This window comes from Marinomonas pollencensis, from assembly GCF_003387375.1.
Taxonomy (GTDB): domain Bacteria; phylum Pseudomonadota; class Gammaproteobacteria; order Pseudomonadales; family Marinomonadaceae; genus Marinomonas; species Marinomonas pollencensis.
Window position 1 is genome coordinate 115,344 of the sequence record NZ_QUNG01000003.1, and the last position, 115,343, is coordinate 230,686.

Annotated in this window: 97 protein-coding genes, 1 tRNA gene and 1 pseudogene (2 of these 99 cut by a window edge); 50 read left to right on the forward strand and 49 right to left on the reverse strand. The window is 45.1% G+C overall.

What is annotated here, in order from left to right; translation table 11 throughout:
- Together DFP81_RS05700 and DFP81_RS05705 are read right to left on the reverse strand one after the other, a co-directional pair.
- A protein-coding gene (locus tag DFP81_RS05700) for an efflux RND transporter permease subunit (protein WP_115896806.1) crosses the window boundary here: on the reverse strand, positions 1-774 show its start. The gene continues 2,394 nt to the left of window position 1, outside the view; only the first 774 of its 3,168 coding nucleotides appear in the window; the start codon lies at positions 772-774; the stop codon falls past the left edge of the window.
- 12 nt (positions 775-786) lie between these two features.
- On the reverse strand, positions 787-1,974 hold the full coding sequence (locus DFP81_RS05705; protein ID WP_115896807.1) for an efflux RND transporter periplasmic adaptor subunit: 1,188 nt from the start codon (positions 1,972-1,974) through the stop codon (positions 787-789).
- A 134-nt stretch (positions 1,975-2,108) separates the two neighbouring features.
- Between DFP81_RS05705 and DFP81_RS05710 the strand changes: the two genes are divergently transcribed.
- Positions 2,109-2,678, forward strand: a complete 570-nt coding sequence (locus tag DFP81_RS05710) for a TetR/AcrR family transcriptional regulator (RefSeq protein ID WP_115896808.1) — start codon at positions 2,109-2,111, stop codon at positions 2,676-2,678.
- Positions 2,679-2,719: 41 nt separating this feature from the next.
- On the opposite strand, the gene DFP81_RS18500 is transcribed toward DFP81_RS05710, so the two are convergent.
- The 11 genes from DFP81_RS18500 to DFP81_RS05760 form a co-directional block, all read right to left on the reverse strand.
- On the reverse strand, positions 2,720-2,854 hold the full coding sequence (locus tag DFP81_RS18500) for a hypothetical protein (RefSeq protein WP_281272015.1): 135 nt from the start codon (positions 2,852-2,854) through the stop codon (positions 2,720-2,722).
- 18 nt (positions 2,855-2,872) lie between these two features.
- Complete coding sequence (locus tag DFP81_RS05715; protein ID WP_115896809.1) at positions 2,873-3,754, reverse strand: DMT family transporter; 882 nt, start codon at positions 3,752-3,754, stop codon at positions 2,873-2,875.
- A 238-nt stretch (positions 3,755-3,992) separates the two neighbouring features.
- Complete coding sequence (locus DFP81_RS05720) at positions 3,993-5,327, reverse strand: Na+/H+ antiporter NhaC family protein (protein ID WP_115896810.1); 1,335 nt, start codon at positions 5,325-5,327, stop codon at positions 3,993-3,995.
- A gap of 236 nt (positions 5,328-5,563) precedes the next feature.
- A complete protein-coding gene (locus DFP81_RS05725; protein ID WP_115896811.1) occupies positions 5,564-6,460 on the reverse strand; it encodes a C40 family peptidase in 897 nt (298 codons plus the stop codon).
- The gene (locus DFP81_RS05730; RefSeq protein WP_115896812.1) at positions 6,453-7,253 is read right to left on the reverse strand and encodes an ABC transporter ATP-binding protein; all 801 of its coding nucleotides are present in this window, start codon (positions 7,251-7,253) and stop codon (positions 6,453-6,455) included. Before DFP81_RS05730 ends, DFP81_RS05725 begins: the two co-directional genes overlap by 8 nt.
- On the reverse strand, positions 7,250-8,125 hold the full coding sequence (locus DFP81_RS05735; RefSeq protein WP_115896813.1) for an ABC transporter ATP-binding protein: 876 nt from the start codon (positions 8,123-8,125) through the stop codon (positions 7,250-7,252). The genes DFP81_RS05730 and DFP81_RS05735 overlap by 4 nt, the downstream gene beginning before the upstream one ends.
- Positions 8,126-8,130: 5 nt before the next feature.
- The gene (locus DFP81_RS05740) at positions 8,131-9,045 is read right to left on the reverse strand and encodes an ABC transporter permease (RefSeq protein WP_115896814.1); all 915 of its coding nucleotides are present in this window, start codon (positions 9,043-9,045) and stop codon (positions 8,131-8,133) included.
- A gap of 53 nt (positions 9,046-9,098) precedes the next feature.
- Positions 9,099-10,172 (reverse strand): ABC transporter permease, encoded by a 1,074-nt coding sequence (locus tag DFP81_RS05745; protein WP_245959092.1) that lies wholly within the window; start codon positions 10,170-10,172, stop codon positions 9,099-9,101.
- A complete protein-coding gene (locus DFP81_RS05750) occupies positions 10,169-11,773 on the reverse strand; it encodes an ABC transporter substrate-binding protein (RefSeq protein WP_181903047.1) in 1,605 nt (534 codons plus the stop codon). Before DFP81_RS05750 ends, DFP81_RS05745 begins: the two co-directional genes overlap by 4 nt.
- 144 nt (positions 11,774-11,917) lie before the next feature.
- Positions 11,918-12,889, reverse strand: coding sequence for a dipeptidase (locus DFP81_RS05755; protein ID WP_115896815.1), 972 nt, complete (start codon positions 12,887-12,889; stop codon positions 11,918-11,920).
- Between the two features lie 449 nt (positions 12,890-13,338).
- Entirely contained in the window at positions 13,339-14,526 is a 1,188-nt protein-coding gene (locus tag DFP81_RS05760) for an FAD-dependent monooxygenase (RefSeq protein WP_115896816.1), read from the reverse strand.
- Between the two features lie 356 nt (positions 14,527-14,882).
- Between DFP81_RS05760 and DFP81_RS05765 the strand changes: the two genes are divergently transcribed.
- The 8 genes from DFP81_RS05765 (at position 14,883) to DFP81_RS05800 (ending at position 30,315) form a co-directional block, all read left to right on the forward strand.
- The gene (locus DFP81_RS05765; RefSeq protein WP_115896817.1) at positions 14,883-16,340 is read left to right on the forward strand and encodes a circularly permuted type 2 ATP-grasp protein; all 1,458 of its coding nucleotides are present in this window, start codon (positions 14,883-14,885) and stop codon (positions 16,338-16,340) included.
- Between the two features lie 2 nt (positions 16,341-16,342).
- Positions 16,343-17,287: an alpha-E domain-containing protein gene (locus tag DFP81_RS05770; RefSeq protein WP_115896818.1), complete on the forward strand. Its 945-nt coding sequence runs from the start codon at positions 16,343-16,345 to the stop codon at positions 17,285-17,287.
- The gene (locus DFP81_RS05775; RefSeq protein WP_115896819.1) at positions 17,284-20,652 is read left to right on the forward strand and encodes a transglutaminase family protein; all 3,369 of its coding nucleotides are present in this window, start codon (positions 17,284-17,286) and stop codon (positions 20,650-20,652) included. Before DFP81_RS05770 ends, DFP81_RS05775 begins: the two co-directional genes overlap by 4 nt.
- A gap of 28 nt (positions 20,653-20,680) precedes the next feature.
- Positions 20,681-23,263, forward strand: a complete 2,583-nt coding sequence (locus DFP81_RS05780) for a circularly permuted type 2 ATP-grasp protein (protein ID WP_115896820.1) — start codon at positions 20,681-20,683, stop codon at positions 23,261-23,263.
- The gene (locus DFP81_RS05785) at positions 23,263-24,144 is read left to right on the forward strand and encodes a transglutaminase family protein (protein WP_115896821.1); all 882 of its coding nucleotides are present in this window, start codon (positions 23,263-23,265) and stop codon (positions 24,142-24,144) included. The genes DFP81_RS05780 and DFP81_RS05785 overlap by 1 nt, the downstream gene beginning before the upstream one ends.
- Before the next feature lie 138 nt (positions 24,145-24,282).
- Complete coding sequence (locus DFP81_RS05790) at positions 24,283-25,668, forward strand: DEAD/DEAH box helicase (RefSeq protein ID WP_115896822.1); 1,386 nt, start codon at positions 24,283-24,285, stop codon at positions 25,666-25,668.
- Positions 25,669-25,892: 224 nt separating this feature from the next.
- Positions 25,893-29,408 (forward strand): ATP-binding protein, encoded by a 3,516-nt coding sequence (locus tag DFP81_RS05795; RefSeq protein WP_115897013.1) that lies wholly within the window; start codon positions 25,893-25,895, stop codon positions 29,406-29,408.
- A gap of 1 nt (position 29,409) precedes the next feature.
- Entirely contained in the window at positions 29,410-30,315 is a 906-nt protein-coding gene (locus tag DFP81_RS05800) for a response regulator transcription factor (RefSeq protein WP_115896823.1), read from the forward strand.
- A 251-nt stretch (positions 30,316-30,566) separates the two neighbouring features.
- On the opposite strand, the gene DFP81_RS05805 is transcribed toward DFP81_RS05800, so the two are convergent.
- Positions 30,567-30,643, reverse strand: a tRNA-Ile gene (locus tag DFP81_RS05805).
- A gap of 108 nt (positions 30,644-30,751) precedes the next feature.
- Positions 30,752-31,600, reverse strand: a complete 849-nt coding sequence (locus tag DFP81_RS05810) for an AraC family transcriptional regulator (protein WP_115896824.1) — start codon at positions 31,598-31,600, stop codon at positions 30,752-30,754.
- Positions 31,601-31,723: 123 nt separating this feature from the next.
- Here DFP81_RS05810 and DFP81_RS05815 point away from each other — a divergent pair, with 123 nt between their 5' ends.
- Positions 31,724-32,254, forward strand: coding sequence for a peroxiredoxin-like family protein (locus DFP81_RS05815; protein WP_115896825.1), 531 nt, complete (start codon positions 31,724-31,726; stop codon positions 32,252-32,254).
- Between the two features lie 261 nt (positions 32,255-32,515).
- Here DFP81_RS05815 and DFP81_RS05820 read toward each other — a convergent pair whose 3' ends face one another.
- Both DFP81_RS05820 and DFP81_RS05825 read right to left on the reverse strand, forming a co-directional pair.
- Positions 32,516-32,932 carry a DoxX family membrane protein gene (locus DFP81_RS05820; RefSeq protein ID WP_115896826.1) on the reverse strand — a complete coding sequence of 139 codons (417 nt, stop codon included), beginning with the start codon at positions 32,930-32,932 and terminating at the stop codon, positions 32,516-32,518.
- A gap of 291 nt (positions 32,933-33,223) precedes the next feature.
- Positions 33,224-33,475, reverse strand: coding sequence for a GNAT family N-acetyltransferase (locus DFP81_RS05825; protein ID WP_115896827.1), 252 nt, complete (start codon positions 33,473-33,475; stop codon positions 33,224-33,226).
- Between the two features lie 54 nt (positions 33,476-33,529).
- On the opposite strand from DFP81_RS05825, the pseudogene DFP81_RS18595 reads away from it, so the two are divergent.
- Positions 33,530-33,735 (forward strand): annotated as a pseudogene (locus tag DFP81_RS18595) (MBL fold metallo-hydrolase).
- Positions 33,736-33,911: 176 nt separating this feature from the next.
- Here the strand turns inward: DFP81_RS18595 and DFP81_RS05835 are convergent.
- Positions 33,912-34,805, reverse strand: coding sequence for a LysR family transcriptional regulator (locus DFP81_RS05835; protein ID WP_115896828.1), 894 nt, complete (start codon positions 34,803-34,805; stop codon positions 33,912-33,914).
- A gap of 210 nt (positions 34,806-35,015) precedes the next feature.
- On the opposite strand from DFP81_RS05835, the gene DFP81_RS05840 reads away from it, so the two are divergent.
- The gene (locus tag DFP81_RS05840; protein WP_115896829.1) at positions 35,016-37,022 is read left to right on the forward strand and encodes a ligand-gated channel protein; all 2,007 of its coding nucleotides are present in this window, start codon (positions 35,016-35,018) and stop codon (positions 37,020-37,022) included.
- A gap of 272 nt (positions 37,023-37,294) precedes the next feature.
- Here DFP81_RS05840 and DFP81_RS05845 read toward each other — a convergent pair whose 3' ends face one another.
- Complete coding sequence (locus tag DFP81_RS05845) at positions 37,295-37,768, reverse strand: GNAT family N-acetyltransferase (protein ID WP_115896830.1); 474 nt, start codon at positions 37,766-37,768, stop codon at positions 37,295-37,297.
- A gap of 122 nt (positions 37,769-37,890) precedes the next feature.
- Positions 37,891-39,267, reverse strand: a complete 1,377-nt coding sequence (locus DFP81_RS05850; protein ID WP_115896831.1) for a glycine--tRNA ligase — start codon at positions 39,265-39,267, stop codon at positions 37,891-37,893.
- 330 nt (positions 39,268-39,597) lie between these two features.
- On the opposite strand from DFP81_RS05850, the gene DFP81_RS05855 reads away from it, so the two are divergent.
- The 3 genes from DFP81_RS05855 (at position 39,598) to DFP81_RS05865 (ending at position 41,410) form a co-directional block, all read left to right on the forward strand.
- A complete protein-coding gene (locus DFP81_RS05855; protein ID WP_115896832.1) occupies positions 39,598-40,044 on the forward strand; it encodes a DUF3429 domain-containing protein in 447 nt (148 codons plus the stop codon).
- A gap of 103 nt (positions 40,045-40,147) precedes the next feature.
- Positions 40,148-40,894, forward strand: a complete 747-nt coding sequence (locus DFP81_RS05860) for an SDR family NAD(P)-dependent oxidoreductase (protein WP_115896833.1) — start codon at positions 40,148-40,150, stop codon at positions 40,892-40,894.
- A gap of 51 nt (positions 40,895-40,945) precedes the next feature.
- On the forward strand, positions 40,946-41,410 hold the full coding sequence (locus tag DFP81_RS05865) for an Lrp/AsnC family transcriptional regulator (protein WP_115896834.1): 465 nt from the start codon (positions 40,946-40,948) through the stop codon (positions 41,408-41,410).
- A 52-nt stretch (positions 41,411-41,462) separates the two neighbouring features.
- Here DFP81_RS05865 and DFP81_RS05870 read toward each other — a convergent pair whose 3' ends face one another.
- The gene (locus DFP81_RS05870) at positions 41,463-41,723 is read right to left on the reverse strand and encodes a DUF5062 family protein (RefSeq protein ID WP_115896835.1); all 261 of its coding nucleotides are present in this window, start codon (positions 41,721-41,723) and stop codon (positions 41,463-41,465) included.
- 306 nt (positions 41,724-42,029) lie between these two features.
- Between DFP81_RS05870 and DFP81_RS05875 the strand changes: the two genes are divergently transcribed.
- The 9 genes from DFP81_RS05875 (at position 42,030) to DFP81_RS05915 (ending at position 54,817) form a co-directional block, all read left to right on the forward strand.
- Positions 42,030-42,716: a GntR family transcriptional regulator gene (locus tag DFP81_RS05875; protein WP_115896836.1), complete on the forward strand. Its 687-nt coding sequence runs from the start codon at positions 42,030-42,032 to the stop codon at positions 42,714-42,716.
- Positions 42,717-42,762: 46 nt separating this feature from the next.
- Positions 42,763-43,653: a methylisocitrate lyase gene (prpB, locus tag DFP81_RS05880; RefSeq protein WP_115896837.1), complete on the forward strand. Its 891-nt coding sequence runs from the start codon at positions 42,763-42,765 to the stop codon at positions 43,651-43,653.
- Between the two features lie 72 nt (positions 43,654-43,725).
- The gene (gene prpC, locus DFP81_RS05885) at positions 43,726-44,868 is read left to right on the forward strand and encodes a bifunctional 2-methylcitrate synthase/citrate synthase (RefSeq protein ID WP_115896838.1); all 1,143 of its coding nucleotides are present in this window, start codon (positions 43,726-43,728) and stop codon (positions 44,866-44,868) included.
- 58 nt (positions 44,869-44,926) lie between these two features.
- The gene (gene prpD, locus DFP81_RS05890; protein WP_115896839.1) at positions 44,927-46,414 is read left to right on the forward strand and encodes a 2-methylcitrate dehydratase; all 1,488 of its coding nucleotides are present in this window, start codon (positions 44,927-44,929) and stop codon (positions 46,412-46,414) included.
- A gap of 405 nt (positions 46,415-46,819) precedes the next feature.
- Positions 46,820-48,859 (forward strand): methyl-accepting chemotaxis protein, encoded by a 2,040-nt coding sequence (locus tag DFP81_RS05895; RefSeq protein ID WP_115896840.1) that lies wholly within the window; start codon positions 46,820-46,822, stop codon positions 48,857-48,859.
- A 102-nt stretch (positions 48,860-48,961) separates the two neighbouring features.
- Positions 48,962-51,082 (forward strand): tRNA(Met) cytidine acetyltransferase TmcA domain-containing protein, encoded by a 2,121-nt coding sequence (locus DFP81_RS05900; protein ID WP_115896841.1) that lies wholly within the window; start codon positions 48,962-48,964, stop codon positions 51,080-51,082.
- Positions 51,083-51,354: 272 nt separating this feature from the next.
- Positions 51,355-52,359 carry a TRAP transporter substrate-binding protein gene (locus tag DFP81_RS05905; protein WP_115896842.1) on the forward strand — a complete coding sequence of 335 codons (1,005 nt, stop codon included), beginning with the start codon at positions 51,355-51,357 and terminating at the stop codon, positions 52,357-52,359.
- Between the two features lie 148 nt (positions 52,360-52,507).
- Positions 52,508-53,185, forward strand: a complete 678-nt coding sequence (locus tag DFP81_RS05910; RefSeq protein WP_115896843.1) for a TRAP transporter small permease — start codon at positions 52,508-52,510, stop codon at positions 53,183-53,185.
- An 18-nt stretch (positions 53,186-53,203) separates the two neighbouring features.
- A complete protein-coding gene (locus DFP81_RS05915) occupies positions 53,204-54,817 on the forward strand; it encodes a TRAP transporter large permease (protein WP_115896844.1) in 1,614 nt (537 codons plus the stop codon).
- A 108-nt stretch (positions 54,818-54,925) separates the two neighbouring features.
- Here the strand turns inward: DFP81_RS05915 and DFP81_RS05920 are convergent, their stop codons facing one another.
- Together DFP81_RS05920 and DFP81_RS05925 are read right to left on the reverse strand one after the other, a co-directional pair.
- Positions 54,926-56,521 (reverse strand): aldehyde dehydrogenase (NADP(+)), encoded by a 1,596-nt coding sequence (locus DFP81_RS05920; protein ID WP_115896845.1) that lies wholly within the window; start codon positions 56,519-56,521, stop codon positions 54,926-54,928.
- A 24-nt stretch (positions 56,522-56,545) separates the two neighbouring features.
- Entirely contained in the window at positions 56,546-57,340 is a 795-nt protein-coding gene (locus tag DFP81_RS05925; RefSeq protein ID WP_115896846.1) for an NAD-dependent epimerase/dehydratase family protein, read from the reverse strand.
- Positions 57,341-57,705: 365 nt separating this feature from the next.
- Between DFP81_RS05925 and DFP81_RS05930 the strand changes: the two genes are divergently transcribed.
- Genes DFP81_RS05930 through DFP81_RS05945 form a run of 4 tightly spaced genes read left to right on the forward strand, consistent with a single transcriptional unit; the run spans position 57,706 to position 61,590 of the window.
- Positions 57,706-58,656, forward strand: a complete 951-nt coding sequence (locus tag DFP81_RS05930; protein WP_220342836.1) for an ABC transporter substrate-binding protein — start codon at positions 57,706-57,708, stop codon at positions 58,654-58,656.
- Positions 58,653-59,672, forward strand: coding sequence for a FecCD family ABC transporter permease (locus DFP81_RS05935; RefSeq protein ID WP_115896847.1), 1,020 nt, complete (start codon positions 58,653-58,655; stop codon positions 59,670-59,672). The genes DFP81_RS05930 and DFP81_RS05935 overlap by 4 nt, the downstream gene beginning before the upstream one ends.
- Entirely contained in the window at positions 59,669-60,748 is a 1,080-nt protein-coding gene (locus DFP81_RS05940; RefSeq protein ID WP_115896848.1) for a FecCD family ABC transporter permease, read from the forward strand. The genes DFP81_RS05935 and DFP81_RS05940 overlap by 4 nt, the downstream gene beginning before the upstream one ends.
- A 14-nt stretch (positions 60,749-60,762) precedes the next feature.
- Positions 60,763-61,590, forward strand: a complete 828-nt coding sequence (locus DFP81_RS05945; protein WP_115897015.1) for an ABC transporter ATP-binding protein — start codon at positions 60,763-60,765, stop codon at positions 61,588-61,590.
- A 19-nt stretch (positions 61,591-61,609) separates the two neighbouring features.
- Here DFP81_RS05945 and hmuQ read toward each other — a convergent pair whose 3' ends face one another.
- Positions 61,610-61,912 carry a heme-degrading protein HmuQ gene (hmuQ, locus tag DFP81_RS05950; RefSeq protein WP_115896849.1) on the reverse strand — a complete coding sequence of 101 codons (303 nt, stop codon included), beginning with the start codon at positions 61,910-61,912 and terminating at the stop codon, positions 61,610-61,612.
- Between the two features lie 250 nt (positions 61,913-62,162).
- On the opposite strand from hmuQ, the gene ggt reads away from it, so the two are divergent.
- The 3 genes from ggt to DFP81_RS05965 all read left to right on the forward strand — a co-directional run bounded on the left by ggt (position 62,163) and on the right by DFP81_RS05965 (position 66,992).
- Positions 62,163-63,923, forward strand: a complete 1,761-nt coding sequence (gene ggt / locus DFP81_RS05955; RefSeq protein ID WP_115896850.1) for a gamma-glutamyltransferase — start codon at positions 62,163-62,165, stop codon at positions 63,921-63,923.
- 398 nt (positions 63,924-64,321) lie between these two features.
- Positions 64,322-65,236: a GTP cyclohydrolase FolE2 gene (gene folE2 / locus DFP81_RS05960; RefSeq protein ID WP_115896851.1), complete on the forward strand. Its 915-nt coding sequence runs from the start codon at positions 64,322-64,324 to the stop codon at positions 65,234-65,236.
- A gap of 532 nt (positions 65,237-65,768) precedes the next feature.
- Positions 65,769-66,992, forward strand: a complete 1,224-nt coding sequence (locus DFP81_RS05965) for an MFS transporter (protein ID WP_115896852.1) — start codon at positions 65,769-65,771, stop codon at positions 66,990-66,992.
- A gap of 90 nt (positions 66,993-67,082) precedes the next feature.
- On the opposite strand, the gene DFP81_RS05970 is transcribed toward DFP81_RS05965, so the two are convergent.
- Both DFP81_RS05970 and DFP81_RS05975 read right to left on the reverse strand, forming a co-directional pair.
- Entirely contained in the window at positions 67,083-68,444 is a 1,362-nt protein-coding gene (locus DFP81_RS05970; RefSeq protein WP_115896853.1) for a sigma-54-dependent transcriptional regulator, read from the reverse strand.
- Positions 68,441-70,732, reverse strand: a complete 2,292-nt coding sequence (locus DFP81_RS05975; protein ID WP_245959094.1) for an ATP-binding protein — start codon at positions 70,730-70,732, stop codon at positions 68,441-68,443. Before DFP81_RS05975 ends, DFP81_RS05970 begins: the two co-directional genes overlap by 4 nt.
- Before the next feature lie 129 nt (positions 70,733-70,861).
- On the opposite strand from DFP81_RS05975, the gene DFP81_RS05980 reads away from it, so the two are divergent.
- Entirely contained in the window at positions 70,862-73,393 is a 2,532-nt protein-coding gene (locus DFP81_RS05980) for a bifunctional diguanylate cyclase/phosphodiesterase (RefSeq protein ID WP_115896854.1), read from the forward strand.
- Here the strand turns inward: DFP81_RS05980 and epmA are convergent.
- The 3 genes from epmA to DFP81_RS05995 all read right to left on the reverse strand — a co-directional run bounded on the left by epmA (position 73,390) and on the right by DFP81_RS05995 (position 76,796).
- The gene (gene epmA / locus DFP81_RS05985; protein ID WP_115896855.1) at positions 73,390-74,367 is read right to left on the reverse strand and encodes an EF-P lysine aminoacylase EpmA; all 978 of its coding nucleotides are present in this window, start codon (positions 74,365-74,367) and stop codon (positions 73,390-73,392) included. The two genes, DFP81_RS05980 and epmA, sit on opposite strands and share 4 nt — an antisense overlap.
- Before the next feature lie 75 nt (positions 74,368-74,442).
- A complete protein-coding gene (locus DFP81_RS05990) occupies positions 74,443-75,741 on the reverse strand; it encodes a cache domain-containing protein (protein ID WP_115896856.1) in 1,299 nt (432 codons plus the stop codon).
- 131 nt (positions 75,742-75,872) lie between these two features.
- Complete coding sequence (locus DFP81_RS05995; RefSeq protein WP_115897017.1) at positions 75,873-76,796, reverse strand: histone deacetylase family protein; 924 nt, start codon at positions 76,794-76,796, stop codon at positions 75,873-75,875.
- Positions 76,797-76,939: 143 nt separating this feature from the next.
- Between DFP81_RS05995 and DFP81_RS06000 the strand changes: the two genes are divergently transcribed.
- Positions 76,940-79,342: a bifunctional acetate--CoA ligase family protein/GNAT family N-acetyltransferase gene (locus DFP81_RS06000; RefSeq protein ID WP_115896857.1), complete on the forward strand. Its 2,403-nt coding sequence runs from the start codon at positions 76,940-76,942 to the stop codon at positions 79,340-79,342.
- Positions 79,343-79,464: 122 nt separating this feature from the next.
- On the opposite strand, the gene DFP81_RS06005 is transcribed toward DFP81_RS06000, so the two are convergent.
- Both DFP81_RS06005 and efp read right to left on the reverse strand, forming a co-directional pair.
- Positions 79,465-80,556 carry a porin gene (locus DFP81_RS06005; RefSeq protein WP_147299437.1) on the reverse strand — a complete coding sequence of 364 codons (1,092 nt, stop codon included), beginning with the start codon at positions 80,554-80,556 and terminating at the stop codon, positions 79,465-79,467.
- Positions 80,557-81,002: 446 nt separating this feature from the next.
- Positions 81,003-81,578 carry an elongation factor P gene (gene efp, locus DFP81_RS06015; RefSeq protein ID WP_115896860.1) on the reverse strand — a complete coding sequence of 192 codons (576 nt, stop codon included), beginning with the start codon at positions 81,576-81,578 and terminating at the stop codon, positions 81,003-81,005.
- Positions 81,579-81,768: 190 nt separating this feature from the next.
- Here efp and epmB point away from each other — a divergent pair, with 190 nt between their 5' ends.
- Positions 81,769-82,782 (forward strand): EF-P beta-lysylation protein EpmB, encoded by a 1,014-nt coding sequence (gene epmB, locus DFP81_RS06020; protein WP_115897018.1) that lies wholly within the window; start codon positions 81,769-81,771, stop codon positions 82,780-82,782.
- A 26-nt stretch (positions 82,783-82,808) separates the two neighbouring features.
- Here the strand turns inward: epmB and DFP81_RS06025 are convergent, their stop codons facing one another.
- Positions 82,809-84,092 (reverse strand): ribonuclease J, encoded by a 1,284-nt coding sequence (locus DFP81_RS06025; protein WP_245959095.1) that lies wholly within the window; start codon positions 84,090-84,092, stop codon positions 82,809-82,811.
- A gap of 237 nt (positions 84,093-84,329) precedes the next feature.
- Here DFP81_RS06025 and DFP81_RS06030 point away from each other — a divergent pair, with 237 nt between their 5' ends.
- The 3 genes from DFP81_RS06030 (at position 84,330) to DFP81_RS06040 (ending at position 86,910) form a co-directional block, all read left to right on the forward strand.
- Entirely contained in the window at positions 84,330-85,247 is a 918-nt protein-coding gene (locus DFP81_RS06030; protein ID WP_115896861.1) for a hypothetical protein, read from the forward strand.
- 106 nt (positions 85,248-85,353) lie between these two features.
- A complete protein-coding gene (locus tag DFP81_RS06035) occupies positions 85,354-85,830 on the forward strand; it encodes an NYN domain-containing protein (RefSeq protein WP_115896862.1) in 477 nt (158 codons plus the stop codon).
- Between the two features lie 84 nt (positions 85,831-85,914).
- Entirely contained in the window at positions 85,915-86,910 is a 996-nt protein-coding gene (locus DFP81_RS06040) for a GGDEF domain-containing protein (RefSeq protein ID WP_115896863.1), read from the forward strand.
- A 25-nt stretch (positions 86,911-86,935) separates the two neighbouring features.
- Here the strand turns inward: DFP81_RS06040 and DFP81_RS06045 are convergent, their stop codons facing one another.
- The gene (locus tag DFP81_RS06045) at positions 86,936-87,151 is read right to left on the reverse strand and encodes a VF530 family protein (RefSeq protein WP_115897020.1); all 216 of its coding nucleotides are present in this window, start codon (positions 87,149-87,151) and stop codon (positions 86,936-86,938) included.
- Positions 87,152-87,329: 178 nt separating this feature from the next.
- Here DFP81_RS06045 and DFP81_RS06050 point away from each other — a divergent pair, with 178 nt between their 5' ends.
- Positions 87,330-87,620 (forward strand): HlyU family transcriptional regulator, encoded by a 291-nt coding sequence (locus tag DFP81_RS06050; RefSeq protein WP_115896864.1) that lies wholly within the window; start codon positions 87,330-87,332, stop codon positions 87,618-87,620.
- Between the two features lie 31 nt (positions 87,621-87,651).
- The gene (locus DFP81_RS06055) at positions 87,652-88,665 is read left to right on the forward strand and encodes an alpha/beta hydrolase (RefSeq protein WP_115896865.1); all 1,014 of its coding nucleotides are present in this window, start codon (positions 87,652-87,654) and stop codon (positions 88,663-88,665) included.
- A 9-nt stretch (positions 88,666-88,674) separates the two neighbouring features.
- Here the strand turns inward: DFP81_RS06055 and DFP81_RS06060 are convergent, their stop codons facing one another.
- Positions 88,675-89,508: an SDR family NAD(P)-dependent oxidoreductase gene (locus DFP81_RS06060; RefSeq protein ID WP_115896866.1), complete on the reverse strand. Its 834-nt coding sequence runs from the start codon at positions 89,506-89,508 to the stop codon at positions 88,675-88,677.
- A gap of 165 nt (positions 89,509-89,673) precedes the next feature.
- Between DFP81_RS06060 and DFP81_RS06065 the strand changes: the two genes are divergently transcribed.
- On the forward strand, positions 89,674-91,041 hold the full coding sequence (locus tag DFP81_RS06065; RefSeq protein WP_115896867.1) for a sodium-dependent transporter: 1,368 nt from the start codon (positions 89,674-89,676) through the stop codon (positions 91,039-91,041).
- 86 nt (positions 91,042-91,127) lie between these two features.
- Here DFP81_RS06065 and DFP81_RS06070 read toward each other — a convergent pair whose 3' ends face one another.
- Together DFP81_RS06070 and DFP81_RS06075 are read right to left on the reverse strand one after the other, a co-directional pair.
- Positions 91,128-92,099: a sensor domain-containing diguanylate cyclase gene (locus DFP81_RS06070; protein WP_115896868.1), complete on the reverse strand. Its 972-nt coding sequence runs from the start codon at positions 92,097-92,099 to the stop codon at positions 91,128-91,130.
- A 351-nt stretch (positions 92,100-92,450) separates the two neighbouring features.
- On the reverse strand, positions 92,451-93,329 hold the full coding sequence (locus tag DFP81_RS06075; RefSeq protein WP_181903048.1) for a LysR family transcriptional regulator: 879 nt from the start codon (positions 93,327-93,329) through the stop codon (positions 92,451-92,453).
- 121 nt (positions 93,330-93,450) lie between these two features.
- Here DFP81_RS06075 and DFP81_RS06080 point away from each other — a divergent pair, with 121 nt between their 5' ends.
- Positions 93,451-93,882, forward strand: a complete 432-nt coding sequence (locus DFP81_RS06080) for a PACE efflux transporter (protein WP_220342838.1) — start codon at positions 93,451-93,453, stop codon at positions 93,880-93,882.
- A gap of 55 nt (positions 93,883-93,937) precedes the next feature.
- On the opposite strand, the gene fghA is transcribed toward DFP81_RS06080, so the two are convergent.
- A complete protein-coding gene (gene fghA, locus DFP81_RS06085) occupies positions 93,938-94,768 on the reverse strand; it encodes an S-formylglutathione hydrolase (RefSeq protein WP_115896870.1) in 831 nt (276 codons plus the stop codon).
- 54 nt (positions 94,769-94,822) lie between these two features.
- Positions 94,823-95,938 carry an S-(hydroxymethyl)glutathione dehydrogenase/class III alcohol dehydrogenase gene (locus DFP81_RS06090; protein WP_115896871.1) on the reverse strand — a complete coding sequence of 372 codons (1,116 nt, stop codon included), beginning with the start codon at positions 95,936-95,938 and terminating at the stop codon, positions 94,823-94,825.
- 184 nt (positions 95,939-96,122) lie between these two features.
- Here DFP81_RS06090 and DFP81_RS06095 point away from each other — a divergent pair, with 184 nt between their 5' ends.
- Both DFP81_RS06095 and DFP81_RS06100 read left to right on the forward strand, forming a co-directional pair.
- A complete protein-coding gene (locus DFP81_RS06095) occupies positions 96,123-97,007 on the forward strand; it encodes a LysR family transcriptional regulator (RefSeq protein WP_115896872.1) in 885 nt (294 codons plus the stop codon).
- A 234-nt stretch (positions 97,008-97,241) separates the two neighbouring features.
- Positions 97,242-97,508, forward strand: a complete 267-nt coding sequence (locus DFP81_RS06100; RefSeq protein WP_115896873.1) for a DUF3820 family protein — start codon at positions 97,242-97,244, stop codon at positions 97,506-97,508.
- 14 nt (positions 97,509-97,522) lie between these two features.
- Here the strand turns inward: DFP81_RS06100 and DFP81_RS06105 are convergent, their stop codons facing one another.
- From DFP81_RS06105 to DFP81_RS06135, 6 genes are all read right to left on the reverse strand, one after another.
- Entirely contained in the window at positions 97,523-97,966 is a 444-nt protein-coding gene (locus tag DFP81_RS06105) for a GNAT family N-acetyltransferase (protein ID WP_115896874.1), read from the reverse strand.
- A 165-nt stretch (positions 97,967-98,131) separates the two neighbouring features.
- Positions 98,132-99,508 (reverse strand): class II fumarate hydratase, encoded by a 1,377-nt coding sequence (locus DFP81_RS06110; RefSeq protein WP_115896875.1) that lies wholly within the window; start codon positions 99,506-99,508, stop codon positions 98,132-98,134.
- Between the two features lie 3 nt (positions 99,509-99,511).
- Complete coding sequence (locus DFP81_RS06115; RefSeq protein ID WP_115896876.1) at positions 99,512-99,880, reverse strand: hypothetical protein; 369 nt, start codon at positions 99,878-99,880, stop codon at positions 99,512-99,514.
- Positions 99,881-100,099: 219 nt separating this feature from the next.
- A complete protein-coding gene (locus tag DFP81_RS06125) occupies positions 100,100-100,579 on the reverse strand; it encodes an FKBP-type peptidyl-prolyl cis-trans isomerase (protein WP_115896878.1) in 480 nt (159 codons plus the stop codon).
- A gap of 113 nt (positions 100,580-100,692) precedes the next feature.
- The gene (locus tag DFP81_RS06130; protein WP_115896879.1) at positions 100,693-101,283 is read right to left on the reverse strand and encodes a DUF1439 domain-containing protein; all 591 of its coding nucleotides are present in this window, start codon (positions 101,281-101,283) and stop codon (positions 100,693-100,695) included.
- A 29-nt stretch (positions 101,284-101,312) separates the two neighbouring features.
- Positions 101,313-102,218: a mechanosensitive ion channel family protein gene (locus tag DFP81_RS06135; protein WP_245959096.1), complete on the reverse strand. Its 906-nt coding sequence runs from the start codon at positions 102,216-102,218 to the stop codon at positions 101,313-101,315.
- 85 nt (positions 102,219-102,303) lie between these two features.
- Between DFP81_RS06135 and DFP81_RS18560 the strand changes: the two genes are divergently transcribed.
- Positions 102,304-102,720, forward strand: a complete 417-nt coding sequence (locus DFP81_RS18560; RefSeq protein WP_115896880.1) for a YebG family protein — start codon at positions 102,304-102,306, stop codon at positions 102,718-102,720.
- A gap of 119 nt (positions 102,721-102,839) precedes the next feature.
- Here DFP81_RS18560 and DFP81_RS06145 read toward each other — a convergent pair whose 3' ends face one another.
- Positions 102,840-103,904, reverse strand: a complete 1,065-nt coding sequence (locus DFP81_RS06145; RefSeq protein WP_115896881.1) for a zinc-binding metallopeptidase family protein — start codon at positions 103,902-103,904, stop codon at positions 102,840-102,842.
- Between the two features lie 392 nt (positions 103,905-104,296).
- Between DFP81_RS06145 and DFP81_RS06150 the strand changes: the two genes are divergently transcribed.
- Complete coding sequence (locus DFP81_RS06150) at positions 104,297-106,162, forward strand: cation:proton antiporter domain-containing protein (RefSeq protein WP_115896882.1); 1,866 nt, start codon at positions 104,297-104,299, stop codon at positions 106,160-106,162.
- A 53-nt stretch (positions 106,163-106,215) separates the two neighbouring features.
- Here the strand turns inward: DFP81_RS06150 and DFP81_RS06155 are convergent, their stop codons facing one another.
- Positions 106,216-106,494 carry a YrhK family protein gene (locus DFP81_RS06155; protein WP_220342840.1) on the reverse strand — a complete coding sequence of 93 codons (279 nt, stop codon included), beginning with the start codon at positions 106,492-106,494 and terminating at the stop codon, positions 106,216-106,218.
- Between the two features lie 279 nt (positions 106,495-106,773).
- Here DFP81_RS06155 and DFP81_RS06160 point away from each other — a divergent pair, with 279 nt between their 5' ends.
- The 5 genes from DFP81_RS06160 (at position 106,774) to DFP81_RS06180 (ending at position 112,478) form a co-directional block, all read left to right on the forward strand.
- Positions 106,774-107,979, forward strand: a complete 1,206-nt coding sequence (locus DFP81_RS06160) for an APC family permease (protein ID WP_115896883.1) — start codon at positions 106,774-106,776, stop codon at positions 107,977-107,979.
- A 197-nt stretch (positions 107,980-108,176) separates the two neighbouring features.
- Positions 108,177-108,860, forward strand: a complete 684-nt coding sequence (locus DFP81_RS06165) for a thermostable hemolysin (protein WP_115896884.1) — start codon at positions 108,177-108,179, stop codon at positions 108,858-108,860.
- A 2-nt stretch (positions 108,861-108,862) separates the two neighbouring features.
- Positions 108,863-111,031 carry an AMP-binding protein gene (locus DFP81_RS18565; protein ID WP_115896885.1) on the forward strand — a complete coding sequence of 723 codons (2,169 nt, stop codon included), beginning with the start codon at positions 108,863-108,865 and terminating at the stop codon, positions 111,029-111,031.
- 8 nt (positions 111,032-111,039) lie between these two features.
- Entirely contained in the window at positions 111,040-111,843 is an 804-nt protein-coding gene (locus DFP81_RS06175; RefSeq protein WP_115896886.1) for an SDR family oxidoreductase, read from the forward strand.
- Entirely contained in the window at positions 111,840-112,478 is a 639-nt protein-coding gene (locus tag DFP81_RS06180) for a tetratricopeptide repeat protein (RefSeq protein WP_115896887.1), read from the forward strand. The genes DFP81_RS06175 and DFP81_RS06180 overlap by 4 nt, the downstream gene beginning before the upstream one ends.
- Before the next feature lie 68 nt (positions 112,479-112,546).
- Here the strand turns inward: DFP81_RS06180 and DFP81_RS06185 are convergent, their stop codons facing one another.
- The 3 genes from DFP81_RS06185 to DFP81_RS06195 form a co-directional block, all read right to left on the reverse strand.
- Positions 112,547-113,761 (reverse strand): sugar transporter, encoded by a 1,215-nt coding sequence (locus tag DFP81_RS06185; protein ID WP_115896888.1) that lies wholly within the window; start codon positions 113,759-113,761, stop codon positions 112,547-112,549.
- Positions 113,762-113,897: 136 nt separating this feature from the next.
- Positions 113,898-114,878: a bile acid:sodium symporter family protein gene (locus DFP81_RS06190; RefSeq protein WP_220342842.1), complete on the reverse strand. Its 981-nt coding sequence runs from the start codon at positions 114,876-114,878 to the stop codon at positions 113,898-113,900.
- A 126-nt stretch (positions 114,879-115,004) separates the two neighbouring features.
- Positions 115,005-115,343: the final stretch of an asparaginase gene (locus DFP81_RS06195; protein WP_115896890.1), read on the reverse strand. The gene runs 660 nt beyond the window's last position; the window shows 339 of its 999 coding nt (coding positions 661-999); its start codon lies off the right edge, out of view — the gene reads right to left on this strand; the stop codon is at positions 115,005-115,007.

Below are 115,343 nucleotides of genomic sequence, written 5' to 3' on the forward strand. Positions count from 1 at the left end.
ACCAGACTCTTGGTGCGTTAGAATGATGTTTTCAAACTCTTTGACCGTTTCCATTTTAGACTGAGCAGTCACAGTAACGTTTAGCTCTTGTCCTTCAACAGAAGGGCGGCTACCTAGATCACCGGCGGCAATTTGGACGTTCTGAGCTTCAACCGCATCGGTAATATCACTTGGCATTAAGCTGTATGAAGCCAGTTTTAATGGATCAAGCCAGATTCGCATTGAGTATTGAGAGCCGAACACCTTGTAATCACCCACCCCAGCAACACGGGATACAGGGTCTTGAATATTCGACACAATAAAGTCAGAGATATCACTTGCTTGGTCTTTGTCTGTTGAGTCGTATATTGCAGCAATCAACAAATAGTCGCTGTTTGCTTTTTTAACGGTAACGCCATTATCTTGCACTGTTTGAGGTAAGCGGGAAGTGACCTGCTGTACCTTGTTCTGAACTTGAACTTGCGCAATATCAGGGTCCGTGCCCTGCTCAAAGGTAACCGTAATACTAGCCGAACCGTCAGAAGAACTGGTTGAAGAGAAATACAATAAACCATCGATACCACTCAACTGTTCTTCAATTACCTGCACGACACTGTTTTCGACCGTCTTTGCAGAGGCCCCAGTATAAGTCGTTGAAATACTGATTGATGGTGGCGCAACATCCGGGTATTGCGCGACCGGAAGCTCCATAATAGAGCCCGCCCCAGCGAGCATAATTGCAATCGCAATTACCCACGCAAACACGGGACGATTAACAAAAAAACGAGCCAACATATCGATATGTCCTTAGTTTGAAGAAGAGGCTTCTGAAGCACTAATTTCTTTCATGGTGTCCGTTTTAGAATCAAATTGTAACGGTACATAGGTTACTTCGCTGCCGATACGTACTTTTGATGTTCCCTGTACCACAACTTTATCGCCCGCGGCCAATCCAGATGTAACCAACCACTGATTACCAAAAGTACGCTCTGTACTTAATATACGTTCTTCAATTTTGTTATCTTTACCAACCACATAGGCAACCGCTTGACCTTTCACATTGCGGAAAACGCCTTGCTGAGGAACAATAATGGCAGCACTATCAACCGCTTCGTTTACCTCACCACGAACAAACATACCTGGTAGCAATTTATCATCAGGGTTAGGGAATTCTGCGCGCAGCGTGACACTACCGGTTGATTCATCAACACTCACCTCACGGGCCTTTAAAACCCCTTGATGCTCATAGATTGTGCCGTCTTCTAGTACCAAAGAAACCTTATTGTCACCTTGCGTAATGTTTGGCTCATTCAATAAGTTACGTTTATTTAGCTGATCTAAGCTGGTTTGAGATAGATCCACATAAATAGGATCTAGAGAACGTACAGTGGCCATGATGCTAGTCTGACTTGCTGTCACCAAGGCGCCGACGGTGACTTCAGAAATACCAATACGACCACTAATAGGAGAACGTACTTTAGTATGCTCTAAATCAATTTTCGCACTTTCAACAGCGGCTTTCGCTTTTTTCTCGCTTGCTACTGCTTCCAAATACGCAGCATAAACATCATCTAAATCCGATTGAGAAACATTATTTTGCTTGCGCAAGACTTTATAACGGTTATACGTTAGTTCTGCTGATTTAAGGCTCGCCACTGACGAGTCTAAATCCGCTTGAGCTTGGTTATAAGTAGCAACATAAGTTGAGTCATCGAGTTGGTACAAAGGCTGCCCTTCTTTGACATCCTGACCTTCCTGGAACAGACGTTTTTGCACAATACCACCTACCTGTGGACGAATCTCAGCAACAAGGCTTGATGCAGTTCGACCTGGTAATTCAGTAGTAAGAACAACTTCTTGGGGAGCGACAACAACAATACCGACTTCTACTTTTGGCGCTTGAGGCGCCGCCGCATTAGTCGATGCCTGCTCTTCACAACCCGCTAACAGCATGATCAAAAGTGCGCCTGAGGCATATTTGAATTTAGACAACATCGAGGATATATCCTTTAAGTACATTGAGAATGAACGTTCATTCTCACTATAATCGAACATTACAAAGCGTTATACGAATAAACGTGCAAATAAATGAGAACTAAGTGCATCCAGAGAAACAGAGTCATCATTCAATGAAAACAACCTGTACTCAGAAACAAGCAGAACACCGCCAACGCATCATTAACGCTATGAAAGAACAAGCGATTAGCAAAGGCTTTCATAAAGCGAGCATGAGTGAAATCGCAAAATCAGCCGAATTAAGCGTCGGACAGATCTACCGTTATTTTGCACATAAAGATGACATTATTTGTGCACTGGTAGAACAAACAACATTATGTCGCTTAGAACTGATGCCAGAATTCTTAAATAAGCAAAACTGGCTGGACCGTCATATCACGCCCCCCAACCAAGCCAGACGCAACATACGCATCTTGACGATAGAGATTAAAGCAGAAGCTGCACGCAACAGCGTCATATCAGAAATCTGCCGTAAGTCACATACGCTGCTACGTAACCGAGCGGTGGAAATAATGCAAGAAAGATACCCAATGATGGATAAGCAAGAAATCATCGCGCGCATTGATTTATTAATCACGATAACAGAGGGTTTTGTTAGTCGCTGGGATGATCAAAGACAATCCTACTCAGCCGCGACCATCAGCTTATACCATAAAATATTAGACGATATTTTACCTGACTAGCCTTAGCTGTGAGTAAGCTGTCTCAGCGCCGCAAGGCATGTCTAAAAGCTGGCATTCTTTGTTAAGCATCTCGTCCATAAGCCCACTTCGATGCTCGCTGCAAACCACCAGCTTTTATCCCCATGCAGAGGCTGGCGAACTTGTTCGCCTTCCCCTAACACCCCCAGTGACATCATATTCCCTGGTAGCGCCTCCTAAGAGGCGGTAAATATGGCTCGAATCTGTGTCCAACGGCTAATTAACATCGCCAGAAAAATCAAACCGCAACCAATAAACTGATGATCACTCATTGCCTCTGCAAACCAAATGGCCGCAAAGATGGCAGTCCACACAGGCTCCAGATTCATAATCACAGCCGCATGGCTTGTTGGCGTTAAACTTTGTCCGTAAGTCTGCAATAAAAACCGCAAACTCGTGGCGATCAAGGTACTGGCTAAAAACCATCCAGCCACATCTAACGACACACTCTCTGGTAGCGTTTCTGTAAAAACAGACAAAAGCAGCAGAAAACTTCCTGCGGTCATCAACTGAATAGCGGTTAATACCAACACATGAATACGAGTCGATAAGCGGGACAGCAGATTAAATTGTAGGGCAAACGTGAGTGCGGCCCCCAAAAACAGCCACTGTGCTATTTCATAGTTCACACCATTTCCCAAGGCTAAGAAGCCTAACCCTGTGACTGCAACAGGCAAGGCGACCCAAATGCTTCGCGGTGGGTGCTCTTTAAAAATGAAGCGCCCAAATACGGGCACCAACACCACCCCCAAACTGGTAATAAAAGCCCCAACCCCAAGGTTCGACGCTTTATCCAAGCCACTAATCCAGAACATCATAGCCACGCCCATGACCCAGCCGACTAACATGGCTTTTTTGACATCAGCCCAAGCTAACCCAGAAAAAAAACGCCGCCCAGCGAGCACCAAAATAAAGCCCGCGATTAAAAAGCGTGCGCCCATAAAAAAAAGTGGCGGCAATCCAGCCAGTGCCTCTTTCGAAAAAATCCAACCAAGACCAGCTAACACAGTAACAAAAACCAATATTAATTCAGCTTTTAGGTGCGACCCTTGTTTCACAATTTGTCCTTAACGTTAATTTAGCAGCGTAGACTGCACATAATGGGTGTTAGAAGGGTACCGGATAAACAGAAGGTTATACATATCTGGCGTGTTTATCTTTAAAGCTAATAAAAAACCCCGTTCTACAAAAGTAAAACGGGGTTCATAAACAAGCAAAAGAGAAGGCGTTTTTATAATTAGGTCAGTGAGTTATATAGTGAATAAATCAGCCTATCCGCATTTTCTTAGTCATATATTAACGCGTTTCTTGCTCTGCTAATGGCGCCACTTTTGGCCAAGCAAAGAAAATAGACAGCAAAGCAATCACACCAAGTAGCCAACTATATTGCACATAGCCAACCAAGGACAAAGGTGAAACCTTAGCCAAAGAAGAGGCTAATAATATTTGCGCACCATAAGGCAAAATACCTTGGGTTACACAAGAGAAGATATCCAGTAAGCTCGCGCTACGACGAGGGTCGACGTTATAACGTGTCGAAATATCTTTTGCTACTGAGCCATTAATCAAAATAGACACAGTGTTGTTCGCTGTACACAAGTTAGTTAATGCCACTGAAGCACTAATACTTAACTCGCCCGCTCTGGTTGACCCTGCTTTAGCGCCAAAACTACGACTGATTTTTTCAATCGCTGACACTAACCAATCCAAACCGCCCTGCGCTTTCATCAATGCACCCAAACCACCAATCAGCAGGGACAAGATAAGAATTTCTTGCATGCCAGTGTAGCCAGAATAAATGTCTTTCGACCAAGTCGCGAAGCTGTAGCCCTCTTGCATGGTCAGGCCGATACCACCCGCCAAAACAATACCACTGAATAAAACCAGCATGACGTTAACACCTGCTACAGCAAGCCCTAACACCGCCACATAAGGCAATACTCGGATCAAATCATAATCCTGAGGAGCGCTAATTTGCGCCGTACTGCTTTGGAAGAACAACCAAATCATGGTCACAATGGCCGCTGGCAAGGCGATTTTGAAGTTCATTTTGAACTTATCTCGCATGTCACACCCTTGAGTACGTGTGGCAGCAATCGTAGTGTCCGAAATAATCGACAAGTTGTCGCCAAACATAGCGCCACCAATCACGGTACCGACCGTTAGCAACATAGGTAAATCTGCGGCTTCAGCCACACCTATCGCGATCGGCGCAATCGCAGCGATGGTGCCCATAGAGGTCCCCATGGAAGTCGCGACAAAAGCGGTAATCACAAACAGACCAGGCAAGATCAACGCTGGCGGTACAATGCTCAAACCAAAGTTAACCGTGGCATCCACACCACCAACGGCTTTGGCTACACTAGCAAAGGCACCGGCTAACAAATAAATCAGCACCATAGTGGTGATGGTATTATCGCCAACCCCATTAACAAAGGTCTCGATGCGTTTATTCAACGCTCCTTTGCCTAGCAATATTGCCAAAGCAATCGCAGGTAAAATCGCAACGGGGGCTGAGATTTGATAAAAGGCATAATCCACATCGTGAGCCTGATACCAAAGACCGCTACCAACAAAAAGAACGAGAAAAAGCACTAGAGGCAAAAGCGCTAGTGGAGTTTTAGAAGTCATAGTGTCTGTTGTTTCCAGATTGAATTGTTTCTAGATTGAACCCTTCCCTCGCAGCTTATGACCTTGAGGGCAAGAAAGGCGACGATACTAATAAAACTGGCGAGCATAAGCCAATAATAATTTGTCTTGCTTTTGTTCTAAATTGTTATAACGAATCAATAAAAATAACTCACTCTTTTATATTAATCCGCTATAAGAAATAAAATAATCTATTTCTCTTCGCCCCCCACTCCGATCTAATCAGAAGATACTCTGCTGGCATATAGAGGACGTAAAATCATACAGTGAGTTTGATAGGCTTGATAAATACGCTGACAAACTTGGTCAATGGATTCTTCAATAACCCTCATACCATGTCCTGTTGCGTGAATCAGTGTCGAGTTAGAAGAGGCAATCGCCACATGCCCAGGCCAAAACAATAAATCATTCGCGCGAATATCTTGGCGAGCAATCGGCTGATCCTGAAACGCAGGGGCATATTGCTGCTGCAGCGCACTGTCTCTAGGAAGCAGACAAGCGGATTGCTCAAAACACAATTGCACTAGGGATGAACAATCTACCCCCCATCCAGAACGCCCTCCCCATAAATAGGACAGCCCAATAAATTGCCGTGCTAAGGCCACGGGATCAGTATGGGGACGATGATTAAGTTGTACATGTTGCTTATATACCCAAGCACCGAGACTCGGTAAAAAATAATAATCCTGATCCTTTTCTGCTGCAGCCACTGCCTCATGAGGAATACACAATTCCGCGCCAAAGGGTAATTCTTGTATGATCGGCGCCGTCACAGTCGGCTTCATATACAAGGCCGTGGTTAATGTATTTACCTTAGCGTTACCCTCAAAACAAAAATCAGACTGCCCCTCAAGAATGCCATCAGGTTGATAGATATAGCCCACATACGCATCCCGTTGACTCTGTACCAGGTACCAATGCTCAAGACCTTCCAACTCATCCGCTTGGTAACAATCAAAATGCTCACCAAACACCATTTGACTGACCTGCATGGATTGCTGACTGGCCTGTTTATACAAGGGTATGCGCCCCACTCTAACTTGTGCCCTCGCCAGCCAGTTACCTGTGGGTTGAGTAACCGCACAATGTTGCTCACTAAAGTAGGTTTTAATCATGATCAATAAACTGCTCTATGCGCGCTCGATCGTAACCTTGAGAGGCCAGATTAAGCTGTTTCGTATAAGCCTGCTTAGGGTAAGTTTTGCCGTCTTGGTCCACCTGCAATAACTCCACCAATTTGCCCTGTTGCATCACAGCCACACGCTCACACATATAGGAAACGACAGCCAAATCATGGCTCACTAGGACATAGGTTAGCGACAGCTCAGCTCGCAAACGATTCAGTAAATTCAGCACCTCAGCCTGAATCGAGACATCCAATGCCGACGTTGGCTCATCCAGTAGTAAAATCTCAGGTTCTAAAATTAACGCTCGGGCAATCGCCACTCGCTGACGCTGCCCTCCGGACAACTGATGGGGATAACGAAAACGAAATTTATGAGGTAATGCAACCTGATCCATGACCTTTATAATGCGTTGCTCGATATCCTTAAAGCCATGAATAGCCAGTGGCTCGGCTAAAATTTTATCGACAGTATGCCTTGGATGTAATGAAGCATAAGGGTCCTGAAAAACCATCTGCACTTTTTTATAAAATGCCTTGGTGCGCTTAATTTGCAATGGTTCGCCGTCCAACAACAGCTGCCCCTGGTCCACATGATCAAGCCCCGCTAGAGCACGCAGTATGGTTGATTTACCAGAACCGGACTCACCAACTAGACCAAAAGACTGACGCGGGGGAATCGCAAAGCTCACTTGATCCACCGCTTTGACCTGATGCTCACCTCGACCAAAGTAAATGGCTAAATCCTTTACCGCGATAACCGCCTGCTCCTGATGATCAGTCATACTCGCAGCCCTCGATTCTCCAAAGCCTCATCAAGCCAACTATCTTGACGCTCTAACGTCGCTAACGGCTGACCTTTCGTGGCATGGCTTGGTAAACAAGACAGTAAACCTCGAGTATAAGGATGTTGCGCCTGATCCAGTTTACTGGCGTCAAGTTCTTCCACTATGCGCCCTGCGTACATCACTAATATCCTGTCGCAAAAGCTCGCCACCAAAGGTAAATCGTGAGAAATTAAAATAAGCCCCATACCTGTGTCTTGAACTAAATCGTCCATGATCGCTAAGATTTGCAGCTGAACCGTCACATCCAGTGCAGACGTCGGCTCATCCGCGATCAATAAATCCGGACTAGAAAGCAACATCATAGCAATCATAATACGCTGCCCCATGCCTCCAGAAACTTCATGAGGATAGGCCTTAAATACCCGTTGAGGCTGTCTAATACGCACAGCTTCAAGCATCTGCATACAGCGTGCTAATGCCTGCTTTTTGGAGACTTTCATCTGAATTTGGCAGGCTTCTATCATTTGCTTACCAATGCTCATCACTGGGTTCAGGGAGTATTTGGGATCCTGCATCACCATAGAAATGCGCTTACCGCGAATCTCACGATACGCCTTAGAAGAAAGACGTTGCAGATCAATCCCATCGAAAATCAACGAATCTGCGCTGACTTGGCCTGGACTTAAGCCCAAAATTGCCCGCCCAGTTTGTGATTTTCCAGAGCCTGATTCGCCCACAATGGCCACCTTTTCACGCCCCATAGTAAAGCTAACATCACGCACTGCGTGGACTGCACCATGCACTGAAGGAAAGCGAATATTGAGATTGTTTACCGCCAATAAAGGCGCTTTCGTTGCTTGATTAACCATCAATCTTACGCTCCTGATTTTGGGTCCAACACATCACGTAAGCCATCACCTAACAGGTTAAAACCCAGCGCGACGGTAAAAATAGCCAGACCAGGAAAAGTGGCTAACCACCAATAACTGAGAATATAGTCACGCCCTTCGGCAATCATCGCCCCCCATTCAGGGATAGGTGGCTGGGCCCCTAAACCCAGAAAACCCAAACCTGCCGCGGTTAAAATAATGCCCGCCATATCCAGTGTCACACGCACAATCAAGGAAGATAGACAAAGCGGCATAATGTGGCCGGTAATCAATCGCCAATGGCTAGCACCTTGTAATTTGGCCGCGGCTAAATAATCTGTGTTACGAATGGTGAGGGTTTCAGCACGGGCCAAGCGTGCATAAGCAGGCCAAGAGGTCACCGCTATGGCAAAAATAGCCGACTCCAACCCCCTTCCCATCGCCGCTGCTAAGGCCAGAGCTAACACCAATTTAGGGAAAGCGAGAAAAATATCTGTGAGTCGCATTAATACGCCATCGACCCAGCCACCAAAATAGCCAGATACCGTACCAATCACAAAACCCAAGATGGGCGCGGTAAAAATAACAATAGCGACGATCAATAAGGTAATTCGACTGCCAATCACAATTCGGCTAAAAACATCGTTCGCTTGTCCATCGGTGCCAAACCAATGGGCAGCAGAAGGAGGTTGAAAACGCTGTAACGCCAACTCATTCCCCGTCAAGCCACTGGTCATACCATAAGGGGCAATATAGGGTGCAAATAACGCCATCAATATCAGCGCCACGACAATCACTAACCCTATCATGGCCAATGGGTTACGATAAAAACGCAACCAAGCTAGGTAGCTTCTGCCAAGGGTTGCTTGTGCTCGCGAATCTGGGTTTTCAGCTAATAACCAAGCCTTGAACTCTGTCATATATACAACCTGCTATCGTCTCTCAGTCAAGAAACGACTCAAAATATATGTGTTTATTTGGCTCTAGGATCGAATATTTTATACAGTAAATCTGAGGTTAAATTCAGCAATATAAAGACGAAACCAACTACAATGGTGCCGCCAAGCACCGCATTCATGTCTGCCGCTAGTAGACTATCGGTAATATAGCGACCTAAACCAGGCCACGAAAAAACGATCTCTGTCAGTACCGAACCTTCTAATAAAGAAGCATAGGACAAGGCAATCACGGTAATCAAAGGCACCCAAGCGTTCCCTAAGGCGTGCTTCCAAATGATAGCCCGCTCTGACACCCCTTTGACGCGGGCAGTGGTGATATACTCCTGCTGCAATTGATCCAGCATAAAAGATCGGGTCATACGACTGAGATACGCGACACTGTAGTAAGACAACAAAGAAGCCGGTAACACAATATGGGCAAAAGCGTCTTTAAACGCCCCCCAATCTCCAGCTAACAAGGTGTCGATCAGCACCATATTAGTAACTTTTGGCAGGGTATATTCATACATTACACTAAGCCGTCCTTCTGGCGCGGCAACCCAGTCTAAATGCTGATAAAACACTACGATCGCCAGCATTGCCAACCAAAAAATCGGCGAACTGTGACCGATTAAAGCAAACACCCGTACCAGATTATCTGGCCACTTATTCTGCTTAACCGCGGCCAATACTCCGATCGGCACACCGAACAAGACACCAAAAATAATCGCTAAGGTGGCAAGCTCTAAAGTCGCGGGAAAGTAATTAAGAATGTCCTCTGTAACGGGATTCGCCGTGCGTACAGAGGTGCCCAAATCACCATGAAATACGCTATTTAAGTAATAGCCAAATTGCGTGACTATGGGCTTATCTAGCCCCATTTCCAGATAGGTTTTTTGATACAAGGCTTCCGGTGCCTTGTCACCGATCACCGCAATCACAGGGTCCGTCGGCATAAGACGACCGATCACAAAAGTCAGCAACAACAAACCAAATAAGGTCATGGCTAGCATACTTATAAAGTGCAGTAATGGTCGCAGTTTTTGCACATGCATGGCGCGACCAAAGACGGTTAAAAAGCCGCCTTTGGTGGTGAATCCGGACATCATTTTTTCACAACATCTTTATAAGAATTACTGTCAAACGAAGGCCCCAAAACATAACCTTCTACGTTGTTACGTACTCCGGCCACTTCTTGCTCCTGCATGATAAAAGCAAACGGAGCGGATTTTTGATGCTCTCTTTGTAACGCCTGATACATCTTGGCACGCTTCGCCCCATCGGATTCCAGCAAAGCATCCAAGGTTTCCTGCGTCATCTGCTTTGGATCGTAAGAATTACGCCAGGTTAACGGTTTGGCTTGGGCGTCATCACTGTTGTCTAGGTTTTTAGCAAAGGTATCTGCATTGGTGTTTGGGTCTTGATAATCTGGCCCCCAAGCGCCAAAAAACAACTGATGCTTACGTGCTCGATAGACGGTCAACGCCTGCTTACCATCCATCGGCACCAAGGTAACCTTGATTCCCGCTTTGGCAAAGGTGGTTTGAATGGATTTAGCGGTATCAATGCGGATCGTGTTATTGCGAACGATCATCTCAATATCAAAACCGTTAGGATAACCTGCTTGGGCTAACAGGCCTTTGGCTTTCTCTACATTAAGAGAAAATGGCTGATCTTCCAAAGCACCTAAAAAGCCTTTTGGTAAAAAAGCTTGTTGGATCTGACCGCGCCCATCCCAAACAGTATTGGCTAAGCCTTTATAGTCGATCAGATATTTCAGTGCTTCTTGAACTTTAGGTTTCGCTAAGATGGGATTATTCTGATTCATCGACAAGTAATACAGCGTACCTTTGCCTTTTTTGATCAGTTTGACGTCGTTATTCGTGCTCAAGCTTTTCAGCTGCTCTGTTTCTAGGTTTCGGGCAATATCAATGTCCCCTTTTTCTAGCAGTAATTGCTGTACTGAGGATTCTGCGATTTGACGAATAAAGATATTTTTCATCGCCGGAGCACCGCCCCAGTATGAGGTGTTAGCGTTTAATACGACTATTTCTGAGGGTTTCCACTGAGCTATTTTAAACGGACCTGAGCCCGCATAATGGGTGCGTAACCAAGCAAAACCCATATCCCCATCCACCGCGTGTTTCATCACCTCTTGTTTATCAACAATTGATGCTATCGTGGCCGACAAACAGTAAAGCACAAAGGTCGGTGCATAGGCTTTGTTAATTTCCAAGGTGAGGGTGTCCGCATCAAGAGCCTTCACTTTTTGCTTAACATTATCAGCGCTAAAACCAAACTGAGTGAGAATGAAAGCGGGGGACTTATTCAGAATAACTGCACGCTGCAAAGAAAACGCCGCATCTTCTGCGGTCATTGTATTGCCCGAGGCAAAGGTCACCCCTTGGCGCATTTTAAAGGTGAAAGTTTTTCCATCATCACTGACTTTCCAACTTTTCGCGGCATCACCAAAGATCTTAGAGACATCATCCGGATCATAACCAATTAATCGATCATAGGTATTACCCAAAATCTCTGCGCCAGAAAATTCAAACACTTCGGCAGGGTCCAGCGAAACAATGTCATCAAATTGCCAACCTACCACAAGAGAATCTTTCGGCGTTGCAGCAAACGCACTGCTAACCGACACCACCAACATTAGGCTTACCACCCTGACAACACGCCAAAAACGATCGCAAAGTAATCTCATATATCCTATCTCCGACATAATAGTTCCATGTGATTTTCTAGCCGTGCTTGAGTTAAGGCAGGCTTCCATTAGCAATAATTCCATTCGCAATAATCTGTCATACCGCTATCCATTCTGCCTTTACTCAGCAGCGAGATGCATAACTCATTTTCCCCATACTTGCTGCGCTAACGCCGACATATTGTCACCATAAATAGCAGCGATATGCGACGCTTGATACCCCTTACCTTCAAGTAATCCTGTCATTTCTATAAAGCGCTCAGGAGGCGCATAGAAACTGCTTAAAAAGCCATCGCTGGCTTTACCATAGCCATATTCTGGTGGCCACCAATGGGTGACATCGAGCCCCTGTGGCCCTTTATCCAAATGACTGTGGTAAACATAGTCCAAACCTAAGCCAACGTGTTCAGGCCCTAATAACTGCACCAGATAATCGATAGCCTCTACCATGCTCTGAGGGCTAGCTTGCGGGCTATTCAAAAAGCGTGAAACTCCATTGATACAAACAACCCCGCCAGTCGCTGCGCAAGCTTTAAGCTGATCATCACGGTAATTACGCGAGTGTTCCTTTACCGCGATAGGATTACCATGACTGATAATTACTGGCTTATCCGAGTAACAGAAAATGTCCATACTGGTTTTGTAACCAGTATGAGAAACATCCATAAAGAGATGCTGCGCATTAATCGCGTCGACTATGGCACGGCCTTTGTCGGTCAGACCGTGATCCTCATCATGGCAACCACCAGCAAGAGAGTTGCTGCGGTTATAGGCTAGGTGAATTTGCCGCACGCCCAGTTGCGCGAATAACCCCACCATGGCTGGGCTCTCAGATAAAGGCACACCGCCTTCCAGATCAAAAGACACGGCGAGTTTCCCTTCCCGCTTCGCCCGCTCCACATCCGCATAACTGTCTACTTGAATTAAAAAATCGAGCTCGCTGATGCGCTGCCGAAAGCCTGCAATAATCTGAATAATGTCACTGAGCGGGTTAAAATCCATACCGATATTGATGGAGATGTAATAGGCGCCACAATCAATATGACGCTGTAATGAGGCGAGGTCATAATCAGGCAATAAAGGCACACAGGTATGGGCGTCCCAAACAGGTATCATGCTCAAGAGATTCTCCTATTATTCATTCCATTCACCGCGCTGCTTATGTCCTTATGGGAATAATCCTGTTATTCAAAGCAATTTTTATGCCCTTTTATGAAAAACAACACATTCCTTAAACCGCCATCACTAGGTACTCTGCAAGCCTAGAAATGCGCGCTCACTTTTTCATTAATACCAATAAGAATTAATCAGATATAAGCCTAGAATGACAACTACCATTAGCATATGAAATGTCACTTCACAATATAAAAGCGAATAAAAAACGACCAGAGCCGAACAGAGATATCTGTCAAAATTGAGCAGCACAGGGGCCCTTTAGCCTCTTGGTAGGAGCATGAAAAAAAACAAAAAACGGCGCTCAATCGCACCGTTTCTTTTATCATCACAAAACTCAGGGAACCCTTAAAATAGACAAAAGCAAAGCAGAAAAAAGGAATAGAGACGCTTTACTTAGTCACATCAAAACCATAAACAGGGTCCAATTTATGCGCAATAACCTGTGGCATAAACTGCCCTGCCGCACGTATCGCTTGAAGCTTGATACGCCCAGCTAAACCACCATGCATATGATAAAGTCCGGCATTTTCTTTAGACATAGCCTGAATTTTACTGGCTCGCGGTTTGCGCAAGGCTTCATAACGCGCTAACGCTTGCGCCCGTGTGTATTGCTCTAAGCACTGACTCAACACATGGGCATCTTCAATCGCCATCGCAGCCCCTTGGGCCATAAACGGCAACATAGGATGGCAAGCATCGCCGAGCAACACCACTCGCCCTTGATGCCAAGCAGTGAGCTCATCACGGCCATTTAACGCCCATAAAAAAGTCGTCTCCGCATTCGCTAGCAAACCAGTGACTTCTGGATGCCAACCCGAAAATGCGCTTCTCAGCTCATTAATGTCACCCTCTTCACGCCAAGACTCTTGCTGCCAGTCGCCCCGCTCTTCCACCGCGACAAAGTTAACCAGCTTGCCACCGCGTATATAATAACTGACAAAATGTCGCCCAGGTCCAACCCAGACACAGGCATCTGGCTGTATCTTGACGCCATCTAACTCACTAACCGGAACCACACCACGCCAAGCCACCTGCTTCATAAACCTAGGAGACTCTTGTCCATGCATCTGCTCGCGCACCATCGACCGTATGCCATCGGCGCCGATCAATAAATCCGCTTGATATTGCTCCCCATTCGATAAGCTAAACGACACTTTATCTTCTTGATCTTTATAGTTTTCCACACGACACCCTAATGTGACACGCACACCAGCGTGTAAGCAGGCGTCTAGCAAGGCGTTATGCAAATCAGCACGATGTAGGTGCCAATAAGGCGCACCATAACGTGCTTCAGCTGCTGCTCCTAATGGGCTTTTTAAATAATAATCACCGCTTTGGTAATGGCGTATACAAGCATGCTGAGGAACAAAGGCATAAGAGCGTAACGCCTCTTCAAGCCCTAATGCTCGTAGCACCTTCATGGCGTTCGGGCTCATTTGCAATCCAGCGCCGACCTCACCTAACTGACTCGCTTGTTCAAAGACAGTGACATCGAAATTGGCTTTTGCCAAAGCCAGCGCCGCAGTTAATCCACCAATTCCGGCTCCCGCAATGGCAACTTGCTTTACCTTCTTCACAATATTTTCCTATCACAGCTCAATTTGTTCGTTGTCCGACACACTTGCATTGTCGTTAACAGGTGAGAAATAGTAACGGTTTCAACATGCTAAAGTCTTGCGCTTAATCAGTCCCCTTATTCTCAGAAGGTTATTTCGTTAAAAAAAGGCATTTTGGCGCAATACTTGCTGTCTTTCATTTGCCTAATGAGCACGCTAGTGTCAGATCATCGATAATATTTACTTAAGTCATCTGATAACGCGTAAGCATGACAAATAAGCCACTTCACAAGAGAGGCTCGCTAGGCCAACAAGCGCAAGGAAATGCGTCATTTTTAAGAGACAAGCCCATAAGCTAAGAATACAGCGAGGTGTAAATGGACAGTTTGAGTAGCCAATATCAATCACAAGATTTTTTTGATGAATTAATCGACCCAAAGGGAAAGCCAAGAGCACCAGCGAAACAACTGCTGAATTATCTAAACAGTTTATCCGAAGAAGAGTTAGAAAAACGCCGACTCACCGCTGAAGCCACTATCCAAGAAATGGGCATCAGTTTTACCGTCTACACAGAAGAAGGAAACATAGACCGAGCTTGGCCTTTCGACATTGTGCCACGCACCATAGAAGCCAAGGATTGGAAAATTGCCGAAGCCGGATTAAAACAGCGACTTAAAGCCCTTAACCTCTTCATAGACGACCTTTACCATGACCAAAATGTCATTAACGATGGCATTATCCCAGCTCACATCATCAAAGACTCCAAAAATTTTAGACCCGAATGCGTAGGCGTTTCCCCTGCCTTTGGCGTATGGGCGCACATTTGTGGCACCGACTTGGTACGCGATGAAGATGGCGAATTTTATGTTCTAGAAGACAACTTACGAGTGCCTTCTGGGGTTTCCTATATGTTAGAAAATCGCGCTATTACTAAGCGTGTATTACCGGAGCTGTTTGAAAATGACGACATTCTCCCTGTCGGCTCCTACACCGCTCACCTATTTGATACGCTCGCCGCTCTTTCTCCACGTGATATAGAGAACCCTGAGATAGTTGTACTCACACCAGGCATCTATAATTCAGCGTATTTCGAACACGCCTTCTTAGCACAACAGATGGGCGCAGAATTAGTCGAAGGCAGCGATCTCTTCGTCGATGAAGAAGACGATTGCGTCTATATGAAAACCATTAATGGACCCGAGCGTGTCGACGTTATTTATCGTCGTATTGATGATTTGTTCCTCGACCCAGAAGCCTTTGATGGTGAGTCCGTACTTGGGGTGCCAGGACTAATGAGAGCGTGGCGCAAAGGCACAGTGGCTCTCGCAAATGCACCCGGTGCTGGCGTTGCAGATGATAAAGTCGTGTACGCCTACGTACCAGCGATTATTCGCTACTACCTAGACGAAGAGCCGATCTTGAAAAACGTCGAAACCTTCTTATGCGAAGACCCTGAACAGCGCGCTTACGTACTAGAGAACCTCGATAAACTAGTCGTCAAACCGGCAAACGAATCCGGCGGTTACGGCATGCTCGTTGGCCCTCATTCGACGAAAAAAGAACAAGCGATGTTTGCTGAGCTGATTGAAGAAAATCCACGAAATTACATTGCTCAACCAACCTTAAAGCTGTCCACCGCCCCCACGTTAATATCAAAAGGGACATTGGAACCACGCCATCTAGATCTGCGACCGTTTATTTTGCAAGGTAAAGATTCCTATGTCACCACGGGTGGTCTGACACGAGTCGCGATGAAAAAAGGCTCCTTGGTCGTTAATTCGTCACAAGGTGGTGGTAGTAAAGACACTTGGATTGTCGAAACAAAGGGACAATAACTATGTTATCAAGAGTGGCAGAACGCCTATATTGGAGCGCACGCTATTTAGAACGTGTGGAGAATACCGCCCGCTTAGTCAGTGTCTATGACGAGCTTCTCTTTGACCTTCCTAGAGACATTGAAATCTCTTGGTACAACTTGATAGAAATCAACAGTGGCGTCGAACAATTCGAGCAGCGCTATAAAGTAAAAGACGAACGCAATGTGGTGAAGTTTTTGCTTTCGGATGATATTAATCCAGGCTCCATGCTGTCGTCATTGAAAGCCGTTCGAGAAAACATCCGTACCACTCGAGACGTGGTTCCTGAGGAGATGTGGGAGCTGATCAATGAGTTGGATTTGTACGCTCGACAAAATATCAAACAGGGCATTAATCGCTCCCAACGCCATGTTTTCCTAAACACTATCATTGAAGGTTGTCAGAAAATCATTGGCTTATTGGCAGGCGCCATGAGCCGTGATTGCGGCTGGCATTTCCTCATCATGGGACGTTATTTAGAACGTGCTGACATGAACACCCGAATTATCGATGCGGCTGTGTCTGTCATGTTGCAATCAAAAGAAGAGGAAGATGTGCGTCTTGGTCAGGTTGTCTGGTCTAAAGTACTTAAATCCCAGAGCGCTCACTTGGATTATCGACGCACGGTTCGAACTTCCATAAATGGCGCCAAAGCCGTTAGCTTCCTTCTCAACGACCCTTGTTTCCCTCGCAGTTTAAGTTATTGCTTAGAGCAAATTAGAGACGCCGCGACAAAATTGCCAAGAGCAGGTCTGATTAGCGCACAAATAAAAACTTTAAGTGAGCAGCACTATCCAATTTCTAGCTCAGAAGACATTGATGCTGATTTTCACGATTACCTCAATGATCTGCAATTAAAAGTCATCGAAATTAACCACCACATTACCGAGAGTTGGTTTAATTTTCGACAAGGAGATGCCGCGTGACGATTAGAATAGCGATACAGCATAAAACCACTTACGACTTTGATCGATTTATCAATGTTGCCCCTCATATTTTGAGGCTGCAACCAGCCGCGCATTCTCGTACTAAAATTCATAGCTACTCGTTAAAAGTGCTACCTGAAACGCACTTTATTAACTTGCAACAAGACCCGTTTGGTAACTTTCAAACCCGTTTAGTGTTTCCAGAGAAAACCAATAAGCTTGAGTTTATGGTCGAAGTTATTGCTGATATGACGGTCATCAATCCATTCGACTTCTTTGTGGAAAGCTACGCAGAAAACTACCCTTTTGCCTACGACAAAGCCCTGAGAAAAGAATTAGACCCGTATTTGCAAGTAACCGATTCTTGCCCGCTACTGGACAAATGGCTGTCTGCGGTAGACCGCAAAGAAACACCTATCAATGACTTTCTGGTTGCAATCAATAGCCGTCTCGCGGGCGACATCGGTTATGGCATTCGCCTCGAACCTGGCGTTCAAACACCAGAAGAAACATTGACCCTGAAAAAAGGCTCCTGTCGTGATACCTCGTGGCTATTAGTGCAGATTCTTCGTAGCCTAGGGCTTGCAGCACGCTTTGCCTCTGGTTATCTCGTGCAACTTACCTCCGATGTCAAAGCGTTAGACGGCCCCTCTGGACCAGAAGAAGACTTCACCGATTTACACGCTTGGTGCGAGGTATATTTACCCGGAGCAGGTTGGGTTGGTTTAGATCCAACATCTGGCCTTTTTGCTGGCGAAGGTCACATTCCATTAGCTTGTACACCAGAACCTGCATCCGCAGCCCCTATTTCAGGCTTCATTGACGAGTGTGAATGTGAATTCAGTTACAGCAACATTGTTGCTCGTATTCACGAAGACCCTCGCGTCACCAAACCCTATGCAGACGGCGAATGGGATAATATCAAAGCCCTTGGCTTTGCCGTCGATGAACAGCTTGATGAAGGGGATGTTCGCCTCACCATGGGCGGTGAGCCCACTTTTGTCTCAATTGACGACATGGATGGCGAACAGTGGAATACCGGCGCACTAGGAGCAGAGAAGCTCAAACTCGCCAAAGACCTATTGCTGCGCATGAAAAAAGAATTTGGGGCTAATGGTTTACTGCATTATGGCCAAGGTAAATGGTACCCAGGAGAAGAAGTTCCTCGCTGGGCATTAGGCTGCTTTTGGCGTACCGATGGCGAAGCCCTGTGGCAAAACCAAGATTACCTAGCCCGCGTCGACAAAGATTACCAACACACCATCAAGGACGCCAAAGCCTTTGGTGAGCAGCTATGTAACGCTCTGCAACTAGATACAAAATACCTGCAAGACACCTACGAGGACACGCTCTACTATTTATGGCTAGAGCAATCGCTCCCCGTCACCGCCGACCCACGTAAAGCCGACTTAAAGGACGACCTAGAGCGCCGCCGTCTGGCAAAACTATTAAACCGCGGTTTAAGCACCACCACAGGCTATATTTTACCAATCGAATACGACACTAGTAGTAACCAATGGCAGAGCTCATTGTGGCCAATGCGCAGCGATGTGATTACCTTGATTCCAGGTGACAGCCCAATGGGCTACCGTCTTCCTTTGGATTCATTGCCACCGGTTGCAGAAGAAGATCGCATTCCTGAACGGGATCCTTTCGATCCGCGTCAACCGCTCGCGAATCAAACTGAAAAAGCCAGTGAAAAAGTGCTAAGCCATGTGGCTAAGCAGCATTTTGCGAAACAGCCCTCAGCCCCTTCAGTCGATTCAGAAAAGGCTCTGAAAAACGTCATTCGTACCACCCTTTGTATCGAGCCCCGTGACGGTCGCCTACATGTCTTCATGCCACCGACCACTCATCTAGAGCACTTTGTCAGCTTATTAAACCACATCGAAAATGTTGCTAAAGCGCTCGAACTTCCTGTGGTCATTGAAGGTTATGAGCCCCCTAAAGACGCTCGTTTACAGAAATTTTTGATCACCCCTGATCCCGGTGTCATCGAGGTAAACATTCACCCTGCTGGCTCGTGGGAAGAGCTCGTACATAATACTGAGACCCTCTATCACCAAGCCTACTTGTCACGCCTTGGAGCGGAGAAATTCATGCTCGACGGGCGCCACACGGGCACGGGCGGAGGCAACCATGTCACCCTGGGTGGGCGCACTCCAGCAGACAGCCCATTGCTAAGGCGCCCTGAGTTATTGCAAAGTCTTGTTACCTTCTGGCAGCATCATCCTGGGCTTTCGTATTTATTCTCAGGTATGTTCATCGGCCCAACCAGTCAGGCACCACGTCCAGACGAAGGCCGTGATGAAGCACTATACGAAATGGAAATTGCTTTCCAAAATATGCCTGATGGCTTTGTACATGAACCTTGGTTGGTCGATCGCCTGATGCGCAACTTGCTAGTAGATATTACTGGTAACACGCACCGCTCAGAATTTTGTATCGACAAGCTATACGCCGCTGGTAGCGCCAGCGGACGCCAAGGTATATTAGAGTTTCGTGGTTTTGAAATGCCGCCGCATCCGCATATGTCGTTAGTGCAAATGTTGCTGCTGCGCTGTTTGGTGGCGCGTTTTTGGAAAGAACCTTATAAAAAACCATTGGTACGTTGGGGCACCAGCCTGCATGACAAATTTATGCTGCCGCATTTTGTCTGGCAAGACATCAAAGAAGTCGTGGAAGACTTACAGCGCCATGGTTTTCCTTTCAAACTAGAATGGTTAACACCGTTTGAAGAGTTCCGCTTCCCCCATTATGGCCGCCAGCAAATAGACGATATGGAAATTGAACTACGCTGGGCCATTGAGCCTTGGCACGTGCTTGGGGAAGAAATCACTGGCTCTGGCACGGCTCGTTATGTGGACTCTTCGGTAGAACGTCTACAGGTGAAACTCACAGGCTTAACGGAAGGTCGTTATGTGCTGAGCTGCAATGGTCGCCGCGTCCCTATCCGCTCGACTGGCCGTAAAGGGGAGTTTGTCGGAGCAGTACGCTACAAGGCGTGGGCGCCACCTTCCGCGTTACACCCAACGCTGGGGACTGATACGCCTTTGGTGTTTGACTTAATTGACACTTGGAATGGCTTATCGATTGGCGGTTGTACATATCATGTTACCCACCCTGGTGGTCGTACTTATGATAATTTACCGGTTAACAGCAATGAAGCCGAGGCGCGACGTGTTAATCGTTTTTGGGATCATGGTTTCACCCAAGGCCCATTATCACCACCACCTGAGTTTAGCGCATTGCGTGGTTTCTATCCGAACCAGGAGCCGCCAAGAGCGATGGCTCCCCCTGCTGAAGAGCCAATGGATGAATATCCTCATACATTAGATTTGCGTAAGCAGTATACTGTACTCTGATCGTTAATTTTTTAGGCTCATACGCACTATGCAATCTCAATCAAGTATTGTTAATACGCCAGCGGATGATACGTCATCCGCTCCGGCGTTATTTTCCGATTATGAAATGCCAACGGATGCTTTTGATGAGGCCTTCACGGAAGATCGCCAAACACGCCCACACTGGGAGCATTTGCTCAACAGTATCAGAGGACTTACCAATGATGGCATGGTCGATAGACAGGCGCGTGCGCAACGTATACTTCGTGAAGACGGTGCAACATACAACCTAACCAGCGACCCGTTAACGCCTAGCGTTTGGTCGCTGGATTTGATTCCTAACATTATTCAAAGTGATGAATGGCGACAAATAGAAGAAGGCTTAGCCCAGCGCTCAGCGCTATTTGACCTCATTTTAAAAGATTTTTATGGCCCAAGAGAGCTTATTAAAAGCGGCACTTTACCCGCTGAAATTCTCTTTAGTCATCCTGGGTTTTTACGTCAATGTCACAATGTGACAACGCCAGGCCCGCACCAATTGCTACTGCACGGGGTCGACATGGTACGCGACCAAACTGGGCAGTTTCAAATTATTGGAGATCGCACTCAAGCGCCCAGTGGTGCAGGCTACGCCCTCGAAAACCGCACTGTTGTTTCGCGTGTGATTCCGAGTATTTTTCGCGATAGCCAGGTGCATCGACTGTCTGCGTTTTTCCATTCACTTAAAGGTATGTTATCCAAGCTTGCCAGTGAATGGACCGAAACACCGCGCATTGTTATGCTCACCCCAGGGGCTTTTAGCAGCACCTATTTTGAGCAAGCCTATATGGCGAACTATCTCGGCTTCCCCTTGGTTCAAGGCAGCGATTTAACCGTGCGCAATGGCGCAGTTTGGATGAAATCACTAAGTGGGTTGGCCCGTGTTGATGTCATTTTACGACGCGTCGATGACGCCTATTGTGACCAAGCTGAATTGCGCACCGACTCTATGCTCGGTGTGCCAGGCTTACTTGAAGTAGTACGCGCCGGCAATGTCGCCATCGCCAACCCTCTGGGTAGCGGCGTGTTAGAAACACCTGCATTATTAAAGTTTCTACCCGCTATTAGCCGTTTTCTAACTGGCTCAGACTTGGCGCTCCCTTCTGTCTCAAGCTGGTGGTGTGGTGACCCTGAAGATTTCAATTATGTCACTCATAATATAGAAAACCTGATTATTAAATCGGCCATTCGACACGCAAATCAAAGCAGTATTTATGGCCACACGCTGAACGAAAAACAAAAACTCAGCACCCTAGCAATGATAAAAAAACACCCTCATCTGTATACCGCACAAAGCTATATCCCAGGATCTGTAGCACCGGTGTGGCAAGATGGCGGACTACAAGCACGACCGAGTATTTTGCGAGCCTTTACCGTTTCTGACCAAGATCACTACTCGGTCATGCCCGGGGGACTGTCACGGGTGAGCAATAGTGTGAGAGACAAAATTGTTTCACCACTCTCCTCATCAACCAGCAAAGACACTTGGATCCTTGCCTCAGAGCCAGAAAAACAAACGGCTCAGCTGTCTGATAAACTCATTTTGCAAGACGAAGCACTACAAACAAACTTACCGAGTCGCGTAGTAGAAAACCTCTTTTGGATGGGACGCTATGCCGAGCGGGCAGAACTCAGCACCCGCTTGCTACGAACCTTATTCAAGCAAATGAACGGTATCGACCCATTGCCTGCTGAAAGCCGCCGTTTAATGTTGGAAATGGTGTCTATTCAGACCGGGTGTTTGCCTGGCTTTACCGAGGCTGACGATGCGCTTATTGATGCACCAGACAGTGAACTTGTGTCCATTATCACCGATGGCAATCGTCCAGGATCAATCAAGGCGAACCTACAAGCCATGATCAACTGTGGGGAGCAAGTCAAAGAAATGCTGTCAGCAGATACCCGCATCATCATTAATGAATTACGCGACCACATTCACGAGCTAGACCGCGCCTACACCAACGGTTTACCGGCGGCACCGGAAGAATCACTTGATAGCTTAGTCACCTCATTGCTGGCATTGTCTGGCTTGAATCATGAAAGCATGCTGCGCGGCCTAGATTGGACCTTTCAAGAAATTGGACGACGTACCGAACGCGCCCTACAAACCGCAACCTTGCTGCGCTCATCATTAACCAAACCTTTACCTGCAGCACAACAGCAACAGGTGCTAGAGTCGGTATTACTCAGTGTCGAAGCGTTAATTTCGTTTCGTCGGCGTTATCGTAATCGCGCTCGCGTCGCATACGGTTTGGAGCTCTTGATGCTAGACTCTACCAACCCTCGCTCGCTGATTTACCAAATCAACCAGCTGCGTAAACACATCAAAAAATTACCGCGCAATAACATGCCAAGCGCGGGATTAAGCCCAGAAAACCATCTGATTATCAAGTCATTAAATGACATTCAGCTCGCCGATTTAGACGGCCTTGTGCAAGTGGACCGCAACACTCAAACACGCCTGCCTTTAGAGCAGCTTATGACTCAATTATTAGAGCAACTAGAACAGTTCACCGTATTCATTAGTGAAAAATATTTTGATCATACTGCTGGGCCTCACTCTTTGGTAGAAAATAACTGGGAAGGTCATTGATGCAATACCGAGTTCGCCATATCACAAAATACGCATACGGAGCCCCTGTTAGCCTGTGTTACAACATGGCGCATCTATTGCCGAGAGATACAGAACATCAGCGCTGCCTAAATCAAAAAGTGCGCATTTATCCGCTGCCTGTGTATCAGAATGAAAACACGGATTATTTTGGTAATCAGACGTTTTATTTTTCCATTCAAGAAGCCCATAAAAAACTGGAAATCGATGTCACCTGTGATTTTGACATCACCCCAATAGACCTTGATGCATACCGAGCAAAAAGTATTACCAGTTGTGGGCAATTGCGCGCATTCATGCAATCACCTCGCACGGAAGCAGAGCATTTAGCGAAAGAATACCTATTGGATTCACCACAAATTCGGCGCTCAGAAGATCTCAGAAATTATGCAAAAGAGATTTTTAGCGATGAAAAAAATGTCTTAAAAGCAACGCTTGAATTCACCCATAAGCTGTTCAGCGAATTTACCTTTGACCCCAACACCACCACAGTGGCAACGCCTCTTGAACAAGTCTTAGCGCAGCGCAGTGGTGTCTGCCAGGATTTCGCCCATCTTGCGATTGGCTGCTTGCGTTCAGTTGGGCTACCGGCTCGCTATATGAGTGGTTACTTAGAAACCTTACCGCCACCAGGCCAAGAAAAGCTTATCGGAGTCGATGCATCCCATGCTTGGTTTGCGATATTTTTACCGGAACTTGGCTGGGTCGAGTTTGACCCTACCAATGACTTAATGCCGAGTGATCAGCATATCGTGACAGCTTGGGGACGAGATTATGCCGACGTGACGCCACTCCAAGGAGTCATTTTTGAAGGGGGCGGCTCGCAACAAATGTCTGTCTCCGTCGATGTTCGCCGCCTTTAACTTAATTTGAACGAGTTTGTACATTTTTCCAACAGCGATGACATAGCATGTAAAAGGGATATAGGGTAAGCTCCACCCCATATATTTAAGGCCAGATTTTCTCGCCTGCACCCACCTTTTAAATAAATGAGAACACCTATGAGTTTCAACGCCCTTGGGCTATCAGCCCCCATCTTAAAAGCCATTGAAGAGCAAGGTTATACCACGCCTTCTGCCATTCAAGCTCAAGCCATTCCAGCCGTATTGGAAGGCCAAGATGTGATGGCCGCTGCCCAAACCGGCACAGGTAAAACCGCCGGCTTTACCTTGCCACTGCTAGAGCGCTTAAGCCAAGGCGGGCCTGCCAAAAGCAACCAAGTTCGCGCGCTTGTTTTAACACCAACACGTGAACTTGCTGCGCAAGTCGCGGCCAGCGTTCAAGAATACGGCAAGCACCTTGCACTAAAATCTACCGTGGTTTTCGGTGGCGTTAAAATCAATCCTCAAATGATGGCATTACGCCGTGGCGCAGATATTCTGATCGCGACTCCTGGTCGTTTGATGGATTTGTACAATCAAAAAGCGGTTCGTTTTGACCAACTAGAAGTATTGGTGCTAGATGAAGCCGACCGTATGCTCGACATGGGTTTTATTCACGACATCAAAAAAATCCTCGCGATTCTTCCTAAGAAACGTCAGAACCTATTGTTCTCTGCGACGTTTTCGCCAGAGATTCGCCAACTTGCGAAAGGCTTAGTAAACAACCCTGTTGAAATCTCTGTCACACCAAGAAACGCGACGGCTGTTTCTGTTGAACAGTGGCTTCATCCAGTTGATAAAAAGCGTAAAACTGAGCTGCTGATCGAACTAATTTCTGAAGGTGAATGGGAGCAAGTGCTAGTGTTTTCGCGCACTAAACACGGCGCTAACAAGATCACTAAATTACTTGAAGCCAGCGGTATCCGTGCCAGTGCTATTCACGGCAACAAGAGCCAAGGTGCCCGTACCCGCGCTCTAGCCGACTTTAAAGAAGGCCGCGTAAGAGCCTTGGTCGCAACGGATATTGCTGCTCGAGGCCTAGACATTGAACAGCTTCCTCATGTGGTGAACTTTGATCTACCTGATGTGGCTGAAGACTATGTTCACCGTATCGGTCGTACTGGTCGTGCTGGTGCAACGGGTAAAGCAATTTCCCTTGTGGCGGCCGATGAGCTAGATCAATTAAGAGCCATCGAACGTCTGACTCAGAAGCTGATTGAACGCCGCTATGTGGATGACTTTATGCCAACGCATATGTTGCCAGACACCACATTAGACACGCGCCCAATTAAACCTAATAAACCAAAGCGTGCTAAGTCACCACGTGACCAGCACGCTGGGGCAAAACAAGGTTCTGGTGGCGCGGCAAAATTCTCTGGTGCTCGTCGCTCAGGAAATGGCGCCAAAGCGGCTCCTAAAGCAGATGTTACACCAGGACAAGGTATGCGTAGCAAACCATTGGCGCCTGCACGCCGCAACCGTAAACCAAGACCTGCTCAAGACTAATCACTTATAATCAGGCTACCCTGTGAAAACACGGGGTGGCATGATGCCTGCAAGATTCCTCACCATCTACCGTTATTACGGACCTATCTGTGTATTTGCATTAACTCGCTTTTGTTAATGCGGCTTTATCACATCTAGAGATACAGCTTTGGTGCATAACCCAATTTGATTGCACCTTTTTAATGCATGGCGCCTGCGCCATTCACTATTCTGTCGAGATGCACATGCCGGTTTCACAAAAAATATTCAAAGTTCGCCGTCATTATAATAAATGGGTTGCAGACCAAACTTTGGAAGATTTTGCGTTACGCTATACCTCCAAACAAACCCACACCATGAGTATTGAGCGGGTCGCTAACACGGCCTTAGGCGCCACGGCTTTTTTAGCCCTAGAGGGGCTCGCTGCCGCCATCACGCTAAATTATGGTTTCAGCAATGCCATCGCAGCTATAGCTGTGGTCTTATTGGTGTTTTTCATTACTGGCTTTCCGATTGCTTACTACTCTGCCAAGCACGGTTTGGACATTGACCTACTGACCCGTGGCGCCGGCTTCGGTTATTTAGGCTCCACCATTACCTCGCTTATTTATGCCACCTTTACCTTTATTTTCTTTGCTATTGAAGCGGCTATTCTCGCCTCCGCATTGGAGGTTTTATTTAGCATACCCTTGGCCATTGGTTATGCCCTCTCGGCGGTATTTGTTATTCCGATTGTTACCCATGGCATTCGCGCCATCAGCCGTTTTCAAGGGCTTACCCAATACCTTTGGCTAATACTCCAGATCACCGCATTATTGGTTGTTGTATTCAGTGAGTACGAGCATTTCCAAGCATGGACTGACTACACAGTGCCCAGTTTACCTAACAGCGGCAGCTTTAATGTCATTCTATTTGGCGCCGCGGCTTCCATGCTGTTCGCGCTTATGGCGCAAATTGGCGAACAAGTCGATTACCTGCGGTTTATGCCAGAAAAAACCGCAGAGAATAAAAAACGCTGGTGGTTCTGGCTGATTATTGCCGGTCCCGGCTGGGTATTTATGGGGGGAATCAAAATGCTGCTAGGGTCATTTCTAGCCTATTTGGCCTTTTCAAATGGCTTACCATTTGAGGCGGCCGCTGACCCCACACACATGTATCAAGGGGTGTTTGAGTTTCTCACTAAGTCGCCCATTCTAGCCTTGATTATGGCGGCTATTATGGTGTTCATTTGCCAGATGAAGATCAACTTAACCAATGCGTATGCAGGCTCCATTGCTTGGTCTAATTTTTTCTCTCGGCTGACTCACAGCCACCCAGGACGAGTGGTTTGGCTCGTGTTCAATGTCACCATTGCCCTATTACTGATGGAACTGGGAATTTACCAAGCTCTTGAAGCCATTCTTGGCGTTTTTGCTATTGCCGCAGTCAGTTGGCTGGGGTGTTTATCGGCGGATCTATTAATCAATAAACCGCTTAAGTTAAGCCCAGATTATGTGGAATTTAAACGCGCACATTTATACGATATTAACCCAGTCGGTACTGGCTCTATGCTGATCGCCACCGTGTTAGGCTTGATCAGTTATTTGGGCGTATTCGGCGACACCATGAAAGCACTTTGCCATTTTGTCAGTCTAGCCAGCTGCTTTATTTGTGTGCCTGTCATCGCTTGGTTTACCAAGGGAAAGTATTATTTAGCACGACAATCTCCAGAATTATTACCCCTAATCGCGCTAGAAAGCGATAAACATCCCAACATCACCTATAAGGTCTTAACCTGTGGTATTTGCGAAAACACCTTTGAAGTCGCAGACATGAGCTATTGCTCAGCCTACCAACAGCCTATTTGTTCATTGTGCTGCTCATTGGATGTGCGCTGTATGGACAGCTGCAAACCCCACGCCCGTATAAACCAACAAAGCATTGCTTTTCAGCGTATGTTTTTGCCCAAAAAAGTCGTACGTTTAATCAACTCACGTCTCGGCCGCTTTGTTACCTTACTGCTCGTCATCAATTTGATAAACGCAGCATTGATGGTTTTAATCTACCGGCAAATGGCGCCACAAACCCTCGCCGAGGCGACGCTTTTAAGCCAAACAATGTGGACCCTCTTTTTTACGCTATTGATCGTCTCTGGCGTCTTGTCTTGGTTATTTCTTCTGGCCCATGAAAGCCGTGTTGTGGCTCAAAAAGAATCCAATCGACAAACCCGTAAGTTGACCCAAGAAATCGACGCTCACCAAGAAACAGACAAAGCCTTACAGTCTGCAAAAGAGCTCGCCGAGCGTTCAAATGCAGCAAAAAGTCGCTATTTAACCGGTATTAGCCATGAACTAAGAACACCTTTGCAATCCATTATTGGCTACGCTCAGCTACTGTCTGATAAAAATGAGGCCCCACCACAGCATCAACATGGCTTGGATATTATTCAGCGCAGCGGTCAATATTTAGCCGACCTTATTGAGGGGTTATTGGATATTTCTAAAATCGAAGCCGGTCGCCTAGACCTGTATCGCAACACAGTAGATTTGCCCGCCTTAATTGACCAATTAGCAAATATGTTTTCGATGCAGGCCACTAGCAAAGGCATTCAATTTCAAAACCATATTCTCGACCCATTACCGCAATCCGTGATTACCGACGAGAAACGCCTACGGCAAATTTTGATCAATCTGCTGTCCAACGCCATTAAATACACCAAAGAAGGCCGGGTGGATTTCTTTATTCGCTATCGCAATCAAGTGGCGGAATTTGTCATTAAAGATTCTGGCCCAGGCATTCCTGAGCACCAAATGACACGTATTTTCGACCCTTTCGAACGAGTACGTAATGCCGATACTGCAAACTTACCCGGCACAGGGTTAGGCCTTACTATCGTCAAGTTACTCACCGAGATTATGGGAGGAGATTTGCAGGCCAGCAGCCAAGTAGGTGAAGGCAGTGAGTTCAAAGTCAGCCTGATGCTCCCCTGGGTTAATAAAGCCACCCAACGAGAAAGTACGCAACAAGCCATTATTGGCTATCATGGCTTTCAGAAAAAGCTATTTGTGGTAGATGACGACCCTGTAGTACGAGGTCTACTGTCGGATATTCTCGTTCCACTTAACTTTATTACTTATGAAGCTTATAGCGCGGAACATTGCTTGTCTCAATTACCAGATGCAATGCCAGACCTTTTTATCTTAGATGTTTCTATGCCAGGAATGAGCGGCTTAGAACTCGCACAAACACTACGCCAGCAAGGCATCGAGGTGCCCATTATTATGCTATCGGCTGATGCACAAGAGCAGCATCGCCAGCCTGATGAAAGCGCGGCATTTGATGATTACTTGATTAAACCGGTCAACAATCAAACCCTACTGGAAAAAATTTCCGCTCACATTGAGCTTGATTGGGTTTATCAAACGCCGCTCAACAATACGACTATGGCCTCAACACCTCCCCCTATTGAGACTCACTCCAGAGAGTCTAATAGAGCGACCAACAGCGCCATAATTCCTCCAAGCTCAACCATGAATGGCACCATTCCAGACCATGAGTTGATACGTGAACTAGCGGCTTTTGCTGAAATGGGCTATCGCAAAGGCGTCGGTAACACACTTCAAAAAATAGCCCAACTAAAACTGCTCAATAGCACTCATTTAAGCACCTTAGAACAGTATCATCAGGCTTTTCAATTCGATATATTGGCCAATTACTTAGCTCAGCACAGCGCAAACGAGGCAACAAAAAAAGCGGCGAATGCCTCACAGGAGACCCCGTAACATGATGCAAACAAACAATGACATTGTATTGGTAGTCGATGACTCCGCCGATGCGCTTAGCTTAATCAATGACACCTTAGAAGCTGCCAACATGGATGTCTTGGTGGCACTAGAAGGTAAACAAGCGCTGACCATCGCCAAACGCATCCGACCTGACATCATTCTGCTCGATGCTATCATGCCCACCATGGATGGCTTTGAAACCTGCAAAGCGTTAAAGGCCGACGCTAATCTTGCCTCTATTCCAGTTATTTTCATGACCGGATTAAGTGACACTGACGACATAGTACGAGGCTTAGAAGTGGGAGGGGTAGACTATCTAACAAAGCCCATCAAACCCAGCGAATTACTGGCCCGGATGAAGGTTCACCTGAATAACGCGCGCCTAACCAACAGCGCCCAATTGGCACTGGACAGTACTGGTCAGCATCTAATGACAGTCTCGGATGATGGCAACATCATGTGGGCTACGCCACAAACCTATGCATTACTTGCCAAAGCAAGAGCAACCCCACAATGGCAACAACAAGCACTCGCTCAGCAGCTAAAACACTGGTTTGATCATCATCCAGAGATAGACAGCCGCTTGTCATTAAGCGACCTAGAATACCCATTATCGGTCAAAATCGTCAGCGCCGAACAAGGACAGGAAAGGTTGCTTAAGCTTGAAGATGGACGCCGTCCAACAGGCCCCCAGCTATTGCATCAAGAGCTGGGGCTAACAGAGCGAGAATCTGAAGTTTTACACTGGTTAGCCAATGGCAAAACCAACCGTGAAATTGCTCAAATACTCGACATGAGCCCAAGAACGGTTAACAAACATCTAGAGCAAATATTTCCTAAACTCGGGGTAGAAAACCGCACTGCCGCCGCCGGCATTGCACTAAAGACACTAGCCACTGTCTAGCAAAGTCTGGGAAGTCCAATACTCTTATAAAATTAATATACATTTGTTTGTTTCAGCTAGTAATCAAGCTCTGATAAATAGAAATTGGATTAGGAGTATGGAGAAATATTCACCCGCTAAGAACTTAATGGCATTTCTCATAGGAATTCCCTCCTTATTCAAAGAGTGCTCTTAGAGCACCCAGAATTACAGGTAATAAAAAAGCCCCTAGAAGGTCAGTTTTCACTAACTTTCTAGAGGCTTATTTTATATGGTGGGCCTGCCCCGACTTGAACGGGGGACCTGCCGATTATGAGTCGGATGCTCTAACCAACTGAGCTACAGGCCCTAAAAACGATCCGCATTATAGCTATATGCGCAACCAATGCCAAGATGGTTTTGCCTGTAAATTCAATCTAATACAGAAAAACAGCTATTTTTTCAGCGCTCTAGAGGATTAAGGTTCACGGATTACCGTTCCTGGAGCAACGCCCATTACTTTTTTGAAGGCGCGACGAAACGCGGCTTCGCTTTGATAGCCTAGCTCATCGCAGAGAAGTGCCAAGTTGCTCTCTCCTCTTTTTATACGCTGAGCCGCCAGACGCATCCGCCAAAGTGTTAAATAGGCCATAGGGGTAATGCCCATGGTAGCTTTAAACAATCCACTAAAGGCAGAACGTGACATGCCTGCTTGCTGTGCCAAGCTGGCCACTTGCCACGCTTGCTGTGGCGCTTCATGTATGGCAACAATAGCTCGTGCAAGTTTGTTATCACTCAAGCCCGCTAACAGACCAAATTGCACTTTTTTGGCTTGCATAAAGGCCCTTAACAGATGCACTAAATACGCCTCGGCCAAACGCTCTAATACTACTTGAGAGCCGCAACGAAGCTGCTCTATTTCCGCTAGCAGTAAAGTATTTAACGACATCAATTGCTGAGCAATTTCATCGCCTTTTTCTACCTTGACCCACTGACAAGCAAAGTCCAATAAAGGGTTAAGTGCTTTTTTTCCAAAATCAAATTCACAAATTAGCAAGTTAGCTACCGCTTCATGATTCACTAATGCTGCCCGTGACTGCAGTGCCTCAAATGCAAGACCAGACGCCAACCACATTCCATCCCCTTTTGTTAAAGAGATTGGTTCACTGCCCTTTGCTTGCAATGTTAGCTCGCCTTCCATCATGTAGAGCCAATAACTTGCCTCTGTAGAAAGCTCCAAGCCCTCTGCCTTTTCCAAAAAAAGACAACGGGTTACTGAAGTGGCTTTGGGACGAAATGCACTGAGTACTGAAGAAAGCCTGTCCACGAATTATTCCACCTTATGAAAATACGATCTGCAATAAAATTAGGACTTTGAGACATTTATCGTATCAAATTTTATTCTAGTATGCCCTTATAGTAAAAATCAACGAAACATGAGGAGATACCAATGGTTGTACTAAAGCCTAGAGCCGCTACTCCAGAGTTAGCGCTTAACACTCTAACAGGCGCCTGGTCTTTGGCTGAGCAAACGCCAGAGAATTTCACCATGATCGTCGTTTATCGTGGCCTACATTGCCCTAAATGTCGTGACTACCTAAAAGAACTAAGCCGTTTAGCCGATGATTTTATCGCAAAAGGTGTGAGTATTATCGCCCTTAGTAGCGACACACAAGAGCGCGCGCAGCGAGCATCTACAGAATGGGAAATTGAAAACCTCACCATGGGCTACGGCTTAACGCCTGAGCAATCACAAGCATGGGGATTACATCGCAGCGCTGGACGCGGGTTAACCAGCATCGGAATTGAAGAGCCGGCTGAGTTTACTGAACCAGGATTTTTCCTTGTTCGCCCTGATGGCACTCTATATTGGAGCAACATCAGCACCATGCCATTTGCTCGACCACACTTTAGAGAAGTTCTAGGTGCAGTCGATTTTGCTATTAACAAAAATTACCCAGCCCGTGGTGAATTAATTTAATAGCGAGCGTAAATCTTTAAATAAACAAACAAGCGAAATCCTTTTTGGGTTTCGCTTTTCTTCGTTTTTCAAATATATTAAAAAACTCTCTTCCACTAAAAAAACAAAACATCTCAAAAAAATCCACTTCAGAAAACCATTATTTTAACGATCAATTACTTCAGAAAAACATCAATTTTTTAATAAAAAAAGCACATCTATAAAGACATGCTTTTTAAAAACTTACGTTTACTTTCTGTTAAGAAAAATCGATATAACCGATTACTTACCCAGAGAGAATTTGTTGTCATAGTCTCTAAACAGGTAAAGAGCCACAATCGCCGCCAGCATCGGCCATGCAGCATAAAAGAGCAAGTTTGATCCGGCCCAAGGGTCTAGATAACGCCCAAAAGACACTAGAGTAGAACTTAAGTGCATGATTAATATAATTAATGTCGCCCATCTTCTCTGAAAACCTAGCAAAAAGCTAAGCACCAAAGCAAGTTGTAAGGCTCCCATGATATAAGCAATACTGGCACTTATATCAGGAATAGAATAGAAAACCTTCATGACAGCAGCAGAATGGCTAGGATTCACAAACTTATCCACAGTCCACATAATTAGCACAATAAACACACTCAGTCGCAGCCCCAATAGGCTCCACTCAAGCTTTTCTTTCGATATGGTAACGGTACTCATTTTAAAACCCTTTTAAAAACTTAATAAACCAAAGCTTTGAAAAACAAAAACTTATGCTTTTATCCATACCGCAACCATTATTTAAGTTGTTTCTATAAAGCCATTCAAAACAAACCTACTTTAAAAAGAACAAGGAGAGAAAACAACATTAGATAACTGAGATGAACATTTTTATCTTTTTCAGGCTATTTATTATTAAAAAAGAAAAGATGGGGGTTTCAAACAAATAAAGGGAACTTATTTATATTTTAGCCATCCTCATTTAGAGAAACAGCCATATTTAAAAAGCCGCTAAGATAAACACCCAATATCCGTCAACACCCAGGCACTATGATGCTGAGTGAAACCTATTTTAGGATAGTCATCTATCGCTTGAGGAGACGATAACAAGATCAATGAATATTCTGGGGTTAAGGCTTCTTTTGTCCTCCTCATTAAGCTCTTACCCACTCCCATCCCTTGAACGGCCGGGTCCACCGCTAAACCAGATAAATAACAACAAAAAGTAAAATCCGTCACAGATAGTGCTACCCCAACTAACACTTTTCGGGGCGAGGGCTAAGCGATGGCAACCGCACATTATGGGGTTCTTGGGTAATCAAGACGCCACAACAGAATCTGTATTTCAGTGGTGATTCTGGCTACTTTTCTGGTTTCAAAGAGTTTGGCGACCGATACGGGTCTTTGACCTTACTATAATAGAAACAGGTGCTTACGATAAAGATTGGGCCAGCATTCATATGACACTAGAAGAAAGCGTGCAAACGCATCTCGACCTTAGAGGAAAGGTAATGCTCCCCTAATGGTACTTTTGATCTGGCCTTTCATCCCTGGTACGAACCCTTTGACCGAGTAGAGGCGGAAGCAAAAAGATGCTCTGTCGCACTAAGCACTCCAGAGTTTGGGTAAATATTCACCATCACAGACGCCCCAATAGAGAATCCATGGTGGCGAGTTTCTTCTTGAACTCGCCATTAGGCTAGTAGAAATGCTGGCTCTCTTCTTTTAAGTAGTTGATCAGTACTTGTAGCTTTTTCGGCAAATGCCCATATGGGTACTGAATGTACACAGGCATAGGATCGGCGCGCCAATCTGGCAAACAATTTACCAAAGAGTCGGCGTGATGCCTGGCTCTCATATCCACTAAATAATGGGGTAAAATACCCACACCATTCCCTCTTATCATCGCATCAACATGAAGTGTAAACTGATCCACAATCAAGCGGCTATCAGGTACAGAGAAGCACACTCGGCCCTCTTTCTCATTGTCTAGACAGATAGAATTTTCGTCATTTTTTATCATATCTACCCATGCACACTGATTAAGTTCACTCGGGTGGGTAAATTCTCCCCTTTCTTCTAAATAACGAGGGCTGGCGTATACTCCTTGGGTAAGCTGACCGATTTTCTCTGCTTTTAGCCCTTCATCTGTAGGCTTACCAACCCAGATACTGACATCATTGGCTGATGATCCTTGTGACACGTTATTACCCGTTTTCACCTCCATGTTAACCCCTGGATACTTATCCAAGAATTCAAACATACGATTTGAAAACCAGCCCCGTATGAGGATGTTGTGTACATACACGGTTAGTTTTCCCGTGACTTCTCCCTTTAAATCCTCCACTGCCTTTAGACCATCATCGGCAATTGCCAACATTTTTTTGGCAAACGGTAAAAATTGTAAGCCGGCCTCATTGGCAATCAAGCGATTCGCTTGGCGTCGTAATAAAGGCTGATTCAGCACAGTTTCAAGATGGTTAATGCGGCGACTTAATGTCGATTTAGACACTCCAAGTGCCTGTGCGCTGTCTTTTAAATTACCGGTTTCCATAACCGATACAAACGTCTTCAGTTCGTTTAAATCGTACATGTTTCAGCCCTAAGGAGACCTCCGAAAAATAAGAAAAATCCTGCTATATAACTCCATTATTCAGCAATGTTGCAGAAAACGAAACAGAGCGTGTCAACACATTGCACTAAATATGTAAGAAAATACAAATGATAAACATTCTCAATACTCTTTTTAGTGAATCACATGATACTCAAAAGTATTTAAATATATAAGGAGATAATGCTCATAATGACCTCTTCACCACGTAATTTTAAACGCACACTACTCGCCGCTTTTATTAGTGCTGCAAGCTACTCACCAGTTCTGTTGGCCGCAGATGACAGCGCACTAAATGATACAGATGTCGCAAAAACCTTAGACCAGCTAGTAGTAACGGCATCTGGGCATGCACAACAAGTCACAGATGCTCCAGCATCGATTACCGTGGTGACGCAAGAAGAGCTAGAAAGCAAACCTTATAAAGATGTAACCGATGCTCTGCAAGATGTACCTGGCGTGATGGTCACTGGCGGTGGTTCCAGCCAAGACATCTCTATGCGTGGCATGAGCGGTAAGTACACCCTGATTTTGGTAGATGGTAAACGCCAAGGCTCCCGCGAAACCCGCCCGAATGGTGATAACTCAGGTATCGAACAAGGTTGGACGCCACCATTGTCTGCGATCGATCATATCGAAGTGGTACGTGGACCTATGTCTTCTCTTTATGGTTCCGACGCGCTGGGTGGTGTTATCAACATCATCACTAAAAAAGTACAAGATAAATGGGGCGGTGAGATTTCTGCCAGCACCACAATCCAAGACAACAACAAATCAGGCGACAGCCGCCAAGCCGATCTAATGGTCAGTGGACCACTGATCAAAGACAAATTAGGCCTACAATTTTACGGTCAAGTTTCTCAGCGTGATGAAGATGACATCTACAATGGTTATGCTGACCAAGACATTAACAATGGTACCGCTAAGGTCACTTGGAAAATGTCTGACGATCAAGACATCATTTTTGAAGCCGGCAAAGAAACCCAAGACAGAGACACACATGTCGGAAAGTCTATTGATCCTTCAGGTAGAGGCGCAGAAGACAGCGATACAGAATATACCCGTGATCATTACGCGGTCACTCACAATATCACTGTTGGCGATGTCAACGCTCAAACCTACATCACCAATGAGCAAATCGACAACCCTAGTCGAGATATGTACTACGAAGATACTGTCGTCAATAACCAAACAACGGTTTCCTTTGATAGCCATATTTTGACCTTCGGTGGCCAATACCAATACGAAAAGCTGGATGATTCAAATAATGGTGCCAATAATGGTGTGGATCAGCTTACTCGCTGGCAAGCAGCACTGTTTGTCGAAGATGAATACTTTTTAACCGACGACTTATCTTTAACCTCTGGCCTACGCTACAACAAGGACGAGAACTACGGGGATAACTTCTCACCACGCCTTTACGCCAACTGGGGGTTCGCACCAAACTGGACATTGAAAGGCGGTGTAAGCAGCGGTTACCGCTCACCTGATCTTCGAGAAGGTACCGACGGCTGGGGACAAGATACCGGTGGCTCCGCAGGTAATGCGTTGATTATTGGTAACTCAGACCTAGATCCAGAAAAAAGCGTCAGTGGTGAAGCAGGCCTTTACTGGGATAGCAACAACGGTACACAAATCAGCGGGACGATTTATCGCACTGACTACAAAGACAAAATCACCGAAGAACGAATTTGTGACACCGGAGCTGGAGATGCATCCTGTACATATGCAGGCGATAGCTACACCTACCTAAGCCAAAAATACAACGTCGATCGCGTTGTTATGCAAGGTATTGAGTTAACCCTGAATACCCACATCACAAAAAATGTTTCCTTCACAGGTAACTACACATACACAGACTCCGAGCAGAAATCTGGTGCTTTTTCAGGTGAGCCACTTAACCGTTTGCCGAAGCACATGATCAATGCGACAACTAACTGGACCATGAGCGACAAGATGAAATCTTGGGCCCGTGTTAACTACCGAGGCAAATCAAGCGACGGTCTAGAACGCACAAGTATTTCCAAAGGCATCCCTTCTTATACTTTCGTCGACACTGGTATGAGCTACGCTTTGACCAAAGACATCACTGTGTATGCAGGTATCTACAACATACTGGACAAAGAAGTGGACTACGATACTTACGAAGAAGTATTGGACGGCCGCCGCTACAACGCAAAAATCAGAATGAAGTTCTAATCTAGCGTTTCTGAGCCTCTCGGGGTCAGTACAATCAAACCGTAACGGGCTATCTCGTTACGGTTTTTTTATAAAGGCTAGCTGCGTCATCGCGCTTCTCTAATCAGCACAATCGCACTGCTTTATAACTAGTAGCCTTTCACCTCAAGATTACAATTGATAACCGCTTTATTTTCACCTAGACACTTAGCATGCCTATCTTCTGTTCGAACTCGCGTTTCTTCAGTACCGCAACTCTGTGCCACCAGCCATATTGATGCCCCTTATCAAACTTATGTCATTAGCTCCTGCTTCAAAACATGCTGTGGCCCTGAAGGACCGCCAAGATACAGTGCCCCGCTATCTTTAAATCCCACTTTTAAATAAAGACTTTTAGCCCCGCTATTTTTGCAATTCACAGTCAAATAAATGTCCTTATAATCCGGGTACTCTGCTCTAAGCAGATCCGCCAATTGCAGAAGTGCTTGTTTGGCATAGCCTTGCCCTTGATGGGCTTGATCAATAAAGAACTTTCGTAAGCCTAGACTTTGGACTGAAGCGTCGTGATAACTGCTTTTATAATCCCGATCAATCAGGAAAAAGCCCACTATTTTCCCATCCGCTAATACCAGGTAGGGCTGGGTCTGCTGATTCAGCCGATCTAAGATATCGCAAATAAGACCAACAAAGGGTTCTTGAGCTTCCGCTACCGAGAGTTTTTTCACTCTATCTAGATGCTGTGATTCCATTTTTGTAATGGTTACCATAGTGAGCCCTTACTTCCTGCTGGTTTAATATTTTGATTCTGTCGCCGTTGATTGAAAAACAAAAAATGCCGTTAAGACTTTCATCTTAACGGCATTTTTAAGTGCTTTATAAACCGACTAAATTAGTCTTGATTGATAAAGTAGTTGATTACGTAAGCAGGAAGATCCGCTGCTGGAACAACAATTTGCTCCATAGTGTCACGGTCACGAACCGTTACAGGTGCGCCTTCTTTTTCGATAGAATCGAAATCAACCGTTACGCAGATTGGTGTACCGACTTCGTCATGACGACGGTAGCCTTTACCTACGTTACCTGTGTTTTCATAAAGAATACGACCCAAGCCCAGTTTTTGAAGCTTGTTTTTCAACTCTTTCGCTAGCGCAACGATCTCTGGTTTGTTCTTCTTAAGCGGCATAATAGCCACTTTGATCGGAGCAAGATGCGGCTTAAACTTAAGCACAGTACGAGTCGAACCATTTGGTAGTTCTTCTTCTGTGTAAGCTTCTGTCATTACCGCCAACAAGCCGCGGTCTAGACCTGCAGAAGGTTCGATACAGAAAGGCACTTCCCATTTGTTCGCTTCAAGATCACGGATTGCAAGCTTCGCCGTAGAATGTTCGTTCTTTTTCACTTTTGCAGAAAGACCAAATTCTTCTTGCGCTTTAGTGTGTGAACCTAGATCGTAATCGGTACGGTTAGCAACACCTTCTAACTCTTCAAAACCATGTGGAAACTTGTACAAGATATCCACAGTTGATTTTGAATAATGGGCTAGGTCATCGCCTGTTACGTATTCAAACTCGATATTTTCTTCTGTTAGACCCTGATCCAACCACCACTGTTTGCGTGTTTTGACCCAAAAGTCGTGCCATTTTTCGTCTTCACCTGGTTTACAGAAAAATTCCAATTCCATTTGTTCGAACTCACGAACACGGAAAATGAAGTTACGAGGCGTGATTTCGTTACGGAAGGATTTACCAATCTGTGCAATACCAAAAGGCAAGGTACGAGAAGTAGAGTCCACAACGTTTTTGAAGTTAGTAAAAATACCTTGGGCAGTTTCTGGACGAAGATAAGTGTAAGACTCTTCGTTTACCATTGGGCCAACATTGGTTTTAAACATCAAGTTAAAGTCACGAGGCTCTGTTACATTTGTTGAGCCACAGTTATCGCACACTTTAATGTCTTTCATATGGTCTGCACGCATACGAGACTTACATTCGTGACAATCGACCATTGGGTCTGTAAATGTGTCTTCATGACCCGAGTATTTATAGACGTTTTTATTTTGAATGATAGCGGCATCCAAACCTTCTACGTCATCGCGTTCGTATACCATCGAACGCCACCAAGCCGCTTTTAGGTTGTTTTTCAACTCAATACCTAACGGACCGTAATCGTAAGCGCCTTGCATACCACCGTAGATTTCACTGCCTTGGAAAATAAATCCACGACGCTTACACAGGGAAACGAGTTCATCCATTGTTTTAGCTGGCATTTCTAAACACACCTTAAGCAAATTGGTTAATAGAAGAGACGCTCAACTTACAAGAGAGCGTTAATCAAAGAAAAAAGAAAGTTATAACTGCGCATTGTACTCTGTGCCCGAACTTCCCTCAATGGCGATTATTCATGAATAAAAAAGTCCCTTGATATAGCTTAATAAAAGCTCTTCTCATTTACAGGTTAAGCGCTCTTAAATAGATAACTATTGTCTTGCTGGACGAACAAAAAACATGCTTTTTTTGAACTTTATTACGTGTTTTTGCATCCAATATGTAAGATAATTCGTATTAATTACACATTGTTGTCGGATTTAGGATTCGTTATGCGTTCAACCTCTGTTTTCCCCCTTGTTCTATTTGGTCTTTTTGGGGTAGTTCCCTTTGCTATCTGGACTCTTTTGGCGATCACTGGCACTAGCTTCATGAGACACTCTGGGCTGGAACTATTTGCTGGGTACGGCGCCATTATGTTGAGTTTCTTTAATGGGGTAGTTTTTGGCCAAGTATTAGAAAACCCACAAAGAACCTATAGCCGCCGGGTTATGTCGTTTAGTCACCTAATCTCTTTATTAGCCTGGGGGACACTATTAATGGGCGTACCAACACTTTCTGTGATGGTCTTGCTATTAGGCTTTATCTCTACATTTTGGTTAGAAATACGCTGCCTTAAATTGCTTTTTGCACACAGTGACGGCCACTCTAAAACCCGCTATGTGCTGATTACTATCGTCTGTGTCCTTCATATACTCGTGCTATTTCCTCATTACTAATGAGGTAAACTTAACCCTATGAAAGGCATCAGAACAACCGCTGCATATATTGCTAAGAAAGGCATTAAACCTGCCTTTCCATCGCATAATTGAGGACAATAACATGCCTTTCAACGCCCTTATTATTGGCGCCAGCAGCACCATTGCTCAAGCTATTATCACCCATCTCGTGAAGGACCCTGACTGCCAGCGGGTCTTTACTGTGAGTCGAACCGCGGTCAATTTTTCCGCCAATAAGGTGATCTCTTTATTGTCAGACTACAGCGAAGCGTCCATCGACTCTGTATGCCAAAGCTTGCACGCTTATGCTGGCACGATAGATAAGGTGCTTATTTGTAACGGAGTACTACATCAAGGCACAGAAGATTCAAGCCATGCGCATCTTGTACAAATGCCGGAGAAAAAGCTGGAAGACATTACTATTAAACAGTTGGCGGATTGCTACCTAAGCAATAGTATTATTCCAATGTTATGGATTAGCCGTTTACTGCCTATTTTAAAGAGAGAAGAAGCTGTAAAAGTCGCGGCCTTCAGCGCTAGGATCGGCAGTATTTCTGATAATAAAGCGGGCGGTTGGTATAGTTATCGAGCATCCAAAGCGGCGCTTAATATGTTGATACAAAATAGTGCGATCGAATACGCAAGGCGCGCGCCTAATGTGAAACTTATCGCCTTCCACCCGGGGACAACGGATACCCCACTATCAAAACCCTTTCAACGCAATGTCGCTAAAAACAAGCTCTTCACCGCCGAGTTTGTTGCCGAAAAAGCCCTATCGGTATTAGATCAAGCCACACCTGATCAACAAGCTTCTTTTCTTGATTGGGATAATCAACCTATTGAATGGTAGCGTGTTAAATTATCAAATAGAAAGCAGCCACACCTAACAGCGAGCTCTTTAATGGAAGATTTAGATCAGACCGACCGAAAAATCCTCAACCTGCTACAACAAGATGCAAGCCTAACCGCAACGCAAGTAGCAGAGCGCGTGGGACTATCTCAATCTCCTTGCTGGCGACGCATTAATCGCCTTGAGCAAGAAGGCTATATTCAATCTACCCAAGCTATTTTAGACCGTCATAAAGTCGGCTTAGAGATTGTTGTGTTAGTGAATATAAAGCTGTCTTCCCATGGCAGAAAAATGCTTGATGAGTTTGAACAGTCTATTGTCGACTTTTCGGAAGTGGTGGAATGCTGGACCATTTCAGGGTCGATGGATTACAGCCTGCGAGTGGTGGCAAAAAACATCAACAGCTATGAGACCTTCTTGCGTAGCAAGCTACTTCAGCTGCCACATATTCAAGAAGCACAAAGCCATTTCACCATGCGTGAAGTTAAAAATGTCACCCAACTCCCTTTAGACTAAAAAGCAGCACTTTTCTAGCAAGCAGCAAGGCGACATCATACTGCCAATCAGGCTATTGCAATAATGGGTCGTCTTTAGGCAGTAATTTTTGAATCCATAATGCCAATTTGTGCTTCATACTCGGCAAATCCTCTTTGTCAGCTGGCAATGCCACAATAAGCTTATCCAAGACTAACAAACGATAAATTGCTTCGGTTTTCTCATTCGCAGACATGGTGGCAGAAAAACCATCATAGCCTCGCTTCAACGCATAGTTTTCACCAACTTGAATGGCTTTTTTACTCAGTGCGGCTTCGTTTTTCACTTTCTTCATGGGCTTATTCACCTATTCGGTTATCGCTCAAACAACCCTCTCAAGATTGTCGACAGATTGATAAACACGCGATTTGAGACAATCTAGACTCTAGCAGCTTTTTCTTACTTGCCACACTCTTCCCGCTAATAAAATGTAAAAAATGGCTATTAAACAAGGTGTTGTCAGTTGTTAGGAAGATCATTAGTCAGGCTAGAGGTATTCAACGCAGGTGAAAACTAACAATATTGTCGACAATTGCACTTGAATCAATGATCGATCAAGGCTATAAAGTGTGTATTGTCGACAATCGAGCTTTGATTTTTTATGAACAACCTGGTTTCCATCAAATCTGCCACCTTATCTGAGGATCTCGCTCAGCAGCTTAGCAATGCCATAGTAAAAGGTGAAATAGCCCAAGGCAGTAAGATCTCAGAGCCTGAGCTCGCCAAACAATACGGTGTATCCAGAGGACCACTAAGAGAAGCTATTGTAAAACTAGAAGGCCTTGGTTTAGTCACTCGTACTGCCAATATTGGCGCTCGAGTCATTCAGTTAAATACTCAAGATATGCTCGATACATTCAGCATGCGCGAAGCCTTAGAAGGCATGGCTGCTCGGCTGGCGGCGAGCTCTATGGCGCGCCATGAAATAGAAGGCTTGTATGCCTTACTGGATAAACACCAAGCCTATCTCGATGATAATCAAGATGAACACTATGTCCAGCAAGGGGGCAATGATGACTTTCATTTGCGCATTATTCACGCCAGTGGCAACACGAAATTAATCCGCTTACTGACAGAAGAATTATACGCGGTGATTCGCATGTATCGCCGCCATACTGCTGACCAACGCAGCGATCCTCGTCAAGCATTGCGTGAACACCGTGCGATTCTAGACGCTATCGCGAATCATGAAGGCGACCTGGCAGAATTACTCATGCGTCGCCATATCAGCCGGGCCAGTCATTTATTAAAACAAGCGATGGAGCACACCGCCCTCGCTTCGCAATAAATAAAGGCTTGCTCATTCACGAAAACAACAATAAGAGAGCCAGATTATGACCAATCTAACTGCCGGAGCCCGCTTTAGAGAAGCGGTAAAAACACAATCCCCATTGCAAGTCGTTGGCACCATCAACGCCTATTGCGCCATGATGGCTGAGCAAACTGGCCACCATGCGATTTACTTATCCGGTGGTGGCGTAGCCAATGCCTCCTATGGTTTGCCGGATTTAGGCATGACCGACTTACACGATGTGTTAGAGGACGTTCGTCGTATTACTTCGGCTTCTAATCTCCCGCTGCTGGTCGATATCGATACCGGCTTTGGTGGGGCATTTAATATCACCAGAACCGTACAACAAATGGAGCAAGCTGGGGCGGCGGCGGTTCACATCGAAGACCAGGTTCAGCAAAAACGCTGTGGTCATCGCCCGAATAAAGCCATTGTCAGCCAAAATGAGATGGTCGATCGTGTCAAAGCCTGTGTCGACGCTCGTAATGACGACGATTTTGTCATCATGGCACGCACTGACGCGTTAGCGGTAGAAGGCATGGAACCCGCGATTGAACGCGCCATTGCGTGTGTCGAAGCTGGCGCCGATATGATCTTCCCAGAAGCCATGATCACCTTAGATCAGTACAAAGAATTCGTCGCGGCGGTAAACGTGCCTGTATTGGCCAATATCACCGAATTTGGCGCAACCCCTTTATTTAGCAAAGAAGAATTAGCCAGTGTCGGAGTAGACCTAGTGCTCTACCCATTGAGTGCATTCAGAGCCATGAATAAAGCCGCCTTAAACGTCTATCAACATCTGCTCAACGACGGTCACCAACGCGCAACGGTCGAGACGATGCAAACCCGCAACGAGCTCTACGAGTTCCTTAACTATCACGCTTACGAAGATAAGCTTGATGCGCTTTTCTCTGAGCAAAAAGCGACTAAATAATACGCTTATTCAAAATGCTAAGCACAATGATTCTATGGATTTCTCAACCAACAATAATAAAGGAGAGACAACATGGCTAAAGTACTTTCTGGTGCGGGTCTACGTGGCCAAAGTGCAGGCGAAACAGCCCTTTGCACTGTCGGTAAGGCCGCCGCAGGGCTAACTTATCGAGGCTACGATATCGATGTATTAGCAGAGCATGCAAGTTTTGAAGAAGTGGCTTATCTACTCCTCTATGGCGCCTTACCCAACCGCGTTCAACTGCAAGACTACGAGCATAAATTGATGCAGCTTCGTAGCTTACCTGAACCACTAAAAGCGGCTTTAGAACTGATTCCAAAAGACGCTCACCCAATGGATGTGATGCGAACTGGGTGTTCTTTTTTAGGTAACCTTGAACCAGAACAGAGTTCGGAGCAGCAGCCTTTCTCAGGCCAATTAGCGTCAGCAGATCGGCTGATCGCCACCTTACCTGCCATGGTGCTTTATTGGTATCGATTTACTCATGATGGCGTGCGTATCGACACCCAAAACAGTCACGTCGCGTCTCTTGCTGGGCATTTCTTAACCATGCTCCACGACGAAGAACCCAGTGCCTTGCACACGCAAGTAATGAACGTCTCGTTGATTCTCTATGCCGAGCATGAGTTTAACGCATCGACCTTTACCGCTCGCGTCTGTGCTTCTACTTTATCAGACATGCATTCTTGTGTGACTGGAGCAATTGGCAGCTTACGGGGACCACTGCACGGCGGCGCGAATGAAGCCGCAATGGAGATGATTGAACCCTGGCAATCTGCAGACGAAGCAGAAGCGGCATTGCTAACCAAACTCGCGAATAAAGAAAAGGTAATGGGGTTTGGCCATGCCATTTACAGCGAGCGAGATCCACGTAACGACATCATCAAAAAATGGTCTAAAAAGCTCAGTGAAGAAACCGGAGATGACCACCTGTATTCAGTATCGGAACGTTGTGAAGCGGTCATGTGGCGTGAGAAAAAGTTATTCTGCAATGCCGATTTCTTCCATGCCAGTGCCTATCGCTTTATGGGCATTCCCACTAAATTATTCACGCCTATTTTTGTTTGTTCACGCATTACCGGATGGGCAGCCCATGTGATGGAACAAAGGGCTAATAACCGCATTATTCGCCCGAGCGCGGATTATACAGGGCCAGATCATGCCGAATGGGTAGCGATTGACGACCGACCATAAGACCTTTGGTACACCAAATTGATTCGTTTACTGTCATAACAGATTTTAAGGAAAACACATGAGCGCCAACGTAGATCTAAATAACCGCCCTGATTACGACCAAGTCATCCAAGACATCGCTGACTACGTAATCCAATACAAAGTAACCAGCCAAGAAGCACTCGATACCGCCCGTAATTGCTTAATGGATACTCTTGGCTGTGGCCTGCTTGCCCTACGCTTCCCTGAATGCACAAAACATTTAGGCCCTATAGTACAAGGTACCCTGGTGCCAAATGGCGCCCGTGTGCCAGGCACCTCTTTATCCCTTGATCCTGTCAAAGCGGCTTGGGATATTGGCTGTATCATTCGCTGGCTTGACTACAATGACACTTGGTTAGCCGCAGAATGGGGACATCCTTCTGATAACCTAGGCGGTATTTTGGCCGTTGCCGATCATTTGTCACAAGTGCGCCTAGCAAATGGTGAAGCCCCGCTTACCATGCGTGAGGTACTCGAAGCCATGGTGATGGCCCACGAAATACAAGGTGTCATCGCACTAGAAAACTCATTTAACCGCGTTGGTTTATGTCATGTCCTCTTAGTGAGAGTGGCGTCTGCGGCGGTTGTCACAAAAATGATGGGCGGCGATCGCGAACAAATCATGGCGGCCATATCGCAAGCTTGGGTTGATGGTTCGGCTCTGCGTACCTATCGTCATGCACCGAATGCCGGATCCCGCAAATCATGGGCAGCGGGTGATGCAACCTCTCGTGCCGTGCGCCTAGCGGATATGTCAATGCGTGGTGAAATGGGCATTCCAGGGGTGCTTACTGCACCACAGTGGGGGTTCTATGATGTGTCTTTCTCCAAAACGAATAAAGACCAAGCGATCAAGCCAGAAACAGAGCGTCAATTCTCTTTCAGCCAAGATTACGCCAGCTACGTTATGGAAAATATCTTATTTAAGATTTCTTTCCCGGCCGAATTTCATGCTCAAACAGCCGCCGAAGCCGCTGTCACTTTGCACCCTCAAGTCAAAGACCGCTTGGCTGAGATCGACAAAATCGTCATTCGTACTCATGAATCCGCGATTCGCATTATTTCCAAGTCGGGCCCATTAGCCAATGCCGCTGACCGAGATCACTGTTTGCAGTACATGGCCGCGGTGCCTTTGGCCTTTGGTAATTTGATTGCAGAACATTATGAAGATGATTTCCATGCGGCCAACCCTATCATTGATGAGCTGCGCGAAAAAATGGAAATCGTTGAAGATAAGCGTTTCACCGCAGAATACCTAGAAGCGGATAAACGCTCTATTGCGAATGCGATTCAGGTATTTTTTAAAGATGGCAGCAGCACAGAAGAAGTCGCCGTTGAATACCCTGTTGGTCATCGCCGTCGTCGTGAAGAAGGCATCCCGTTACTTGAGCAGAAATTTAAAAACAACTTGGCAACACGTTTTCCAAGCCACCAATGCCAAACCATTTTTAACCTATGCAAAGATCAAACTGAGCTAGAACAGACTTCGGTAAACCGCTTTATGGATCTATTTGTTATCGCGTAACCTGCGAAATACAGACAGTGACATATACAAAATGCCCCCTGAGTTACGTCAGCGGGGCATTTTCCCCCTAAAAGCCTTCTTTCCCCCTGATTTCCTCCTTAATTATCCGGCTTTTTGTAGCTAATATGAAAACGCCTACTAAGTGCTTACGATCGTCCATAAAAACACATAGCATTCGCCTGTTTTTGTTAAATAAATAGATTAAAAATTGAATTATCATTCATTGTTCTATAAATTATTTTTATAACAAACCACAACAATAAAAACCTCAGAATATAAAAATCACTTGTCACCCATGTTCGCTCTCTTGTCTTCCTAAGCTAGAAAGCAATATCAAGCTGTGTCGTGATTTTCCACCCCTTTAAATCGTTTATCCAAGGTTCGCCTCTCTTTAAGGAATAAAACATGTTGTCTTATTTAAGAAAATCGCCGCTCCCGCAGCAGCTAGGATTAAGCGCTTTAAGCGCCATTGTGGTTATTTTTTTACTGCTTATTTTTCTAATGAGAATGCTCTTTAGCGAGCAAATTAATAAAATAGTGACCAGCCATCAGGAAAAAGAGGTGGAATTAGTCGCGAACCAACTACATGATAAATATCAACAACTAGACCGTCGTGTACTGCGTGATGGTGGCTTGCTCAACATCACACTCAGTGACTTAAACATTGACCATAACAAGCTATTAAACGTAGGTGGTTATCAAGTTCCAACACTGACACTGCAGGGTCAAACCCTCAATGGTAACAGCCCTCTTATTAAGCGCTTTGCTAACACGACTGAGCTGCAAGTAGGTCTTATTATCAAGCAAGGTGGTCGCCTTATACGTGTCACCAGTTCACAAGACAGGCTAGCAGGACAAACAGCAGTTGGCAGTGAAATTTCCAGCGCTTCTGCTGCTTATCAAGCCATTCAGCAAGGCCGCGTATTCAGTGGTAAAGCCCTAATCAACCAGCACAGCTATTTCGCTCGATATGCGCAATTGACGGCCTCACCTGAATTATATTATGAAATTCTTATTCCTTATAATGATGTTTTGGCACCGCTTGCCCGCTCCTTAAACAGCATCACATTTGGTAAAAGTGGCTATTTATATATGACAGATACCGGTGTCAACAGAGGTAACTTTCTACTCCACCCTAGCCAGAAAATAATCGGTAAAAATATTCTTCAAATGTATCCAGAGTTAACCGATGCATTAAATAAGATGTATCAAAATGAAGAGGGTATCACCCGCTATGCGCTAAAAATACCTGGTCAGGATGACTCATTACGCCCCTCTAAAATTGTCTTTAAAAGAGTGTCTGGTTGGGACTGGGTTATCTCCCTTAAATCTTTTGATGATGAATATAAAGAAGAGGTCAATGGAGTATTATGGAGCCTTAGTATTCTTTGCGCCTTCGCTTCTATTTTCCTTGCCGGTATTTTATGGGTCTTTATTCGTCGAGCCCTAAAACCTCTACAGCAAATTTCCTACGCATTAAGCCAATTAGGACAAGGGAACTTGGCCTTTTCGTTTACCACAAACAAAGATCAAAACAGCCGTAACGAAGTGGACTTATTGCAAAACGACACGACGCTCATGCGTGACAATCTTATTCAGTTAATCAACAAGGTTTTGCTCTCAAGTAACGAGCTACTGGCATCAAGTCAAGCTATCTCAAACGCCAACCTTGATTTGAAAGAGAGTGCAAACAACAGTAAAGATAGCAGTATTCAAGTGGCTTCAGCCATCACTCAGATCTCAGCGTCCATTGAGGAAGTAGCGCAAAGCGCCACCGAAGTTTCTAATGAGTCTGTCGCTGTGCAAAGTGCAACAGAAAGCGGGCATGAAGCGGTGAAACAAGTTGAACAGACCGTCAGCAAACTCTCATCGGCCTTTAGCCAAGCTTCCGATACCATTGCCAGTGTCGAAGCCAGCTCCAGCAATATTGGTGCTGTGGCAACTGTGATCAACGAGATTGCCGAACAAACCAATTTATTGGCTCTCAATGCCGCCATAGAAGCCGCTCGTGCGGGAGAGCATGGACGAGGCTTTGCCGTTGTCGCCGATGAAGTTCGTGTATTAGCCCAACGAACTCAGCAATCTACTAAAGAGATCCGTGAAGTGATTGATACTTTACAATCTAACAGTCGCTCTGCTGTTGAAGAAATGACCAAAGGCCGTGAACAAGTAGACAATAGCGTGCAACAAACACTGCATGCTGGCGAAGTACTGAATCAAATATTTGAGTCCACACAGACGGTTGCAAGCGGTATTTCCAATGTCGCTGCCGCCACTGAGGAACAAAGTGTGGCTGCATCTCAAATTCGCCAAAGCTCTGAGTCCCTTCAACAAGCAGCAACAGCAACCCTTCAGCAATCTGATGTCTCCCAAGGCCACAGCCAGCATATACGTGAGCTTGCAAAAGCCCTACAAAAAGACTTGGCTGCCTTTACTCTAAAATAGACATAAGCCAACCAAAAGGTACGAACCTATCCCCACAAACGGGTTCGTACCTTCCCTACACCTCATGCGCACAGTATCATTCGCGGATCATGAGGAGATTTTATGCATTCATCTGACAACCACCGCCATTGTTTTTTATTTATCGGTTCTGAAGCTGAAGTATTGTCAGATTTTTTGCGCCTCTGCGAGCACTTAGCAGAACCGCTTATTTGCGCCCATGAAGTTACCCAATACCAACACCTTACCAGAGACACCTCACCTAGCTATCGCACTTGCTCTTTTAAGCAAGCACGTCAAGAACTCGGCGCCAGCCATGAGGCTATTTTAGTGGATCTAAGACATGGCGTGTCAGCAAGTGCCCTCGCTATTCTAGCCGGGACAGTACGTGGCAATGGCGTCTTTGCTATCGCCTTACCAAAGGGGGATTGGCAATCTATGACAGATCAAGATTTGCCTCGCTACTTACCTTGGCCTTATCAGAGCGCGCAAATTGACTCCAGTTTCAAACGCTTTTTATTGACTCGATTACTCGCCCCCAATAGTCCTTTTAGACTCACTCACTGCGGCTCAAAAGAAGTGGCTCTGCAAGCATTGCCTGCCCTTTCCTCAGACCTTGATCATCCGCCATTAAATACCCAGCAAGCATTAGCACAATCTTGCTTACTGGCATTAGAAGCGAAGTCTTATGTGCTGCTCGCGCCTCGTGGTCGTGGCAAATCTACGCTACTCGGAGACAGTCTCGCCAAACTTCTCGAAACCGGTAAAAAAGTTGCGCTGGTCGCCGCAAACCAAAGCGCGGTGGTCACCCTTAAGCAACGTTTTGAAGCGGTTTTATCAATCTCATCGGCGAGCCTAACACTTCCTTTCTTCGCACCGGACGCACTGCTCTCGAACTCAAATCATTGGGACATTTTATTGGTTGATGAAGCCGCAACCATCCCTATTCCTATGCTGAAAGCGTTAAATGATAAAGCAGATCATTGCCTATTTAGCAGCACAGATTATGGCTACGAGGGTGCCGGTAAAGGCTTTGGTATTCAGTTTTGTCGCTATTTAGCTAAGCAAGTGTCGCCTCGTTTAAAACCCCTTGAGCAACTTCATTTAACCCAACCAATACGCTGGGGGGAAAATGACCCACTGGAAAACTGGCTAAATAAAAGCTTCTTTTTAGCGACCAGCGAAGCCCCTGAAATAAAACCCAGTAACGCCGCAGAGAGCTGTGAATACCTAACAATCACAGGCGCACAATGGTTAACCCAAGAAACGCTATTAGCAGATACCTTCCAGTTATTGGTCAGCGCCCATTATCAAACCTCAGCGGATAACTTACGCTGGGTACTCGATGACCCGTCAGTCACCTGTCATCTACTAGGTCAAGATACGGCTGTCACCAGCGTGGCTATCATCACGGAAGAAGGTACCTTGCCTGACACGCTCAGTTTAGCGGTAATGCAAGGAACACGGCGCCCACGTGGTCATTTAATACCACAATCTTTATTAGCTCATGAGGGCTGGGAAAATGCAGGAGATTATCGTTATTGGCGTATTAGTCGCATTGCGACACAAACCGCCCAGCAAAATAACGGTTATGCAAGTAGGCTGCTGCAACAAATTGAAAGCTCTGCCAAAGCCCCTTCGAACCGCTGTGACTTCCTCTGTACAAGTTTTGCAGCCACCTCAGAAGTCGTGGCTTTTTGGCTCAAGAATGGCTTTATTCCAGTGCGCCTGGGAACCACCAAAGACCAAGCCAGCGGCTGTTATTCGCTGATGATGGTGAAACCTTTAACCCACCAAGCGGAGCAGCAAGCAAGGCTTTGGCAGCAAGGTTATTTAGCCAACCTGAGCATTAATTTACCTCGGGATTATGCCGATATAGATGCCAGTTTAGCCAACCAACTGAACCGCTCTTATCTTGATAAGGCGTTACAAAACAGCCTTGAAATAGCGCCCATGATAAGCACAAAGGACCGTAAAGACTTGGCTTTATTTGCCTATCATCACCGCCCTTACCTCACCATACGCGCTCAACTTACCCGCATGGTTAACAGTCAAATCGCGTGCCATCAACTTACTACAGCACACCCAGATTACCCTTTATTACACGCAGTAATTAACCAAGCCGCCCATCAAATTGATTTCTCAGTCTTCCATTTAAAGACCAAGAAGCAAGTGGAGAGGCGACTAAAGTCTGCCGTCGATGGATTATTATCCAGCTCACAATAACAGTCTAGCAATGTGTAACTTTCCGCCCATCTGCCGAATTTAATGGGTGGTTTCCCACCCAAATATCCCTTTCAAAAACACTCAGGCTTTAGCCACATCACGTAAAATCAAATTATTTTTATTAAATTTCAACAACTTAAACAAGTTCACAAGAAATTGGCACAAAATGTGTAATAAATGATGTTGCAACGTTATTTTTTAACCTTGTTATCCGTTTAACAAAGATTAAACGCACAACAATAATAATTACTCAGTTTTGGAGTCCAATAACAATGAAAAAACTCAGCTTAGCTCTAACCACTCTTGCACTTACGTTTTCCGCAGGTAGTGCTTTTGCAGATTCATCTTCCGCGTGCGATGCCGGTGAGCGTATTGTTAAGTTCAGCCACGTAACAGGGGGAACAACACACCCGAAAGTGGTTGCTGCCAATAATTTTGCGGACCGTGTAAACAAAGAAATGAACGGCAAATTATGCGTCGTTGTTTACCCAAACTCGACCCTATTTGGTGACTCTAAAGAGCTTGAAGCCCTGCTATTGGGTGATGTTCAGCTGCTTGCACCGTCTTTGTCTAAATTTGGTTCTTATTCTCCGAAATACGGCGTATTTGATTTACCTTTTATCTTTAAAGACATGGACCATGCAATTCGCTTTACCAAAACCCCCGAAGGCAAGAAATTGCTCAAGGCAATGGAAGACAATGCAGGCTTTGTTGGTTTAGGTTATTGGATGTCTGGCATGAAATATTTCTCTGCCAACAAAAAACTGACGCTACCTAGTGATGCAGAAGGCCTAAAATTCCGCGTACAAACCTCTGACGTGGCAAAATCTATGATTTCAGCCATGGGCGCGTCACCACAAGCGATGGCTTTTTCAGAAGTATACGGCGCTTTGCAAACGGGTGTAGTCGATGGCCAAGAAAACACTTGGTCTAACATCTACACGAAAAAATTCTACGAAGTGCAAGACAGCATCACAGAAACCAACCACCAGCTATTGGCTTATTTGTTCATGACGTCTAAAGACTTCCTAGACAGCCTGTCTCCTGCAGATCACGATCAATTCATGGCCATTGCAGACCAAGTTACTCAAGAAGCGAACGAATCGGTTAAAGCGAAAGAAGCGGCCAACCGCGCCAACATTCTAAAAGCCGGCGGCAAGATCAACACCTTGACAGAAGAACAACGTCAAACATGGGTTGATACTATGAAACCGGTTTGGAAGAAGTTTGACGGTGATATCGGTACCGACGTTGTTAACGCCGCAGCAGGTGCGTAATACACCGTTTAATACCTTGTAATAAAGCTGGCCTAAGGGCCAGCTTTTGCCAGCTCGGTAACCGGCCTTCTGCTGCTTAACAGTTAAGAATACGTCCTTACTTTCGTTACCCTCTGGCATCGCTCTTATATTCGCTCAGGAGACACAAATGGCATACTGGCCACATATTTATTTATTGATTTTCGTCCTCGCACTTTGGGCATTAGAAAAATGCTTTCCAAAGGTGATGGAACGTGCTGAAGAAAACCTGATGATTATTGTTATCTCCTCTATTATGGTGGTGTCATTTGGGCAGGTCATTGCACGCTACGGTTTCAATACTGGCTGGGATGCCGCTCTCGAATTTAACACCATCGCCTTTTCTTGGTTAATTCTTCTTGGTATGAGCTATGGCATCAAAACGGGCATTCACCTTGGTGTCGACATTGTGCTGAATGCGGTTCCTAAGAAGATTTCCAAAGCTCTTTCTTTGTTTGGCGCGTTTGCTGCCATTTTATATGGTTTGATTTTGCTTGATTCCACTTGGTTAACGCTCTTGGGCATAGACACTCGTGGCGGTGCCATCGAATACTGGTCAAAAATGTACAAGATTGGTATCGGCACGGAAGAGCTTCGTTACCCTCTTTTCATGCAAGAAGCGTTTGATTTACGCCCACGCGTACAACGCTGGTTAGTGCTGGTGATACTGCCAATCAGCTTAGCAATGCTCTCCCTCCGCTCTTTGCAGGCCTTCATTGACATTGCACGTGGTAAACGTGACATGTTGATCAGTGGCCATGAAGCACAAGAACTGGTCAAAGAAAACAAAGACGCCTTAAAAGACTAGCTGAGTTAGGAGCTTACTGTGGAAGCCATTATTTTATTTGCTTTTGTACTAACCATGCTGTTTATCGGCATTCCCGTTGGTATTTCCTTGGGCTTATCGTCCATCCTGTTTATTACTTTTTTCTCCCATGACTCATTGTCATCGGTGGCTATTTCTCTGTTTGGTGCAGGTCAACACTATACTCTGTTGGCGATTCCATTCTTCATTCTAGCCTCTTCGTATATGTCCACTGGTGGTGTCGCCAAACGCCTGATTAACTTCGCCATTGCCAGCGTCGGGCACTTCCGTGGTGGCTTGGCCATGGCGTCCGTATTGGCCTGTATGATGTTTGCAGCCTTGTCTGGTTCATCTCCAGCAACGGTTGTGGCCATTGGTACCATCGCTATTGCAGGTATGCAGCAAGTGGGTTACTCAAAAGAGTTTGCTTCTGGCATCATTGCCAATGCAGGCACCTTGGGCATCCTTATTCCACCATCTATCGTCATGGTAGTATACGCCGCGGCTACCGATGTGTCCGTTGGTCGTATGTTTTTAGCCGGTGTCATCCCAGGCTTACTCGCAGGCGGTATGCTAATGCTGGCCATTTACGTGGTCGCTCGGATAAAAAACCTACCTGCCGAAGAGTGGAAAGGGTTCGGTAATCTAGTGCGCGGCGGTAAAGAGGCAGGTTGGGGCTTGTTCCTTGTGGTTATCATCATGGGGGGGATTTATGGTGGTGTCTTTACACCAACAGAAGCCGCCGTGGTGGCCGCGGTCTATTCCATCTTTGTCGCGCTCTTTGTGTACCGTGATATGGGCCCATTAAAAGGCCAAACATGGACCAATGATAACGACGCTACTCACGCCCGCGTTGGCTTCAACGGTACTGTTTATGGTGTGTCGTTTTTCCTTGTATGGGAAATCATGTCGTTCTTCGCCCTAGCTGGCAGTGAAACTATTACCGGTGGTGATCGTGCTCTTTGGGGTGCGGTTATGTCGGTTATTTTGGCGATTTTCTACGTTTATAAGCGCTCTGCTCACTTAGAACAGTCGATCACACGCTGCTTATCCGCAGGCTTGCCAATCTGGGGGCGAAACTTGTCTCTCATGCTGCGAGGTTTCTTCCCTGCTCTATTTGGCGAAGAATCTCGTAAAGTGATGCTCGAGGGCACTAAAACCACCATCATGTTGATGTTCATCATCGCTAATGCCTTGTTGTTTGCCCATACCTTATCTTCTGAACGCATCCCTCAGATGATCACAGAATGGATGCTCGGCGTCGGCTTTAACTGGTTTACCTTCTTGATCGCGGTCAACATTTTGCTGTTAATTGGTGGCCAATTCATGGAACCATCAGGCCTATTGGTGATTGTTGCTCCGGTCGTATTCCCGATTGCAATGCAGTTGGGTGTCGACCCCATTCACCTAGGTATCATCATGGTCGTGAACATGGAAATTGGTATGATCACACCGCCGATTGGGTTAAACCTTTTTGTCACCTCTGGCATCACAGGCATGAGTTTAGCCCGTGTTGTTAAAGCGGCGATGCCATTCGTATTAGTCTTGATGGTCTTCCTTGTTCTCGTGACCTACATTCCTGCGCTTTCTACTATGCTGCCGTACAGCATCATGGGACCAGAGATCGTTCATTAATCACCAACGTCTTGTTAGATTTGATTTTGGGCGCCCTACGGGGCGCTTTTTTTAAACTAAAAAGGAGCATATTAGATGCTCCTTTTTGCAACTCACTAAACACCCACGCTATGAACCAAACACCCCTTCTATCATGCGCGGAATAGACAATGGGTTCGTATCTTGAATCGCCTCTGGAAGTAAGCTGGCAGGAAAGTCTTGGTAACAGACTGGCCTTAGGAAACGATCAATTGCCGCACTCCCTACCGATGTACTCCGGCTGTCCGAAGTCGCAGGAAAAGGCCCGCCATGCACCATGGCATGACACACTTCTACTCCCGTTGGATAACCATTACAAAGTATCCGCCCCACTTTTCGCTCTAAAATAGGCAGTAAGGGCCTTACCGACTCAATGTCGGCATCAAGCATCTGCAGCGTCGCGGTTAATTGGCCTTCGAGTTTTTCTGCGACAGCCCTCGCGTGCGCCAAATTTTCACAACGTATGATTAATGATGAAGAACCAAAAACCTCTTGCTCCATACTGGAGTCTGCCAAAAAGGACGCTGCATCAGTAACAAACAAATGGGCCTGACATTGATTGGCTTGTGGGCTTTGTTGGCCCGTTGCGAGCAAACTTATATTGGCGTTTTCTGCCAAACTCTTAACCCCTTGATAATAAGCATCGCAAATATCTGGCGTTAGCATCGTTTGACTCGCCAGTGCGCGCACCTCTGCACTTGCCTGAGCAATAAATTCAGCGGCGCCCTCTGTGCCGCAAAGCAACACTAATCCTGGGTTGGTACAAAACTGGCCCGCGCCCATCGCCAATGAGGAAACAAAGCCAGAAGCGACGGCAGAAGCGTCTTCTGCCAATTTATTTGGCATAACAAACACGGGATTAATACTGCTCATTTCTGCATACACAGGAATCGGCTCAGGACGTTGTGTTGCGATCTTAAGTAGTGCCAAACCGCCTTGCCGCGAGCCAGTAAAGCCCACCGCTTTGATCAATGGGTGTGATACCAAGGCACCTCCAATAAAGTGACCCGCACCATACAAAAGAGAAAATACCCCTTCTGGCAATTGACATTTTTTCACCGCAGTCTGAATCGCTCTAGCCACTAATTCAGAGGTACCTGGGTGTGCAGGATGCGCTTTCACGACCACAGGGCAACCGGCCGCCAATGCTGATGCTGTGTCTCCTCCAGCGACCGAAAAAGCCAATGGAAAATTACTCGCCCCAAATACGGCCACAGGCCCTAAAGGAATTTTCTGTAAACGCAAGTCAGACCTTGGTAACGGAGAGCGCTCAGGCATTGCTGGATCAATACGAGCATCGAAGCAGCCACCAGCACGTATCACTTGAGCAAACAATCGCAACTGCCCTACTGTCCGGCCACGCTCACCTGCAATGCGAGCTCGTGGTAAACCGCTCTCTGCCATCGCGCGTTCAATCAACTCATCGCCCAGAGCCAGTATTTGCTCTGCGATCGCTTCCAGAAAATCCCCTCTGGTGGTGTTGCTCAACGCGCGATATTCATCGAAGGCTTGCCAAGCAAGCGTCACCGCTTGCTCCACTTGCTCCTGATTGGCACCTGCATAAGCTGGCGCCAAGGTTTCATTAGTGGCTGGGTTAATCGCTTGTATGACTTCTTCCTGCCCTGTGACTGAGGTTTGCCCAATCAGCATTTTTCCTGATAAATGTGCGCTGCCTAAACCTTGCATCTAACCTTCCTCATAGATAAAAAATTAGTCTTCGAAATGTCCTGCGCTGGCGAAAACACCCCCTTGAAAACGCACTTCAGGGTCATTTGGGTCTCGCCTTTCTTCCTCAAGATAAGCTTCATGCTCAAAGACCTCAGAGCTGTCTTTTGCTGTCCAGCCGATAAATTTTGCGTGGCGATTATCCCACCAAGTGCTCGGGTTATTGGATACCCCATAAATGATAGTGCAGCCTAAACGGTCCACAGCATAAACTTTCTTAATTAAATCCGTTAAATCCCCCTCACTTAACCAGGTCGATAACATACGTCGGTTCAAGGGTTTGGGAAAACAGGAGCCGATCCGAACTAAAGCAGATTCAATGCCAAATTTATCATAATAATATTGAGCCAAAAGTTCGCCGAAGCCTTTCGAAACACCGTACAGACTGTCTGGTCTCATTGGGCTATTTGCATCCAACAAGGTTTCCCTATGATGGAAACCTACCACATGATTTGAACTGGCGAAAAAGAGCCGTTTTACTCCCTGTTGACGCGCTGCTTCATAAATATGATAAGCCCCTTTAATATTGCCACTGAGGATGTTTTCGAAGCTATTTTCGGTTGATATGCCACCAAAATGCACGATGGCATCGCATCCTTCGACCAATGCCATTACCGCGTCAGCATCCGCTAAGTCGCAACGGACAAACTCTTCATTCGGCAACAAGTCGTCGACCGTTTCAATGTCAGAAAGGCGCAATTCACTCGCCCAATCAGCTAAGGATGTCCGCATCATTTTGCCTAGATTTCCCGCGGCTCCAGTCAATAGTACACGCTTCATCTTTCCCCCTTATGTGAGCACCAAAATAACAGTCGCTTCTTTTTATCATTGTTATAGGTTTCGCTAGCTTAGCAAGCAGCTCCTGCCGCGGTTAACCATTTCTCGTAAACAGAGTCTCCAAGGCAGTAAAACGTGCAGTTACTGCACATACTTTCACACTCCATCTCTTATTGTAAAACGCTACGTTGCACGTTTGGGATCAAAAATAGACAAACTCTTTGTTTAAAAAACAAATGAGAAGCGTTAACATTCGCAACCAGTTTTGTAAAGAGACGCTTTGTCCATATCATTTCCTTAATGATATTGATAAAAGCCCATGACGAAAGAGTACACTTTATTTACTTACATCCCAAAAGGAGTCTTTGATGTTTACAGCTCGATCATTTCGCCACGCTGCGCTACTCGCTGCCGGTTTAACTGCCGCTATGGGTGCATTTGCAGCCGGCAAAGTTGTCAGTACCCAATATGGCGATGTAACCGTAAATAGCGATGCAAAACGTGTAGTCACTCTATACGAAGGGGCATTGGACATCAGTTATGCTCTAGATGTTAAGCCTATTGGTGCTATTACAACTCGCGGCAGCGATGGCGTTTCTAATTATCTAGGCGATCGCGCTAAAGGCATCAAAATCGTTGGCACTACTCGCGAAATCAACCTAGAAGCAGTGGCTGCACAACGTCCTGACTTGATCCTTGCTTCTCCTCGCTTGAACCCTGAGCAATATAAGATTTTGTCAAAAATCGCACCAACTATCGTGCCAAAATCCAAACCACATCAGTTCCCTTCTTGGACAGACGACACACGTTTATTTGGTAAAGCTCTGAACAAGTCACAAGAAGCCGAAGCGATTATTGCCAAGATTCATGACCGTGAAGCCGATATCAAAAAAGTCGTTGAGGCAAAAATCCCTCAAGATAAGCGCAACGTATCGCTAATTCGCTGGATGCCACAAGGCGCCATGGTGATGTCGACTAAAATCTTCTCAACCGAAGTATTAGCCAATACCGGTTTTAAAGTAAATGACGGCGGCGTTGTAAAAAAAGGCAGCCCTCATAGCAGCGCATTAAGCCTAGAAAACCTATCCAGCATTGACAGCGAATGGGTATTCTTAGCGACCATGAACCTAGAAGGTCAAAAGTCGTTAGATGCAGCGAAAAAATCCCCTGCCTTTGAGCGTTTAAGTGTTGTTAAAAAAGACCACGTTATCCCTGTTGATGGTCAAGTTTGGACCAGTGGCTCAGGCCCACTTGCGGCGATGGTTATTTTAGACAACATCCAAAAAACACTTGATACTAAGGTTTCGTACCCTGAATGATCCCTTGGTTTAATCGAATACCTGCTCAACGATCATTGTTAAGCGCATTAGTGCCAGCCGTTTTACTGCTGGCACTTTCGTGTTTCTTAAGCTTGCTATATGGTGCTGGGGCGGTTGGCCCTCTTGAAGCATTTAAGGCCTTATTTAATCAAGGCAGTGCAGACGCTTATTTCGTTGTCAGTGAATTACGTTTACCGCGGACCCTCGTTGGGCTCTTTGTCGGTATTTCCCTTGGTGTTGCTGGCGCACTAATGCAAGCAGTCGCACGTAACCCTCTCGCCGAGCCGGGTCTGCTAGGGGTTAGTGCTGGTAGTACTTTCGCAGTTGCTCTGGCCCTAGTGCTAGGAGCCAGCGCTGCCACCTTGACGGTCAGCGTTGCTCAAATTGGCGCTCTCGTAGGCTGTTTTTGCGTCATTACTGCCGCGCGTATGCAAGGCCAGAATCGCGACCCAATTCGCCTTGTATTAGCCGGTGCCGCCCTCTCTAGTTTGTTAGTCGCATTGACCTCATTACTCTTGCTGTATGATGAAAGAGCCGCTGATGAAATTCGTTTCTGGGTGACAGGTAGTGTGGCAGGCCGAGGCTTAGAACAACTCTACGCCGTCATCCCCTCTATGATTATTGCGGCGCTAGCAACGCTTTATGTATCTCGTCCACTTGCGTCTTTAGCATTAGGTGAGAAAGTTGCCATTGGCCTTGGTCATAACCCAGGTCGTATTCGCTTAATTGTGATTGTCTGTGTTGCACTATTAGTTGGTGCTGCAGTGGCCGTTGCTGGGCCTGTTGCCTTTATCGGCTTGGTGGTTCCTTTTGCCGCACGAGCACTTGTTGGACCAGACATTCGCCGTACCTTATGGCTTTGCCTGCCCATTGGCCCGATTGTGGTAATTAATGCAGATACCTTGTCTCGCCTTGTGGCACAGCCTGCTGAGATGCCCCTTGGCGTATTAACCGCTATTGTCGGTGCGCCCGTTCTTTTAGCCATTGTCAGGGCTCGACGCCTCCCTACTTTATGATGAATACAAAAACACATTCACTTGAAAACATGCCACCTCAGCCTCAATTAGAAGGCCACACCACATTGCCATTGGGAGGCGAATCACAACTCTTATTAGAGCACAGGGCATTGCGTCGTAACGCCATTTTATTGGCAATGCTGGCGCTCTCTAGCATCGCCTTTCTTGGCATGGGGAGCATGGTGCTGTCACCTTTACAAGTGATTCAGGCGTTACTGGGTCAGGGCTCTGAGCTGAACCAATTTATCATTCAGCATCTACGCCTAGAACGCTTGTTAGCCGCTATTTTCACTGGTGCAGCATTTAGCTTAGCCGGTTGTTTAATGCAGACACTGGCCCGTAACCGGCTGGCTACCCCAGGGATTATTGGCATTGATAATGCCGCCATGGCATTTGCCGTCTCCTCCATCGTCAGCACGGGTATTTCTTTAGCGCCTTCCGCTATGGCATTAGCAGGGGCTGCCACCGCAACCGCACTGGCATTTGGTTTAGCTGGCAGCAGTGGCACAAGAGGTTATCGCTTTATTGTGGCAGGTATTGGTATTGGCGCCATCGCCGGTGCACTGACACAGCTCATGTTAAGCCAGGTGGATATCGATACGGCCAACGCCGCTTATCCTTGGACGGTGGGGAGCTTAAGTGCGCGCTCTAGTAGCATGGTTTATGCATTGGGCATCGGTTTGCTAATCAGCCTTATCGCCTGCCTGATATGGGCTCGACGATTTGCCTTATTGCCTTTTTCAGATCAGGTCATTACTGGGCTGGGTGAACAAATTAAAAAAATTCGTGTGGCGGCCCTCAGCTTATCCGTTTTACTAACAGGCTTAGCCGTAGCGGTGGCGGGGCCAGTCGGTCTGGTTGCCCTCGTTGGGCCAGAACTCGCTCGCGCCATGTCAGGCTACCGCGGCATTCCGTTAATTGGCTCTGCTATTGCAGGCGCCTTTATCATGGTCGTCGCCGATTTAGTAGGCCGTACTTTGTTATCCCCTATCGAGCTTCCCGTCGGGATCGTGACCTCTATCGTCGGAGCACCCTATTTAATTTGGATACTTGTACGCCGCTCTCCAAGGAATTAACCATGGCTTCTATCATGCAAAAAAACAAACAAACACTATTGCAGACGGACCCTTTAGATACCAGCTTAAGCGCCAATAACCTTTCCCTTAAGCATGGTAAAGCTCACATTATTGATAACCTAGATGTCGCGTTACCAGCCGGTAAGGTGACCGCGATCGTCGGCCCCAATGGCTGTGGGAAATCCACTCTTCTCAACGGACTTTCACGGGTACATATGCCTAGCGGCGGTGAAGTTTTGCTCAATGGTAACAACATCCATCGAGTTCCCTCTAAAGAAGTCGCTCGATACCTTGCTTTGTTACCCCAAGACACGTCTGCTCCAGATGGTATTAGCGTTGCTGAATTGATTCGCTTTGGTCGCCATCCACACCAAAGCTTGATGCAGCAATGGGCGATGGATGACCAACAAGCCATTGCCTATGCATTGGCGGCGGCTGATCTTAATGAATTAAAAGATCGTCAATTAGATACCTTATCGGGCGGTCAGCGACAACGGGCTTGGATTGCCATGTCAATCGCCCAAGAAACTCCTTTACTGCTGCTGGATGAGCCCACTTCTGCACTCGATCTAGGTCATCAGATTGAAGTATTTGAGCTGATCAGACACTTGTCCCAGGAAGGCAAAACCATTGCTATGGTGGTGCATGATCTGCCCAGCGCATGTCGTTATGCAGACCATATTATTGCTATGAAAGGCGGCAAGATCATCACCCAAGGGCCACCTAAAGACGTCATGACGAAAGCCTTAGTACGTGAACTCTATGGTATTGAGTGTGACCTCATTGAAGACCCAATGACTGGCAGCCCTATTCTAATCAATATTAAGCGAGTGAAGGCCTAAGCTTTCACTCGTTATTGACTTAAATAACACTGCTAAAACCTTCGAACTTAGGCGGACCTAGATACACGCCTTTTGCAGAAGATGCATTCGCGTGGGCCTTTTTAAATGCCTCGGATTGAACCCAATCCCGAAACGCTTGCTCACTTTCCCAAACAGTGTGAGAAGCAAACAGAGTACACTCTTCATCAGTCTCCCCTTGCAGCAAATGAAATGACTGAAAGCCTGGGACCTCTTTTAGGTGAGTATCGCGGTTACGCCAAATATTGGTAAATTCTTCCTCACGCCCAAGCGCGATACGAAATCGATTCATCGCAATGTACATGCTATCTCCTAAGAAGGTTGGTGGTCATCTGGCTTTTATAGATAGCAATTTCTTCAACAAGAGTAAAACGGATTCACGCTCAGCGAGTCTCATATGACAATATTTTACCCTTTACTGACAGGCAAATTCCTCTGTCTTCCAGAGCGTTTTGAAAGGGCTTTTAGAATGTGTAAATGTCCGCTTTTCACTTCCTTAAGGCTGCTATTTTTGTTTCTATGATGAGAACCAAACCGCAAAAGGATTTCAGCAAATGAGCAAACTTTCACATTGGCGTCCGCTACTGGCTTTCACTCCTCTTTGCATAGCAAGCAGCCTTAGTATCGCCGCAGGACAAGCAGCAGATACGGTGGCCCCAGAAGCCACGATTGCACTACAAGATCAAAAACTCGCCCATGCTAAGCATTTTATGATTGCGACTGCGAACCCAGTCGCGACCAAAATTGGTTATGAAGTGTTGAAAGCTGGAGGCTCTGCCGCCGATGCCTACATTGCCGCACAAATGGCATTAGGCCTTGTGGAACCGCAATCTTCAGGCTTAGGGGGTGGTGCTTTTGCCGTCTATTACGATGCTCAAAAGAAACAGCTCACCACCTTTGACGCCCGCGAAACAGCCCCATTGGAAGCTACCCCAGAATTGTTTCAAGACAGCAAAGGACAGCCCCTAAAATTTTATGATGCGGTTGTCGGTGGTCGCTCTGTGGGGACACCAGGCACAGTAAAATTATTGGGAGAGCTCCACGAGCGTTATGGCAAAACACCATGGAAAGCATTATTAGAGCCCGCGGCAACCTTGGCACAAGAAGGTTTTATTGTGTCTCCACGATTAGCCGGGGCATTGGCGGACAGCAAGCAAAGTCTGGCTCGTTATCCACAAACAAAAGCCTACTTTTTTAACCCTGACGGCAGCACAAAACAAGCGGGGCAACGACTCAAAAATACGCCCTATTCTGAAACCCTACTGATGCTTGCCACCTACGGCGCCGACTCCTTTTACACAGGTCAAATAGGCAAAGATATTGTTTCTACTGTACGCAACGTGCCTGATAACCCAGGTGTCTTGTCCGAACAAGACATTACCAGCTACAAAGTAAAAGAACGCATCCCAGTGTGCTTACCTTACCAAAACTATGACATCTGCGGCATGGGTCCACCAAGCTCTGGAGCACTTACTGTAGGACAAATATTAGGCATAACCAGTCATTTCGATCTGGCTAAGATGGGACCAAAATCTGCGAAAGCATGGCAAATTATCGGTGATGCATCACGCCTTGCCTTTGCTGATCGTGGTCGCTATATAGCAGATACGGACTTTATTCCAATGCCTCAAGGGTTGCTAGATGCAAGCTATTTACAAGCCCGCGCAAAACTCATCACACCTGGCAAAGCCCTACCAGATGTCGCACCAGGTAAACCCGCATGGCGCCACCCAATTGCCCTTGCCGATGATCAGGCTATTGAGTTTCCCAATACCAGCCATATTTCTATCGTCGATAAAGACGGCAATGCCATTTCTGTGACGACTACCATTGAACATGGCTTTGGTTCGACTCTAATGAGTCATGGCTTCTTATTAAACAATGAACTGACCGATTTTTCGTTTAAGTCCTACCAAGACGGACGCCCTATCGCTAACCGTGTAGAGCCAGGCAAACGCCCGCGCTCTTCTATGTCACCCACTATTGTGATGAAAAACGACAAACCGTATTTGGTGGTTGGCTCTCCTGGCGGGTCGCAAATTATTGGCTATGTGGCGAAAACCTTAATCGCCAATCTGCAATGGGGAATGAACATTCAACAAGCGATTTCTTTGCCCAACAGCCTCAACCGCTTTGGCACCTTTGAACTGGAAAAAGGCACTGCGGCAGAGGATCTTGCCAAGCCTCTCGAAACCATGGGCTATAAAACCACAGTGAAAGACCTGAACTCAGGTATTCAAGGCATCGAAATTCGTAACGGTCAGCTCACTGGTGGGGCCGATCCTAGACGTGAAGGTTTGGTTTTAGGAGATTAACCCCTACTACAGCCAGTTTGATAGCGATTGTTAACAGCACGAGAAAAGAATCACCTTTGTATACGCCTTTACTAGTCACCTAGTAAGGGCGTTTTTCACGGCTCATCGTGTATTTAAATCAGCAAGGTCAACACAGGTTAAGCTGTGCTTGCCATCGCTACTCTGATTAGCCCTATTAGCAGTCATTTTTCACCGATAAATTTCTTATCAATATTGATTATAATTTCATATTCTCGACTCCGAATGATATGTTATAACATATTTATTATAAGTTGTGTTTAAACCACTTAGAAACCCCATTATTTCACTCAAAAACCACTCGTCAAAATGTCAGTAAGCCTTTTCCTAAATGGCAGTAACACATCCATTTACGACACAGCAAACAAGGAATAGATTTAATGAACACTGTATTACCAGATGTCTCTATCAGTGACTTCTCAGCAAATGAACGCCCTTTAGAATGGGTTGGAATGCAAGAAATAGACCTCCCGGTCACCATCACTGAAGCGCATTATGAAAGACAACTTCATGCTAAAGCTGATGTGCAAGTTAACTTACCAGCAGCACACATAAAAGGCATTCATATGTCGCGTCTCTATCGGCTACTAGGAGATTTAACAGAAGGCGAGTCTCTTAGCCCAGCTCGTATTGAAGCATTGTTAAAAGACATGATCGAAACCCACCAAGACTGCCAGACAGACAGTGCTCGATTACGCCTTACTTTTGATTTACTTGTTAAGCGCCCAGCTCTCATCACAGAAAGTATCGCCGGATGGAAATCATACCCAGTGCACATTGACGCCAAGCTAATCAATGGCAATTGTCTAATCCAAGCCTCTGTGGGTGTTGAGTACTCTTCAACTTGTCCTTGCTCTGCGGCACTATCTCGACAATTGGTCGAACAAGGATTCTTAGCAGACTTCCCAGAAGACGCCCCGCTATCAAGAGAAGAGATCGCTCAATGGCTTACCAAGAATGCAACCCTAGCCACACCTCATAGCCAGCGTAGTGAGGCTGAGGTGCGTGTTGACCTTGTCAATCATAGTGCGGATTTTGGATTACTGGAGTTGATTAACCAGATAGAAAAAGCCCTACAAACCCCATTACAAACCGCAGTTAAAAGAGCAGATGAACAAGCCTTTGCCTCTCTAAACGGGCAAAATTTAATGTTTGTAGAAGACGCAGTACGCCGTATTCAAGCTCAGCTCCAAGAGGTATTTATTAAGCCTAAAGCTCATGTACGTCACTTAGAAAGCTTACACCCTCACGACGCTGTTGCTTGGTCTAACCCGTCTTCCATCTCTGTTAGTTAGAGCTTAAGACCGATTAATACAAAGGGGGTAACCTCTTTGCATTAATTCGTTAACCTTATCAACTAACCGCTTTTTTTGCATTTGATGCAACAATCATGAGTGTGCGATTGTATCCGCCGGCAAACAAGCCTAAAGAAGATGAGACAGGTAGCGTAGGACATCGCCCATCAAATAAGGCTGTGTTCACGTTTTCAACCTCACACCTTTGTCCTTACCCCCGCTAATAACACAAGGTGTAGGACTCTTATCCGTAATAACTGTACAAGGATATTATGCCTCTGTTCGCCCTCTTCACTCGCGTCGACATGGCTTAACTGCCTTTAGACAAGAGGTTGATGAAAACCATTCAGACTACTTTTTAGCCACTCTATAAGTGGCTTATTTTATTTCATTCTTTTAAAGGAAAGCCCTACTTTCTGTTTCTCTTTGCCATACATCTATAATCCGTCATTTAAAATAACAGCGATAAAAACAAAGAGATATTAAAAATATACAACAACACAGAACCTTGATATATAAGGCAGTTAAAAAGATGTCCACAAAATTAAAAGAAAAAGTACATTATAAATCATATATTACCATTACTATTGCGCTGGCTTTAGCTGGATTATCAGAGTTAGCCTCTTTATTCTTTATTCAACCCTTACTGCCTGCTCTTGCTAAGCAGTACCACGTACCAATCGACAATGTAAGTATTATTCTTTCAGTTGAGACCGCCATGCTGGCTATTGGATTATTATTCACCGGCAGTTTATCCGATCGTTTTGGTCGAAAAAAACTCATCGTGACCGCTTTATTTTCCGGTGCTGTGATCACTTGTTTGTGCTCCACAGCCAGCTCATGGGAGATATTAGTCGCAATGATGGGGCTGCTTGGGCTAACCCTCAGTGGTATTGCCTCTGCCGCCACCGCTTACATAAGTGAAGAGGTTGCGCCAGCCGTGGCGAGTATTGTCACTGGGTATTTTGTTTTTGGTAATTCTATGGGGGGAATGTTCGGGCGCGTATTTGCCAGTCAAATGATTGCCCATACTAAACTGACTAATATTTTTTATGGTTTCTCCGCTCTGCTGCTTTTTATCTCCTTTCTTGTTTTAGTTATATTACCAGAATCAAAAAACTTCAAACCAACAGCGAAATTAAAGCTAACCACTATGATCAATGGTATTAGCGGGCATTTTAAAAATAAAATGATCACCCCTGTGTATATTATTGGTTTTATTATTTTTGGTTCTTTTACCTCTTTATATAATTACTTAACCTTTTATGTTTCCCACGATCCATATAACTTATCCCATGCGCACGCGGGTTTAATTTCAATTTGCTTCGCCCTTAGTGTTATTACCGCACCACAATCTGGTCGCTTAGCAAATAAATTCGGTGGCACTAAGGTATTAACCGGGTTATTTCTATTAATGGCATTGGGAATGACGCTATCATTGACTCACTATTTGCCTATGGTTCTGGTCGGCGTTGTTATTTTTACTGGCTGCTTCTTTGGCTGTCACTCAATTTCATTACGCTGGGTGAATAAATACGCCGATAAAAACCGTGGCCAAGCAACCTCACTTTATTTGTTCTTCTATTATCTAGGCGGGTCTATTATTGGTTACTCTAATGGCTATGTGTATACCCATTTTGGTTGGCAAGGATTAGTGACTTTGGTGGTTTCATTGCTTTGTATTGCTATCGCCATTGCGACTTATTTGAGAAGCCAAATTGCCCGAGTTCCAGCGCCTAACGCTACCGCGTCCTAGGGACAGTGAACCACTTAAGCACCTCCTTGGTACTGACTTACCAGACAAATACCAATGAGGTGCGCTCATTGCACCCTGTGGGAGAATCCCCTAAAGCTTATAAATTTCTTTATCTAGCTCGTACTTACGCATCTTGTCGTAGAGTGTCTTTCGCGGTAATCCCAACGCGTCCATAGTGCCTTTTATGGAACCTTTTTGACGCAATAATTCCTGTTCTAATAATATTTTTTCAAAACGCTCCATTTGCTCAGGAAGCGTCATCACTCCAGGGTTGTTGGTGTTGCCAACAATAATATCATCAAACTCAAAGGAGCCAGCTTCTCCCATTAACACATAACGCTCGGCCAAATTACGTAATTCACGCACATTACCAGGCCATTCATAACTCAATAAACTGTGCATACGAGCCGCCGATAATGGCTCAGATTCTCGCTTATACTGTGCCGTAGCAACCAAACAAAAATGCTGCCACAACAGGGGAATATCGTCACTGCGCTCGCGCAATGGTGGAATATCAATGCGCACCACATTCAGCCGATAATATAAATCTTGCCGAAAAGTACCGCTGTCGCTCAATTGCTTCAGATCCACTTTTGTTGCGGCTAAAATACGTAGGTCTAGATCAATACTTGTATTGGAGCCCAGACGTTCCAAACGCCTCTCTTCTAATACCCGTAATAAGCGAATTTGCATGCTCATCGGCATGCTTTCGATTTCGTCTAGAAACAGGGTTCCGCCATTCGCATGCTCGAGCTTTCCGATACGCTGATTTTTTGCATCAGTAAACGCCCCTTTTTCATGGCCAAACAACTCTGACTCCATAATCGAGTCCGGCACAGCACCACAGTTAATCGCGACAAACGAATGACTGCGTCGTGAGCTATGTTCATGAATAAAACGTGCGACGAGCTCTTTACCGGTCCCGGTTTCTCCTTGTACTAAGATATCCGCGCCAGTATCCGCCACATGCAACAAGGCTTGTCGCAACCGATGAATGCTAGGGGTATTACCTATAATACGAGGGCCTGGGGCATTTTGTGCCGCAAGTTCCAGGCGTAAATTTCGGTTTTCTAGGGTTAATTTTCGTTTCTCACTGGCGCGACGCACCACTTCGATAAAATCTTCATTTGAGAATGGTTTCGCAATAAAGTCATAAGCGCCATCTCGAATCGCATTCACCGCCATGCTGATATCGCCATGACCTGTGATCAAAATATAAGGAATTTCAGCGTCAATTTTTTTCACCTCTTCAAACAGCTCTAAGCCGCTTTTCCCTGGCAAATTAATGTCGCTAATAATAACGCCAGGCCAATCAATCGATAGTCGATCTATTACCCCTTGCGCACTTTCATATTCCAATACAGCAAAATCTTCTAATTGCAATGTTTGTGAAATTGCCATGCGTACCGCGTGCTCATCATCAATCAGAATGATTTGATTGCTGTCTGTCATTCCCCCTCTCCTTCACGATTCAAAAATGCTTGATAACGCGGTAGCGTAACACAAAACTCTGCGCCTCCCGCGGCTTGATTATGAGCTTGGATACTGCCGCCCATAGCCTCGACAATACGCTGACTAATAGACAGTCCTAAGCCTAGCCCTACACCAGAAGATTTTGACGTGAAGAAAGGTTCAAACAGATGTGCAATGGCGTCTTCACTGAGACCATCACCAGAGTCTCGAACACATATAGACACCCAATGCTGATCCGCAGTTTGGCGAATAGCGACTCGCTTCAACGGTCTGGCTTTTTCACTAATCGCATCCGCGGCATTGGCTAATAGGTTAACCAAGACTTGTTCTAGAAAAACCATATCTCCCGTCACGATAAGCTCGCCATCATGCTCATCTAACTCAAGCGTTATGTCAGCTTCTTTATAACGCGCAGCCATAATCCGTAACGCACCTTTAATTGCCGTTGAAACGACAATTGGCGCCGGCTGAATATCGCCTTTACGGGCAAATACTTTAAACCTAGCTATGATATCTCCCATATGCTGCCCCAACTGACTAATATGCTGGAGGTTCGCATAGGCTTGCTCTTGATTGTTTCTGTTTAAGAATTTCAAGCCATTATCAGCAAACGCTCGAATAGCAGTAAGAGGCTGATTTAGCTCATGATTAAGGCCAGCGCTTAGCTGCCCCAAGACCGCGAGTTTCGCTGTTTGTATCAACTCCAGCTGAGTCCCCTTATGCTCTTCGATTTCTTGACGCAAAAGTGCATTGGTGTTTTCAAGTTCAAATGTCCTCTCTCGGACTCGCTCTTCCAAAGCATTACGAGCATGCGTTATTTCTTGTTCATAGCGCTTACGCTCTGTCATGTCGTGAAACGTGACCAAATAACTACGGCGGTTCGGTAATTGCATTTCACACAACGTCATTTCCACTGGAATAGGATGATGCTGTGAATAACACAGCGAACCTTCCATGGTGATCACCTTTACCCCCAACGCATCGGTTCGCAAGGCAATATCTTGGCTACTGTTAAGCTGTTCGCCCTGCTTACTAAGGGGCTGAAAAAGCGTGCTTAACGGCTCTCCTACCAGCGGTGACAAGGGCTGCCCCATAAGATGTTCAATAGCAGGGTTAAAAGATTCGATTCGATGTGCCGCATCCAGTGTTACTAAGCCTGCTTGGGTATTTTGGATGACTTCTCGAATATAAGCTTGATTATGTCGTACCATCTCATTGGCATCTGAGCGCTCCCGTAACATACGACGCCGTAGCATAGCCAAGCCTAAAAGCAACGCGGTGATCGTGACTCCACCCGCAAAAATCGCTCTCCATAAAGCAATTTCCTCATTGATGGTGGTTAATGGCGCCAAAATAGACACTTGAAAATTCAGTAATTGAATAGGTCGAGTCATTTGCAGGTAGGAATGGCGGTGTAACGATTCCTGCCCATCAAAGCCAGTTATTTCTTCTAATATATCAACAACATGAGATCTTTCATCGAGCTGTTTACTATAAACAATCGCAAGCTTTGAAATGTTTTTATCTTTATAGCGGCGGCTATCCGCAATGCGCTGTAACTCTTGATGAGAGAGCTCACCTAACAAGCGGTATAACCAGTCTTGTCGGGAGCTACTAAAAACTATGCCATCCGGGTCAATCAGTAAAAATTCGTAATTCTGATTATTAAAGCGCTTTTCAAATTGTGTTAAATCGACTTTTACCACAGCGACACCAATAATTTGGCCGTCGTCGTAAACCGGGTAAGAAAAGTAATATCCGCGTCGATTGGACATAGTACCCAGCGCATAATAGCGCCCTGCTTTGCCTTGCATTGCATCTTTAAAGTAAGGTCGAAAAGCAAAGTTATTACCGACAAAACTGGTGTCTTTACGATAGTTTGAAGCTGCTATCGTTAAGCCATCGGTATTAATAATGTAGCTGTCTGAGGCTTCTGTAATACGATTAATCTGCTCCAGTTCGCGATCTAATTGACGAATGTCGGCAACACTACCATCGCGCAATGCTTTTTTTACCCTATCGTTGGTCGCCAATAGAGTCGGCATGTTTTGATATTTTACAATCGCACCTTCAAGTACTTTGGCTAACTGGTCTAGCTGTTCTTGCATATCATTATGCAAATTTATTATTTGCTGATTTCGAAGCCCATCACCGCCTTTCCAAACCGCAAGTAGAGCCAGAATAAATATAAAAAAACACGAGAAGATCAATCTCTTACGGATAGCGCTCAAAACCAAAGGCAATGTCATTGTTGTTTTTTTGTCCAAAATAGCACCTAAAAATGGTTAATAGCTTGATTTTATTTACTTTATTTAAATTGCAATCTCATTGGCTTTGAGGCATTTTCACTCTGCTCGATTGAATGACACTCTAACTAAGGAAGATGGTCTTTAGGAATGTATTCCAATAGCTTTTACTGCACTTCACTGGCTGCTTTTATTGCGCAAATAAAAGATCAAGCTACGCCTGATTTAATTCAAATATACGGCACTCTCCCCGCTAAAGAAATGACCGAGTGGGTTACTACTCTAGCGTCTTTATTTCCTTCTGCTTGTCGTATTGGTATGTCTTGTGAACATCATATTTTTAATGGTGAGATAAAATCTACTGGCATGACAGTTATCTTCTCATATTTTGAGAATACCACTCTTAAACATCACTGCGTGCCGTTTTCAACACAGCAAGAAGACGTTGGCAATGCCCTTTTTGAGCCCTTTGTTAGCGCCTCAGATTCGACACCATCCCTTCCTTATATTGTTCTAACGGATAATAGAGAATTTCTTTCAGACACTTTTTTTAATTACCCAAATGAACACCAGTGTCTTATTAGCGGCGGCAGAGCAGGGCACGCAGATAGCGCACAGAGTTGGCTTTTGTACCAAGATAAAATACTGCAAAATCATGCTCTTGCAGTCGGCTTTTTGAACCCTGACTTACTGGTACACAGAGAAATCTTTGTCGATAGCATTACCATTGGTCAGCGCATGCTGGTGACCTCTAGCGATGGCTGTTTGCTAAAACGTTTAGATCACGTACCTGCACAGCAAATTTATCAACGCTGTCTGACAAATGGGGAGCATTTGCCCCTCTCAGTAGCGTCTCAATTTGCGCTACAAACCATCCTTGATGGCGTTGAAGTTAATGCCGTACCACTAAAGCTCGAACACAATGGCGCCTTGACCATGAGCGAACCGCTGGCAGAAGGCTCCCGGGTTCAATTCTTGTACATAAACCCAATTCATTCCACTTATTCAGCGACATTAAAAACCCAAGAATTAGCCTTTTTAGAGACTCAGAGTATTTTTGTTTTCAAGTGCATTAGTCGCTACCAGGCAAACAGCCAGGCGACCAGTGACAACATGAGGCTTATCAATAACGCACAAACGGTTAATGGTGTTTATTGTTACGGAGAGTTCTATTCTTCACCTGTTGGCACTAAGAGCCGCCAACATGCACTCACTTATGTCGCGTTTAACGAGTCCGCCTCGGGTTCTAATAAAGAGACAAAGGCGCTCAAATTAGCAACTAATGAAAACCCTATATTTCCTATTCTCAATTTGATCAACAATACCTTGTTAGACATTGAGCAGGAGCGAAAGTCCCTTTCTCTGTGCAAAAATAGCGCTATTGAAAACAGCTGGCTTTATGATTTTCAGACCGGGTTACTCAACCGCTACGCCCTGTTAAGCCGGTTACAAAACGACAATGACATAGTGCATTTAGCGGTAGTTAAAATTCGTAATTTCAGCTTAATCAATGAACAGTATGGCTACAGTGTTGCCGATGATCTCGTGGCACAACTTGCTCACCAACTAAAACATCAACTAACGGCAGGTGGTGAAAAACTGGGATTCATATGCTATCGACTGTCGGCCAATGAAATTGCGGTATCTATTGATCACCAGATTTCCCCTAAAAGAGCCCTTCAGGTTTTTCATCAATTGATAGAAAACATTGAAGAAGGTGTTTTTACTTCTTCCGATTCCGTTAAAGATATACTCACTTTAACCTTGTCAGTTGGCCTTGCTTCGATCAAAGACAATGACGGCCGTATTTTATCTAAACATGAGCATTTATTAATTCAAGCCAGTGAAGCCAGACGCATTGCCCAAAGCAACAACCTACCACTTGCTTGGAATGGGGATAATCACCTAGATGCGGCTTCCGGAGAAAATTTAGAATGGATTCAAACTATCCGCCAAGCTTTAGAACAAGATAAGGTATACCCCTATTTTCAACCTTGTTTTGACAGCCAAAGTGGCCAACAAATTAGCGCTGAAGCTTTATTGAGGGTCGAAATAGACGGGCAAGTAGTAGGACCTTTTGCTTTTCTTAATTTGATCAAACAAACCCAACTTTACCCAAAAATCACTCAGCTAATGCTGGCTCAGTGTGAGCGCTTACTTAACCAGTATCCTACAGTCCAACTGGCACTGAATTTATCCATACTGGATTTCAAAAATGATAAAACTTTAGCTGTGTTGAGGGACTTTTTCCGACGCAATCAGGTCTTAGGGCGCTTAACTCTTGAGATTACCGAATCTGAATCTATTCAAGATTACGAGTGGATAAACCCTATTTTGAGGGAATTTCGCCAAGCCGGCGCACTACTGGCGATTGACGATTTTGGCGCTGGGTATTCTAATTTAGAAAAGCTCATTTCATTAGAGCCTGACATTCTGAAACTGGATGGCAGCATTATTAAAAACATTGATCACGATAAAAAAATGCAAAAGCTGGTTGTTAGCATCAACAAACTGGCTCACTCGTTAGACATAAAAACCCAAGCCGAATTTGTTCACAGCCAAGCGGTAAAAGATTTCCTTGTGGATATTGGCGTGGATTATCTACAGGGTTTTCATCTAGCAACACCGTTAAGTGAACAGCAGTGGATAAAAACCCTAATCGAGCAGCCCAGCTTTGATTAAGCCCTCTGGTGCGCAAACGGGAGCACCGCTTCTATGTGCTGGTTATTGCTCAGTAACATCAACAACCTATCTACCCCTAAGGCGACTCCAGCACAGTCAGGCAAACCTGCATTTAACGCACTAATCAAGCGCTCATCGAACTGACGCTGGGCCAAACCTAGCGCTTGACGAGCTTGCTTATCTTGATTAAAACGCCGTTGCTGCTCTTGGGCATCGGTTAACTCATAGTAACCATTCGCTAACTCCATACCTTGCCAATAGAGTTCAAAACGCGCCGCGACCGACTGGCCTTTCTGATCTTGATAAACTTTGGCTAACGCCGCTTGCGTTACGGGATAATCATGAATGAAGCAAGGCATATTCTGACCAATAGCAGGCTCTATAACAGTGGAAAATAGCAACTCTAATAAAGTATCCCGGTCTTCTTCTTGAAGACCGTATTCAGTGTGCTCATGGGCTGCTTGCTGTAATACTTCTAAGGGCACAGTAAAAGGATCAATGCTGAGGTGGCGCATAAAAGCTTGTTGATAGCTGAGTCGCTCGCATTCTAGCGTCTCCACTGACAATATTTTCGCCAACAGCTGCTCTATCTCGTCCATAAGCTGCCAGTGGTCAAAACCCACGCGATACCATTCCAACATAGTGAATTCAATACTATGACGACGGCCAATCTCTTCTGCTCGAAACACCTTGCCAAGCTGATAAATAGAGCCACTGCCCGCGCACAATAGGCGTTTCATAGCGTATTCTGGGGATGTTTGTAGATAGTAAGTCAGCGGTTTTCCGAGGGATGTCGTCTCGCTGGTCAACACCTCAATATGGGGGTCAGTAATACTGGCTAATGACAAGCAAGGGGTATCAACTTCCAACACATTTCTGGCGCTAAAAAAATCGCGGATCACTGAGAACAGCTGGGCACGCTTGTGCAAAATTGCAATATCCGCACTGGGTTGCCACAAAGACGCATCGTACATAGAAAAGGCCCTGTTAAAAAGAACACATAATAACAAAAGCCTTTCTTCGGTGAGACAGAAATACCAACAAGGTGTTTATGCGTCAGGTAAGCCTCGGACTTCAGACTCGCTGACGACTCTGTTGCGCCCTCTAGCCTTGGCAAAATACATGCATCGATCCGCTCTTCTAACCAGATCGGAAAACGAGTCTTGTTCGTTTCCTACCGCAATACCAGCACTGATAGTGACACTAAAGTTCTCGGAGCCGGAATAATGGAAAACATGCTCAGCAACGACCTTCTTGACTCTTTCAGCAAGTACTCGGCTCTCCTCTTCCGTAGCGAACAAAAGTGCTACCATTTCTTCTCCTCCATATCGAAAGACATCTTTATGGGGAAACAGCTCTTTATGAATAATGCTGCTGATTGCGGACAATACAGTATCACCATAATTATGTCCGTATTGATCATTCACCTTTTTAAATAAATCAATATCAAAAAATATTACGGAAAGCGGTTTTATATTTTTTTCTTTTAGCATCCTAGGACCCATTTCATCTAAATAACTACGTCGATAAAGACGCGTTAATCGATCGAAAATAGCCACATTTCTAAGATCTGTCATGTACCGCTGAGATAGACGCAAACTGACAAAAATACTTAATGAAAACAACCCGACAATGATAATCAAGCCCATATATACTTGATTCAGGATTTCGCGATTTAAATCACTTACATACAGCCCAGTACCAACTACCCATCCCCATGGTTTAAACAAAGCAACATAACTAAGCTTTTTAGCTAGCTCATCTTCGCCTGGTTTTGACCAGTAATAAGACACAAAGCCGTTCTCGTTCTGTTGGATAATCGATATAATCGACCGTACATAGAACTTACCATTTTTGTCTTTAACATTTATTAAAGACTTACCCAATTTGCTCTTATTATAAGGGTGCATGATCATCACCCCTTCGGTATTAAGTACCCAAAAGTAGCCATGCTCAGAGTACTTCAGCTTCTTCACATAGGCTAGAAACTGTTGCTGCGCTTCTTCTTTGGTTAAGGCGCCTTCCAGAGAGCTTTCATAAACCTCTCGCATTAGGCTGATGGCGGTATCTACTTGAGAATGAATCAGAACTTTTCGTTCTTTAAGTATTGAGCTATAAAGGTGCCAAACGATCGCTATTAACAAGACAAGCATACTAATCAAGCTAACAAGTGAAAGTGTCAGCATGTGTTTTTTAAATTTGGAATAACGCATCAAAAATATACCAGTTAAGAAAACTCTGAGATTCAATACACCTTGCTCATAGTTTGTCCTACTTAATAGGAAAAACTGTTTTTCACTGGGTAATCCTAGCCCATAAAAACAGTTTTTAAATAATGGAAGAGTCATTAAAAAAACGCTTCATTCCTATTTTAACACAGCCTTTTTGATGAGCGGAAAGATAGCTTCTACTTTTTGGTAATTTAATGGTACTTCTTATTCACAATAACGTGAATAAACTCAACAAGATGGTAACGGGATCACATTTTCATCAAACTGCGGATGTGACTAAAAGCACATCGACCTAAAGCATCAAGGTGATAGCCACCTTCCAATACTGACACTAGCCGCCCCTGACAATACTGTTCCGCGATCTCCACCAGCTGCTCGGTAATCCATTGGAAATCATTATCTTCTAGACGAAGTTGTCCCATCGGGTCAGACTTATGTGCGTCAAAGCCAGCTGAAATCATGACCAATTCCGGTTTAAACAAGGCTAATCTAGGCAATAGGACATCCGTCATCGCAGCGCGGAATTCCTCACTACCACTTCCTGCAGCTAGGGGCATGTGTAAAATATTGTCATGGGAAACGCCAGGGTCAGCGTAAGGATAAAAAGGGTGTTGATAACTCGACGCATACAACACGCTCTCATTACCGTTGAAAATCGCCTCCGTACCATTACCATGATGTACATCAAAATCAATAATAGCGATGCGTTTAAGGTTATAATGTGCCATGGCATGTTTCGCACCGACAGCCACATTATTGAAAAAACAAAATCCCATTGCTCTGTCTGTTTCGGCATGATGACCTGGGGGTCTGACCGCACAAAATGCGTTGTCCATTGCCCCTTTCATTACAAGATCAACCGCTTGCACCACAGCCCCAGCAGCGTGAATGGCCGCCTCCAAAGTGTGTGGCATTAATAGGGTTTCAGGCTCAACTTCAAGCTGGCCTTGTTCAGGCGCTTTTGCAAAAATGGTATCGACATAATCCACACTATGCGCTGCGGCTAATTGCGCTCGTGTCGCCGCTTGAGCCTCGATACAGCGCAAATAATCCAGTAACTGCCCAGCAATCAAACGATCTCGAATTGCCCCTAAGCGCTTGGGAGATTCTGGGTGCGCGGCGCCCATATCATGTTTATCGCACTGGTTGTGAGTGATGTACGCGGTCGTCATGTTGCAGCCATCCATTTTTATTCTTTTATGTATTAAGCAATTCGTTTTATGCTGAGTGAAATCAAAACATAAATTGAGCCAAATGCGCTATTCTACTATGGTCTACCAGCCCATTTTGGGTCTGCATTGAGAGGAGAGTCCCTTTGTCACAGCATGCTTTGCAAACTCTTTTAGCCCCCTCTTCCGCGATCGTGCTCACCGGTCAGGACCCTACCGATCCTATTCTCATCACTTTGTTGCAAGCACTTAGTAAAACCAATAAAGAGCTCACATTGGTCGGAGTAATACCAGAATGGGATGCGAAGCAGCTCTGTGTCAATCATTATGCCTCTTGCCATCAACTGAACAAGCCTTACGACGTCGCAATTTTTGCTGGGAAAACGAACCAACCTATGCGTGACATTATTGCCGATTGTGGTCGCGCAGGTATTCACTCATTACTGATGCTCTCTTGGACGGGGGAAGACGTAAACGAGATTCAGCATTATTTAAGACTGTACAATGTACGTTTATTGGGCCCTAACAGCTTTGGTATATGCCGCCCTAAAAAAGGCTTCTCTGCTTGGCTTGGCCTTACTCATCCGCTACCAGGCAGGCTGGCACTTATGTCACAATCTGGCACCGTCGCTAGTGCACTTGTCGATTGGGCAAGCTGGCAAGGAATTGGCTTTTCACAGGTTGTAGCTATGGGCTCACCTGTCGATGTAATGCCGTCACAAATTCTCGACTTTCTCTCCAATGATTTTGAAAGTCAGGCCATCTTAATGTACCTACAAAGCGTCGGCCAACCGACTCGTTTTCTCAGCAGCCTACGCGCCGCCAGCCGAAGTAAGCCGGTCGCCGTTGTTACCGAGCACAATCTCGGCGCAGACCCTAGAGTATTGGATGCAGCGTTAATGCGTACTGGTGCCGTACGGGGCCGCCGCTTAAACGATTTGATCGGTGCGGCTTCTGTGATGACCAATGCTCGTCGCATCAAAGAAGGTTCCCTGATGATCATAGGTAATGGTGCAGGACCTGGCGAATTAGCGGCTCAAAGAGCTGCTGAGCTAAATCTTTCGTTATTAAAACCTGACCCAGTGCTGCGTGAACAACTGGAAAATATTGTTAGTCAGCGCGGTCATATTGGGCCAGTCAGTACAGTCTGGGCAAGTTGTCCAAGCAATGTTTTTGTGGACCTGGCACACACAACATTAAACAGCCAATCCTGCGGGGCGGTGCTATTAATGTTAAGCCCCACCGCTCTTATTGATTTATCTTCTTTTTGCGAGCAGGTCACCGCCCTGCATCGAAAGCAGAAAAAACTCATCATGGTATGTTTACTCGGTGGCGGTGATATCATTGCCATGCGAACCCGCCTGAATGAGGCTGGCATCCCAACATTCCGCACCCCTGAGACCGCCATTGAAGGCTTTCAGTTTCTGGAACAATTTCAGCGAAACCAACAACTTGCAAAACAATCTCCTGACAGTAATGCGGCCAGTCAACAGTTAAATATTGAACAAGCCAGAAAACACTTGAAAACTTTTATTCGGCAAGGAAAAACTCAGCTCAGTGCCATCGACTTCGCCCCAGTGCTGGCTTTATTTAATCTTAGTTTTGCCAATTTTCCCCGCTCACAAAGTGTCATTAATGCCGCCTTACATGTACGCATTTTTCGCGACCCTGTTTTTGGTACCGCGATCGGCGTAGCGTTAGGGGGCTCCGACCAAGGGTCACCACAAAAAAGTGAAGTGGTCGGCCTACCACCACTAAACACATTACTGGCTCGAGATCTTATCTCTCAGTTATTGCCTCCAGGGAATTACCCTCATATTGAAGCATTATTGCTTAATGTCTCCAGTTTGGCGTGTGAACTGCCCGAGTGCCAAACCTTACAGCTAAGCAAGCTCTATATAGATCAATATGATTGCCTAAACGGCGATATAGACATCAGATTAGCACCTTGTACCAACAAACGACGCTACGATCATCTGGCCATCCAACCCTATCCACGTCACTGGGTCAGTCATGTTACATTACGAGATGGCAGCCAAACCACAGTGCGGCCAGTACGGCCAGAGGATTCCCCCTTGATTGCCGACTTTGTCCGTGGCATGTCCAAGGAAACTCGTTATTTACGCTTCATCTCAAACATTGAAGAGCTCACGCCTCGTATGCTTTCCACCATGTCGCACATTGACTACGATCGAGAAATGGCCTTTATGGCCGTGCATAATGTCGACGGCAAGGATCGCTTGATTGGCACCTCGCGTTATATTGACAATTTTGATGACCAAAGTTGTGAGTTTGCGGTGGTATTGGACGATGATTTCCAAGGACTGGGATTGGCATCTTACTTAATGAAGCAGCTATTCTTGGCCGCTGCCGACAAAGGGATTCGAGTTATGCAAGGTATTGTATTGGCAGAAAATAAACGCATGATCACCTTCTGCAAACACCTAGGCTTCGGTATTCAAAGAGACCCTGATGATATTAGCCAAGTGATTGCCACTGTGGCCTTGAACAAACAATTTATTGATAGCTTAGGCAGTAAAAAACAATAAAAAGCCCGAGCTTAAACCTTCGATTTTTTATCTATTTCCTAGCAATATTGCAATTAGCACAGGAAGGTGCGATTAACTCATCTCTGCCCCTTAGGGCATGGTCGCACCTTCCTTAATCAAGATTAAAAATTGTACTGAGCACTCACAGCAATCTCATTTTTTCCCAGCTGGTTTGAGGCATCATCGTAGTGAAAGTCGCTACTTGAGCTGTAGTTAGTATCTATATCACCATCGTTATGACGATATTCCACCCAAGTCAGCGCATTCGAAGTAATATTGTATTCAACACCTAACTTATAAGAACGCACCGCTTCATACGCATCCGCCAAGGCACTACCAGAACGACGCTGCTGCCCATAACCTGTATAGAAGCGATATTGATTCATAACATACGCTCCAACCAAGTCATATGAGTTAAGGTCCGTTTCTGAGTTTGATGAAGCGCCGTTATCAGCACGGCTTCCTAAATAAACAAACGCAGCATAAAAATCCCCCACATCGTAATCCGCACCAACACCATAGGTGTTAATTTCAGCATCCTTGTCGAAGGTTTGGTTAGCAACCGCTGCCCTAAGGTTTAACCCTATGCCCGTGTCGTACACAATCGCGGCTGAATAAGCGTTATTCTGCTCTTCGTTCTCCATTTCTCCAATATTCGTACCTGTAACGTCGGTGCCATCTTCATTATGAAATTGATAACCCGCTTGAACGGTCAACGGACCATATTGATTAGTGTAAATAACCTGCCCAGATTGCCGTGACTCTCCATACATGCCATCTTGTGCTTCCATTCCCCATTGATCGAATATATCAATCGTGCCAACAAGGCTTGTATAGACTGGTGTATATTGCTGTCCAAACGCAAGCTTGCCCTTATCTCCAAAATCCACACCAAGGTACATATATCGAGTCTTAAACTCATTACCATCGTCCGTCTCGCCGGCTGCTTGCCATTCGGCTTTACCAAATAAAGAGACCTCTTGATTGACCTGACTGGAGCCTTTTAAGCCTAAGCGCGCCGATGACGTCATATCACCTTGAGTATCCGTCGAATTATCATCCGAGTTATTCGCACCCTCATTCGTGGCATCGATCTCTACTCGACCATAAACATCTAGCGTTTGACCGCTCGTGTTATAGACATTCGCGGCGTGTGCTGGTGTCAGCATGACCATGGCTAGGGGTATAACATACGCTAACATTGTCCTGTTCATTAAAGCGATCCTCTGCGTTTTTTTATGCGGCGTTACTATAAACAGAGAAGTTCACTTTTTAACTATTCAAACAAAGGAAGATGAGCGCAAAAAAACAGGATTGTTGTACTCTATTTTGAGGAGAGGCAAAGCAGTACAAAAAGGGCGCGAAAAAGCATAACGATCACAGATAATGTGTAAAGATGGGAAGTTAAGCGTTTAGAAAAAAACGTTTTTTATTTTTATCCCTTTAAGAACAAGGATTTAAGTTCTTTTTTTATAATATTCCTGATGCAATACACACACTTAGTCACAGAAGCTCCTTATTACACGAGCGAGCCTATCTTAGCCTTCGTGGCTTGCTAATAAGAATTTAGCTGATGGGTATTTAGGACACACACTGGCCAATAAAAAGCCCCCAGCAGATACCGACTGAGGGCTTTGAAAACAGCGCCGTTTACAAGTAATTATTTACCCGTGGCGCGAGATACGTACTCACCTGTACGTGTATCAACACGTAGCACTTCACCGATATTGATAAAAAGCGGAACACGAACCATAGCGCCTGTGACTAAGAACGCTGGCTTAGAACCACCGTTTGCAGTATCACCTTTCACGCCTGGGTCTGTGTCTTTCACTTCTAATTCAATGAAGTTCGGAGCCGATACGGCCAATGGCGCACCGTTGTATAAAGTAACAACGTACTTTTCTTGCTCTTTAAGCCATTTCATTGCATCGCCTACCGCAGTTTCATCGGCTGCATGCTGTTCGAATGAACCATCGGTCACCATGAAATACCAAAACTCGCCATCGGTATACAAGTATTCCATGTCGGTTTCCATGACATCGGCGCCTTCTAGCGTATCACCCGATTTAAACGTACGCTCCCACACACGACCAGAACGCAGGTTACGTAGTTTAAGACGGTTAAACGCTTGGCCTTTACCAGGTTTAACATGTTCATTATCCAAAATCGCACATGGATCACCATCAACCATTACCTTGGTACCACTGCGCATTTCGCTAGTAGAAATATTAGCCATACATCCTCACCGTGTATTTTTTAGAGAAAAGGCCCTAACTGACGTATCATGTCAGCCTGACGATCTCAGCAAACATCTTTTCAAATAAAAGAACGTTTGCGAAGATCTCAAAGAGCCCAAGGCCTAATCGGCCTGAAATTAGTTGGCGCCAATCATAACCCAAATCAACTCAACTTTGCAGATATTTGACGTGATCCCTATTCAAACAGACACTACTTTAACTTGGTCACAGCACCTCGCTAGCGCCTTAACAAGCTTACCTGAGCTAATCCAACACCTAAAGCTGCCGAGTGACATGCTAACTAACGGTCAGGCTGCTCAAGCTGCTTTTAAGTTACTCGTACCGCGCCCGTATTTATCACGCATTGAAATCGGTAATCCACAGGATCCTCTGTTATTACAAGTCCTTCCCAGTGAGATGGAAATGCAAGCAGTGCCTGGCTACACCGCTGACCCTTTACAAGAAGCCGATCATAATCCACAAAAAGCCATTGTTCATAAGTATAAACGACGCTTATTAGTCATTGCGGCCGGTAGCTGCGCAGTGAATTGCCGCTACTGTTTTCGTCGTCATTTTCCTTACGGTGACAACCAATTAGCGCAAGCTGAATGGCAATCTGTGATCGACTACATAAGCGCTCACCCAGAAGTCAATGAAGTCATTCTTAGCGGTGGTGACCCTTTGATGATGAAAGACGCTTTACTGGCCGATAAAATCCGCAAACTTGAATCCCTACCTCAGATTAAGCGTTTTCGAATTCACTCTCGTTTGCCCGTGGTTATCCCACAGCGCGTATGTGATGAAATGTTGGATTGGATCAAAAATAGCCGTTTAGACATCGTCATGGTGTGGCACATTAACCATGCGAATGAAGTGGATGAAGAGGTCATACTTGCCACTAAAAAATTAACACAAGCCGGGGTTACCTTATTAAATCAAGGCGTGTTACTAAAAGGTATTAATGACACAGTAGACGCACAAGTTGCTCTAAGTGAAGCCGTGTTTAAAGCAGGCCTAATGCCTTACTATATGTTCACCCTAGACCCAGTCGACGGCGCCGCTCACTTTGATATCAGTATTGAGCAAGCACAACGTCTAATGGGAAAAGTGGCCGCTGAATTGCCTGGCTATTTAGTGCCAAGATTGGCGAAAGAAATCCCCGGCAAACAAGCAAAAACCGTCTTTGCCCCGTTGACTGATTAGCCACTTTCGAGACAACAGAATAGAGTCTAGCGCGCCAAGGCAATACGCGCCGTTTTAACCATCTGACGGCGAATACAGACCTGTGGCGCGAATTGGTATAAATCGCCATTGCGACCGACTAATTGACGCGGCACCTGACTAAGCTTCGCGACTTGGCCATTCGCTACTAGATGCTCCGGTTCACCATGAACCGGCACAGCAATTTCTGGTTGCACCCACGAGTACAATTGACTCAACTCGTCTCTACAAGGGTGCCCGCTCACATGAATGGTTAATGCCGTATCCTGCTGCTGTAAAGTGCGGATTTTACGGCCTTTAAATTGCTCAACCAAGCGCATAATAGCGGTTTCATTGCCGGGTATCATCATAGCGCTAAAGATTACCAGGTCGTCGGCGTCTAAACTTAAGTCAAAACAAGTATCTGACGCTAATCGATTCAATGTCGCTCTGGGCTCTCCTTGACTGCCTGTGACAACGGCCAGTACTTCTTCTTTAGGCAGATAGCCCAAATGTGCTGACTCAATTAACGGAATATCATCCGGCCAATAACCTGTCGCTTTGGCGGCGCCTACCATGTTAATTAATGATCGACCGATCAAGGCTAGATAACGACCTGTTTGCTTCGCAACTCTTCCCAAAGCAACTAAACGCGCTACATTGCTGCTAAAACACCCGACAACAACACGGCCTTTTTCCACCTCAATCGCTCGCAATAAACCTTCATAACATTCGCTTTCTGAAGCAGAATGCCCCTCACGCAATGCATTGGTAGAATCACACACCATAGCTCGAATTGGCGTTTTCGAAAGTGCCTTAAAGCGATCTGCAGAAAAGCCTTTACCAATAATCGGCTGTTTATCTATTTTCCAGTCTCCAGTATGAAAAATCTGCCCGGCTGGCGTGTCGATCGTCATCGCAAAAGGTTCCGGTACAGAATGGGTCAAGGCGAGCCAAGAAACCGAAAACACACCAATTTTTTGCGTCTGATTCTCTTCCATCACAATCACAGGAACTTCATCAGCTAAACCAACCTGAACCAGCTTGCGACGTAATACTTCCGCAGTGAAGGCCGTGGTGTATACAGGGCACTGAAAACGGCGCCACAGAAATGGCAAAGCCCCAACATGATCCTCATGAGCATGAGTAATCACAATACCGGCGAGTCGTTCTTTTTGGTCACTAATAAATTTAGGATCAGCCGACACAACTTCCGCGGTATGAAGGTCATCAGGGACCAGCGGTTCATTAAATGAAACGCCACAATCGACCATTAGCCATTGTCCATCATGACCATAAAGGTTCATGTTCATGCCGATTTCACCTGTGCCACCCAGAGGTAAAAACCACAAATCTTGTTCGCTTGGTATCAGTGAAGAAATAACCCACTCCTGTTGAAGAAAATAAGCATTGAAAAGGTTTTGTCTATGTTACGTGATTTCTTATAAGATCCCAGTCTAAGAGAGGCTTATGCCTTATTCAGTTCAAGACCCAGTGTCTTTTTTACGTCTATATTACACTTAGAAACGCGTTATTTTATCGAGGCCTAGATGCACAGTACCGCTCCAACCCCCCATAGAAAACAGCGCATCATGATGATCTCCGCTATTGTCGGGTTGCTCTTAGTCTGCATCGCCTTTTTTGCGCTTAAGTATGTTGGCAGCCGTTACACCACTCAAATCATTACCCAGCAAATAGAGGAATCCGGCTTAACGCCATTGATTCATTATAAAAAAATAACCTTCGACACGCTCACCCTGAGTCCGGTCATGCACTCAGTTTCCATTGGTAACCAGCGCTACCCTTGGTTACGATTCTCGAAAATAACATTCAACGCACTGCCCATTAATTACCCGCAACTCGACATTGAATTCCAATTTGATGACAGCCAACAGCCATTAGCTCGCGATACCCAGCGTTTGCTCGCGATCGCAGGCGTCAACCAATTAACTGGTCACGGACGCTTTTTATCAAAGCCCAACGGCAACAATATAGACTCCACATTGACACTCACTATGCCCCATCTCGGCCAACTTTATTTATCGACTAACTTGGATATTTTGGACGCCGATTTCTCTTTACACGAACTACGCTCTGACTTACTCGCGTCGTTGGCTTTAGGCCAGCTCGATGCCATGCCCATTTTATATGGTGAAAGTGTTGCCTTACATAAACTTGCCTTACGCTTTCAAGATAATGGCTTAACCAAACAAATTTGGCCGCACTCTCAATCTAATGAAAAGCGCTTATTAGTTAAATCCATTATCAACTCCATAGGGTTAGCGGCATATGACTCACCGCAAGCGGAATACCTTGCGACACAGTTCGAAAACTTTCTAGCAAATCCTAAGCAATTGTCCTTTTCTATGCTGCCTAAAAAAGCCATCAAGCTATCGTCTTTAATGAAATTTTCGCAAGAGAAATCCCTTTACCTAAAGTCTGATATGGCATTAATGGCGAAACAGTAAACGAACAACACATACAGCATGGGTCGGTCATCATGCAGAGGAAATTTTCTTGTCCGCCTGGTTAATCTCCTTTATCTTTAGAAGCTGATAAAAAATCGAGCGATAAATGAAAAACGTAACCATCTTAGTTGATGTGCAAAATATTTATTACACAACCCGGCAGGCTTATGGTCGTCGTTTTGATTACAACGCCTTCTGGCAGCAAATCACCCACGACAGACAGGTGGTTAAAGCCATTGCCTATGCCGTCGATCGCGGCGATGAAAAACAACGTCAGTTTCAAAATATTCTAAGAGCCATTGGCTTTGAGGTGAAACTGAAGCCTTATATTCAAAGAGCGGATGGCTCCAGCAAAGGGGACTGGGATGTTGGCATCACCCTAGACGCAATGGAATATGGACCAGACAGCGATATTTTAGTATTAGCATCAGGGGATGGGGACTTTGACTTATTGGCACAGAAACTCGACGCTAAATACCATACTCAAGTCGAGGTGTATGGCGTCCCTATGCTAACGGCGAACTCACTGGTAAATGCAGCGACCAAGTTTTATCCTATCAAGGAAAACTTATTACTCAAATAGTATAACTGAATATTGCTAAGGGATAAGCGCGACCTATTATTCTTGCATTGATTGGAATTCAACACTTAATGGACTGAGATGTGAATGATGCTTTTTTCTAAGAAAACCAACCCGCTGCGAATTTCCTTATTAACAGGATTAAGTCTTCTGGTTGGTGTATTGATGGGCATTTATAGTCCAATCAATCTTTTTTATTTAGATATGCCAATAATTGGCGTCATCGAAATAATGATTTCTCTGTTTAGCTTTTATTGCTTCTGGTGTGCTAAAACCGGCAAGGCAAAAGTCTATCAGTCCTACGTGCTTGTCTTTTTGACTACTTTTTTAATTTATCTCGCCGCTTATAGTGCAGACATCAGAGCGCTTTCCTTTTTATGGGGGCTTGCTTTGCCCATTGTGTATTACCTTATGTTTGGTGAAAAACAAGGGTTTTACTTTACTTGTCTAATTTTATTACCCAGTATTTATATTCTTTTTATTAACTCCCCTAGCGAAGAATTCATTTCTTATCGCGCCATCGTTAACTATACATTCGCTCATTTCTTCATCTGGTTTTTATGCCACTTATATGAAAAACAGCACAACCAAGACAAAATACAGCTACAAATAATGGCGCACAACGATGCACTAACTGGGGTAAAAAATCGTCACGCTTTAGAAAAGCATTTTAAGAGATTAGAAAAAAACGCCATTCAGGCCAATGTATTATTGGTCGATATCGATTTTTTTAAGTTGGTAAATGATGAGTTCGGTCACAGTGTTGGTGATGCTGTACTGATTGAAGTGGCCAAATGCCTACAAAGCCAGACGGATGAAGACGCTATTTATCGGCTAGGTGGTGAAGAGTTTGTCATTTTGTTAGAGAAGGTAAGCATTGAAGATAGCCGCAAAAAAGCAGAGCAAATTCGCCATGCGATTGAGCAACACACCTTCCATAGCCATGATTTACATCTGCACCTTACGGTCAGCATTGGCGTCGCACAATCTTCCCTTGGCAACGCTATGATCGATGCCTTGCATAGGGCCGACAACAAGCTTTATCAAGCTAAGAACAAAGGTCGCAATGCGGTTTGTGCTTAGCCTCAGGCAACCAAGCGATTTACAGTTAGCAAAACGTCTCTAAATAAAGCGCTTCTACCTTGTCTCTTGCCCAAGGCGTTTTGCGCAGGAATTTCAAACTTGATTTCACCGATGGGTCGCTTTTAAAGCAGTTGATATTGATTCTAATCGACAACTCTTCCCAACCAAAATGCTCAGCTAGATCCGTAACAATTTTTTCCAATTTCACCCCATGTAATGGGTTATTCGCTTGTGCTGTCATAGTCATATGTCTCTCAAAATTCGTTGCGTTATTATACCCTATCTGGTCGACGAGCTTACGCTCATCGATAAAGGATTTTGACCTGACTAAAAATAGCACTAAGAACATTTGACTAATCGCCAAAATCCCCGAAAAATAGGCAACATAAAACGAAAAAATCAATTATTAGGAGCACCACATGGGTATTTTATCTGGACTAAAAGGACTATTTTCTGGCGGCGAGAGTGCCCCTGAGGCAGCAGCAGAAGAAGCGGTCGAATATAAAGGCTTTGAAATCATCCCAGCCCCCATTCCTGAAGGCGGACAGTTCCGCGTAGCGGCAACTATTACTAAAGGGGAAGGTGAGGAGCAAAAAACCCATCAATTCATCCGCTCTGATTTAATTCCAAGTCGAGATGAATGCATTGCGATTACCATGCGCAAAACCAAATTGACCATCGACCAACTGGGCGATAATTTATTTGGCTAACATCTCCCCCCTTCATTAAAAGAAGAGCATTATGAGCACATCAATAGGAAAGCACTGGAAGAAAGTCAGCGACCATGAAGACCTATTGGGCCAGCAATACCGTGCTCGAACCTTTTCTTTTACGGGATCGAGGGGCTCGGTTCATAGCACCTTGGTAAACCATCTAGCTGAACAGCAGGCCAGCCATGCGATTCTCTATATACATGGTTACACTGACTATTTTTTTCAAACGGGTTTAGCTGATCACTTTGTTACTCAAGGTTATCGTTTCTACGCCTTGGATTTACAAGGCTATGGTCGATCAATCAGGCCTAACTCGCCGCCAAATTGGTGTGACTCAATTGAACAATACGGGCAAGATTTAGACATTGCCTTAGCCACGATAAAAGCCGATGGCGTCGACACTGTTACGTTACTAGCACACTCAACTGGCGGGCTGGTAAGCGCGACTTATTTGGCTCAGCCTTATTCGTCTACAGAACGTGCCAGCCAATATCAAACCGCTTTTCCAGAGGTCTCCGGACTGATTTTAAACAGCCCTTTTTTGGCGTTACCATTTTCTCCTAACACCCTACAATGGCTAAGCTACCCTGTTTATGCTCTGGTTTCTCTGTTTCCATTTGCTTCTTTACACTCAAAAAAAGCCTCCCTATACAGTAAGACATTACATCAGGTATTTGGTGGTGAATGGGCCTACCGCTTAGATTGGAAGCCTGCCGCGGGCTACCCTTTGTCTTTTCATTGGCTGAAACAAATCATACGGGCACAACATCAACTTGCAGCAAAGAAAATAACCATCCCCACCCTATTGTGTCATTCAAAAATCAGTACTTTAAACAAAAAAACCGTTGCTGAAATGCAATTGGGAGATGGCGTGCTAGACATCGACAGTATGCAAGTGGCAGCTCAAAAAGTGTTTGATGCGCTTTCCTGCGTCGCTATTGAAAAAGGCTTTCATGACCTATACCTTTCTCATCAACCAGCGCGAGAAGCCTATTTAACCAGCATAGATAACTGGCTAAATAGACAACAGAAAGAGTCGTAAGTCCTATTATCAATTGCTTTGCTTACTCATGATGTAATCCAATAAACGCGTTGGTAATAGGCGCTTTAAAAAACCTGCCATGTAGGTTGGGGTGGTAACATAATAGCGTGGTTTAGGGCGTTGTGATTCCAGTGCGTGCAATAATTTCTTCACAACCGCGCTGGCTGGTAAAGTCTGTGATGATGTAGGTCCCTCTTTTGATAAACGCCCTATGGCTTCTTCATAGCCTTGCTGATGTCGACTTTGTGAAATATCAATATTTTCTTTTAACGCCTGCAAAGCATTGGCTCTGAAGCGACTTTCAATTGGGCCTGGCTCAATCAAACTCACATGTATCGGCGTACCAATAAGCTCTAAACGCAATGTGTCTGTTAACCCTTCTAAGGCAAACTTGCTGGCATTATAAGCACCACGAAATGGCATGGCGACAAGCCCTAACACCGAACTGTTATTAACAATACGTCCATATCCCTGCGCTAGCATGAGCTTTAAAACCTTAGATGTCAGCTCATGGGTGCCAAAAAAATTTGTCTCAAATTGCTTACGCAATGTCGCTACTGATAAATCTTCAACTGCACCAGGCTGCCCATAAGCGCCATTATTAAAAAGCGCAAACAAGTGGCCTCCTGTCAGAGCTAGAGTCTCTTGTAAGCCTTTTTCAATGGAAGCAGAATCCGCTAAATCCAATTGCACAACATGATGAATGCCAGCGGCTTTGATCTTCTCAATATCTTCGGCTCGGCGACAACTCGCGACGACTAAAAAATCTTTTTGCTGCAACATTTTAGCGGCTTCCAAACCAATGCCACTAGAACACCCTGTAATTAAAATCGAATACTGCATATTGAACCCTTTTTAAAAAGTGAGTAAATGAAGATAAATAGTGTTAATCGAATCATTAAACTGACGCTTTTTATTTACCTTCTTAGATCCCTTTAAATACCCTTGTTATTTGGTTGTTTTTCACTTAGGTTACTGTCAATTTTTTATCTGTCTAAAGTGATTGTAATGAATCAAAGTTCTAAACACGAGAAACGCCGAGAAACCTTCGGTTCTCGCCTTGGTTTTGTTCTAGCCGCAGCAGGTGCTGCGGTTGGTCTGGGAAATATCTGGGGGTTTCCTACCCAAGCCGCTAGCAATGGTGGTGGCGCATTTTTACTTGTCTATCTAGTGTTAATTTTCGTGGTGGCTTTCCCTATGCTTGTGGTCGAAATGGCCATCGGACGCTACGGACAAGCGAACCCTGTCGATAGTATGCGCACCCTTAATAGCAAACCTATTGCACAGCGCTTTGGAGCTGCTGTTGGCTGGCTTGGACTCAGTGTACCGAGCGCTGTATTAGCGTTTTATAGCATAGTCGGCGGTTGGATTATTTGCTTTATGTTAGCCGCTATTGCAGGTTTAATCGGGTTCACCGAACAAGCTAATTGGTTAAAGGGATTTAGCATAGAACGCAACTTATTTGGCACTATTAGCTTCTATGTACTGACGATTTTAATTGTGCAGGGGGGCGTTAAACACGGGATTGAAAAGTGGTCAACTCGACTAATGCCGGCGCTGTTTATTCTGTTCAGTGTGTTGTTTATTTATATTATGATGCAACAAGGCGCTGTAGAAGGTTTAAAACACTACCTCATTCCTGACTTTGATAAAATCTGGGACCGCCAGCTTATTCTAGCGGCCATGGGACAAGGCTTCTTTTCGCTGACCATCGGCGGTTGCTCCATGCTTATTTATGGTTCCTATTTAAACAAAAAAGAAAATCTCCCTAAGATGGCATTCAGTGTCACTTGCATTGATACCTCTGTGGCTTTTATTGCAGGCTTAGTGGTTCTCCCGGCTATGTTCGTAGCCATGAACAATGGCGTTCAAATATACGCTGATGATGGTTCATTATTAAGTTCAGATACCTTGGTATTTACCGTATTGCCCTTAATGTTTAATAGCCTTGGAGTACTCGGCCAACTCTTTGCTGTGGTTTTCTTTCTACTCTTAACCATTGCGGCTCTAACCTCTTCTATTTCAATGTTAGAGTGCCCTGTTGCACTGGTTTCTGAACGTTTCAATACCAAACGCACACCAACTAGCTGGCTACTTGGCGGTCTAATAGCCTTATTTAGTATCGTCATTGTTTATCATTTCGGCGCCTTATTTGGCTTAGTTGCTACGCTTTCTACGCAGTACTTACAGCCATTTGCTGCGCTTATGTTTTGCTTATTTGGTGGTTGGGTATGGAATCGTAATGCGAAATTTAAAGAGCTAGAAAGTGGCTTTAGCGAGTTTCGTAGCTCCCTATTTGGGAAGATCTGGCCTTGGTATGTTCGCTTTGTCTGCCCGGTACTCGTGGTGGCAATTATTTGGGCTTCATTAAGCTAGCGCACGGCCAAACAACCTCTATAAAACAGATAAAAGGTGAGCACATTCACCTTCTATCTGTTTTTTTGAGCGGCTTTTCAACATGCCTATGTATTAGCCGGTGGTTTCACGTTTTTTTGCTTATACATGGCAGCATCCGCCTGTTCTATCATCTTTTCTAACGCGAGCTGACTATCATAGGGAAAGAACGCCACGCCAACGCTATACTCAACACGATATGGTTTGTTAAGCGTTGCATTCATCTCTGCGATGGCATTTTCGAAACGCAGTAATAATGCATCGACATCACTAGGTTCTGTCCCTGCCAGCATAACGATAAACTCATCACCACCAAATCGTCCGGTAATATCACTCTTGCGGAAGGTGTGTTTTAAGGTGTCGGCAAATTTCACTAACGCAAAATCTCCTTCATGATGCCCGTGCCTATCATTCACCTGTTTGAATTTGTCTAAATCAAACAAAATAAGTGTAATCGCTTGCTCCCTTCGCGAACAAACCTTCAACGTATGCTCGGCGAGGGTAATAAAACCACGGCGATTTGTTATCCTCGTCAAATCATCCATTGTTGCCCACTGAATCGCTTTGATTTCCTGTTCAATCATGGCCCCAAAATCTTCTAGTAAGGCTAAATCCTCTCGGCTTAATTCTCTTGGCTTGGTATCGATAAGGCATAAGGTGCCAAGGTTCACTCCTGGACGTAACTTAAGAGGATAACCGGCGTAAAAACGAATATTGGGCGCGCCTTCAACCAAAGGACTGTCAAAGAAACGCTCGTCTTCGAGTGCATTAGGAACAATGAAAGTGGAATCTTGATTTATTGCATGGGTGCAAAAAGACACTTCCCTGGGAGTTTCTGTTATGTCTAGCCCCTGACTTGACTTAAACCATTGGCGATATTCATCGACGAAAGTTACTAGCACAATAGGCACTTTAAAAATCCGCTTCGCCATCCGCGTAATTCGATCAAACCTCTCATCCTGAGAGGTATCGAGAATTTTTAACCCTCTTAACGCTTCCAATCGCTCGGCTTCGTTTAGAGGAGGTTTAGGCACTTCCATATTAACCTCTTAATGTAAATCATCCGCATTTAACCAAGTCTAAAAGACTGCTTCTGAAAAACAATCGTATCCTACTGCCTAAGAGTAAAGTCACGTTATATTCACTTTCAATGAGCTTTATTAGCTCCCCTCTGACTGTGATAACGGATAATGCGCCTAGCTCATTCCTAGTTCCATCCGCCAGCGTCTATCAATCCCATTGCCTCTTTTAAGCCTGCGACGCTGCACTTTTCATAACGCCAATCAAGAAACTTGCGGCTTAGACAGAACGCCTGATACGTGCCATTACAAAAGAATAAAGATCAGCAGAGAACTACACAGGCTTATTTGTCACTGTCATATTCGCCAGTATTAACTGAATAACTGCTTTAATTCCTGCTCCAGCCAACTCAATGCAGGCCCAGCAATTTGTTGGCTGGGTCGAATCCATTCAACCGGTGCTTGCCAAGGTTTATAGTCAAAATTAAAAGGTAACTTCACCAATTTACCAGCAGCAATATCTTCTTCCACCATATGACAAGGCAAGTAACTCCAAGCCAAACCTAGCTTAGTCAGCTGCTTTAACGTGGTGAAATTATTGCAGTAGGTTTTTTGTACCGAGATAGGCAGAAAATGAGTAAGGTGACGGCCATTGATGCCCCGAATGAGCAACTGCTTATGGGGCATAATATCGCGTATATCGATGCTCGCTAATGACGTGAGCGGATGTTGCGGATGGGCGACTGCATAAAAAGGAAGATCACCTAAGTTGCAAACATCAAATCCACTTTCCAGCCCTATATTCGCAAACTGTAAGCCTATGTCTGCTTTTCCTTGATTAAGATGATCCATCATATCTGGGCTTGCAACACTGTGGATCTCGACTTCCGAGGCAACAAAATGCTGACTAAGGTCCAATAAAATATGCTTTAACTTAGGCAACATTAAGGCGTCATCAATCGCAATAATAAGATGAGACTCCTCCGACTTAGAAAGCGCGGTGGCGGCTTTATTCAACTCTTGACTCTGCTTTAGAACCGCTTGTGCATAACCCAATAGCTTCTCGCCTGCCGGTGTTAAAACCGGGGTTCTGGCACTTCGATCAAACAATAAAGTATCTAAATCTATTTCTAATGCGGCAATAGATTGACTAATGGCTGACTGGGCTTTGGAAAGTTTTCTGGCGCAAGCCGAAAAAGACCCAGTGGCCGCAACCTCGGCAAAAATTTTTAATTGCTCCAAACTATACATATCAATAACTCTGCTAGAAAAAATCATTTTACCATCACAAAAACCGATAGCAATTAACTTTGATCTATCTGACTTTGGCGGCATTATTGCGCCTTCTTAAAGCACTTGGAGTTCACTTGTTATGTCACTGATGTCGGTAAAAGAGCGTGTTTTTCACAGCGTATTATTTGAAGGACTGGCATTGTTAGTTGTTGTACCTACTTCGGCATTATTGATGGGCACGGAAATGGTAACAATGACAGGGTTGGGGATCGCGATGTCTTTGACCGCGATGGCATGGAATTTCTTTTACAACATAGGATTCGATTCAATATTTGGCCACCAACGCATCAAAAGAAGCTTATCAATAAGGGTCTTTCATAGCATTGGCTTTGAATTAGGTTTATTGCTCGCTACCGTCCCTCTGATCATGTGGATGCTAAGCCTGACGGTTTTACCCGCTCTTATATTTGCCAGCGGCCTAGTCGTTTTCTTTTTACTGTACGCCATCATATTCAATTATGGCTATGACCATATCCGCTTCCATCTCGTTGAAAAGAAAGCTCTTCATTAGAAACAAGAAAGGCGAGCCGAAGCTCGCCTTTTCAATCACTGTCATTCTCTCGCTATTAGCTTAACGCTTTAGAGTGAAATTCTAAATGCTCATCAATGAAGCTAGCAATAAAGAAGTAGCTGTGGTCATAACCAGGCTGACGGCGCAGCGTAATCGGATGACCTGCCTTTTCACAAGCCGCTTCCAGTGCTTCAGGCTTAAGCTGTTCCTCTAGGAAATTATCGGCCTCGCCTTGATCAATCAATAACGGTAGACGCTCTTCCGCCTGCTCGATTAGGCAAGTGGCATCCCACTCTTTCCATCCGGCTCTGTCTTCACCCAAATAACCGCTAAAGGCTTTTTCACCCCAAGGGCATTGTGTTGGATTTACAATCGGAGAGAAAGCCGAAACAGACTGGTACTTACCAGGGTTTTTCAGTGAGCAAATTAAAGCCCCATGTCCGCCCATAGAATGGCCAGAAATAGAACGTTTATCGGTCACAGGAAAATGAGTTTCTACTAAATGAGGCAGTTCTTGAACCACGTAATCATACATATGATATGTATTTGAATAGGGTGCAACCGTCGCATTGATATAGAAACCAGCGCCAGAACCAAAGTCATAACTTTCATGTTCTTCAGGGTAATCTGTTCCGCGTGGGCTAGTATCTGGGCAAACAATGGCTAAACCCAGCTCCGCCGCTTTACGGAATGCACCTGCCTTCTGAGTAAAGTTCTCATCTGTACAGGTCAAACCAGATAACCAGTATAAAACAGGCACTTTTTGCGTTTCTGCTTGTGGCGGCAAATAAATCGCGAAGGTCATTTCACCGCGAACCGATAAACTTTCATGACGATAACGTTTAAGCCAGCCACCAAAACTTTTCGTGCTAGATAGTAATTCCATCATTAAATTCCTTTGAGGTTACACGGTAATCACCGTGTAACCGAATGAAACAACTTACTTATCAAAAAGGATAACAGTACGAATACTTTCGCCTTTGTGCATCAACTCAAACGCTTCATTGATGTCTTCTAAGCCCATAGTGTGCGTCACGAATGGGTCGATTTCGATCTTGCCATTCATGTAATCTTCTACGTAACCAGGCAATTGACTACGTCCTTTTACACCACCAAAAGCAGACCCTTTCCAGACTCGACCTGTTACCAACTGGAATGGACGAGTTGAGATCTCTTGACCTGCACCCGCTACACCGATGACGATGGATTCACCCCAGCCTTTATGGCAGCACTCAAGTGCAGAACGCATAAGTTGTACGTTACCGATACACTCGAAAGAGTAATCAACACCGCCGTCAGTCATATCAACGATCACTTGCTGAATCGGTGCATCAAAGTCTTTCGGGTTAACACAATCTGTTGCGCCAAACTGTCTCGCCATTTCGAATTTAGCTTCGTTAATATCAATCGCGATAATACGAGCAGCACCGGCCATGCGAGCACCTTGAAGAACGGACAAACCAATGCCGCCCAAACCGAAGACAGCAACAGTCGCGCCTTCTTCTACTTTTGCAGTGTTAAGTACCGCACCGATACCAGTAGTGATACCACAACCTAGCAAGCACACTTTTTCTAGTGGCGCATCTACTTGGATTTTTGCCAATGCAATTTCTGGTACAACACTGTACTCAGAAAAAGTCGAGGTACCCATGTAATGGAAAATAGGCTGACCATCGATGCTGAAACGGCTTGTGCCATCTGGCATTAGGCCTTTACCTTGAGTTTCACGGACCGCACTACATAAATTCGTTTTGCCTGATTTACAGAACTTACACTCACCACATTCTGCTGTGTAAAGAGGGATAACGTGATCGCCTGGCTTAAGGGTTGTTACACCTTCACCAACAGCTTCAACAACACCCGCACCTTCATGGCCTAGGATCGCAGGAAATACACCTTCTGGATCATCACCAGATAGTGTAAACGCGTCAGTATGACAAACCCCTGTCGCGACCATACGGACAAGTACTTCACCTGCTTGTGGATCTTGAACGTCTACTTCTTCAATTTTAAGTGGTTGGCCTGGGCCCCAAGCAACAGCTGCTTTACATTTCATTGTATTCTCCAATATGTGCTTTTCATAAGGTATGTATTTACTCAACTGTCTGGAGTGTAGTCCCAATTTATTACTAAGATAATACCTAGTTTAGAAAATGATTATTGCCATACAGCAATAATAATTTTTTATCCTCCTACATTCGAGGTAAACTGCCTAGCAACAAGACTGAAGCGAGCAAATTATGAAGAATTGGGAAGCGATGGAAGCCTTTATTGAAGTTGTCCGACAAGGCAGCTTTTCTGCGGCGGCAGTGCAATTAAAAGTATCGGCCTCACATATTAGTCGTCTCATTACACAGCTTGAAAGTGAACTTGGCGCTACCCTACTGTTTCGTACCACAAGGCGGATTCGTTTGAGTGAAGCTGGTGAGCTCTATTATCAACATTGTCGCGGCTTGCCCGAGGCATTAAGCAGCGCCGAAGAGGTAATCTCTAGCCTTAACCATGCTTTGGTTGGTACCTTCAAAATAACCTGTGCCACTACATTCGGTGAACGCTTCATCGCCCCACTAATCAATGACTTCTTACTAGATCACCCAAAAATCGAGATAGACTTTCACCTCAGTAATCGCCCTGTCGATCTTATCGAGGAAGGGTATGATCTAGCCATTCGCATGGGCTCATTAAAAGATTCAAGCCATTTGTCTCGCCGCTTATGCGATCGAGTCGAGTATTTATGTGCCTCTCGAGACTATGTAGATCGCCATGGAATCCCCCACACACTCGCCGAACTCAATAAGCATCATTGCCTTATAGGCTCTAAAACCCACTGGCTATTTCAACAAGATGGTCAACGTAAAGAGGTGAAAATATCCAGTAACTGGCGCAGTAATTCAGGCCCTGCTCTGTTAGATGCAGTAAAAAAAGGGTTAGGCATTGCCCAGCTACCGGACTATTACATCAATGATGAGCTAGCCTCTGGTGAAATTATCGCCTTGTTACCCCAGTATCAATACCCATATAGTGGCGTCTGGTTGGTTTACCCTAAAGTGAGACAACCTTCTCCCAAACTACAAAAAATATGCAACTATCTGATTCAGCGTTTTAATGAGGAGCCACCATTTTAACCGCCTCTTATTTACTCAGTGCGCATTAAAAAAGGGGCGGATAAGCCGTCAGCCCAAAGGCATGATCTAAAACAGTTATGTGGAGCCTCCCTTGCGAGTGCGCTCTCAACAACTCATCTTGGCACATAGATGCCGATGGAGTGGAAGTCCACTCCATTTCCTGAAGCGGTTCTTCCCTCGACTGAACTATGATTAAATATGGTTTTGTTATTTTACTAATTCACGAGCCTTTTTATGTTTTCCCAACAAGACCTAATCCAAGTTGCCCGTCAAACAATGCCGTTTGGCAAATACCAAGGTCGTATTCTGATCGATTTACCTGAGGCCTATTTACTCTGGTTCGCACATGAAGGCTGGCCGAATGGCAACCTAGGACAATGGCTACAATTAGCACTGGAAATAAAAATCAATGGTTTAGAGAAGCTGGTTGAGCCACTACGAGAGCCCGTCGAAAAGCCTCTTAACGAACCCAAAGTACGTATTCGTTTTGATGAGGAATGATGCAAACTAAGGCGTTAATCCGCGTTTCTTTGATAAAAGAAAATCCCATCTTGCACGTCTTGCAATACAAAGCCGGCACGTACGGCAACTTTTTGTGACGCGATATTATTCACTTTTATTTGTGCTAAAAGTGTTTCATTACAACCCTCAATAAAACACTTCAGCATTTGTTGAGCTATGCCTTTGCCCCGTGACCTAGGAGCCACAGTCCAAGACAATATCCAGCATTCACCCTCACGGTCCGCACGAATGCTTCCCACCGCACGATGATTCACTTCTGCAATATAAAGCCGCTGCTGATCATTACTAATCGCACTTCTTAACCACTTTATATGATCAGCCACTTCCACTCGAGCAGTACAAAGCGATGCCTCACGCGTTGCGCGATCATTGCGCCAGGCTAATAAACAATCGGCATCGTTCATATTCGCAGGTCGAAGCTGTAACTCAGTTTTCATAAAGTCCCCGTTTCATTAGCGATAAGCGTCTCCTGTAGCTATGGACCAAGATAATCATTATCTTGCTCCATTAGCAAGCCTTGATACCGCCACAACGCAAGCATAAAAAAACCAGCACGAATGCTGGCCTTCTTATCATCTGATTAAGGGAAAATCAGATAAACACTACAAACCACCATGGGTTAATTTAGCCGGGTCTAATAATGCCAATAATTCATCACGGCTTAATGTCGTTTCTTGTTCGGCCACATCCACTACTGGACGCCCTTCTTGGTAAGCCATTTTGGCGATTTCAGCCGCTTTAGCATAGCCAATTATAGGGTTCAGTGCAGTTACCAGAATCGGGTTACGATGCAATGCTTCATTGAGCTTGGCTTCATTTACGGTCAAGGTCGCAATGGCACTGTCTGCCAACAAACGTCCACTATTGGTCAATAATTTAATACTGTTTAATAGGTTTTTTGCAATCATCGGCAGCATTACATTAAGCTCAAAGTTACCCGCTTGTCCGCCGATCGTAATCGCTGCATCGTTGCCTATGACTTGCGCTGATACCATGGCTACTGCTTCTGGAATCACCGGGTTAACTTTGCCTGGCATAATGGACGAACCAGGCTGCAAAGCCTGTAAGGTAATTTCGCCTAACCCAGCTAATGGGCCTGAGTTCATCCATCGCAGATCGTTAGCGATCTTCATATAACTAACCGCCACGGCTTTGAGCTGCCCTGATAGCGCTACGGCAGTATCTTGAGAGCCAATCAGAGAAAAGAAGTTTTCACCTGGAGTAAAGGTAACATTGGTTAAATCAGATAATTCTTTCGCAAACAAATCCGCGAATTCAGGATGGGCATTGATGCCAGTTCCCACCGCGGTGCCGCCTTGTGCTAAGCGGGTTATTTTGGTCTCTAAATATTTTAAATTTTCTAAATTATCTTTTAGCTGGGCCGCCCAAGCATGAAAAGTTTGATCAAAGCGAACAGGCATCGCATCCATCAAATGTGTACGGCCTGTTTTGGTGTACCCCTTAAGCGCGTTACCTTTTTCTTTAATGGTCGATTTCAAATGCGCTATGGCAGGAATTAACTGCCCGGTTAACTCAATACTGGCACTAACGTGGATTGCACTTGGAATCACATCATTACTGCTTTGGCCAAAGTTCACATGATCATTCGGGCTAATAGGCGAGCTGCTGTAGCGATTGGCGATTGTCGCAATCACTTCATTGGCATTCATATTGGAACTGGTACCCGAACCGGTTTGGAAAACATCAACAGGAAAGTGCTCCATTAAAGCGGCGTCATTTAGCAAGGTTTCGCACGCTTTTTGGATCGCTTGAGACTGCTCTGCGGTAATGCATTCTAAACTTTCATTGGCCCGAGCAGCGGCGGCTTTAATTAAGATAAGAGAGCGAATAAAGGCTTCGGGGAGAGCCTCTCCACTAATAGGAAAATTATTGATAGCACGTTGAGTCTGTGCGCCATAAAGTGCATTTTCAGGGACGTTTAATTCCCCCATGCTGTCTTTTTCAATTCGCATTTTCATGATCTAACGACTTCCCTCTTGTTCTAACGAGCACAAAAAATAATGACTTAATGTGCGTAAGTCATGCTCCATTTTGAAATAGGCTTTTGCATCCTGATAAGTCACGATCAACCGCTTTAAGCTTGCAAGAGGCCGATAGACCATGTCCAAACAGGTTTGTCGCCAATTCAGCGCAATATGTGAATCACACACAGTATCCAATAAAACATTGAAAACGCGTTGATGCAAGATCACCGCATCATTAATATTTAAGCGCTCGGCATATTCTTCGCTGGTGCTTAGGTAATGGTAGAGTACTTCTGGTGAGTCTGCACATTGACCACCTTGAATGGCTTGTTCTACAACCGAGAAAGGAACTAGATAATGGCTCATAGCGTCGTCCTACCTATTGAAATGATAACTATTATCAATAATGAAACGACATGCAGTGCCTGTCAAGTTATTGATAACAATTCTCATTAAATTATTTCTTGGCCGCTTTTCTCCTATGATCAAGGGTCAAACTTTCGGCTCCCGCCCTTTTTCCGCCCTAAAAGGCAAAAAAAAACCTGCTACCAAAGGCAACAGGTTTTTAAAAAATCTCTTCAAAACTTAGTGGTGATGGCCACCAACACCGTGGGCATGCCCGTGAGCAATTTCATCATCTGTGGCATCACGCACGTCGACAATCTCAATATTGAACGTCAGATCTTTACCAGATAACGGATGGTTTAAATCAACGATAGCACGCTTTAGACCCGCTTTAATGATGCTTACCTGACGCATACCTTGGTCCGTTTGCACCATAGCGATCATACCAGGTTTCCAACGTTTGCCACCTTGAAGGTGCTTCACAGGTACTTCTTGAGTACGATCTTCATGGCGATCACCATAGGCTTCAGAACTTGGCACAGTCACTTCAAACTCAGCTCCAACTTCTTTCCCTTCCATCGCTTTTTCAAGCCCTGGAATCACATTGCCGTGGCCATGTAGGTAAGAAATAGGATCTTTACCCGCGGAGGTCTCGATCAACTCTTCACCGTGGCGAAGCGTGTAGTTAAATTGAACGACTTGGTTGTCAGCAATAGACATGATATTTCCTCTGTTAATTTCGCTCAGGCAAGCTGGCTTGCCGTTAAGCTATTTGACTAGTTAGTATTCTCAATCACGCAATCGCGTATTTTGCGCGACATTATAGAGAGTCCCTAGAAAATGGCGAACTCTATTGCATCCTCTTTAATAGAGATATCTTTAATCATCGACGCCGTTGCCTTTTCCGTGGTCGAATGATCCAACACATAAACTGGGTGTGTACTGAAATAGTTCGCCAATGCCTTCTCAAAATCATCGTGCAAAGAGCCTAATGTAGAGCGTAGCATTTTGTCGCTAAAACTAGAGCCTTCAACTTCTATTTTGGTGATCTTTGGCGCCACTAAATAAACACGATTTTCTTCTAATCGAACACCCGATTCAAATGAAGGGTTCACTTGTGTACTAAATGAAAACGACTGCCCAAAGGCACTTAAAGTACCCTGTAAATCGGTATTAAGGTCCACCAGAGCTAAGCCGCCATCACGATCCGTTAAATCGATATGGGCCGTTTTTACCAGTAGATTCATATCCAAGGTATTACCACCTTCTAGCGTTAATTGAATATGATTTTGTTCACTTTGCGCTAACTGCTTAGCAACCGCTTGGTTCAATTCAGTTTCGCTGATGGTTAAGCCATCACAGCCGGTTAGCGCCAAGCTAGATAGCAATAAAACCACGCTGGCTAACATGCGACAAATGGTCATTTATTTCTCCTAAAAAGTAACTCTGTTAACTATTTAGCCCTTTTTTCAAACCAAAAGCTCATAAAGTCTTCCGTTACTTTTTGTTCAATCACCATGGCCTCTTCTGTCGGACAAAATAATGAGACGGTAAAAATATTATAGCCTTCCGGAGACGTAGTGATTCGAACTCGCGGCTCAGGGCCTGAGATTTTAATGTCTAAGCGTTTCTCTATCAGGCTGTTGTAGCGAATCGCCACTTCATGAAAGTGTTCGCTGTATTCACGTATCTTATCCAGTATTTTGCCTTTAATTTCAAACAAGTTAACGTCATCAGTGAGTCTAGAAATCGAAAAAGTATGCGTTACATAGCGGCGCATATAATTCAGATTCTGAACCGTATGTGTCAATAACACACTGTTTGGTATGACTGTTGTGCGACCGGTATAACCGTAACTGCCACCTTTCAAATCGACTTCAAAAAGCGTGGTTGAAAGCCAATCACTGTCAGTTACTTCACCTTCATAATTGGCAATTCGAACCCAATCTCCCACTTGATAAGGCCGCGTACTCGCTCGGTAGAATGCACCAACAATACAAGCAATAAACTCTTTCGTTGCCAGCACTAAAGCCACCATAAATGCGGCAATCGAGATTGCGATATTTTGCAACTCAGAAGACCAGATAAGAATAAAACCTACCACTAAAAGAAGGTTAAATATATTATCCAACGTGTTGATTCTCTGACGTTTTTTGTCATGTTCTAACGTAGGATGCAAGCGAATGGCACGCTTAGTAAAACGACGAATAATATAAGAAAGCACCAACCAGATAACGGTTAAAAATATCTCTAGGTGGTCTTTCACCACAGAGAAATCAAAATCAGAGAGAGTAAGTTGGGAAAAGTCGAATGGCATAACAATAGGTTCCTTCATCAAGGGCACTACTTTATCAATCATTGTATTAATCACCAACTAAAAGCACTAGACAGAAGGAAAAACATTGCTGTATATTTATACAGTATATTTTTCCCGAGGGTGGACCATGCCTGTAGTTATTAAATACGTTGTAGAACGTGATGGAATTGAAAAAATGACATTTACTTCCAAAGCTGAAGCCGATGCCTATGACAAGCTGCTCGACACCGCAGACGCACTTTATGAAGTGTTAGAAAACAGTGAGTTAGCAGGAGATCATCAGCAAACAGAAGCGTTATCTATGTATCTTGCAGAAAATAAAGAAAGCTTGCTGGAAGCATTAGGCGCCAAGCGCAAATCTGCGCCAAAAAACAAGACGAAAACAAAGGAAGCAGAAACAAAAAGCGCCAAATCAAGCGCCTCTGCCCCATTAGAAGACCTAGTCATCGAGCCTGATGAAGACGCGATTTACAACGATGAAGAAAGCACCACTTCATTTGATGAAAGCGAAAGCAGCAACTACACCGAGAGTGATGCAGCGTAAGCTATTTTATTACGGTAAGTACAAATAAAAACGCCCTTCTTCCTGAGGGCGTTTTATCTTGGTTGTATTTGCAGTCTTTCTGTTTGATCCTCTAAATCATCAACTAAATACCTATCTCATTATAAAATAGGTTGTAGCAACTGATGGATAAAACTCAACTTTTTACGCACTGCAGGAACAATAATAAAAGGGTATAAATCTGGCTGCCCCATGCTTCGATTTAAGCTATTTACTGCGAACGTGAGCGGTAAATACTGAGCCAGTATGTCGTCAAAGTTAGTGTGCTGATAGGGATCTATCGTCACGGCGACGCCTAGCGACTGGTACAAGCCATTGGGTGGCTGTAAGCTCACTCCAAATTCATTGGCGGTTTCCAGTGTATCGAGTATATGCAGATAATGTGCCCAAGTTTCTGCCCAGTCTTCCCAAGGGTGGGAAGACGCATAGGCACTAACAAACTCTTCCTGCCACGCTTTTAAGGGGGTTTCATAGTGACGCTGTAAAGCATCTTGATAGCTCTCTCGTTCATCGCCAAATAACTCACGATATAGAGCTAAAGTACTCTCATCTGTCGCTACTAGTTGATCCCAATAATAATGCCCTACTTCATGACGAAAGTGACCGATTAAGGTCCGGTAAGATTCATTCATGTCTTCGCGCATTTGCTCACGATCGGCACTGTTTGCCTCGGATGCATTGATGGTCACCTGACCAAGTGCATGACCAGTACTTGCTTGTGCATTGTCCGGCACCACATTTTCTTCAGAAATAAAGTCAAAGGACAATCCGTCTTCTGGGTCTTCTTTTTTACTAATCAGTGGCAGCTCTAATTGCAGTAATGAATAGACTAATCGATGTTTAGCAAACTCTAGCTGCTGCCAAGCTTGGCGTTGCTCAATGGCTTCTAGATTGGGTATGTGCCGATTCAAATCACAGGCCATGCAAAAAGTATGGTCGCTCTCCACCAGCCAATTACACACCCCATGTTGATGATTATCACAATAATGCCATACGGGTGCCGGCACAGATGTATCCGCTAAAGCAAGATAGCCTGAACCCTCGGGCTTAAGGGCGCTCAATACCATTTGACTTGGGAGAAAGCCTAAGGCGGAGCCACAACTCTCGCACAAGGTATTTTCAAATAACAAGATTTGAGCACACTGCTGGCAACTGAATATTTTCATCTTGGGTTACGCTCTAAGAGGTGGCTAAATAGAAGTTTTTAACGCCTAATTCATCGCTATAAAAACAGTTTAAAACAGGCGTTTCCAGAAACATTTCATAGGATCTGTAGCCTTTACTTTATAATCCGTTTAGCTAAATAAAGCCATCTATTCTCAACAACGAATACCGCCCCTTTTACTGCTAAAAAAAGCACATAATACGATTTTTAAGTGCTTTTTGATCATACTACTATGGCCACTCTAAGAAGCATGGTAAGGATCAACCTGCCGTCTGCTAAAATGCAATAAACTAAACAACCTGATGAAATAAAATAGCGCATTTGCCACAAGATTAAACGACGCAAACCTTTTATTATAAACCTTCAAATTACCATCTACCGGAAACCACCCCCATGATCGATGCTTTACTACTGACCTTTATTTTTCTTGTTGCTGGCATCATTTCTGTGCCCATCGCTTCTCGATTAGGGCTAGGCTCAGTGCTAGGTTACTTATTAGCGGGCATTATTATCAGCCCCATTCTTACAGTATTGAATGTTGACCTAGTATCTGTACAAAACTTTGGTGAATTGGGCGTTGTCTTAATGCTGTTTTTGGTTGGCTTGGAATTGGATCCCAAAAAACTCTGGGCAATGAAAGCTCGACTACTAGGACTAGGAGGAGGACAAGTAGCACTAACTGCCTTGCTCATTATGGGGGTGTCTATGTTATTGGACCAATCCTGGCGAATTAGCCTTGCTGTCGGCCTAATCTTAGCTCTCTCTTCCACCGCTATCGTGCTACAAACACTGGGCGAGAAAGGCTTAATGCGCTCAGACGGCGGACAATCTTCATTTTCTGTTTTACTCGCACAAGATATCATTGTTATTCCAATGCTGGCGTTTATTCCGCTACTTGCCACGCCAGAATTACTTAACGCCTTAAACCACGCCACAGCACACACTTCAGCCCATGGCAGTAGCTGGAACCTATTAGAAGGCTTGGCAACTTGGCAAATTACCTTGGTTACCATTGGCGCTATTATTACCGTGATTCTCGGCGGCAACTATTTATCCAGTCCAATTTTCCGCTTTATTGCCTCAGCCCAACTACGGGAGCTATTTACCGCTACTGCCTTAATGTTTGTCATCGGCACTACGCTGCTTATGTCGGTAGTGGGGCTTTCTCCTGCCCTAGGAACTTTCCTCGCTGGCGTTGTATTAGCCAACTCCCCTTACCGACATGAGCTAGAAAGCAATATCGCGCCTTTTAAAGGGCTATTACTTGGCTTATTTTTTATGACAGTCGGTGCTGGCATCAATTTCAGTTTATTGGCAGACCATTTTCTTATCATCATCAGCCTAACTCTGTTGGTGATCTTACTAAAAATGATGGCATTATTAGTATTAGGAGTCCTGTTTAAAATCCGTGGAGCAGATAAGTGGTTGTTCGCTTTAGGCTTGGCGCAAGCTGGTGAATTTGGTTTTGTCTTATTGTCTTTTACCGAATCTAATGGCGTTATCCCAAAATCACTTGCAGACCAACTGCTACTGGTTGTTGCCCTTTCCATGTTACTCACTCCGATTCTATTCATTCTCTACGATCGTTTCTTAGCCCCGCTTTATTTAAAAAACAAAGACGATCAACCCCAAGGAGTCGGTATGCCAAATGATAAGAAAATCATTATTGCAGGGTCGGGGCGAATGGGCAGTTTGATCGACAGGATGCTCAACTTAGCAGGCTATGATACAACCGTCATAGACTATAGCACTAAGCAGTTGATGACTTTGCAGCGCTTTGGTGTCAACAACCATTTTGGTGACGTCACTCGTCCCGAGCTATTACACGCCGCGGGTATAGAAGACGCACAATTACTCATTATCGCTATCGATGAAGCTGAGCAAATTTCAAAGTTGGTCAAATACGTTTCAGCCCATTACCCGCACTTACATGTCATTGCCCGCGCAAAAGACCGTCATCACGTTTACGATTTATGGTCCTATGGCTGTCGAGATATTATTCGTGAGGTACACGACAGTAGCTTACGAATGGGGCGCTCCGCTTTTGAAGCCTTAGGCGTATCTCAAGAAAACGCGGATAAAATGGTCGACCTTTACCGCGAGCACGATAAAGACGCTATGGTCGCCGTTGCAGACGCTCACCAAATTGGTGTTCCAGCCCATGAAAACAGCCAATACATAGAAAAAGTAAAAGCCTTTCTAGAGGCCTCTGATCCAGAAATAAGAACACAAATGCAAACATATCGAGATACTAAATAAGCATTGCGACCACTAGGCAACATACCCTCAGCAATCTATGGCTGGCTGAGGGCTTATTGTTGCTTACAGCTTGATTTATAAACTCGCTTAACATGGACTAAACTGGTGAGCTTAATGATGGGTTTTATCAACAACTGAGCGCTCCCTAAGATAAACAACCAAGTACCGTCTAACACCAAAGTCTCTTTTAAGAAAAAGAAACTGCCAATCAAAAACCACACAGCGATCAGTAAATCGTTCACAGCTCCAAGCGCTTCATAACGACGCTGAATAACAACATGGCTTTGATCCAGATCCACTTCTAATGGCTGTTTTTTGTTCTTGCTTATCACGCGACCTCCTTTCTTATGCTCTTACCTACCAGAGTAGCTAGGTACCAAGCAGCCTATACCATAAGCGATTGATAATGGAAGAAACGGCCATAAAAACACAATTTAAAAATCTCAGTTTTACTCCCCCTCCTTTGCATTTCACACAAACCTAGTTGGTTGGAGTAAGATATTAGATTCGAAATGGACGCTCAAAGGAGCGTATAAAAGCTCGCTTATTTTATACTTTCATTATGCTGTCGTTCATGCTGCCAAGCTCACTGTGAACAGGAACTTTCAGGGATGTTAAACTTTTTTATTGTGGCAATCGCCATCTGTGTTTTTCTTTATCTCGCTTTTTCTAGCAGACTTGCCCGCTCAGAAAGATGGAAAGCCACGGTCACGCCACTGGCCTCCATCATGGGCAGTGGCTTTCTGGTTGTTGCACCTTTACTCGCCGACTCTGTCGGATATTTTGCTGTATTTTGCATGGCCATTTTATTGCTTCTCGCTTACGCTGTCGGTGGTGCCATTCGCTTCAATATTCGCCATTTTGAGCCGATTGAACATCAAAGAGGCCCTGCTCAAACTGTCTCTTTCGTGTCTCGGATTGTCTTAGCAGCTGCTTACTTTATCTCCGTCACTTATTATTTGCAGTTACTCTCGGCTTTTTTGCTCAACGCCTTTGGTTACAGCAGCGAGCTTTGGTCAAACATTATTACGTCACTTATTTTACTCTTTATTGGAGGCGTGGGTATGTGGCGCGGGCTGAGCCAATTAGAGAAAATAGAGAGTTACGCTGTCAGCCTTAATCTCGGTATGATCGCAGGCCTACTCTTCGCTTTAGCGCTCTATAATATCCGCTTAGTGTCAACAGGAAGTTGGCACTTACCCACTCTAGATTCCACCATAGACCTGCACGATTTACGTGTACTACTAGGGTTACTCATTGTTGTGCAGGGCTTTGAAACATCGCGTTATCTACAAAGTGAGCACCCAGCCGAATTGCGCATCAGCACCATGCGTCTTGCTCAATGGATATCAGCGGGGATTTATATTGTGTTCTTGAGCCTGATGACGGTGTTATTCCAGCATGGTATGGGCGCCGACGTCACCGCAATAACCAGCATGGTTGCACCGGTGGCAATACTACTGCCGATACTCATCTCTGTTGCGGCTATCGGCAGCCAATTTTCTGCTTCGGTGGCAGACACCTCAGGGGCTGGCGGCTTGGTAGAAGACATAGCGCAAGAAAAAATCCCCGTACGCTATGCGTATTTATTAGTTCTTATTGTCACTCTTTTTCTTACTTGGGCAACGGATGTAAACGCCATCATTGCCTATGCATCACGCGCCTTTGCTTTATTCTATACATTGCAATCTGCCACTGCGGCAATCGTTGCTTACCAAACCAAAACACTAGAAAAACGCACACAAAAAGTACGCTTATTTAGCTTAATTTCACTGCTGTGCTTATTGGTTTTCTTATTTGGCCTGCCATCAGAATAATTTTATATATCAATATCTTATAAACTTTTCTTAGCACTATCGAGAGCAGTACAATTAGCGCCTTTTTACGCTCAGATTAAAAGATTATTCCTATAAGGTGGATTATTTGGTCAAGCGTTATAACGCCGCTCATAATTAATTTTTTTTTCACTTACACTCACTTAATTTGCTTATATCCAGCAAGAAAGTGAGCACATATGCAGCTATCAAATGCACAAAATATTGCCCCCAAGCAATATATAATTGCGATTCCAACATTGCCCTATGAATTTGTAGCCGCCAACGCTTCAGGAGCAACCAGAACCCAATTGGAAAGCTTTATAAAAGAAGGCTTTCATAAAAAATACCAGGCGGATGTCAACACCTTCATGCCGTTGCTACTTGGCATACAAGCTCGCGGACTAAAAGCGGTGGTAGGGATAAGGCGTGGCAATGAGCCATTATTCACCGAACAATATTTACCTGCCTCTATTACCGAAATACTGCAAGAACATGGCATCTGGACAGATCGCCATAACGTAGCTGAGCTGGGCAATCTGTACAGCCAGAACCAACGCTTCACCCTACCTCTATTGATGACAGTCGTAATGAGCCTGTACTTATCCGACGTCGATTACTTGATATTTTCAGGAACAAAAACAGTTTGCCAACTGCTCGAAAAGCTCAAATTACCAATGACCTTTTTAGCCGACGCGAACCCTAAACGCTTAGTCAATGCAGAAAAGCAATGGGGGAGCTATTACCAAAACAGCCCTAAAGTCATGCTCCTCGACGTCAAAAGATCAGTCTCGATCGCACTGATGCAACCTGAACTAGAAGCCTTACTTGAGCTAGTCAAAATGCATCTTCAACCCCTATTACTGCAAATGGAGGAACTCTAATTATGTGGTACTTTTCCTCACCGGAATGGGCGAACAAGATCGCCCTGCAAACGTCCCATCAAACACTGACGTACCAGGCTCTCGCTGAAGCAGTAACCGCTCGCCAAAATTGGCTCAAGGCACAGCAAGTAACGCGCGTCGCTATCGCCATGGACAACAGCATAGAATGGGTCTTATTTGACCTAGCGTGTCAGCAGGTGAATATCTGCTGCGTGCCGGTACCAGGCTTCTTCAGTGACACTCAAACCACGCATCTGGTTACACAAAGTGGCATTGAATTATTGCTCACTGAGAGCAATAACAACAGCGAACAGAAGGACACAAGAGCGTCGCCATTCGCAGGTATTGATGCCGTGCGCTTTCCTGTCACACAAACACCGCAGATACCAGAAGGCACTCATAAAATCACCTTCACCTCAGGCACAACAGGAAACCCTAAAGGCGTTTGTTTAAGCGCAGAGTCGCAACGAAACGTTGCCCGCTCTCTTGTCGATGCCGTAGACATAAAACACGTCCGCCATCTTAGCCTGTTACCGTTAGCGACCTTATTAGAAAACATCGCTGGGGTTTACGCTCCCTTAATGGTTGGGGGCACCATCCTATTGGCCAGCCAAACCGAACGCGGATTTAGTGGCAGTCGCTTAACGGACCCAAAGCGCCTACTCATGCTGATTAATGAACAGCAACCTAACAGTCTAATACTGGTTCCTGAACTACTATCTCTGTTTGTCGGCGCCTGCGCCCAAGGTTGGCAACCACCGCAATCCCTCCAATTTATTGCCGTTGGCGGCGGTAGAGTGGCAGCAGGATTGCTGCAAAAAGCCCGCGCTTTAGGCTTACCGGTTTATCAAGGCTATGGCTTATCGGAGTGCGCTTCTGTGGTGGCGCTCAACACCAAAAAATCAGAACAGATTAGCGCCGCCGGCAAAACACTCCCGCACAACCAAGTACACATTGAAGACGATGAACTGGTGATCAAGGGAAACCTCTTTTTAGGCTACCTTAACCAACCCGAAAGCTTCTATCCAAGCGCTGTCTATACGGGGGATTTAGTCACTCTAGAAAACGATTTTTTAACCATAAAAGGTCGCCGTAAAAACGTATTAATCAATTCCTTTGGTAGAAATATTTCACCGGAATGGGTCGAAGCCGAATTGATGGCCAGCGGTCATTTTCGCGAGGTGCTGGTTGCTGGGGATGCGCAACCGCATTGCGTGGCATTGCTCACCCCACTGCAAAAAAACGCCAGCCAACAGCAAATTGCCGCCGTGGTTGACCAAGTCAATATTAGGCTACCCGATTACGCTCAAATAGGTGGCTGGATCACACTAGAACAGCCATTAGTCAGTGTTACTGGCCTTGTCACAGCCACCGGAAAGCCCGTTCGAGAACGCATTTTTAATCACTTTAAGGCATCGCTCGAAAATCTTTATTCCCTTGAAAATAAAGAAAACTTTCGAGTTTTACTAGAGCAGCAAAAACAAGAGAGAAACAAGCCAATGTCACTTTATCAACGTTTGCAAAACGAAACCCAAGCCGAGCGCCAATACTTAGTCACCTCTGCGATTATTCAACGCTGCTTCCACGGCAAAATAACATTGGATAATTACTTAGATTTTCTAAGCCAAGCCTACCATCACGTTAAGCATACCGTGCCATTATTAATGGCCACAGGCAGCCGACTACCGGATGAAAAAGAATGGTTGCGCGAGGCCATAGGCGAATACATTGAAGAAGAAATGGGCCATCAGGAATGGATACTCAATGACATAGCCGCGGCTGGCGGTGATAAAGACGCCGTGCGCCACAGCGAACCAGGAGCGGCCGCAGAGCTAATGGTCGCTTATGCTTACGATGCCATTCAGCGTAAAAACCCTCTGCGCTTTTTTGGCATGGTGTTTGTCTTAGAAGGTACCAGTATTGCGCTGGCGGACAATGCTGCACAGCAAATCCAAGACAAACTTAAGCTGCCAAAAGAAGCCTTTAGTTACTTGAGTTCACACGGGACTTTAGACCAAGAGCACATCGTTTTCTTTGAAAACCTCATGAATAAAATCACCGCTAAAGAAGAGCAAGACCAAATCATTCACAGCGCCAAAATGTTCTTCAAATTGTACGCGAATATCTTTCGTGAAATTGATCATGAAGCAGCATCAGAACAAGCCGCTTAGGAGGTTTTATGAACTGGCAACAACAAACCTGCCTATTAACGGGCGCGACGGGAGGCATCGGCCAAGCGATCGCCCATGCCTTAGCCTCTAAAGGCGTTACTCTGATCCTGCAAGGTCGTAATGAAGAACGCTTATTAGCGTTAGCGGCGTTATTGCCCGGCGATCATCAAATACTTGTCGCTGATTTAGCAACAGCAAGCGGATTAACGGCCATCTCAGAAGCGATGACGGTTACCCCTGAGTTTTCTATGTTGATTAACAATGCCGGTATCGGGCAATTTTCAGCCTTGCAATACACTTCCGCAGAAGAAGCCAATGAGGTTATCAACACCAATTTAACCGCGCCTATTTTGCTGACTCAACGCCTGCTGCCCTTACTAAACAAAGACTCTGAGTCACATATTATCAATGTTGGCTCTGTCCTCGGTAGCATTGGCTTCGCAGGGCAATCTCTTTATTGCGCCAGTAAATTTGGCTTACGAGGCTTTAGCGAAGCGCTTTATAGAGAGCTGGCTGACACCAACATTCGCGTCTCTTACTTTGCCCCAAGAGCCACTGCCACGTCGATTAACAGCCAACAGGCGATGGCGATGAATACCCAACTAGGCACCGCCGTCGACACAGCTGACAAGGTAGCGAAAGCGCTTATTGACCAGTTAAAACAAGGGAAAACCCGTCGCGTTGTCGGCTTTCCAGAGAGGCTATTCGTTAAAATCAATGGAGCCTTTCCATCGATTGTCGATAAAGCATTATTGAAAAAGCTCCCGGTTATTAAACGTTTTATTTTTCAAAACACAAAGGAGGCCTTATGAAAGCCCTACTACTAGCATTGGCAATAACAACAAGCTTTATCTCTCAAGCGTGGGCACAAGACACGACAAGTTTATTGGATATTCAACATCAATGGGCTCACATCAATTACCAAATGACGGACAGTGACAAGCAGGTCGATGCCTTTAACGCCTTAGCGCAAAACGTAGAGAACATGATCAAGGCCGCTCCAAATAATCCAGACAACATGATCTGGCTTGGCATCATTCAAGCAAGCACAGCAGGCGCCAAAGGTGGCATAGGCGCTTTATCCTACGCAAAAAGCGCCAAAGCCAATCTTGAGAAAGCCATTGCCATCAACCCCAATGCATTATCGGGCAGTGCCTTAACCAGCCTCGGTGTGCTTTATCACAAAGTACCGGGGTGGCCGATTGGCTTTGGAAGCGATAAAAAAGCCAAGAAGTTACTAAGACAAGGGGTCGAAGCCAACCCACAAGGGCTGGATGGCAACTATTTCTACGCTGACTTTTTGTATGACGATGGCGATTATAAAGCAGCAAAACAATATCTAGAAAACGCTGAAAAAGCCGCACCAAGACCTACTCGTCCAGTGGCAGACACTGGCCGTCACAAAGAAATTCAAACCTTAATGGTGAAAATCAATAAAAAACTTTAAAACGGCAAATTCTCATCGCTAACCTCGGTTAGTAATGGCCATCAACAGAACCTCAAAGGTAGGACAACCTACTGTTTGAGGTTCTTCTCTGCCTGGGTAAGCGATGTAATGTGACGTAAAATATAGACGATCACAATAAAAGCAGCCGCACCGAAAAAGGCACCAGCAGCACCAACGCTTTGAATGTTAACCAGCTGAATGACTTGATTACCGATTAACGCACCTGCTCCAATACCTAGATTAATAATCCCTGAAAACAATGACATAATAATGTCGGAAGCATTCGCATCGACATTAAAAACACGCACTTGAGCTGATAACGTGACCGTCATCAGTGCCGCCCCCCAAAAGAGAATCACCAACACCATAAAAGTACTATCGTGAGCGGCCGAATACAGAAGAGCGGTCGACGCTGTCACAATCAAAGTACTCGCCACAATCAACTGAGCATTGGCTCGTTCGCCAAAGTAGCCGAATATCACACTGCCTAAAATGCCAGCACCACCAAACAACAACAGAATCAGTGTGGTAAAACCAGCACTGTTGTCTCCAACATTGGCTAAGAAAGGTTCAATATAGCTGTACGCCGTGTAATGGGCGGTAAACACCAGAAAAATGAAGAAGTACAAGAAAATCAAAACAGGGTTCTTCATCAGCTCAGAAACCTTGCTCAAGGTGCCCGAAAACAGACTAGGTAAGCTAGGCAGCAAGCGCATGAGCGCAATGGTAATGCCCAAAGACGCGACACCAATCACGGCAAATGTCGTTCGCCAACCTAATGACTCGCCAATCAAACGCCCTAATGGTACGCCTAACACCATAGCCAAGCCTGTTCCCGTCGCTAAGATACTTAACGCCAGATTCTTTTTCCCCCACGGCGCGACACGAATCGCAATCGACGCGGTGATAGACCAAAACACAGCATGGGCAAGCGCAATCCCAATACGGCTCACCAGTAACACCTCAAAACTCCAAGCCACTACGGATAAGGCGTGACTTATCACAAACAGCGCGAAGCTACACAACAATAAGGTTTTGCGGTTCATCTTGCCTGTCAATAGCATTAAAGGCAGCGACATTAAGGCCACAATCCAGGCATACACGGTGAGCATCCAGCCAGCATGGGCCGGCGAGATATGAAAGTCGTTGGCAATCGAAGACAACAACCCCACCGGCACAAACTCAGTGGTATTCACAATAAAAGCGGCAACCCCCATCAGAATAACGCGAAGGTATTGAGTCCGGGTTGAGGTGTTATCAAGCGTAGAAGAGTCCAAGTTCATTTTGACCTGCAAAATAGTAGAAGGAAATTTACTGTCCGTTGTTACACAAAAACAGAAGTATGAAATACGTTTGTTTCAGCCAATAGAAAGACACGCACCTTGCTAGGCAAAGCGCTCTGACTTAGAAGTGTTTTTATTAGGAGGCGTTGTTATTTTTTGCTGCCAGCTTATTAGCCAACACGGCACAAATGAATATTTGTAACGGATGATAAATCATAATGGGCAATAACAACATCCCTAGCATAGGGCTAGCGCCAAAGATTACTTTTGCCATAGGCACACCAGCTGCCAGTGTTTTTTTAGTACCACAAAACAGTGCCGCGGCTTGATCCTCTGGGGAAAAGCCCAACCCCTTCGAGAGGCTCATCAACAACACAATCATCAGCAACAAAATCACCGTACACAAGACGATAACAGTGAATAACGTCATAACATCAAAGTCGTGCCAAACACCCCGCACCACAGAGTCACAAAAGGCGTTATAGACAATCAGCAGAATGACCAGTTTATCCAGTTTGCTAGTGACGCTTTTATATTGGCGTAACCACTCCCCAATAAAAGGTCTTATCACCTGCCCTATCACCATCGGCAGCAGTAACAAGGCGGCAATATGCCCCACTGTATCGCCAAGATCGACATGCCCGCCGCTCATTCCCATAAAAAGTTGAACGAATAACGGCGTCAGAAATATCCCTAACACACTGGACAGTGAAGCATTAAAAATCGCACCGGGGACATTTCCCCCCGCAATGGCGGTCATGGCCACTGACGAAGAAATTGTGCTCGGTAGAATCAATAAAAAACAAAAACCGAACGCCAATGCTTGTGGCAAAAGCTGCTCAAACCATTGGCCAAACAATATCCATAAAAGTGGATAAATAACAAAAGTCGCACCTTGAATAAACAAGTGCAAACGCCAACTGCCCAAGCCTTTACGCACCTCTCGTGGAGATAAGCTAACCCCGTGCAAAAAGAACACCAGCGCAATACTCCATTGTGTTACTTGATCTAGGTGCAATGCCCCTTGGCTGGCGCCAGCATTCGGTATAACGACTGACAGGCCGATCGCCACTAGCATTCCCACTAAGAACCATTCTTTCTTTATCAAGCTCAACAAGGCAATTTATCCCTATCTATACGCATTAGATGTTAATGGCCGTATTGTCCATTATTAGCAAAAAAACAGAAGTCACAAATAGGGATGTTTCTGTGATTGTCGAGTAGCCGCTATTACCTATGAAGTTTAAATGTCACAGGTAATCGCGCCCGTTATGCGTTTTTGCCAGTTTTTGAGAGTTACTGAACGGTAACGACTCATCTCCTTGTCTGGCACAAAAGAAGTAATACCCACATGATCCAATAACGCGGTCATGGCAGACTCAGCTGCTCGGATTGCGCCATCGTCACATTTTAGAGCGATACCCAGCTTCAATTCTGGGATAGCTGCAACATAGACGCCCTCTGCCCCTAATTTAAGAAACGCTCGCTGCTGCAGTGTTGTCATCATATCGGTGCAATAGCGTTCCGTTCCAGCCACCATGAAAGGGTGCTGCACGACGGCATCATATAAGGTTTTACAGGC

Coding starts and splice junctions, on each gene's coding strand:
- DFP81_RS06035 (WP_115896862.1), top strand. CDS start 85,354: ATGAAAAACGTAACCATCTTAGTTGATGTGCAAAATATTTATTACACA.
- DFP81_RS05845 (WP_115896830.1), bottom strand. CDS start 37,768: ATGGTAACCATTACAAAAATGGAATCACAGCATCTAGATAGAGTGAAA.
- DFP81_RS05730 (WP_115896812.1), bottom strand. CDS start 7,253: ATGACTGATCATCAGGAGCAGGCGGTTATCGCGGTAAAGGATTTAGCC.
- DFP81_RS06125 (WP_115896878.1), bottom strand. CDS start 100,579: ATGTCTATTGCTGACAACCAAGTCGTTCAATTTAACTACACGCTTCGC.
- DFP81_RS05800 (WP_115896823.1), top strand. CDS start 29,410: ATGATGCAAACAAACAATGACATTGTATTGGTAGTCGATGACTCCGCC.
- DFP81_RS05840 (WP_115896829.1), top strand. CDS start 35,016: ATGACCTCTTCACCACGTAATTTTAAACGCACACTACTCGCCGCTTTT.
- DFP81_RS05930 (WP_220342836.1), top strand. CDS start 57,706: ATGTTTACAGCTCGATCATTTCGCCACGCTGCGCTACTCGCTGCCGGT.
- DFP81_RS18560 (WP_115896880.1), top strand. CDS start 102,304: ATGCCTGTAGTTATTAAATACGTTGTAGAACGTGATGGAATTGAAAAA.
- efp (WP_115896860.1), bottom strand. CDS start 81,578: ATGGCTAATATTTCTACTAGCGAAATGCGCAGTGGTACCAAGGTAATG.
- DFP81_RS05865 (WP_115896834.1), top strand. CDS start 40,946: ATGGAAGATTTAGATCAGACCGACCGAAAAATCCTCAACCTGCTACAA.
- DFP81_RS06070 (WP_115896868.1), bottom strand. CDS start 92,099: ATGGAAGTGCCTAAACCTCCTCTAAACGAAGCCGAGCGATTGGAAGCG.
- DFP81_RS06180 (WP_115896887.1), top strand. CDS start 111,840: ATGAAAGCCCTACTACTAGCATTGGCAATAACAACAAGCTTTATCTCT.
- DFP81_RS06130 (WP_115896879.1), bottom strand. CDS start 101,283: ATGACCATTTGTCGCATGTTAGCCAGCGTGGTTTTATTGCTATCTAGC.
- DFP81_RS05795 (WP_115897013.1), top strand. CDS start 25,893: ATGCCGGTTTCACAAAAAATATTCAAAGTTCGCCGTCATTATAATAAA.
- DFP81_RS05945 (WP_115897015.1), top strand. CDS start 60,763: ATGCAAAAAAACAAACAAACACTATTGCAGACGGACCCTTTAGATACC.
- DFP81_RS06110 (WP_115896875.1), bottom strand. CDS start 99,508: ATGAAAATGCGAATTGAAAAAGACAGCATGGGGGAATTAAACGTCCCT.
- DFP81_RS05925 (WP_115896846.1), bottom strand. CDS start 57,340: ATGAAGCGTGTACTATTGACTGGAGCCGCGGGAAATCTAGGCAAAATG.
- DFP81_RS05785 (WP_115896821.1), top strand. CDS start 23,263: ATGCAATACCGAGTTCGCCATATCACAAAATACGCATACGGAGCCCCT.
- DFP81_RS06185 (WP_115896888.1), bottom strand. CDS start 113,761: ATGAACTTGGACTCTTCTACGCTTGATAACACCTCAACCCGGACTCAA.
- DFP81_RS18500 (WP_281272015.1), bottom strand. CDS start 2,854: ATGATGTCACTGGGGGTGTTAGGGGAAGGCGAACAAGTTCGCCAGCCT.
- DFP81_RS05905 (WP_115896842.1), top strand. CDS start 51,355: ATGAAAAAACTCAGCTTAGCTCTAACCACTCTTGCACTTACGTTTTCC.
- prpB (WP_115896837.1), top strand. CDS start 42,763: ATGACCAATCTAACTGCCGGAGCCCGCTTTAGAGAAGCGGTAAAAACA.
- DFP81_RS06045 (WP_115897020.1), bottom strand. CDS start 87,151: ATGACAGCACAAGCGAATAACCCATTACATGGGGTGAAATTGGAAAAA.
- DFP81_RS06050 (WP_115896864.1), top strand. CDS start 87,330: ATGGGTATTTTATCTGGACTAAAAGGACTATTTTCTGGCGGCGAGAGT.
- DFP81_RS05990 (WP_115896856.1), bottom strand. CDS start 75,741: ATGACTCTTCCATTATTTAAAAACTGTTTTTATGGGCTAGGATTACCC.
- DFP81_RS05860 (WP_115896833.1), top strand. CDS start 40,148: ATGCCTTTCAACGCCCTTATTATTGGCGCCAGCAGCACCATTGCTCAA.
- DFP81_RS05965 (WP_115896852.1), top strand. CDS start 65,769: ATGTCCACAAAATTAAAAGAAAAAGTACATTATAAATCATATATTACC.
- DFP81_RS06030 (WP_115896861.1), top strand. CDS start 84,330: ATGCACAGTACCGCTCCAACCCCCCATAGAAAACAGCGCATCATGATG.
- DFP81_RS18565 (WP_115896885.1), top strand. CDS start 108,863: ATGTGGTACTTTTCCTCACCGGAATGGGCGAACAAGATCGCCCTGCAA.
- DFP81_RS05855 (WP_115896832.1), top strand. CDS start 39,598: ATGCGTTCAACCTCTGTTTTCCCCCTTGTTCTATTTGGTCTTTTTGGG.
- DFP81_RS05740 (WP_115896814.1), bottom strand. CDS start 9,045: ATGACAGAGTTCAAGGCTTGGTTATTAGCTGAAAACCCAGATTCGCGA.
- DFP81_RS05755 (WP_115896815.1), bottom strand. CDS start 12,889: ATGATACCTGTTTGGGACGCCCATACCTGTGTGCCTTTATTGCCTGAT.
- folE2 (WP_115896851.1), top strand. CDS start 64,322: ATGAACACTGTATTACCAGATGTCTCTATCAGTGACTTCTCAGCAAAT.
- ggt (WP_115896850.1), top strand. CDS start 62,163: ATGAGCAAACTTTCACATTGGCGTCCGCTACTGGCTTTCACTCCTCTT.
- DFP81_RS06005 (WP_147299437.1), bottom strand. CDS start 80,556: ATGAACAGGACAATGTTAGCGTATGTTATACCCCTAGCCATGGTCATG.
- DFP81_RS05910 (WP_115896843.1), top strand. CDS start 52,508: ATGGCATACTGGCCACATATTTATTTATTGATTTTCGTCCTCGCACTT.
- DFP81_RS05725 (WP_115896811.1), bottom strand. CDS start 6,460: ATGATTAAAACCTACTTTAGTGAGCAACATTGTGCGGTTACTCAACCC.
- DFP81_RS05780 (WP_115896820.1), top strand. CDS start 20,681: ATGCAATCTCAATCAAGTATTGTTAATACGCCAGCGGATGATACGTCA.
- DFP81_RS06055 (WP_115896865.1), top strand. CDS start 87,652: ATGAGCACATCAATAGGAAAGCACTGGAAGAAAGTCAGCGACCATGAA.
- DFP81_RS05820 (WP_115896826.1), bottom strand. CDS start 32,932: ATGAGTACCGTTACCATATCGAAAGAAAAGCTTGAGTGGAGCCTATTG.
- DFP81_RS05870 (WP_115896835.1), bottom strand. CDS start 41,723: ATGAAGAAAGTGAAAAACGAAGCCGCACTGAGTAAAAAAGCCATTCAA.
- DFP81_RS05995 (WP_115897017.1), bottom strand. CDS start 76,796: ATGACGACCGCGTACATCACTCACAACCAGTGCGATAAACATGATATG.
- fghA (WP_115896870.1), bottom strand. CDS start 94,768: ATGGAATTACTATCTAGCACGAAAAGTTTTGGTGGCTGGCTTAAACGT.
- DFP81_RS06060 (WP_115896866.1), bottom strand. CDS start 89,508: ATGCAGTATTCGATTTTAATTACAGGGTGTTCTAGTGGCATTGGTTTG.
- DFP81_RS05940 (WP_115896848.1), top strand. CDS start 59,669: ATGATGAATACAAAAACACATTCACTTGAAAACATGCCACCTCAGCCT.
- DFP81_RS05895 (WP_115896840.1), top strand. CDS start 46,820: ATGTTGTCTTATTTAAGAAAATCGCCGCTCCCGCAGCAGCTAGGATTA.
- DFP81_RS06090 (WP_115896871.1), bottom strand. CDS start 95,938: ATGAAATGTAAAGCAGCTGTTGCTTGGGGCCCAGGCCAACCACTTAAA.
- DFP81_RS06145 (WP_115896881.1), bottom strand. CDS start 103,904: ATGAAAATATTCAGTTGCCAGCAGTGTGCTCAAATCTTGTTATTTGAA.
- epmA (WP_115896855.1), bottom strand. CDS start 74,367: ATGTACGATGCGTCTTTGTGGCAACCCAGTGCGGATATTGCAATTTTG.
- DFP81_RS06115 (WP_115896876.1), bottom strand. CDS start 99,880: ATGAGCCATTATCTAGTTCCTTTCTCGGTTGTAGAACAAGCCATTCAA.
- DFP81_RS05765 (WP_115896817.1), top strand. CDS start 14,883: ATGGACAGTTTGAGTAGCCAATATCAATCACAAGATTTTTTTGATGAA.
- DFP81_RS05750 (WP_181903047.1), bottom strand. CDS start 11,773: ATGAGATTACTTTGCGATCGTTTTTGGCGTGTTGTCAGGGTGGTAAGC.
- DFP81_RS05770 (WP_115896818.1), top strand. CDS start 16,343: ATGTTATCAAGAGTGGCAGAACGCCTATATTGGAGCGCACGCTATTTA.
- DFP81_RS05900 (WP_115896841.1), top strand. CDS start 48,962: ATGCATTCATCTGACAACCACCGCCATTGTTTTTTATTTATCGGTTCT.
- DFP81_RS05935 (WP_115896847.1), top strand. CDS start 58,653: ATGATCCCTTGGTTTAATCGAATACCTGCTCAACGATCATTGTTAAGC.
- hmuQ (WP_115896849.1), bottom strand. CDS start 61,912: ATGTACATTGCGATGAATCGATTTCGTATCGCGCTTGGGCGTGAGGAA.
- DFP81_RS05920 (WP_115896845.1), bottom strand. CDS start 56,521: ATGCAAGGTTTAGGCAGCGCACATTTATCAGGAAAAATGCTGATTGGG.
- DFP81_RS06075 (WP_181903048.1), bottom strand. CDS start 93,329: ATGTATAGTTTGGAGCAATTAAAAATTTTTGCCGAGGTTGCGGCCACT.
- DFP81_RS06040 (WP_115896863.1), top strand. CDS start 85,915: ATGATGCTTTTTTCTAAGAAAACCAACCCGCTGCGAATTTCCTTATTA.
- DFP81_RS05705 (WP_115896807.1), bottom strand. CDS start 1,974: ATGTTGTCTAAATTCAAATATGCCTCAGGCGCACTTTTGATCATGCTG.
- DFP81_RS06175 (WP_115896886.1), top strand. CDS start 111,040: ATGAACTGGCAACAACAAACCTGCCTATTAACGGGCGCGACGGGAGGC.
- DFP81_RS05980 (WP_115896854.1), top strand. CDS start 70,862: ATGTATTCCAATAGCTTTTACTGCACTTCACTGGCTGCTTTTATTGCG.
- DFP81_RS05710 (WP_115896808.1), top strand. CDS start 2,109: ATGAAAACAACCTGTACTCAGAAACAAGCAGAACACCGCCAACGCATC.
- DFP81_RS05815 (WP_115896825.1), top strand. CDS start 31,724: ATGGTTGTACTAAAGCCTAGAGCCGCTACTCCAGAGTTAGCGCTTAAC.
- DFP81_RS06065 (WP_115896867.1), top strand. CDS start 89,674: ATGAATCAAAGTTCTAAACACGAGAAACGCCGAGAAACCTTCGGTTCT.
- DFP81_RS06165 (WP_115896884.1), top strand. CDS start 108,177: ATGCAGCTATCAAATGCACAAAATATTGCCCCCAAGCAATATATAATT.
- DFP81_RS06105 (WP_115896874.1), bottom strand. CDS start 97,966: ATGAAAACTGAGTTACAGCTTCGACCTGCGAATATGAACGATGCCGAT.
- prpC (WP_115896838.1), top strand. CDS start 43,726: ATGGCTAAAGTACTTTCTGGTGCGGGTCTACGTGGCCAAAGTGCAGGC.
- DFP81_RS05790 (WP_115896822.1), top strand. CDS start 24,283: ATGAGTTTCAACGCCCTTGGGCTATCAGCCCCCATCTTAAAAGCCATT.
- DFP81_RS05850 (WP_115896831.1), bottom strand. CDS start 39,267: ATGCCAGCTAAAACAATGGATGAACTCGTTTCCCTGTGTAAGCGTCGT.
- DFP81_RS06025 (WP_245959095.1), bottom strand. CDS start 84,092: ATGAACATGAACCTTTATGGTCATGATGGACAATGGCTAATGGTCGAT.
- DFP81_RS06095 (WP_115896872.1), top strand. CDS start 96,123: ATGAAGAATTGGGAAGCGATGGAAGCCTTTATTGAAGTTGTCCGACAA.
- DFP81_RS06160 (WP_115896883.1), top strand. CDS start 106,774: ATGTTAAACTTTTTTATTGTGGCAATCGCCATCTGTGTTTTTCTTTAT.
- DFP81_RS05835 (WP_115896828.1), bottom strand. CDS start 34,805: ATGTACGATTTAAACGAACTGAAGACGTTTGTATCGGTTATGGAAACC.
- DFP81_RS06080 (WP_220342838.1), top strand. CDS start 93,451: ATGTCACTGATGTCGGTAAAAGAGCGTGTTTTTCACAGCGTATTATTT.
- DFP81_RS05875 (WP_115896836.1), top strand. CDS start 42,030: ATGAACAACCTGGTTTCCATCAAATCTGCCACCTTATCTGAGGATCTC.
- DFP81_RS06100 (WP_115896873.1), top strand. CDS start 97,242: ATGTTTTCCCAACAAGACCTAATCCAAGTTGCCCGTCAAACAATGCCG.
- DFP81_RS05720 (WP_115896810.1), bottom strand. CDS start 5,327: ATGACTTCTAAAACTCCACTAGCGCTTTTGCCTCTAGTGCTTTTTCTC.
- DFP81_RS06135 (WP_245959096.1), bottom strand. CDS start 102,218: ATGATTGATAAAGTAGTGCCCTTGATGAAGGAACCTATTGTTATGCCA.
- DFP81_RS06150 (WP_115896882.1), top strand. CDS start 104,297: ATGATCGATGCTTTACTACTGACCTTTATTTTTCTTGTTGCTGGCATC.
- DFP81_RS05970 (WP_115896853.1), bottom strand. CDS start 68,444: ATGACAGACAGCAATCAAATCATTCTGATTGATGATGAGCACGCGGTA.
- prpD (WP_115896839.1), top strand. CDS start 44,927: ATGAGCGCCAACGTAGATCTAAATAACCGCCCTGATTACGACCAAGTC.
- DFP81_RS05735 (WP_115896813.1), bottom strand. CDS start 8,125: ATGGTTAATCAAGCAACGAAAGCGCCTTTATTGGCGGTAAACAATCTC.
- DFP81_RS05745 (WP_245959092.1), bottom strand. CDS start 10,172: ATGATGTCCGGATTCACCACCAAAGGCGGCTTTTTAACCGTCTTTGGT.